Origin of the sequence: Brevibacillus sp. RS1.1, assembly GCF_013284365.1 — a bacterium.
Lineage (GTDB): Bacteria > Bacillota > Bacilli > Brevibacillales > Brevibacillaceae > Brevibacillus > Brevibacillus brevis_D.
Genome location: NZ_JABSVA010000003.1, coordinates 1 through 115,343, shown reverse-complemented (window position 1 = coordinate 115,343; position 115,343 = coordinate 1). Strand labels below are relative to the sequence as shown.

Annotated in this window: 86 protein-coding genes, 1 pseudogene and 1 riboswitch (1 of these 88 running past the window's edge); of the genes and pseudogenes, 80 read left to right on the top strand and 7 right to left on the bottom strand. The window is 45.3% G+C overall.

Going from position 1 to position 115,343, the window contains the following annotated elements; translation table 11 throughout:
* The 6 genes from HP570_RS11070 to HP570_RS11045 form a co-directional block, all read left to right on the top strand.
* Positions 1 to 1,163 carry the 3' portion of an ABC transporter substrate-binding protein gene (locus tag HP570_RS11070; protein ID WP_173625790.1) on the top strand. The gene continues 88 nt to the left of window position 1, outside the view, so the window shows 1,163 of its 1,251 coding nt (coding positions 89-1,251); its start codon lies beyond the left edge, outside the window; its stop codon occupies positions 1,161 to 1,163.
* Positions 1,164 to 1,183: 20 nt separating this feature from the next.
* A complete protein-coding gene (locus HP570_RS11065) occupies positions 1,184 to 2,140 on the top strand; it encodes a carbohydrate ABC transporter permease (protein ID WP_173625789.1) in 957 nt (318 codons plus the stop codon).
* A gap of 22 nt (positions 2,141 to 2,162) precedes the next feature.
* Positions 2,163 to 2,990 carry a carbohydrate ABC transporter permease gene (locus HP570_RS11060; protein WP_173625788.1) on the top strand — a complete coding sequence of 276 codons (828 nt, stop codon included), beginning with the start codon at positions 2,163 to 2,165 and terminating at the stop codon, positions 2,988 to 2,990.
* A gap of 25 nt (positions 2,991 to 3,015) precedes the next feature.
* On the top strand, positions 3,016 to 4,776 hold the full coding sequence (locus HP570_RS11055) for a glycoside hydrolase family 36 protein (RefSeq protein WP_173625787.1): 1,761 nt from the start codon (positions 3,016 to 3,018) through the stop codon (positions 4,774 to 4,776).
* A gap of 125 nt (positions 4,777 to 4,901) precedes the next feature.
* Positions 4,902 to 6,722 carry a PAS domain S-box protein gene (locus HP570_RS11050; RefSeq protein WP_173625786.1) on the top strand — a complete coding sequence of 607 codons (1,821 nt, stop codon included), beginning with the start codon at positions 4,902 to 4,904 and terminating at the stop codon, positions 6,720 to 6,722.
* A gap of 107 nt (positions 6,723 to 6,829) precedes the next feature.
* The gene (locus HP570_RS11045) at positions 6,830 to 7,462 is read left to right on the top strand and encodes a YczE/YyaS/YitT family protein (protein ID WP_173625785.1); all 633 of its coding nucleotides are present in this window, start codon (positions 6,830 to 6,832) and stop codon (positions 7,460 to 7,462) included.
* Between the two features lie 42 nt (positions 7,463 to 7,504).
* Here the strand turns inward: HP570_RS11045 and HP570_RS11040 are convergent, their stop codons facing one another.
* Positions 7,505 to 8,704, bottom strand: a complete 1,200-nt coding sequence (locus tag HP570_RS11040; RefSeq protein ID WP_173625784.1) for an MFS transporter — start codon at positions 8,702 to 8,704, stop codon at positions 7,505 to 7,507.
* A gap of 334 nt (positions 8,705 to 9,038) precedes the next feature.
* Between HP570_RS11040 and HP570_RS11035 the strand changes: the two genes are divergently transcribed.
* The 20 genes from HP570_RS11035 (at position 9,039) to HP570_RS10940 (ending at position 31,304) form a co-directional block, all read left to right on the top strand.
* The gene (locus HP570_RS11035; RefSeq protein ID WP_173625783.1) at positions 9,039 to 9,896 is read left to right on the top strand and encodes a histidine racemase CntK family protein; all 858 of its coding nucleotides are present in this window, start codon (positions 9,039 to 9,041) and stop codon (positions 9,894 to 9,896) included.
* Positions 9,893 to 10,699 carry a methyltransferase domain-containing protein gene (locus HP570_RS11030; protein ID WP_173625782.1) on the top strand — a complete coding sequence of 269 codons (807 nt, stop codon included), beginning with the start codon at positions 9,893 to 9,895 and terminating at the stop codon, positions 10,697 to 10,699. The genes HP570_RS11035 and HP570_RS11030 overlap by 4 nt, the downstream gene beginning before the upstream one ends.
* An 18-nt stretch (positions 10,700 to 10,717) precedes the next feature.
* Positions 10,718 to 12,034: an opine metallophore biosynthesis dehydrogenase gene (locus HP570_RS11025; protein ID WP_173625781.1), complete on the top strand. Its 1,317-nt coding sequence runs from the start codon at positions 10,718 to 10,720 to the stop codon at positions 12,032 to 12,034.
* A gap of 24 nt (positions 12,035 to 12,058) precedes the next feature.
* On the top strand, positions 12,059 to 13,666 hold the full coding sequence (gene cntA / locus HP570_RS11020) for a staphylopine-dependent metal ABC transporter substrate-binding lipoprotein (RefSeq protein WP_173625780.1): 1,608 nt from the start codon (positions 12,059 to 12,061) through the stop codon (positions 13,664 to 13,666).
* Positions 13,667 to 13,687: 21 nt separating this feature from the next.
* A complete protein-coding gene (gene opp1B, locus HP570_RS11015; RefSeq protein ID WP_173625779.1) occupies positions 13,688 to 14,620 on the top strand; it encodes a nickel/cobalt ABC transporter permease in 933 nt (310 codons plus the stop codon).
* Positions 14,621 to 15,514, top strand: a complete 894-nt coding sequence (cntC, locus tag HP570_RS11010) for a staphylopine uptake ABC transporter permease subunit CntC (RefSeq protein WP_173625778.1) — start codon at positions 14,621 to 14,623, stop codon at positions 15,512 to 15,514.
* Between the two features lie 7 nt (positions 15,515 to 15,521).
* Positions 15,522 to 16,343, top strand: a complete 822-nt coding sequence (cntD, locus tag HP570_RS11005; protein WP_173625777.1) for a staphylopine uptake ABC transporter ATP-binding protein CntD — start codon at positions 15,522 to 15,524, stop codon at positions 16,341 to 16,343.
* Complete coding sequence (locus tag HP570_RS11000) at positions 16,330 to 17,073, top strand: ABC transporter ATP-binding protein (protein ID WP_173625776.1); 744 nt, start codon at positions 16,330 to 16,332, stop codon at positions 17,071 to 17,073. Before cntD ends, HP570_RS11000 begins: the two co-directional genes overlap by 14 nt.
* Positions 17,074 to 17,123: 50 nt before the next feature.
* Positions 17,124 to 18,314: a staphylopine family metallophore export MFS transporter CntE gene (gene cntE / locus HP570_RS10995; protein WP_173625775.1), complete on the top strand. Its 1,191-nt coding sequence runs from the start codon at positions 17,124 to 17,126 to the stop codon at positions 18,312 to 18,314.
* A 300-nt stretch (positions 18,315 to 18,614) separates the two neighbouring features.
* The gene (locus HP570_RS10990) at positions 18,615 to 19,688 is read left to right on the top strand and encodes a PAS domain-containing sensor histidine kinase (RefSeq protein ID WP_173626138.1); all 1,074 of its coding nucleotides are present in this window, start codon (positions 18,615 to 18,617) and stop codon (positions 19,686 to 19,688) included.
* Complete coding sequence (locus HP570_RS10985) at positions 19,685 to 20,329, top strand: response regulator (protein ID WP_173625774.1); 645 nt, start codon at positions 19,685 to 19,687, stop codon at positions 20,327 to 20,329. The genes HP570_RS10990 and HP570_RS10985 overlap by 4 nt, the downstream gene beginning before the upstream one ends.
* A gap of 132 nt (positions 20,330 to 20,461) precedes the next feature.
* A complete protein-coding gene (locus HP570_RS10980) occupies positions 20,462 to 21,661 on the top strand; it encodes an NAD(P)/FAD-dependent oxidoreductase (protein ID WP_173625773.1) in 1,200 nt (399 codons plus the stop codon).
* A gap of 123 nt (positions 21,662 to 21,784) precedes the next feature.
* Positions 21,785 to 23,203 (top strand): MBL fold metallo-hydrolase, encoded by a 1,419-nt coding sequence (locus HP570_RS10975; RefSeq protein WP_173625772.1) that lies wholly within the window; start codon positions 21,785 to 21,787, stop codon positions 23,201 to 23,203.
* Between the two features lie 37 nt (positions 23,204 to 23,240).
* Positions 23,241 to 24,035, top strand: a complete 795-nt coding sequence (locus HP570_RS10970) for a sulfite exporter TauE/SafE family protein (protein ID WP_173625771.1) — start codon at positions 23,241 to 23,243, stop codon at positions 24,033 to 24,035.
* 122 nt (positions 24,036 to 24,157) lie between these two features.
* Positions 24,158 to 24,262: riboswitch (SAM riboswitch) on the top strand.
* Between the two features lie 109 nt (positions 24,263 to 24,371).
* Positions 24,372 to 25,304, top strand: a complete 933-nt coding sequence (locus HP570_RS10965) for an ABC transporter permease (RefSeq protein ID WP_173625770.1) — start codon at positions 24,372 to 24,374, stop codon at positions 25,302 to 25,304.
* 4 nt (positions 25,305 to 25,308) lie between these two features.
* Positions 25,309 to 26,256, top strand: a complete 948-nt coding sequence (locus HP570_RS10960) for an ABC transporter permease (RefSeq protein ID WP_142495929.1) — start codon at positions 25,309 to 25,311, stop codon at positions 26,254 to 26,256.
* A gap of 13 nt (positions 26,257 to 26,269) precedes the next feature.
* Positions 26,270 to 27,292: an ABC transporter ATP-binding protein gene (locus HP570_RS10955; RefSeq protein WP_173625769.1), complete on the top strand. Its 1,023-nt coding sequence runs from the start codon at positions 26,270 to 26,272 to the stop codon at positions 27,290 to 27,292.
* Positions 27,285 to 28,241, top strand: coding sequence for an ABC transporter ATP-binding protein (locus tag HP570_RS10950; protein WP_173625768.1), 957 nt, complete (start codon positions 27,285 to 27,287; stop codon positions 28,239 to 28,241). Before HP570_RS10955 ends, HP570_RS10950 begins: the two co-directional genes overlap by 8 nt.
* 27 nt (positions 28,242 to 28,268) lie before the next feature.
* Entirely contained in the window at positions 28,269 to 29,900 is a 1,632-nt protein-coding gene (locus HP570_RS10945; protein ID WP_173625767.1) for a peptide ABC transporter substrate-binding protein, read from the top strand.
* Positions 29,901 to 30,041: 141 nt separating this feature from the next.
* Complete coding sequence (locus tag HP570_RS10940; protein WP_173625766.1) at positions 30,042 to 31,304, top strand: aminopeptidase P family protein; 1,263 nt, start codon at positions 30,042 to 30,044, stop codon at positions 31,302 to 31,304.
* Positions 31,305 to 31,388: 84 nt separating this feature from the next.
* Here HP570_RS10940 and HP570_RS10935 read toward each other — a convergent pair whose 3' ends face one another.
* A complete protein-coding gene (locus tag HP570_RS10935; RefSeq protein WP_173625765.1) occupies positions 31,389 to 31,820 on the bottom strand; it encodes a VOC family protein in 432 nt (143 codons plus the stop codon).
* Positions 31,821 to 31,934: 114 nt separating this feature from the next.
* Between HP570_RS10935 and HP570_RS10930 the strand changes: the two genes are divergently transcribed.
* The 5 genes from HP570_RS10930 to HP570_RS10910 all read left to right on the top strand — a co-directional run bounded on the left by HP570_RS10930 (position 31,935) and on the right by HP570_RS10910 (position 37,731).
* On the top strand, positions 31,935 to 32,882 hold the full coding sequence (locus HP570_RS10930) for a helix-turn-helix transcriptional regulator (RefSeq protein ID WP_173625764.1): 948 nt from the start codon (positions 31,935 to 31,937) through the stop codon (positions 32,880 to 32,882).
* A 262-nt stretch (positions 32,883 to 33,144) separates the two neighbouring features.
* A complete protein-coding gene (locus HP570_RS10925; RefSeq protein WP_173625763.1) occupies positions 33,145 to 34,545 on the top strand; it encodes a helix-turn-helix domain-containing protein in 1,401 nt (466 codons plus the stop codon).
* A 356-nt stretch (positions 34,546 to 34,901) separates the two neighbouring features.
* On the top strand, positions 34,902 to 35,132 hold the full coding sequence (locus tag HP570_RS10920) for an aspartyl-phosphate phosphatase Spo0E family protein (protein ID WP_081437239.1): 231 nt from the start codon (positions 34,902 to 34,904) through the stop codon (positions 35,130 to 35,132).
* A gap of 129 nt (positions 35,133 to 35,261) precedes the next feature.
* Positions 35,262 to 36,752 (top strand): aminotransferase-like domain-containing protein, encoded by a 1,491-nt coding sequence (locus tag HP570_RS10915; protein ID WP_173625762.1) that lies wholly within the window; start codon positions 35,262 to 35,264, stop codon positions 36,750 to 36,752.
* Positions 36,753 to 36,798: 46 nt separating this feature from the next.
* Complete coding sequence (locus HP570_RS10910) at positions 36,799 to 37,731, top strand: D-alanine--D-alanine ligase (RefSeq protein ID WP_173625761.1); 933 nt, start codon at positions 36,799 to 36,801, stop codon at positions 37,729 to 37,731.
* Positions 37,732 to 37,797: 66 nt separating this feature from the next.
* Here HP570_RS10910 and HP570_RS10905 read toward each other — a convergent pair whose 3' ends face one another.
* The gene (locus tag HP570_RS10905) at positions 37,798 to 38,355 is read right to left on the bottom strand and encodes a helix-turn-helix domain-containing protein (protein ID WP_015891143.1); all 558 of its coding nucleotides are present in this window, start codon (positions 38,353 to 38,355) and stop codon (positions 37,798 to 37,800) included.
* Positions 38,356 to 38,685: 330 nt separating this feature from the next.
* On the opposite strand from HP570_RS10905, the gene HP570_RS10900 reads away from it, so the two are divergent.
* The 20 genes from HP570_RS10900 to HP570_RS10805 all read left to right on the top strand — a co-directional run bounded on the left by HP570_RS10900 (position 38,686) and on the right by HP570_RS10805 (position 62,695).
* On the top strand, positions 38,686 to 39,645 hold the full coding sequence (locus HP570_RS10900; RefSeq protein WP_254456969.1) for a MerR family transcriptional regulator: 960 nt from the start codon (positions 38,686 to 38,688) through the stop codon (positions 39,643 to 39,645).
* A 96-nt stretch (positions 39,646 to 39,741) separates the two neighbouring features.
* Complete coding sequence (locus HP570_RS10895; protein WP_173625760.1) at positions 39,742 to 41,361, top strand: ABC transporter substrate-binding protein; 1,620 nt, start codon at positions 39,742 to 39,744, stop codon at positions 41,359 to 41,361.
* A gap of 27 nt (positions 41,362 to 41,388) precedes the next feature.
* Positions 41,389 to 42,837, top strand: a complete 1,449-nt coding sequence (locus HP570_RS10890; protein ID WP_173625759.1) for a serine hydrolase — start codon at positions 41,389 to 41,391, stop codon at positions 42,835 to 42,837.
* Entirely contained in the window at positions 42,834 to 43,919 is a 1,086-nt protein-coding gene (locus HP570_RS10885; RefSeq protein WP_173625758.1) for a serine hydrolase domain-containing protein, read from the top strand. Before HP570_RS10890 ends, HP570_RS10885 begins: the two co-directional genes overlap by 4 nt.
* Positions 43,920 to 44,250: 331 nt before the next feature.
* A complete protein-coding gene (locus HP570_RS10880; RefSeq protein ID WP_173625757.1) occupies positions 44,251 to 46,506 on the top strand; it encodes an ATP-binding cassette domain-containing protein in 2,256 nt (751 codons plus the stop codon).
* A 251-nt stretch (positions 46,507 to 46,757) separates the two neighbouring features.
* On the top strand, positions 46,758 to 47,420 hold the full coding sequence (locus HP570_RS10875) for a TetR/AcrR family transcriptional regulator (RefSeq protein ID WP_015891149.1): 663 nt from the start codon (positions 46,758 to 46,760) through the stop codon (positions 47,418 to 47,420).
* Positions 47,407 to 48,291, top strand: a complete 885-nt coding sequence (locus tag HP570_RS10870) for an amidohydrolase family protein (protein WP_173625756.1) — start codon at positions 47,407 to 47,409, stop codon at positions 48,289 to 48,291. Before HP570_RS10875 ends, HP570_RS10870 begins: the two co-directional genes overlap by 14 nt.
* Positions 48,278 to 49,048 carry an enoyl-CoA hydratase/isomerase family protein gene (locus tag HP570_RS10865; protein ID WP_173625755.1) on the top strand — a complete coding sequence of 257 codons (771 nt, stop codon included), beginning with the start codon at positions 48,278 to 48,280 and terminating at the stop codon, positions 49,046 to 49,048. Before HP570_RS10870 ends, HP570_RS10865 begins: the two co-directional genes overlap by 14 nt.
* A 26-nt stretch (positions 49,049 to 49,074) precedes the next feature.
* Positions 49,075 to 50,640 carry an AMP-binding protein gene (locus HP570_RS10860; RefSeq protein ID WP_254495273.1) on the top strand — a complete coding sequence of 522 codons (1,566 nt, stop codon included), beginning with the start codon at positions 49,075 to 49,077 and terminating at the stop codon, positions 50,638 to 50,640.
* Between the two features lie 25 nt (positions 50,641 to 50,665).
* Entirely contained in the window at positions 50,666 to 51,745 is a 1,080-nt protein-coding gene (locus HP570_RS10855; RefSeq protein ID WP_015891153.1) for a M42 family metallopeptidase, read from the top strand.
* A 40-nt stretch (positions 51,746 to 51,785) separates the two neighbouring features.
* A complete protein-coding gene (locus HP570_RS10850; protein WP_173625753.1) occupies positions 51,786 to 53,429 on the top strand; it encodes an ABC transporter substrate-binding protein in 1,644 nt (547 codons plus the stop codon).
* 31 nt (positions 53,430 to 53,460) lie between these two features.
* Positions 53,461 to 54,762, top strand: a complete 1,302-nt coding sequence (locus tag HP570_RS10845; RefSeq protein WP_173625752.1) for a serine hydrolase domain-containing protein — start codon at positions 53,461 to 53,463, stop codon at positions 54,760 to 54,762.
* A 35-nt stretch (positions 54,763 to 54,797) separates the two neighbouring features.
* Positions 54,798 to 55,736: a nickel ABC transporter permease gene (nikB, locus tag HP570_RS10840; protein WP_173625751.1), complete on the top strand. Its 939-nt coding sequence runs from the start codon at positions 54,798 to 54,800 to the stop codon at positions 55,734 to 55,736.
* 1 nt (position 55,737) lies between these two features.
* Complete coding sequence (locus HP570_RS10835) at positions 55,738 to 56,631, top strand: ABC transporter permease (protein WP_173625750.1); 894 nt, start codon at positions 55,738 to 55,740, stop codon at positions 56,629 to 56,631.
* A 36-nt stretch (positions 56,632 to 56,667) separates the two neighbouring features.
* Positions 56,668 to 57,663, top strand: a complete 996-nt coding sequence (locus HP570_RS10830; protein ID WP_173625749.1) for an ABC transporter ATP-binding protein — start codon at positions 56,668 to 56,670, stop codon at positions 57,661 to 57,663.
* Positions 57,660 to 58,631 carry an ABC transporter ATP-binding protein gene (locus tag HP570_RS10825; RefSeq protein WP_173625748.1) on the top strand — a complete coding sequence of 324 codons (972 nt, stop codon included), beginning with the start codon at positions 57,660 to 57,662 and terminating at the stop codon, positions 58,629 to 58,631. Before HP570_RS10830 ends, HP570_RS10825 begins: the two co-directional genes overlap by 4 nt.
* Positions 58,632 to 58,712: 81 nt before the next feature.
* Positions 58,713 to 59,555 (top strand): diaminopimelate epimerase, encoded by an 843-nt coding sequence (dapF, locus tag HP570_RS10820; protein WP_015891160.1) that lies wholly within the window; start codon positions 58,713 to 58,715, stop codon positions 59,553 to 59,555.
* Positions 59,556 to 59,713: 158 nt separating this feature from the next.
* Positions 59,714 to 60,274, top strand: a complete 561-nt coding sequence (locus HP570_RS10815; protein WP_173625747.1) for a dihydrofolate reductase family protein — start codon at positions 59,714 to 59,716, stop codon at positions 60,272 to 60,274.
* Between the two features lie 90 nt (positions 60,275 to 60,364).
* On the top strand, positions 60,365 to 61,597 hold the full coding sequence (pepT, locus tag HP570_RS10810; protein ID WP_173625746.1) for a peptidase T: 1,233 nt from the start codon (positions 60,365 to 60,367) through the stop codon (positions 61,595 to 61,597).
* Positions 61,598 to 61,639: 42 nt separating this feature from the next.
* Positions 61,640 to 62,695 carry an NAD(P)/FAD-dependent oxidoreductase gene (locus HP570_RS10805; RefSeq protein WP_173625745.1) on the top strand — a complete coding sequence of 352 codons (1,056 nt, stop codon included), beginning with the start codon at positions 61,640 to 61,642 and terminating at the stop codon, positions 62,693 to 62,695.
* 78 nt (positions 62,696 to 62,773) lie between these two features.
* Here the strand turns inward: HP570_RS10805 and HP570_RS10800 are convergent, their stop codons facing one another.
* Both HP570_RS10800 and HP570_RS10795 read right to left on the bottom strand, forming a co-directional pair.
* On the bottom strand, positions 62,774 to 63,394 hold the full coding sequence (locus HP570_RS10800; protein ID WP_173625744.1) for a GNAT family N-acetyltransferase: 621 nt from the start codon (positions 63,392 to 63,394) through the stop codon (positions 62,774 to 62,776).
* Positions 63,395 to 63,396: 2 nt separating this feature from the next.
* Complete coding sequence (locus tag HP570_RS10795) at positions 63,397 to 64,182, bottom strand: MerR family transcriptional regulator (RefSeq protein ID WP_173625743.1); 786 nt, start codon at positions 64,180 to 64,182, stop codon at positions 63,397 to 63,399.
* Between the two features lie 197 nt (positions 64,183 to 64,379).
* Between HP570_RS10795 and HP570_RS10790 the strand changes: the two genes are divergently transcribed.
* The 27 genes from HP570_RS10790 (at position 64,380) to HP570_RS10665 (ending at position 97,140) form a co-directional block, all read left to right on the top strand.
* Positions 64,380 to 64,976 carry a class I SAM-dependent methyltransferase gene (locus tag HP570_RS10790; RefSeq protein WP_173625742.1) on the top strand — a complete coding sequence of 199 codons (597 nt, stop codon included), beginning with the start codon at positions 64,380 to 64,382 and terminating at the stop codon, positions 64,974 to 64,976.
* Positions 64,977 to 65,127: 151 nt separating this feature from the next.
* Positions 65,128 to 66,141 (top strand): alpha/beta hydrolase family protein, encoded by a 1,014-nt coding sequence (locus HP570_RS10785; protein ID WP_173625741.1) that lies wholly within the window; start codon positions 65,128 to 65,130, stop codon positions 66,139 to 66,141.
* A gap of 44 nt (positions 66,142 to 66,185) precedes the next feature.
* Positions 66,186 to 66,938: a GNAT family N-acetyltransferase gene (locus tag HP570_RS10780; protein ID WP_173625740.1), complete on the top strand. Its 753-nt coding sequence runs from the start codon at positions 66,186 to 66,188 to the stop codon at positions 66,936 to 66,938.
* Positions 66,939 to 67,335: 397 nt separating this feature from the next.
* On the top strand, positions 67,336 to 69,519 hold the full coding sequence (gene katG / locus HP570_RS10775) for a catalase/peroxidase HPI (RefSeq protein ID WP_173625739.1): 2,184 nt from the start codon (positions 67,336 to 67,338) through the stop codon (positions 69,517 to 69,519).
* A 216-nt stretch (positions 69,520 to 69,735) separates the two neighbouring features.
* Positions 69,736 to 70,521 (top strand): hypothetical protein, encoded by a 786-nt coding sequence (locus tag HP570_RS10770; RefSeq protein ID WP_173625738.1) that lies wholly within the window; start codon positions 69,736 to 69,738, stop codon positions 70,519 to 70,521.
* 93 nt (positions 70,522 to 70,614) lie between these two features.
* On the top strand, positions 70,615 to 71,364 hold the full coding sequence (locus HP570_RS10765; protein ID WP_173625737.1) for a hypothetical protein: 750 nt from the start codon (positions 70,615 to 70,617) through the stop codon (positions 71,362 to 71,364).
* Between the two features lie 87 nt (positions 71,365 to 71,451).
* On the top strand, positions 71,452 to 72,105 hold the full coding sequence (locus tag HP570_RS10760) for a response regulator transcription factor (RefSeq protein ID WP_015891172.1): 654 nt from the start codon (positions 71,452 to 71,454) through the stop codon (positions 72,103 to 72,105).
* Positions 72,106 to 73,542 (top strand): sensor histidine kinase, encoded by a 1,437-nt coding sequence (locus tag HP570_RS10755; protein ID WP_173625736.1) that lies wholly within the window; start codon positions 72,106 to 72,108, stop codon positions 73,540 to 73,542.
* Positions 73,543 to 73,809: 267 nt separating this feature from the next.
* Positions 73,810 to 73,941, top strand: coding sequence for an FDLD family class I lanthipeptide (locus HP570_RS29365; RefSeq protein ID WP_217364609.1), 132 nt, complete (start codon positions 73,810 to 73,812; stop codon positions 73,939 to 73,941).
* Between the two features lie 84 nt (positions 73,942 to 74,025).
* Positions 74,026 to 77,232: a lantibiotic dehydratase gene (locus HP570_RS10750; RefSeq protein WP_173625735.1), complete on the top strand. Its 3,207-nt coding sequence runs from the start codon at positions 74,026 to 74,028 to the stop codon at positions 77,230 to 77,232.
* On the top strand, positions 77,219 to 79,087 hold the full coding sequence (locus HP570_RS10745; protein ID WP_173625734.1) for an ABC transporter ATP-binding protein: 1,869 nt from the start codon (positions 77,219 to 77,221) through the stop codon (positions 79,085 to 79,087). The genes HP570_RS10750 and HP570_RS10745 overlap by 14 nt, the downstream gene beginning before the upstream one ends.
* A gap of 16 nt (positions 79,088 to 79,103) precedes the next feature.
* The gene (locus HP570_RS10740; RefSeq protein ID WP_173625733.1) at positions 79,104 to 80,504 is read left to right on the top strand and encodes a lanthionine synthetase C family protein; all 1,401 of its coding nucleotides are present in this window, start codon (positions 79,104 to 79,106) and stop codon (positions 80,502 to 80,504) included.
* 17 nt (positions 80,505 to 80,521) lie between these two features.
* Entirely contained in the window at positions 80,522 to 81,115 is a 594-nt protein-coding gene (locus tag HP570_RS10735) for a flavoprotein (protein ID WP_173625732.1), read from the top strand.
* 234 nt (positions 81,116 to 81,349) lie between these two features.
* Positions 81,350 to 82,069 carry a lipoprotein BA_5634 family protein gene (locus HP570_RS10730; protein WP_173625731.1) on the top strand — a complete coding sequence of 240 codons (720 nt, stop codon included), beginning with the start codon at positions 81,350 to 81,352 and terminating at the stop codon, positions 82,067 to 82,069.
* Between the two features lie 25 nt (positions 82,070 to 82,094).
* A complete protein-coding gene (locus tag HP570_RS10725) occupies positions 82,095 to 82,781 on the top strand; it encodes an ABC transporter ATP-binding protein (protein ID WP_173625730.1) in 687 nt (228 codons plus the stop codon).
* 24 nt (positions 82,782 to 82,805) lie between these two features.
* Positions 82,806 to 84,794, top strand: a complete 1,989-nt coding sequence (locus HP570_RS10720; protein ID WP_173625729.1) for an ABC transporter permease — start codon at positions 82,806 to 82,808, stop codon at positions 84,792 to 84,794.
* Positions 84,795 to 84,870: 76 nt separating this feature from the next.
* Positions 84,871 to 85,578 carry a response regulator transcription factor gene (locus HP570_RS10715; RefSeq protein WP_173625728.1) on the top strand — a complete coding sequence of 236 codons (708 nt, stop codon included), beginning with the start codon at positions 84,871 to 84,873 and terminating at the stop codon, positions 85,576 to 85,578.
* Positions 85,579 to 85,582: 4 nt separating this feature from the next.
* Positions 85,583 to 86,818, top strand: a complete 1,236-nt coding sequence (locus tag HP570_RS10710) for a HAMP domain-containing sensor histidine kinase (protein WP_173626137.1) — start codon at positions 85,583 to 85,585, stop codon at positions 86,816 to 86,818.
* Between the two features lie 36 nt (positions 86,819 to 86,854).
* A complete protein-coding gene (locus tag HP570_RS10705) occupies positions 86,855 to 87,283 on the top strand; it encodes a ribosomal maturation YjgA family protein (RefSeq protein ID WP_254495223.1) in 429 nt (142 codons plus the stop codon).
* Positions 87,284 to 87,595: 312 nt separating this feature from the next.
* Positions 87,596 to 88,066, top strand: a complete 471-nt coding sequence (locus HP570_RS10700) for a hypothetical protein (protein WP_173625726.1) — start codon at positions 87,596 to 87,598, stop codon at positions 88,064 to 88,066.
* A gap of 358 nt (positions 88,067 to 88,424) precedes the next feature.
* Positions 88,425 to 88,682: an autorepressor SdpR family transcription factor gene (locus HP570_RS10695; RefSeq protein ID WP_007729097.1), complete on the top strand. Its 258-nt coding sequence runs from the start codon at positions 88,425 to 88,427 to the stop codon at positions 88,680 to 88,682.
* A gap of 16 nt (positions 88,683 to 88,698) precedes the next feature.
* Positions 88,699 to 89,322, top strand: a complete 624-nt coding sequence (locus HP570_RS10690; protein ID WP_015891180.1) for an SdpI family protein — start codon at positions 88,699 to 88,701, stop codon at positions 89,320 to 89,322.
* Between the two features lies 1 nt (position 89,323).
* Positions 89,324 to 90,079 (top strand): CPBP family intramembrane glutamic endopeptidase, encoded by a 756-nt coding sequence (locus tag HP570_RS10685; protein WP_015891181.1) that lies wholly within the window; start codon positions 89,324 to 89,326, stop codon positions 90,077 to 90,079.
* Between the two features lie 237 nt (positions 90,080 to 90,316).
* A complete protein-coding gene (locus HP570_RS10680) occupies positions 90,317 to 93,436 on the top strand; it encodes an efflux RND transporter permease subunit (protein ID WP_173603595.1) in 3,120 nt (1,039 codons plus the stop codon).
* 24 nt (positions 93,437 to 93,460) lie between these two features.
* The gene (locus HP570_RS10675; RefSeq protein ID WP_173625725.1) at positions 93,461 to 94,795 is read left to right on the top strand and encodes an efflux RND transporter periplasmic adaptor subunit; all 1,335 of its coding nucleotides are present in this window, start codon (positions 93,461 to 93,463) and stop codon (positions 94,793 to 94,795) included.
* Positions 94,796 to 94,816: 21 nt separating this feature from the next.
* Positions 94,817 to 95,599 carry a linear gramicidin aldoreductase LgrE gene (gene lgrE / locus HP570_RS10670; protein ID WP_082909791.1) on the top strand — a complete coding sequence of 261 codons (783 nt, stop codon included), beginning with the start codon at positions 94,817 to 94,819 and terminating at the stop codon, positions 95,597 to 95,599.
* Positions 95,596 to 97,140: an aldo/keto reductase gene (locus HP570_RS10665; RefSeq protein WP_173625724.1), complete on the top strand. Its 1,545-nt coding sequence runs from the start codon at positions 95,596 to 95,598 to the stop codon at positions 97,138 to 97,140. The genes lgrE and HP570_RS10665 overlap by 4 nt, the downstream gene beginning before the upstream one ends.
* Positions 97,141 to 97,223: 83 nt before the next feature.
* Here HP570_RS10665 and HP570_RS10660 read toward each other — a convergent pair whose 3' ends face one another.
* Complete coding sequence (locus tag HP570_RS10660) at positions 97,224 to 97,988, bottom strand: ABC transporter permease (protein WP_015891186.1); 765 nt, start codon at positions 97,986 to 97,988, stop codon at positions 97,224 to 97,226.
* A 1-nt stretch (position 97,989) separates the two neighbouring features.
* Positions 97,990 to 98,925 carry an ABC transporter ATP-binding protein gene (locus HP570_RS10655; RefSeq protein WP_173625723.1) on the bottom strand — a complete coding sequence of 312 codons (936 nt, stop codon included), beginning with the start codon at positions 98,923 to 98,925 and terminating at the stop codon, positions 97,990 to 97,992.
* A gap of 493 nt (positions 98,926 to 99,418) precedes the next feature.
* Here HP570_RS10655 and lgrA point away from each other — a divergent pair, with 493 nt between their 5' ends.
* Both lgrA and lgrB read left to right on the top strand, forming a co-directional pair.
* Complete coding sequence (gene lgrA / locus HP570_RS10650) at positions 99,419 to 106,246, top strand: linear gramicidin non-ribosomal peptide synthetase LgrA (protein WP_173625722.1); 6,828 nt, start codon at positions 99,419 to 99,421, stop codon at positions 106,244 to 106,246.
* A gap of 4 nt (positions 106,247 to 106,250) precedes the next feature.
* Positions 106,251 to 115,343, top strand: a pseudogene (lgrB, locus tag HP570_RS10645) (linear gramicidin non-ribosomal peptide synthetase LgrB); the annotation flags it as partial.

Genomic DNA, 115,343 nt, shown 5'->3' with positions numbered 1-115,343 from the left:
CGTCGAATCAGGTTACGCTTCGATTCGCTACCTGGGACACTGGGGAGAGCTTGAAGTATGAACAAGAAATTGCGAAGCTGTTTGAACAGAAAAACCCCCATGTCAAAGTCCAAGTGGAATCCTATGCGGAAGGATATGACGATAAAATTGCCGCCTCCTTTGGTACGAAAAACCCGCCGGATGTGATGTATATGTGGAATTATCCTACCTATTATCAGTCTCTTCTGCCCATGGATGATTTACTCGCAAAGGATACGGCTGCCAAGTCCATCACGGAGGACTTCTATGAAAACATCTTTAACTACCACAAGTTTGAAGGGAGCTCGTACGGATTACCCGTTGGCTTTGTAACCCGTGTCATTTACTACAATAAAAAACTTTTCGATGAAGCAGGCCTTCCTTATCCAACAGAAGGGTGGACATGGGATGATTTTCGTTCGGCAGCTAAACAGCTGTCCAATCCAGCTAAAAAGCAATACGGGTTTGTCTTGAAGCAAAAAGACAATTCTTATGCCTTCCAAGAGTTCGTCTGGAGCAATGGTGGAAATTTCATCAGCCCGGATGGGAAGAAACTGGAAGGGTTCATGAACAGCCAAGAAACAAAAGAAGCGATCTCTCTATTTAGCAATCTGATTAAAGACGGAAGTGCCATCGTGGTGGAGAGCGACAGATACACAGAGAGCTTTAAGTCAGGCAAAATCGCTATGATCGAAAACGGCATTTGGCCATTGGAGGGATTTAAGGAAGCGGGGCTCGATTTTGGTACGGTGGAATTACCCGCCTTTCCTGGAAAACCGGTAAAAGGCGTGATTCATTCGGCGGGAGTATCCATAGCAAAGGATACCAAGCAACTTGAGCTTGCGTGGGAGTTCGTCAAATTTTTTGTCTCTACAGAGGGAGCCAAAATACGGAAGGGCGACATGCCAGCGCTAAAAAGTGTCGCCAAGGAAACAAAAGTCGCAGAAGACTCATTGCGCAAACCCTTTTATTCCATGTTAGAGAAAGGCGATGAGGTACCGGCTTTCCTTCTCCATGCAAAATGGAACGAAATCGATAAAAATCTGGATTATGCCATTTCATCTGTTTTACTCGGAAAAGACCAGGCAGACCACGCCTTGGATAAAGCGGTGAAAATTTCGAATCAGTTCGTTGAAACGAAGTAACAAAGGGGCGATCTTGCAAGATGATTTCGACCAATATTCAGACGAGAGAGAAGAGGGAACGAATCGAGAAAATGGCTGTTTCACAAAAGAAAAGGCGTGGGAATCTCACACCCTACCTGTTTATCTCCCCATGGATCATTGGATTTGTAGCCTTTACACTGGGACCTCTTTTGTTTTCGTTCGCCATCAGTTTCTTTGACTATCCAATAGTCGGTACTCCCCAGTTTATTGGTTTTGACAATTACGTGCAGATGTTTACGAATGATCCGATTTTTTGGGAGTCCTTAGGGGTTACCTTCAAGTTTGCTGCGATTCTGGTTCCGTTAAATATTTTGATATCGTTGCTGTTGGCCCTTCTATTACATCAGAATGTCGGAGGCTCCTCCTGGTATCGAACGATCTTTTATCTTCCGACAGTTATTGCAGGAGTTTCGCTGTCGCTTATCTGGGCCTGGGTCTATGACGGAGAATACGGCCTTCTGAATTATATTCTGTCATGGTTCGGCATTGAAGGTCCGCGTTGGTTAAGCGATCCGGAGTGGTCACTCTTTGCCATTGTTTTTGCGGGATTATGGGGGCAAGGTGTCATGATGCTGGTTTTTCTATCTGGACTGAAAAACATCCCCAAAGAATTGTATGAAGCAGCAGAGATAGACGGTGCTGGAGTCTTTTCCAAATTCTTCTCCATCACTCTGCCCATGCTCAGCCCAACTATGTTGTTTAATCTAATCACAGCGGTCATCAGTGCATTTCAGCAACTTACGTTTGCTTTGGTCATCACCAAAGGCGGGCCGTTGCGGTCGACTTATTTTTACGCCATGTACGTCTATGAGAACGCATTCCGTTATTTTAAGATGGGGTACTCAGCGGCAAATGCCTGGTTTATGTTCCTGATCATTTTGTCGCTGACTTTTGTATTGTTCAAAACATCGAAAACCTGGGTGTATAACGAAAATGAAAGGAAAGGGAAGAAATAAACCGAACGTAGGGGGAGGTACGATGATTCAACCCAATCGTGTTTATAAATGGATGATTCACTCCGTACTATTTTTTTTCAGCTTTTTATTTCTTGCTCCATTTATCTGGATGTTTTTGACGGCTGTCAAGTCACCTCAAGAAGCGTTTGTTTATCCACCCGTATGGTTCCCTTCCGAATTTCATTTCAGCAATTTTCTGGAGGCGTGGAACAAGCTGCCGTTTACGACTTTTTTGCTCAATTCCGTGATCGTGACAGGGCTAGGCGTGATCGGACAATTACTCGCTTCGTCACTTGTTGCTTATGGGTTTGCCAGATTTGACTTCAAGGGGAGAGATACGTTATTCATGATTCTTTTGGCATCTATGATGATCCCCTGGGATGTGACAGCCATTCCTCAGTACATTGAATTTAATGCGCTCGGTTGGATCGATACATTGCTGCCTTTGATTGTCCCGACGTGGTTTGGAAGTCCTTTTTTTATCTTTTTATTCAGACAATACCTGTTGGCAATCCCAAAAGAACTGGAAGATGCCGCACGAATAGATGGCGCCAACTCCCTGCAAATCTACTTGAAGATCATACTTCCGTTGATGTCTCCAGTGCTTGTAGTGGGAGGCGTGTATCAGATGATCAATTCCTGGAATGATTACCTCGGCCCATTGATCTTCTTGAACGATCAAAGCAAATATACGTTGACGCTCGGCTTGATGCAGTTTAAAGGGATGTTCGATGTGGATGTCATATCCGTCATGGCAACGACTCTCTTGATCTGCGTTCCTCCCATCTTTGTGTTTTTCCTAGCTCAACGATACATCATGGACGGAGCATCTACTACCGGATTCAAGTAAATCAATCATAAAAAGGAGGAGGAAGATGGTTCATCATATAGAGGCATATCATGATTCTGTGCTTCGGGTCAAATTGCAAAACGAATGTACTGACGGTGACATCTCCTATGTACATGTCGTAATCGAATCAGATGAGGAAATTTCGTTTCCGCAGGTTCAACTCGCATGGCATTACCCCGCGGTCAATATACAAGCGTACTGGCATCCTGGCAGTTTTCGCAACAAAAGTCTCGGAGTCGATTGGAGTAAAGGCTTTTCCTCCAAAGGTACGGTTGTTGCGCCTGTTGGTTGCTTTCTCAGTTCAGATGGACGTAATCGCCTCGCTATTGCTTATTCCAATGCAATCGAGACTGTCAACTTTAACATGGGCATCCGTGAAGAGGACGGAACGATTCGCTGTCAAATCACGCTTTTTTCGGAGCCTTCCAAACCGATGAAAAGGTATGAGGGAACCATTCGTATTGATCAAAGAGACATTCCTTTTGAACAAGCGATTCAGGCCATATCCTATTGGTACGAGAGCATGGATGCCTATCGACCATGTATGATACCCAAAGCGGCAACATTCCCGATGTATTCTACATGGTATTCTTTTCATCAAGAGCTCGTAGATAAAGAGATCGAAGAACAGTGCAGAATGGCAAAAGAGATCGGATGCGACACCGTAATCGTGGATGACGGATGGCAAACAACCGATAACCAAAGAGGATATGCCTATTGCGGGGATTGGGAGGTCGCTCATCAAAAGATCGGCAACATGAAAGCACATGTGCAAAAAGTTCAGGCTATGGGAATGAAATACATCTTGTGGTATAGCATGCCTTTTATCGGCTTCCATTCGAAAGCGTGGGATACCTATAAAGATAAGCTGCTGGTTTATCGAGAGCATCTGCAAGCAGGTGTTTTGGACCCAAGATATCCGGAAGTCCGGGAATACTTGATTTCCACTTATGAAACTGCTCTGAACGAATGGGGCGTCGATGGCTTCAAGCTGGATTTTATCGATGAGTTTGATTTGAACAAAGCGAATGACAAAGCCCTCGAAAAAGATGGGAGAAGAGATTTTGACTCCGTTCAGGAAGCGGTTGAATGCTTGCTTGAAGGAATCTTTGCGCGGTTACATGCCAGGAAAGCTGATGTCATGATTGAATTTCGTCAAAAGTATATCGGTCCCTTTATGAGAAGGTTTGGAAACATATTTCGGGTTGCCGATTGTCCGAATGATGCCGTTACCAATCGGGTGGGGACGATCGATTTGCGGTTGTTTTCCGGTAAAACAGCTGTTCACTCAGATATGTTGATGTGGAGCCCGGAAGATACGGTTGAAAATGCGGCCCTACAGCTCATTAATGTTTTGTTTGCGGTTCCACAGTTATCGATGCGCTTCGAGAAATTACCGCCGGAGCATATCGAAATGACAAAGTTCTGGTTGAAGTTTTGGAGAGAAAACAGAGACGTGCTTTTATTTGGAGAGTTACGTGCAGAAGCTCCCGAGTTACTCTATCCGAATGTTCAAACGCGAAATTCATCGAAAGTAGTCATGGCAGTCTTTGGTAGCCCATACGTAAAAGTGGTTGAGCCAGGCAATAAAAAGCTATTCATTATGAACGGGACACTACACCAAGAGCTGGTTTTGGATGTAGACAGAGAGTTACCTAACAGAGTAGTAGAGATTTATGATTGTTGCGGAAACCTGGTGTCTATGGCTCCGTTGGCAGTTCAGAAGGTGCCACATCGTCTGAAGGTAAAACCGTCGGGATTAGTGATCCTTAGATGTTTGAAATGATCGATGCCGCTCCTATTCAAGGGGCGGTATTTTTTTAGTGGGATAGATATTTTCTCAAGGATATTTTCAACGGGTATAGAATAATAACATTATTCACAATCTTCGTTTAAGGAAGGTATAAACCTATGGATAAAGAAGCTCAGCGAGTCGACCTTAGACAAGAACAGTTCAACATGAAAGAGCTGCTTCAGTCACTGGTTGAAACGACTACGGATGCGATTTCAATTAGGGACATGCAGGGTCATATACTTTTTGTGAATAGTGCCTTTGAAAAAATCTACGGTTGGACATATCAAGACCTCCTGAATGACCCGTACTGCCTCGTGCCTGAAGAACTCATTGACGAGACAAAGGAAATTTTCCACGAGGTTAAATTTGAAGGAAAAAATATTACAGGCTATGAGACCGTGCGTCAACGAAAAAATGGTGAGATCGTTCACGTTGGTCTAACCGCTTCCCCTATAAGAGATACAGAAGGTACGATCGTAGGCACTTCCGTTATCGCCAGAGATATTACGGACCGCAAAATGGCGGAAGAAGCACTCGTGAATAGCGAGGCAAAGTACCGCATCCTTGTAGAAAATACGAGTGATGTTATTTGCCAACATGATGTACACATGAATAATCTTTTTGTATCTCCTTCTATCGAACACCACTTGGGATACACTCAGGATGAATATCTTCAAACGAATAGTTTTGATCTCATTCACCCTGATGATGTAAAAACCGTGAAAGATCTGCGTTCCTTAATCTCTATGCATCCCCAAAATGTTCAAATGGAGATTCGATTACGTCATAAAAATGGATCGTGGGTGTATTGGGAGTCACGTTGTGTTCCGATTATGTCTGAGAACAAAGAGATTGATAGCTTTCTATTCGTTTCACGCAATATCACCGAGCGAAAACAATCCGAAGAAGCCTTGCGCAAGAGCGAGGAACAGTATCGATTCATTGCCGAACACACGGCAGACTTCATTTCCGTCATAGATAAATACGGTCACGTATTGTATAGTTCACCTTCCCATGTGAAGAAATTAGGGACGAGCCAAATTATTTTTGAAAACATACATCCAGAAGATGCAGCATTCGTCTGTGAGCGATTTTCCACGATGATTGAGTTCGATATTCCGGTGACATGTGAGTATCGATACAAACTGGAAAACGAGAAATGGATCTACCTTGAATCAAGAGGGATGCCGTTTTTTAGCTCAGATGGTGGAAATCAATACTTCATCAACATTACACGTGACCTAACAGAGAGGAAGCAAAACGAAGAGCTTCTCCGCAGAACAGAGAAGTTGTCCGTAATCGGTGAATTGGCCGCAAGTATTGCGCACGAAATAAGAAATCCGCTTACGGCATTGAAAGGCTTTATCCAATATTTGCGGCCAACACTATCGGGGGGAGCCACTTATACAGACATTATGTTGTCCGAGTTAGATCGAATCAACTTTATCGTGAGTGAGCTACTTGTGTTGGCCAAGCCGCAAACGCTGAATGTGAAGCGGATTCTTTTACACCCTCTTATTGAAAGTGTGGTAACGTTTCTGGAATCAGAAGCAAATCAAAACAACACTTCGATCAACACAATATTCAGCGATATTCCCATAGCGATTAAAGGAGAAGAAAATCAAGTAAAACAAGTCTTTATCAATCTATTGAAGAATTCCCTGGATGCGATCTCGTCAAATGGCACAATTAGCATAGAAACCACATGTCTACCGAATAACCAAGTGCGGATTCGCTTTACCGACAATGGATGTGGCATTTCCCAAGAGCTGCTGCCCAGACTCGGTGAACCTTTTTATACTACGAAAGAGAAAGGAACAGGCTTAGGTTTACTTGTCAGCAATAAAATAATGAAAGATCATCAAGGAACCATCACCATCTCGAGCGAGATCAACAAAGGTACCACCGTGGATATCATGTTTCCCATTTCGAAATAGGAAGGTGATCCAGATGAATTCGCAAATCGCTATCAAAAAGGTAGCTTACTCCAAATCTCCACCTACGTGTGCTCAGAAAGCTAGAATCATTAGAGGGGGAGAAAATCATGTGGAGGAAGTTTCTGCTTCATCCGCTTGCAGTTCGATACAGTGTGTTTATGATCGGACTGGCGGTTATGGCGTTTGGTATTGGCATGATGATTGAGGCGCATTTAGGTGTTGCGCCGTGGGATACACTGCATATCGGATTACAAAAGACATTTGGATTGACCATCGGCATATGGTCGCAGATCGTGGGAGCCATGATCATTCTCGCTTCCTACATCATTGGCAAGATCCGGCCGAACGTCGGTATGTTTTTAAACATGTTTTTCTTCGGGCTGTTTATTGACGTATTCATGTGGCTGAACTGGATTCCTACAGGTAAGACCGTTCTCGAACGAGTTATTTTGTTTGCTGTCGGTCTGCTCATTTATACGATCGGAACAGGTATGTATATTTCACCGCGATTGGGAGCCGGTCCACGTGACAGTTTTATGTTAGCTTTACATGAGCGAATGGGATGGGGAATCGGTAAAGTCAGGATCGGTATAGAGTGCACAGTCATGGTGTTGGGCTTGCTGCTTGGCGGGCCTGTTTCGGTAGGAACTTTTGTGACGGCCCTTGCCATTGGACCGCTTATCAAGCAATTTATTCCGATGTGGGAGCGAATTTTGGCAAAATCGTACGGAGCGGCTTAGACCAGAGAAAAAGAAAAAGGGTGCTCATATTGAGTACCCTTTTCAACTTTGTTGCAGCTTGCGTTCAGCCATATAGGATGCGATTCCCAAAATCAGACCCAGTGCTACGAGCACGGCACCCACCCATGGCAGGGAGGTTATATCAAGATGCGTAATAACCCATCCGCCAATGAAGGCACCCGCAGCATTTCCTAGATTTCCGGCAGAATGACTGGAAGTAGAAGCAAGCGCTGGCGCATTCTGAGCGAGGTTCATCACGCGTACTTGCAGCCCTGGAAATACAGCGAAAGAAGCAGCTCCCCAAAGAAATATGGTCAGAACGGCAGCGATTGGACTGTACATGGTAAACGTAAACTGCGTCAAAATGATGCATATCGTGAAGTAAAGTCCGAGAATGGAAGGCATTAGCTTCCAATCCGCAAGCTTTCCGCCCACGATATTACCGATGGTCACACCACAGCCGAAGAGGACAAGAATCCACGTTACATGATACTCAGCAAAACCGGTAATTTGCGTCAGCAGTGGCGTAATATACGTAAATACGGTGAATAGACCAGCGTTGCCTAACGCTCCGATCAACAGGTATAGAAGAAGCTTGGGCTTTAGTAGAGCAGTAATTTGCCCAGTGATACTCCCGATGTTTTCTTGCCGCATGTTTGGAACGAAAACGAGTATTCCGATAAGTGCTATCATTCCCATGATCGCAATCGTACCAAATGAAGCTCGCCATCCCATGTGTTGACCGATGAAAGTCCCCAGAGGCACACCAATAATATTAGCAATCGTCAGACCTGCCATCATAATGGAAACGGCAGCGGCACGTTTGTCAGGACTTACAAGACTGGAGGCTACAACAGCTCCCACCCCAAAGAATGTCCCGTGCGTCAAAGCGGTAATCAAGCGTGCTCCCATCAATATATCGTAGTTGGGAGCAAAAACAGAGATTCCGTTCCCGAGAATAAATAGAATCATAAGGAGACAGAGTAGCTTCTTTTGGGGAATCCGGTGGGTGAGGACTGTCAGTATCGGTGCACCGACAGCTACCCCTAGCGCATACATGGTAATGAGTTGTCCCGCAGATGAGATACTAACATGCAAATCCTCTGCAACATTCGGTAGTAGACCCATGATGACGAATTCCGTCATCCCAATGGCAAAGGAACCCACGGTAAGAGAGAGCAAAGAGATTGAAGACTTTTCCTTGTTGACCTGTTTCTTGGTAGTAGTTTGAGATAACGCCATGAAGTCAATACAACCTTTCTGTACGATAAAATCCGTTTGTGGTGCGGGTAAAGATTACCTGTTCCACTTTGTTAAGTCAAGGTATTCTTCTTGTATAGATGTAAAAATCCTACTAGAAAATACTAGAGCGCATATCTGGAAGTGTGATCGACTTCGAGAATAGGAATAAAGAACGACAAGTCTACCGTTGACAGACACCCAAATTGTGGTTATGATTTACTCGATAATAATCGTAATCATTACGGTTTATTTTTTAAGCCTTAAATCGTAATGATTACGTTTAACCTAGGGTCATTCGCTTTTCATTAAAAATATGGTAAGAGGGTAGGTTGAGATGAAACGGGAAATCGATTTTATAAAGTTTAATCCCACACAAAATATGACCATTCTTGTGAAAAACAACCATCCAGCTGAAGAGTATACGCACATCGCCTCAAAAATTATGTCCTACGCTAGTGTCCATGCTGAACAAGTGGGTTTTATCGAAAAACCGAATAATTATGGAGCAGCAGCACATCTGCAAATGGCTGGGGGTGAGTTTTGCGGCAACGCATGCATGGCATTAGCGTCGCTTATCGCGCATGAAAATGGTCTACAGCATAATGATTTCACCGAAATTGTTTTGGAAGCTTCGGGAACAGATCATTTCGTTGTTTGTCAAGTGAAAAGAATTAAAGACGAATATTACTGCCAAGTTTCGATGCCTCTTCCCAAAAAGATCGAGCAGCAGTCAATCAACTATGATGGCGACGAAATAAACCTGGTGATTGTGAGGTATCAAGATTTCTTTCACATCGTGATTGAAGTAGAACAGTTCAGTGAGGCGGTAAGAAAACGTGCGCAATCCTTAGCCAAGCTGCTTGGAGTAACTGTAGGGGTGAGTTTAATCGGGGTGCTATTGTATCAGCCAGCTTCGAATGAATTGGCTCCCCTTATCTTTGTTCCGTCTTTAGATAGCATGATCTGGGAAAGCGGCTGTGGGTCAGGTACTGCTTCACTTGGGGCCTATCTGGCTTGGAAAAAGCAAGGTGATATCGCTGCTCACATCAGGCAACCGGGAGGCACGATTCAAGTAACGGCCGATTGGCAAAAAGAAGAAGTAACAAGTCTCAAAATTGAGGGGGCAGTCGGAATAGTGGCACAAGGCAAAGCATTCATCGAGATTCAAGATAGCAAGGGGAGAACGGAATGAATAGACACGAACAATTGCATCAACAGTTGACTGCATTTCTAGAAAGGTTCACCCATCTAGCAGATCGATATGACGGTACCATCCATCACAGCTCGGAGTTAGAGAAGATCATCGATGAGTATTCTACTTTCATAACGGATGAAAGAAACAAAGAAGCCTGGGAGCAGATAGAACAGCCAATCGGAAACCAATTGAACCAGCTTGTGGAGAATGTAAGAAAATCGTCGGCGATTTGCGTTTCGATTATGGAGAAATATCGTGCGTTGAAGCTGCTAAAAGGGATTGACGATAAGACCGACTACTTTCAAAACATAGAATCTTGTATTGAAGAAGAATTTGGGAGTTTTCAAGTTACTGTTGATTCAAAGGTGTTGATGGTAGGCTCAGGTTCCTTTCCCATGACGCCATTATTGATTGCGAAGCGGACGGGAGCAGAAGTAGTTGGTATCGACATTGATGAGGAGGCCATCGAACTAGGGCGGAGTGTTGTAGAAAGGCTGGGAAGTGGATTGTCTATCCGCTTGGAGAAAGAGTTTGTGGAACGACTTGATGTGACGAAGGATGCAACCCATATCATCTTTAGTTCAACAGTTGCAAATAAGTATGATCTGCTGGAACAATTACATCCATTGACAAATGACCAAGTGATCGTGGTGATGCGATACGGGAATCAAATGAAATCCCTTTTTAACTACCCCATGAGAGAGGTAGATGAGCGGAAATGGAGACTGATTGAAACTATCTTGCGTCCCGACCATGTATTTGATATCGCGTTGTACAAAAAAGCATCGGTTGCATGCTGATCTTAAAAGGAGGTTTCTATGGGTGATATGAAACGAATCTTGCTATTGGGAACAGGTCCTGCTTCCATTCAAATGGCTGTCATGTTTAAAAAACATTGGAAGTGTTGCGTCGGGGTCGTTGGGCGTGAGTCTGTTCGTTCCACATCATTCTTTACTGCACTTAAGCAAAGCAGTCAGCAAATTCGAACAGATATTCAAAATGAAAAGCATCAAAAGATGGAAGGCGAATGCCAAATCGATCATGTATTCCATGGATACGGGAGAGTTACAGGGGAATGGGATACCATCATATTATCTGTCACAACAGATGCATATACAGAGGTTTTACAACAAATAAATGATCAGGTTTTACAACAAATAAAGTGCATGGTTTTGGTTTCCCCGACCCTTGGTTCCAACACTTTACTACGTCATTATTTAAACAAGATTGGTTCGAATGCGGAGATTATCAGTTTTTCTACATACCTTGGCGATACACGCTGGTTCCATGATCAGCCATCAAATCGAGTGATTACGACAGGGGTTAAGAAAAAGCTTTACATCGGCTCGACGCGCGCACCCTCCCCGAATGTAAAAAGACTTTGTGAGTTATTTGAGCAAGTAGGTATTCATTTGGAAGTCATGGACTCTCCGATCGAAGCGGAAACGCGAAACATATCACTATACGTGCATCCGCCACTGTTTATGAATGCTTTCTCCCTTCGTGTGATATTTGGAGAGGAACCAATCAAAAAGTACGTCTACAAAATGTTTCCGGAGGGCCCCATCACGCAATATCTCATACGCGATATGCTGGCTCAATGGAAAGAGATTACCAAAGTGGTGGAAAAGCTCAATATAAAAGGGCTCAATTTGCTAAAGTTCATGACGGATGATAATTATCCGGTGAGGCTGGAAAGTCTATCACGTGATGATATCGAAAACTTCGTTCATTATGAAACGATTCATCAAGAGTATTTATTGTTCATTCGATATACCTCACTGCTGATTGATCCTTTTTCGGAGCCAGATTCAGATGGAAGATACTTCGATTTTTCTGCTGTCCCCATCCGGAAAATATTTATCAATAGAGAAGGGTATTGGGATATCCCGCGCATGCCAAAGGAAGATTACTATCGGATAAAAATGATTCAGGGCATTGCAAGATACTTAGATAGCAGTTGCCCGACGATCGATACATTCATTGAAACGTACGAGAGTAAAATTTCGGAAGCTGCGCAAACACGTAAGGGTGAACAGTTATCGGATGCGTTCGTTGTGCAAAGCTTTGCGGAAGATTTGAAAATGATATGTAGTGAGATCGAAAAGGGTATCGGATCAAAGAAGCCACACTAACACGTATTTTTTGGAGGAAATGGTATGACAAGAAGAATGGGATCCTTATTAAGGACGTTCATGGTCTCCGTTGTTCTGCTGGTTGGCTGCAGTAACGGTGATACGGAAAAAACGGAGTCAACCAATAAAGGGAAAGAGATCGTCTATGCCACTTCGAAAGATATTAACGATATGAACCCGCATTTTTATTCCGGCTCCATGCCAGCTCAAGGGATGGTGTACGAATCGTTGGTGGAAAATACAGAAGATGGGATCAAACCTTTGTTAGCTGAATCTTGGGAAGTTTCCGAAGACGGGAAAGTGTACACGTTTCATTTGAGAAAAAACGTGACGTTTCATGATGGAGAGCTGTTTAATGCGGAAGCAGTGAAAAAGAATATCGAAGCGGTGCAAAGCAATGCAAGCAAGCATTCCTGGATCAAGTTATCAACAAAGATCGTGGCCTGCAATGTACTCGATGAGTATACGGTTGAACTGGTCTTATCCGAACCGTACTACCCGACGCTGGTCGAATTGTCGATGACAAGACCTTATGTATTCATCTCGCCAAAAAATTTTGTGAACGGGGGAACCAAAGATGGTGTTAGTGGTTATAACGGAACTGGTCCCTATAAGCTCACTGAGCATAAAGTCGATCAGTATGCCGTATTTGAAGCGAATGAAAATTATTGGGGTGGCGCGCCTAAAGTGAAGAAAATCACGGCCAAAGTACTTCCCGCAGGAGAAACTACTTTCTTGGCATTGCAAAAGGGAGAAGTCAACTTTGTATTTACGGATGATCGAGGGGCTAATAGTCTCGATGTGGCAGCCATGAATCAATTTGTTGAATCAGGTGAACACCAAATCATTCGCAGTCAACCAATGAACACAGGCATAATTGTCGTCAATAGCAGCAAAACAGAGAGCCCTGTATATGAAAAGGCTGTACGCGAAGCGTTTTGGCATGCGATTGACAGAGAGACCATCAGCAAACAAATATTTGAAGGCACTGAACAACCAGCTAATACCCTTTTCTCTTCGAATGTTCATTACGCCAACGTGAAATTAGAGAAGCGGGGATACGATTTGGAAAAAGCGAAGAAGATTTTGGAGGAGGCGGGCTGGGGTATCGGGAATACGGGCGAATTCAGATCGAAAAAAGGAAAGCCATTAGCCATGAAGCTTTATTATGATGTAAATTCGTCCACGCAAAAAATGCAGGCTGAATTGATTCAACATACGGTAAAAAGGATTGGGGTCCAACTGGAGATTATTGGCGAGGAGTCTTCTTCGATTGCGAACAGAAGATCTACAGGTGACTATGACCTGCTTTTTAATCAAACGTGGGGACTCGCATATGATCCGCAGAGCACAATCGCTGCTTTTACTTCCAAGTCTTCCTATTACCATACGACAAGAGGCCTCGCGCAAGCTGATGAGCTCTATAAAAAAATAGAAGAAGTTATGGTGTCGACGAATGAGGAACATAGAAAATCGCTATATGCTGATATTTTGACCATTGTCCATGAGGAAGCCGTATTTATTCCGATTACGAATGGAAGAGTCACGATCCTGGCTCCCAAAAACCTGAAGGGTATCTCGTTTAAGCAAACGCAATTCGAGCTTCCATTTGAGCGGATGTACTTTGAATAAATACGGAAAAAGGAGCGTGCTATGGGTAGCTATATCATCAAAAGGTTCATGCTATCGATTCCTTTGGTCCTGATCGTATCGTTTGTAACGTTTTCTTTCATTCATCTATCTCCTATGGATCCTGCCGAAGTGGTGCTGCATTCGCAAGGCATTCCCACAATAACGGATGAGTTACTTGTTCAAACCAGAGCGAACCTTGGGATGGACCAACCCTTTTTGACCCGGTACCTAAACTGGGTCGCTTCATGCTTGCAGCTTGATTTTGGAGATTCATACATAACGGGAAAACCCGTGTGGTCTATGCTAGGACCAGCCTTTTTCCATACAGTAAAGCTGACGTTAGTTTCGACATTTGCCATAGTTTCGCTGTCCATCGTTTTGGGAGTGGCATGCGCATTGAACGCAGGCAAATGGGTGGACAAATCAGTCAGAGGCGTTTCATTTTTCCTGACATCGATGCCGTCCTATTGGCTCGCCGCTCTGCTGATCTGGTATTTTTCCGTCAAGTTGGATTTGCTTCCGACAAGCGGAATGGAGTCGTACAAAAGCTATGTATTGCCCGTTGTTGTGATTACAATCAGCTATGCTGGTATCTATTTTCGAATCATCAGAAGTTCCATGTTAAGCAACATGAATGAAGACTATGTTCTCTATGCAAGGGCATGCGGCTTACCTGAGAAAAAGATCACGATGCACATTCTCAGAAATTCATTGCAGGTGGCCATTTCCGTATTTTGCATGGCGATTCCCATCATTTTGGGAAGCACAGTCGTCGTGGAAAACATCTTTGCTTGGCCGGGACTCGGTACGCTAAGCGTCAAATCCATTTTAAGCAGGGATTTTCCGATCATTCAAGCCTATGTCCTAGTGTTGGCAGTCGCTTTTATTCTGTTCAACACCGTTTCCGACATCATCAATGCGGCATTGAAACCCAAAATAAGGGATGGTCTCTAGATGAATCGATTCCAACATGTGTGGAAAGACAAGGTTGCTGTCCTATCCTTATCCATTATCTCGCTTACAACTATGGCTGGAATATTTGCACCTTTCGTTGCACCGCATGATCCTGCAGAAGTACATATGGAGCTTCGATTTGCATCCGGATCATGGGAGTATCTCTTGGGCAACGACCACTTAGGGCGATGCGTTTTATCCAGGCTCATTTACGCTATTCGTCCCAGCATGCTATGGGTCTTCGCTGCGCTTCTCCTTTCTGTATTGATTGGGTCAATTGTAGGGGTTCTTGCGGGTTACTTTCGTGGAAAAACCGATGCCTTCTTGATGCGTGTTTGCGATGTGATCCTTTCTTTTCCGGGATATGTCATGACCCTGGCGATTATCGGCATTTTGGGAGTAGGTTTTGAAAAGGTAATCATCGCCTTTGTATTGATGAAATGGGCGTGGTTTGCTCGAATCATCAGAGCGTCAGTCATGCAATATGCGGAATCCGACTATGTAAAATTCTCAAAGGCAATCGGCGCGAGCAATTTGGGAATCATGATCAGGCACATTATTCCGATTGCATTGCCCGACATTGCTGTCATTTCAAGCAGCTCCTTCGGTTCGATGATTTTGCAAATATCAGGATTCTCTTTCCTCGGTTTAGGCATTCAAGCACCGGAAGCAGAGTGGGGCATGATGTTGAACGAAGCGAGAGAGGTCATGTTTTCCCGTCCGGAATTCATGCTAGCTCCCGGTTTGACCATCGTGATCGTCGTATCGGTCATTAACTATTTGTCTGATACGCTTCAAGTGGCTTTAGATCCCAAATTGATGACTTCTACATATAAGCAGCAAGGGTTAGTAAGAGCCTCTGCCGTGAAGCTCGAAGGAAAAGGGGTGGCATAACCGGAAGATGAACATTTTGGAGGTAAATAACCTGAAAATCTGGGACAGCCGCAATGATCGAGTGATCGTTCCAAACAGTTCATTTCATGTGAAGCAGGGAAGCTGTCTGGCCATTGTTGGAGAAAGCGGAAGCGGGAAGTCGGTTACGTGCAAGGCCATCATGAGATTGAATAAAGCCGGGATTCACCAATCGGGTGACATTCTATTACGAGGAGAAAACCTCATGGAGCTCTCCGAACAGGAGATGAGGAAAAAGAGGGGAAAGCAGCTTTGCATGATTTTACAGAATGGCATGCGTGCCTTTGATCCCTCTTGCGTGGTGGGCGTTCATTTAAAGGAGACGCTAGTGGAGCATTTTGGATGGAGCCGTGACGAAATCACAACCAAAATGAAAAATGCCATGGAAAGCGTCATGCTGAAAGACCCGAAAGAGGTAATGAATAAGTATCCCCACCAGCTGTCGGGTGGAACGCTGCAGCGGGTCATGATTGCGCTGGCTATCGTATTAGAGCCTGACATTCTGATTGCTGATGAACCAACGACAGCACTCGATACAATCTCGCAGTTCGAAGTGGTTGAACAGTTCCTGCAATTGCGTGATCGAATGGGCTGTTCCATGATCTTCATCTCTCACGATTTAGGAATTGTCAAATTAATGGCAGATGAGGTTCTCGTCATGAAAGAAGGAGAAATTGTTGAAAACGGGACGACCGAAGCCATCTTCTCTGAACCGCAGCATACCTATACCCGTTACTTACTCTCCACGAAGCTGCCGATGAATCTACATTTTAAGAGGGTCATGGGAGGAGTTAGTATTGCTGAGCGTTGAGTGTGTAGAGAAATCATACAGAAGAGGTGGATTGTTCTCAAGGGAAAGAGAGCAAGTGTTGAGTAACATTAGCTTCGAATGCAAATCTGGGGAGTGCTTCGGCATCATCGGAGAAAGCGGAAGTGGTAAATCGACATTAGGAAGATTGCTCCTGGGGATAGAAAAGCCTGATCGAGGTACCATCTTGTTTGAGGGCAAAAAAGTAGAGGATCGAAAAGTAAGAACAGGGAATATCAGCGCTGTATTTCAAGATTACACTTCTTCGATCAATCCATTATATACGGTAGAGGACGCCATTCGGGAGCCTTTGCAAATGAAAAGACGGGGACGAAAAGATGTTCGAAGCGAGATTGACCATTTATTAAGTCAAGTAGGGTTGGATCCTTCCTATCGAAAGAAATTTCCTCATGAGCTATCAGGGGGGGAGGCTCAGAGGGTATGCATAGCGAGAGCTATTTCAACGGAACCGAGATGCATTCTATTCGATGAAGCAATCAGTTCATTGGATGGGTCTGTGCAAATGCAAGTGCTTGATTTACTAAAAGACTTGAGAAAACGTTACAAGATTAGCTATATCTTCATCACCCATGATATACAGGCTGCCGCCTATATTTGCGACAGAGTCATGGTCATACGAAATGGTGAGATCGAAGAGATTGTGAGGGTTGAAGAATTAAAAGATGTTCAATCCGCCTATACGAAGAAACTGCTGCAAATGACTATTGCTTAAAGGAATTGGCAATGAGAGTAAGCAGAGGATCAGAGGAAGGAGCAAGAGCTATGAGAGGGGCTCTGTCTTGGCCATTTTTACGATTATACATATTGACTCTTTTGTATTTTAGTGCGAACTCTATTCTGAATGTCATTATTCCGTTAAAGGGTGCAGAGTTAGGTGCGACCAATACAACAATTGGAGTCGTTATGGGAGCGTATCTGTTTACAACCATGTTTTTTCGGCCGTGGGCAGGCCATATCATCCAAAAACATGGACCAATCAAAGTGCTCCGCACGATTCTTATTTTCAATGGAGCGGCTCTCATTTTATATACGTTTACTGAATTAGAGGGTTTTATTGTTGCCCGTATTCTGCAAGGGATGTGTACCGCTTTTTTCTCCATGGCCTTACAGCTAGGGATTATTGATGCGTTGCCGGACAAGGATCGTTCACAAGGGATCTCCCTGTATTCCTTATGTGCTTATTTGCCGGGTATTTTTGGCCCTCTACTCGCTTTAGGCATCTGGCAAGCGGGGGATAGCTCTTATTTTACAGTTGCCATGGTCACCATTGCGATCCTTACAGGAGTGGTGGGTTATAGCGCCAGCATCGACAAAAAAGTAGCTGAGCCTGCTCCGGGTCAGACTGAACAGGGAGCAACCATGCTTGGTTCTGTGAGCCAATTAGTCAAAAACCCGTATTTATGTAAATGCAGCGTCCTGATGCTGGCGGCATCCATTATATTTGGAGCTGTGACAACCTTTATACCGCTGTACGCTGTACAAATCAACTACGGGAATGCGGGGGTTTTCCTGATGCTTCAAGCGGGTACCATCGTATTATCGCGGTTTGTGTTGAGAAAGAAAATTCCGTCAGACGGTAAGTGGCGTTCCTCTTTTATGATGGGAATTATGCTCATTCTTGCAGTAGCGGCGTTAAGTGTAAGCTTTTCTAGCGTGGGTGGAGCAGCCTTTCTCTACGTAGGGGCCATATTAATGGGAATTGCTCAAGCCCTTCTCTATCCTACGTTAACGACGTATTTGACATTTGTTCTGCCAAAGACGGATCGCAATGTGTTAATCGGGTTATTCATAGCTATGGCCGATTTGGGTGTTTCTCTGGGAGGAGTCATCATGGGGCCAGTCGCTGATCATTTCTCTTATTCCTTCATGTATATGATTTGTGCAATCTTAGGCGTAACGATGATCATTTTTGCCTATGAACGAAGCAAAAAAAGTTCTGTTGGATTACGATAAGACCGATGATGTTCATTGCTAAAGCTCAATCGTGGAAGGAAGAAAACAGTTATCCGTAGATCGTCGTTGGACACGGAGGAAAATATTCAGGTGGCAAGCCGAGTACATGTTAGGAGATGATACCTAGCGTTTACTCGGCTTTTTCATACGCAGATGCGAATCAAAACACAGTATCTATTTGACCATCATTTAGCGTCACAAAAGATAGGGGAAGGTACCTATTTGAAAGGTGCTCCCGGTCTTTTACGATTGGGTCATAGGGGAAATGATCTCAATATCTTTCAGTATGGAGGACCTATGATGGATCAAAGTCTGACTTATTTTGAACGCTATGGTGAAGAAGGAAAAGCCATGGATAACGGGTATCTGAAGCAAATCTTCGATCACTTGCAGGACGGGATTATTCTTATGGATCAGGAACGAAAAATTATGGTGATGAACCCATCCGCAGAGAAAATGACCGGTTGGAAACGAGGAGAAAAGGTCCCGTTCTGCTCCTACTGCCAAAACAGAGAGTTGGAACCGGGAGAAGAACGATGTTATTTGCTCGCCAAACGGGAGGTTCCCTATTTTCTCTCTGCGATGCCTACCTATGAAGGACGGTACGTAGACATGGAGATGAGCACGGCTGTCATCTATGAAAATGGAGAACAAGACATGCACGATGTCCTTTTGGTCTTAAAAGATATGACGGTCAAGAAAAAAGAAGAGGAGGTCAGAATCTCCAAGCAGGTGCTGCAAAAAACGCTAGAAGCTCAAGAAAATGAACACAAGCGCCTGGCCCGGGAACTGCACGACGGCGTAGGTCAATCCTTGTATTCTGTTTCAGTAGGTATTCAGGCAATTCAAGCACGCCTCAACGAGAGGGGACAATTCCGGGAATTCATGCAAGAGATTGTGAATGAGCTGGAAAAAGCAATACAAGACGTCAAGCTGTATTCTCTACAGCTGCGTCCGCATAGTCTCGATCAGTTGGGGCTGATTCCTACCGTACAGCATCTTGTTTCTAGCTTGAACAAAGCACATCAGGATGTTTCCATTACCTTTTCTTACAGCAATGTTAGTGATCATTTTCAGCCAAACTTGGAAATCAATCTGTACCGTGTCATCCAAGAATCCTTACATAACGCACTGAAATACGCGAAGGCCACACTCATTGAAGTCATCTTGTACAAGGAAGACGACCTACTGACTCTGCTGATTCAGGACAACGGAATCGGATTTGTGCGCGATCAGGTTCAGGTTGGTCTGGGCCTCAAACATATGGAAGAACGAGTGGATCAGATGGAGGGGACTCTTCAGATTCAATCCGTCCTCCTCGAAGGTACATCGATCAAGGTAACGGTAGCAGGACAAGGAGGGAGAGTAGAGTGATACGAGTGCTTTTGGTTGATGATCACACGATGATTCGGAAGGGATTGCGTGTGCTTCTCGAAAGTTACTCTCAAATTAAAATTGTCGGAGAGAGTCATACAGGCAATGATGCCATCCTGAAAGCCAATCAGCTGAAACCCGATGTAGTGCTGATGGATTTGTCATTGCCGAACGGGTTGGATGGGTTTACCGCGAGCAAAGAGATTCGCAAGTCGAATCCTTTGGTGAAAATCGTCATATTGACCATGCATGACGAGGAGATTTTCGTCCAGGAGGCCATCACGGTCGGAGCCCATGGCTACATTTTAAAAAACAGCCATGGAGAACTGCTGTTTCAAGCCATTGTGGAGGTTTACAGAGGCAAGTGCTTTTACAAGACTTCAGTATCGCAAGAAATCATCAATCAATGGCTGAGATCGGATGCCAAGACGTTGCCTTCTGTTTTAACGCTGCGTGAAAAGGAGCTTGTCAGACTCATTGTGCTTGGCTATTCCAATAAGGAAATGGCGGATAAGCTGTTGATCAGCGTAAAAACCGTGGAGAACCACAAAACGAATATCATGCAGAAACTAGGATTGGATTCCAAGCATCAATTGATCCAATACGCCATAAAAAATAGATATCTCGATCTGGCGTTTTAATGGTTTGAATCCAAAAGTAGGGGACTTCCCCTATATGGAAAAAATGTCAGCGGAATAAACTGAATAGAGAGACTGCATCTTATGAACGGTCATCGTATGATTGGAAACCAAATGGTCGTCGAAGGAGGAGCTATGGCAAAACAAGTTCATTATACGGTTGTGATCGTGGGAGCAGGCTCAGCAGGTATCTCTGTTGCTTCCCGTCTCGTCCGTGCTTCCAAAAGACTCATGGGACAAGTCGCCATCATCGATCCCGCATCCAAGCATTATTATCAGCCTTTGTGGACATTAGTCGGAGGTGGTGCCGCGAAAAAGGAGGAATCCGAGCGAGACCTCGCCTCTCTGATTCCCACAGGCGTCGACTGGATTTGTGATGCGGTCACCATGTTTCAACCGGAACAACAAACGCTTAGTACGAAGCAGGGGGCCGTCTTTACCTATGATTACCTCGTTGTTGCTGCCGGTCTGCAACTGGATTGGGAGGGGGTAAAGGGTTTGAAGGATGCCGTTGGGAAGAACGGCGTTTGCAGCAACTACGCATACCAAACGGTAGAAAGTACATGGGAAGCCATCCGGAGTTTTAAAGGCGGCACTGCTATTTTTACTCATCCGAATTCACCCGTAAAATGCGGCGGAGCCCCTCAGAAAATCATGTATCTAGCCGATGATTACTTTCGCAAGTTAAAGGTTCGCAACGAGTCAGCGATCATTTTTGCTTCAGCGAAGGGAAGTATTTTTGACGTTCCCACGTATGCCAATACCCTCAATAAGGTCATTCGTCGCAAGAACATCGAAACGAGATACAAGCATAACCTACTGGAGGTGCGGGCGGATACCAAAGAAGCCGTCTTCGAGAATCTGGACACCAAAGAGCAGGCAGTATGGAAGTATGACATGCTTCATGTGACCCCTCCCATGAAAGCGCCCGATTTCATTGCAAACAGCGCATTGGCAGACACAGGAGGCTGGGTCGATGTCGATGCATTTACTCTTGTGCACAAGAGATTTCCCACTATTTTCGGCATTGGCGATTGCACGAATCTTCCCACGTCTAAAACCGGAGCTGCTATTCGCAAACAGGCGCCTGTGGTCGAGAAAAACCTGCTCGCGCTGATCAATGGGAATCCATTGACTGCCAAGTATGACGGTTATACATCCTGCCCACTCGTAACGGGGTACAACAAGCTGGTACTCGCCGAATTTGATTACAACCTGAAGCCGTGCGAAACCTTTCCTTTTGACCAATCCAAAGAAAGATTCAGTATGTACCTGATGAAAAAAGAACTGCTTCCCATCCTTTATTGGAATGGCATGCTAAAAGGATTGATGTGAGGGAGTTTTCGAAAGAAAGGGGGAGACATCCATTTTGCACGATCTGGAATCACTCCGGTTTCTGCTTGAGTTACTCGCGGAAAAAGCAAACAAATAATTGACAGGTTAAGGGAGGAATACACGATGTTATTGCGTTACTTTTATGATGAGAAGCTGGCCCATGCATCTTATCTGGTCGGCTGCCAAAAAACCGGGGAGGCGATTGTAATCGATCCCGCCCGTAATCTGGCTCCTTATTTTCAGGTCGCCAAAGCAGAGGGAGTAACCATTGTAGCCGCCGCCGAAACCCACATTCACGCTGATTTTGTATCTGGTGCCAGGGAACTGGGCGCAGTTCATCAAGCGAAGCTGTTTTTATCCAATGAGGGCGATGAAGATTGGAAATATCAATACGTGAAAGGCTTGAGCCATCAGCTTGTGCACGATGGGGATCGCTTTTTTATCGGAAACTTGCTATTTGAAGTCATGCATACCCCTGGCCATACGCCTGAGAGTATCTCCTTCCTTTTGACAGACCTTGGAGGGAATGCAGATCGCCCTATTGGGATCTTCACGGGAGATTTCGTCTTTGTCGGCGATATCGGCAGACCGGACTTGCTCGAAAAAGCAGCGGGAATGAAGGGGACGTCCGAGTTAGGTGCAAGAGCCATGTTCCAGTCCCTCCAAAAATTCAAGCAACTGCCGGATTATATGCAGGTATGGCCAGCCCATGGCGCAGGAAGTGCTTGCGGGAAAGCACTGGGGGCCGTGCCGTCTTCTACCGTTGGCTATGAAAAGCTCTTTAACTGGGCGATGTCACACACGAGTGAAGAGGAATTCGTTCAGGCGCTCCTGGATGGACAACCAGAGCCGCCAACGTATTTTGCGGTGATGAAACGCGTGAATAAGGAAGGCCCTGCCTTGCTCAAGGAGCTTCCTGTTGTTCAAGAGTTCAACTCGCTAGAAGCGGTAAAGGAATCACTGGAAAACGGACAGATGATCGATACGCGAACTTTCCAGAAATTTGCGAAGGGGCATCTGGCGGGAACACTTCACATTCCCCTCAACAAGTCATTTGCCAACTGGGCAGGCTGGATTGTCGATTACGATCGCCCCGTTCACATCCTGACCACCCCAGATGCGCTGGACGAGATTTTGCAAGCCTTGCATGCTGTAGGGATTGATCATGTCACAGGCTTTATCGACAGCACCAAGCTAATGGAAAGGGAAGTGTCTTCGCTCGAGACAATTGAAGAGGTAACACCGCTAGAGATTGCAGAGCGCGTGGAAAAGAGAGAGGTTCACGTAGTAGATGTACGTAATCTGGCTGAGTGGAAGGAAGGACACATTCCAGATGCACAGCACATCATGCTTGGTTCACTCGCCATGCGGCTAGATGAGATTCCTCACGATAAACCGCTTCTCGTACAATGCCGTTCCGGTGCCCGATCTGCCATTGGCGCAAGCATTCTTAAAGCAAACGGATTCAAGGATGTAATGAATTTGAGCGGCGGTATCTTACAATGGCAAATAGACGGCTTGACAGTAGTACAACGAGGATAAAACGAAATCAAAGCGAGTCGCTGCAAAGGGTGAGCCTATGACTATCGACCTAGTGATCACACTGTTTGTTATCGGTTTCGTGGGATCGTTCATTTCTGGTCTCGTTGGAATCGGGGGCTCCATCATCAAGTATCCGATGCTTCTGTACATTCCGCCCGCCCTTGGATTCGTTGCTTACACAGCTCACGAAGTATCCGGAATAAGTGCCGTCCAAGTATTTTTTGCCACCCTAGCCGCTGTTTGGACTCTGCGCAAAGATAAGCTTATTCATTACCAGCTCGTTGTGTACATGGGAAGTGCCATTATTGTCGGGAGCTTGCTTGGAGGATATGGAGGGAAATTTCTTTCGGCAAATGCCGTCAATATCGTTTACGCCATCTTGGCCACGATTGCTGTAATCTTGATGTTCCTGCCAAAAAAGCGAGTGGACGAACGGGAACAGACGACAGAGGTTATCTTTCATAAACCAACAGCTGTCTTATCTGCTTTGATGGTCGGAGGTGCCTCCGGAATTGTCGGGGCAGCGGGCGCTTTTATTTTGGTTCCCATCATGTTGATCATCCTCAAGATACCGACAAGAGTTGCGATTGCGTCCTCTCTTGCCATCACTTTTCTATCTTCCATTGGATCGACGATAGGGAAATGGATGGCAGGGGACATATTGCTGTGGCCATCCGTGATCATGGTAATCGCCAGCATCATGGCAGCGCCGCTCGGTACGAAGGTCAGCAAATGTTTGGGCACGCGGATTCTCCAATCCATTCTTGCCTTGTTGATCCTAGCCACCACGATTAAGATTTGGGCTGACATCCTCCTATTCATACGTGTATGAAGATTTACTTTTTTTACAAACAAAATAAAGAAAAATCAATTGTCATGGAACAGCATTGACATATCCGAGTAAAATGATAAGATAAAAAAGAATTTTACAATGAAATTAAATTTCATAGAACATTCTTATCGAGAGTGGTGGAGGGACTGGCCCGATGAAACCCGGCAACCTTGGTCTGATTGACCTTACGGTGCTAATTCCTGCGGAGTTATTCTGCGAGATGAGAAGGTGGGAAACGTGCAATCGCCCCTCTTCTTTTCGGAGAGGGGTTTTCTATATTTATAATCCATAGTATTCATATCATTTTACTATGTATAGTTCAAAGGAGGAAACAACGTGCTTTATTATGCAGTCAAGCGTGGCTTTCTCATGATCGTTACGCTGTGGATGATTGTCACGGTAACGTTCGTGACCATGCACTTGATTCCAGGTGATCCATTCGCATCAGATGCCAAAATGCTTCCAGAAGAAGTGGTGAAGAACATGCGAGCGGAGTACAACCTGGATCAGCCAATCACGGTACAATACCTGCTTTATCTAAAAGGATTGCTGCAATTTGACTTGGGGCCCTCTATCCAGTCCAAAACGAGGGATGTGAACACACTGATTGCAGAGGGATTTCCCGCATCGGCTGTTCTGGGACTCCAGTCGTTTGCGGTCGCACTGGCAGGTGGAATCACACTGGGAATCGTAGCGGCACTCTATCACAATCGAACCTTGGATTTCTTGTCTATGTTTGCTGCCATCATCGGGATCTCCGTCCCCAGTTTTATTCTCGCGCCACTGTTGATCAAGTACTTAGCGGTCAAATGGGAGCTTTTACCCGTCGCTGCATGGGGGAGCTGGGAGCACTCGATTCTTCCAACACTTGCGCTCGCTATCGGTCCGCTCGCCATTATCGCCCGTTTTGTACGAGCCAGCATGCTTGAGGTTTGGCAACAGGAATACATAAGCACGGCAGAGGCCAAAGGGCTTGGCACCTTTTCCATTGTCGTTAGACACGGGATGCGCAATGCCATCCTGCCTGTTCTTACCTTTATCGGTCCGTTGTTTGCCAACCTGATGACCGGAACCTTTGTGGTGGAAAAGATTTTCGCCATTCCCGGGCTCGGAAAATATTTCGTGGAAAGCATTTTTAACCGCGATTATCCCGTTATTTTGGGAACGACAGTGTTTTACAGCTTTGTGCTCATTTTTACTTTGTACATCATCGACCTGCTGTATCGGGTGATTGACCCGCGCATCAGATTAACGAGTGGAGGGAAGTAGCGTTATGGCCAATCAGGCAACACAACTGGATTCCCTGTTTCGACCAGTCGACCGAAACCGGCTATCCGAGGAAATTCGGGAGCGTCCGAGTCTTGGGTATTGGCAGGAGGTTTTGCAACGGGTATCCAGTAACAAGCTGGCAATGCTCGGGTTCTTTCTGCTCGCAGCAGTGGTGACCCTCTCAATCATCGGTCCGCTGCTCGTTCCCCACAGCCCACATGAACAGTCTTTGACGAAAGGAAATCTGCCACTGTCGGGCGAGCACTGGTTTGGAACCGATGACTTGGGGCGGGACATGTGGGCACGTACCTGGGCAGGCGGACAAATCTCTTTGTTTATTGGTGTGGCGGCAGCAGCCATCGACCTCGTGATTGGTGTATGCATCGGCGGGATATCCGGTTACATGGCAGGGAGGAACAAACTGGGCGACCGTGTAGACAACATCCTGATGCGATTGGCCGAAATTCTGTACAGCATTCCGTATCTGCTGGTGGTAATCCTGCTGATGGTGGTTCTGGAGCCTGGCCTCACAACGATCATTATTGCCCTTTCGCTAACTGGCTGGGTGGGGATGGCCCGCCTGGTCAGAGGACAAATCATGCAGATCAAGCGGCAAGAGTTTGTGCTGGCCGCAGAAAAGCTGGGCACCTCTCATACCAAAATCATCATCAAACATCTGCTGCCGAATACGATCGGCGTCATCATCGTCAACCTGACCTTTACGATTCCGCACGCGATTTTCGCCGAATCATTTCTCAGCTTTCTTGGGCTGGGTGTGCAAGCGCCAATAGCCAGCTGGGGAACCATGGCCAACGACGCGCTGGCGGTTATGCTGAGCGGACAGTGGTGGCGACTGTTTTTTCCGGGATTCATGATTTCGCTTACGATGTTCGCTTGCAATGCACTCGGGGACGGTTTGCAGGATGCACTGGACCCACGGATCAGGAAATGAGGGGGAGTACATCATGAAGCCTTTATTGGAAGTAGATCAGCTACGTGTCTCCTTTCGCACGTACGGTGGAGAGGTGCAGGCAGTAAGAGGGGTTTCCTTTTCTGTGAAGGAGGGAGAGACGCTGGCGATTGTGGGGGAAAGCGGCTGCGGAAAAAGTGTGACGGCTCGGGCATTGATGGGGATGATTCCACCGCGAACAGGTCAGGTAAAAGGTGGCAGCATTCGGTTTCGCGGGCGTGAACTGACTGGGCTGACGAATCTGGAATGGCAGCAGGTTCGCGGCTCGCAGATCGGTATGATCTTTCAGGACCCGATGACCTCGCTGAATCCCACGATGAAAATCGGTCAGCAGATTGCGGAAGGGCTGATCAAACATCGAAAGCATACGAAGACGGAAGCAAACGAAGAGACGCTGAAACTGCTGGAGAGGGTAGGTATTCCTGAGGCGGCGAGGCGATTTGAACAATATCCGCACGAGCTAAGTGGAGGAATGCGGCAGCGTGTCGGAATCGCTATGGCGCTAGCCTGCCAACCGCAGTTGGTTATCGCGGATGAACCGACGACGGCGCTCGACGTGACCATTCAGGCACAGATACTTCGTCTGATGAAGGAATTGCAGGAGCAGTTGCAGACGTCGATCATTTTGATCACCCACGATCTGGGCGTAGTCGCAGAGGTGGCCGATCATGTAGCGGTCATGTACGCAGGTGTAGTAGTGGAGAGCGGCCCGGTGGGAGAGATTTTTGACAATCCGCGCCATCCATACACACAAGGGCTGTTGCAGTCTGTGCCACGTCTCGATGCAGGTAAAAAAGAACGACTGATCCCCATCGAAGGGACACCGCCGGATTTGTTTCGTCCGCCTGTTGGTTGCCCGTTCGCTGACCGATGTCGGTTTGCCATGGAAATTTGCCTGGAGCATATGCCGCAATCAAATTCGTTTTTCAATCAGCATGAGGCGAGCTGCTGGCTGAACGACCCGCGTGCCCGGGGAGCAGAAGTGTGGATGGTAGCAGGGAGGGAGACACATGGGTGACAACCTAGTAGAAGTGGAGAATCTCGCTAAATCGTTTGAGATTGGCAAAGGCCAACGGGTTAGAGCAGTTGACCGCGTCTCTTTTGAAATCAGGCGAGGGGAGACGCTCGGAATCGTTGGGGAAAGCGGCTGCGGCAAGTCTACGCTGGGCAGGACGATCGTAGGCCTGTATCCGGCTACTGCAGGGCGCATCCTGTTCCAAGGCAAAGACATCGCCAGGATGGATCGACGTGAGCGACGGGAAGCCAACCGCCACATGCAGCTGATCTTCCAGGATCCGCAGGCCTCACTCAATCCGCGGTTGCGGGTAGGCGACATCATCGCCGAAGGAATTGACTCCTATGGATTGGCAAAAGGAAAAGAACGAGAAGAGCGCATCTATCGGCTGTTGGAGCTCGTAGGATTGCACCCAAGCCACGCAAAACGCTTTCCGCATGAATTTAGCGGCGGACAGCGACAGCGTATCGGAATCGCTCGTGCGCTTGCGGTGGAGCCCAGCTTTATCGTGGCAGACGAGTCCATCTCCGCACTGGATGTGTCCATTCAGGCGCAAATCGTCAATCTTTTAGCTGATCTTCAGGCAGAGCGGTCTATCACCTATCTGTTTATCGCCCATGACTTGTCGATGGTGAAGCATATCAGCGACCGGATTGGCGTGATGTACCTGGGGCAGATGATGGAGCTTGCACCGAGCGAGGAGTTGTTTGCCACACCGCTGCATCCCTACACGCAAGCCTTGATCTCGGCAATGCCCGTCTCCCATCCAGCCCAGCGCGAAGAACGGGAGCAGATTGTACTGACTGGAGAACCACCCAGCCCGATTCATCCGCCAAGCGGTTGTCCGTTTCGCACCAGATGTCCGGTTGCCCAAAGCGTTTGCGCCGAAACAGCACCGGATTGGAAGGAGGTGTGGCACGGACACTGGATCGCTTGCCATCTTGTACAGTAGACAGAGGAGAACAAGGAGGAAATCATCATGAAAAAGGGATTGCTTACTTTTGTTGCATTGCTAGCTCTCGCTGTGCCTGCGCTTTCTGCGTGCGGCAGCGATAAATCAGCTGCATCTTCCGATCAACAGACGGGGACAGCCATTAAACAAGTCATGACCGCTAATCTGCGGGGCGAACCGTACACATTAGACCCGGCATTCGCTTCCGATACCACATCGTACTGGGTAATTGATCATCTGTATGAAGGATTGTACCGATACAGCCAAAATGGGGACATCAGCGAAGGAGCAGCCGAAAAGGTGGAAGTCTCCCCGGACGGCAAAACCTACACGTTTACTCTGCGCCCCGAGATGAAATGGTCGAACGGCGATCCGGTGACGGCGCATGACTACGAATACTCTTGGAAGCGTGTGTTGAATCCACAGACTGCCGCCTATGAACCATCCGCACTCTACTACATACAAGGCGCGGAGGCATACAACACAGGCAAAGGCAGCGTGGATGACGTTCAGATCAAGGCAAAGGATGACCGAACACTCATCGTTGGACTGAAAGACCCGATCACCTATTTCCCGAAAATCATGATGAGTCGCGCCTATCTGCCAGTGAATAAAAAAGTCGTGGATGCAGACAAAAACTGGGCGGCCGAAGCGAAAGGCATCGTGACCAATGGCCCGTACACCGTGGGGAGCTGGGACCACAATAGCCAACTGACGATTGCCAAAAGCCAGAGCTATTGGGAGAAAGAAAAAGTAGCGATGGACACCGTCCACTTCAAGATGGTAAACGAAGCGACCACCTACTACCAGATGTTCAAAACAGGAGCGCTTGATCTGATTGATTCCCTGCCGATCGACGTGATTGAGCAGGAAAAAGAGAAAGAAGAGTACAAATCATTCCCGGACTACAGCATTTATACGTACACGTTTAACGTAGAGGAAAAGCCGTTTACGAATGCGAAAATTCGTCAGGCCTTTTCCTACGCGATCGACCGGGACATCCTGACGAAAAACGTGACCAAGGGAGGTCAGCTTCCAGCGTACGGCTATACGCCATTTGGGGTGAAAACTCCTTCGGGTAAGGACTTCCGCGAAGAAGTAGCGCCTTACTATCAGTTTGATCCGACCAAGGCGAAGCAGCTCCTGGCAGAAGGGTTAAAGGAAGAAGGCTGGACAGAGCTGCCGCCGATTACACTGAAATACAGTACCGCGGAAAACCACAAGAAGATCGCCGAAGCCCTGCAAGAAATGTTCAAGCAAAATTTGGGCGTGCCAGTGAAGCTGGAGAATCAGGAGTGGAAAACATACATCGATACGTTCAAGCAGAAAAACTTCCAGATTGCCCGCATGGGTTGGGGCGGCGATTACCTTGATCCGCTCGCGATGCTGGAGCTGTATACAGGGAAAAGCTCCCGCAACTTCACCAACTGGGCCAATCCGAAGTTTGACGAGCTGATCGAAAAAGCAAAGGTCGAGCAAAACGAGGAAGCACGCATGAAGCTTTTGCACGACGCTGAAACCATTTTGATGCAGGACATGCCAGTCATCCCGGTTTATTTCAATAACGAAAACTACCTCAACAGCAAAAAAATCGAAGGCATCCGCTTCAGTGTAACCGGGACACCGGACCTGCGTTGGGCGAAAAGAGTGGCAGAGTAACGTTTCATAAAATGCGGTCGTAGTCTACGATAACAAGGAGCAGTTTGCCTAGAGCAACTGCTCTTTGTTGAAACTCGTTTCCCAAATGATGAAAGTATCCTACAATAAGAAGAAACTCACGAACGAGGGGGTATAAAACAAATGACAGGAACCTTACATTCAATAGAGTTCATCAATCGCCGTCAAAAACTCGCGGAAAAAATGCCTGACCACAGCGCAATTGTCCTATTTTCGGGGGTTGTCAAGACACGCAGCAATGACGATAAATACCTGTTTTCACCGAACCGCAACTTCTATTATTTAACCGGCATTGCGCGCAGCAACCTCATTCTCATGATCACGAAACGCGCTGGCATCGTGAACGAAACGCTATTTCTTCAGCGCCCAAATGAACTGGAAGCGAAATGGACAGGGGCCGTCTTATCGGATCAAGAGGCGAAAGAGCAGTCTGGTATCGAACACTTCGACTATCTCGACGAGTGGCTGGAGTCATTTGGAACCTTTATGAGACGCTGCGAAGGCAAGTGCTCGCTCTATCTCGACCTGTATCGCTATCAATGGAGCGACGAGCTGACCCCTGCAGAGACTTTTGCCGAAGACGCGCAGAAGAAATATCGGACCCTGCAGATTCACGATGCGGGCCCATGGCTGAAAGAACTGCGTATGTTGAAAAGTCCAGCAGAGATCGGAGAAATCAGACGTGCGATTGCGATCACGGATGAAGCAATCCGTCGCATGTGGTCGCATGCACGTCCGGGAATCATGGAATACGAGCTAGAGGCGTACTATGATTTCACGTTGAAATCGCATGGTGTTCGCGAGCTTCCTTATTTACCTATCATTGGTAGCGGTATCAATGCTACGATCTTGCACTATGAAGCGAATAATCAGCGTGCAGAAGATGGTGATCTGGTCCTCCTCGACCTCGGTGCAGTATCGAATTACTATGCAGCTGATATTTCACGAACGTTTCCCGTGAACGGTCGCTTTACAGAACGTCAGAAAGCAATCTATCAGCTCGTGCTCGAAGCAGAAATCAAGACCATAGAAGCAGTCAAGCCTGGTGTCACACTTACACAACTCAATGATGTGACGAAACAAGTCCTGACAGATGGCCTGCTACGTCTCGGTCTCATCCAAGACAGCAGTGAGCTGTCCAAATACTACTATCATTCCGTGTCCCATCACCTTGGACTGGATACGCATGATGTCTCGGATTACAGTGCTACTTTGCAACCCGGTATGGTGATCACGATTGAACCAGGTCTGTACATAGAGGAAGAAGCGATTGGCATTCGGATTGAAGATAATGTGTTAGTAACAGCAGACGGCTACGAGGTGCTCTCATCGCAGATCCCGAAGGAAATCGAGGAAGTGGAATTGTTGATTGGGAAAAAGGAATAGCGAACGTTTAAAAGAAGCGGTACGATGAACGCTATAAAGCTCCGGGGTTCCCCTCGGAGCTTTATAGCGTTCATTCTGGTATTTTCAGCTCCAACTGCTTGTTGTATCATTCATGTAGAATTGGAACGTAATGTTATAACGGTCTTTCACCATTCCGAAGCAGGGACTAAATTCAGTTTTTTGCAACGGGAACAACACTTGCCCTTTTTCGCTCAATTTATTAAACATTTCTTCAATCTCGCTTTGTTGCGTCGCTGTTATACAAATATTCACCTGATTTCCGATTACATAAGGTTGCCCCGGAAAAAGATCAGCAATCATCATATCATTTTCTCCAGTTTGCAACACGGCATGGGCAATACGCGTTTTCCCTTCTTCAGGCAAACTCTCGGCATTCTTGCCTTCCCCGTACGTAGTTTTGAACAGTAATTTCGAGTTCAACGCTTCTTGGTAAAACTCAATCGCTTCCGTAGCTTTTCCATCCAGCATAATGAACGACGTTGTGCGCATCGACATGTAATCAATCTCCTTTTAAATGAAATGGTCCAATTTTTGCTGTTTTGGACTTCATTAGCATCGTAACGTACAATAGTGACAATATTTGTCGTAATAAATAAAAAGGAGTTTATCATGGCAAAATCCAAAAGACTGATCGAGATTATGATGGCCGTCAACAAAAAGAAGTCTTTCAACGCCAAACAGCTTGCCAGTGAATTTGGAGTTTCCACGCGGACGATTATGCGGGATATGCAGGAGTTGAGCGCACTAGGGGTTCCTTTTTATTCGGAAGTCGGTCCGAATGGGGGATATAAGATGCTTAACGAGAGAATGCTGCCCCCGGTCGCTTTTACGGAAGGCGAAGCGCTTGCTGTCTTTTTTGCCAGCCATGCATTGAGGCACTACGCGAATCTTCCGTTTGAGGCGGAAACAGATTCAGTGTTGCGCAAATTTTACTCTTATATGTCAGAAGATATTCGGGACCGTATCGACCGGATGCGGGAACGATTTGATCTGGTTACGCCGATGAGACATGCAAGCACGCCATATTTGAGCTTGTTGCTGGATGCTGCGATCGATCAAAAAGTGGTGCGTATAGAGTACGAATCGAAACAGGATAAGCGGTTAAGAGATGTTCAGCCGATCGGAATATATGCCAGCAACGGGTTTTGGTATTGTCCGGCCTATTGCTTTCACCGCCGCGATTTTCGCTTGTTTCGCTGTGACCGGGTTAGATCTGTTGAACTGATCGAACGAAAAGCGGTCGATTTGACGCAAGTGCATACAGGAAACTGGGACTCTCACCTTGAAGAGGAGAGTCCGGCTATGGAACTTTATGTTGAGCTTACTGCAACAGGGGTGCAGAGATGTGAATCCGAACTGTGGCCGGCGCACAAAATGCAAATTCATGTTCGAGAAGATGGCACGGGATGGCTGGGCAATCGAATCCCCACGAGCAGCCTTCCATTTTTCGGCCATTTTTTTATTGGATTGGGTACGGATGCAAAGGTAAAAGCGCCAGACGAGTTGATTCATGTTATGAGAGAAATGCTAGACAAACTAATGGCGCAATATCGGTAAAGACTGTCCAACACGAAGGCTGTTTGATTGGTCACGTTTTTGAGGTGACACGGCCCGAAAGTTCCCGTTAGCGCGACAGCAAAAGCCCGGCTTGCACGAATGCTGGGCTTTTGCTGTCAGATCAGTAAAGATTGATAATTGAGTCTAAAACTAACTACTTTTTTTATCTTCGGACATGAAAATGATAAAGATATATCTTATGCATCTTCCAAAAATAACCATTTGGTTGTAAAATAAAGCAAAACTAAAAGGGTGATCCATTATGGGGGGACTGCTAGGGACATTGCACCAGTCGCTGCGGTCAGAAATCGAACAACATCGGAGAGCACGCGGTTATACATTGAGCAAACTAGGGGATTTAACTGGTATTAATCCGGGGACATTGAGCGAGATTCTAAATGGGAAGCCGCCTCGGGCTATTACGATAAGTCAATTAGACGCGCTCGCTGAGGTGTTTGGCTACGAGCCAGGCTGGATGTATGAACTTTATCCCGATGAATGTTTATATGAAGGGAAAATTTCGCGCCCCCGATTGATACCTTACTTGATTCGAAGCGCTGAGAATGGGCGAAAGGATTGCATCGAAGCTGTTGCCTCCCAATTATTGGAGAATCCCAAAAATATCTCCATCCTTTTTACTGTGGCAGAGCAATTATATGAGGATGGAAAACTGGGAAAGGCGGTGCCATTCTATGAGTACGTAATTGAGAACGAGAAAGATAGCTACTCTACCCAGTTTGTGATGAGTCACTACCGATTATTTCAGGCAATTCTCGGGACAAATGCGGATGAAAATGAGAAGGCTGTTATTCGCTTTTCGCCATATCGAAAGCGATTACCCGAAACGGATCAATTAGATGCTTTGTTAAATTTGTCGAAGGTTTGTTTCACTTTGCAAAAATGGAGTGAAGCAGAAACCTACGCAGATGAGCTACGAGGGCTTTCCAACATTTTTTATCAAGATAAGCTGCAAAAACGCAGAAAAAATCGAACGACAGAGTTGATAAAAACAGAACGACCGCTTGTCTACTATTACGGAATGGGTTATTTATATAAAGGATTAGTCCTACAGATGCAAGGCGCTTATTCCCAATCCAAAGAATATGTACAAGCATACGCCGATTTACATTGGTTTGAACTTCTGGACGATGAAGGGATTAGAATCGTTGAGCGGTTTACTGTCTTTGCGAGAGCGAATTTTTACACACTGGAAGTATTAATGGGGAATGAAAAAATTATTAAGGAATATACCGACTATCTGGCGGAGCAGCCTGTTGAAATACTTCCGGGCCTCGTTACGATTATGGAAGCAGCTAATAAATATCATTTTTGTGTGGATGAGGTTTTATTACGCCTCTCTAAAGATATTGCTAGATTCCATGAACGAACAATGTTGGTGAATATGGTTCAGCACCTCCAATATCGATATCAGAAAGCAAAATATGATTTTGCAAAGGGACGCATTGAAAGTGGAATCAATGAAACCCTGCACTGTTTCGTTCTATCGGATTTGATGAATCGACATTATGATGCTCTGCAATGTGTACAGTTGTTTGAAAAATATCGCCATCTTGCCTCGCCATCACAAATCCTCCAATATCAAGCCATTGTAATTGGAGAGAAGAAGGCTGAAGCTACATGTATAGACGAGTACGAGTTGTAGGACGATGTATCAACAATCACGAAAAAGATGATAAGTAGAGAGGATGAAAAAGAATGAAACATGTATTCCTAGCACTTCTTCTAACGTTTGGGTTTAGCAGCGGCATCGTGTACGAACCACAAAAGTCTGACACAGCACACGTCATTAATTATCAGCATGGTGCAGATTTTTAGAAAATAGTTGATAAGATACACACAAAAAAACATCCTTTCGATAGGATGTTTTTTTCTATTCCATTTTTCCTTAGTTGGTGATTTCTTGCATATTCATTTATAGTTATTAATGTCATATTTTGTAAATCATAGGAGGTGCTTAACATAAAAGCTCTTGTAAGTTCATTAGAAAGGGACGTCTCTGTGCACCGAGGAACATCCCCGAAAAGCAAGTGCACGATCTGGGGCGCGGGAATAGAAGCAAGTCGCCACCACTTGGAACTAGAAACAAGCATCGAACAACTTCGACAGCAAATGATTGAATTGGCCGGAAAACATGGCCTTACAAGTGACGTAGTTTTGGGGGTAAGCCAGCAATTGGACAAATATATTGTGATGGCGCAAAACAACCATAAAACGGATAGCATCTGGTAAAAGGATACACTAGCGGCCTACTAAAAAATGATTACGAAAGAGGAACCACCGAAGGATGAAAAATCCAGTACGGTGGTTCTTTTTTTATCTCGTCTCCCATGCCATCATTATAGACGGGGGCGATGAAGGATGTTCCAGGATTTCAGACTTGTTGGTGACCGTCCAGTCGCGATACAAGTGAAAGAATACGTCAAACGCTTAATAATCAAGGGTGCGCTTCAAGCAGATCAAAAGCTGCCCTCCACAAGAGAAATGAGCAGTCTGCTAAAGGTGAGCCGCAATACAGTCATTGCTGCCTACGAAGGCCTAGAGGATGACGGATTTACGTATGCGATTCCAGGAAAAGGCAGCTATGTAAGCACTATGGTGTGCCATTTGGCTGCAAATAACGGTGATACGGAAGGCTCTGCCGCATGGCAAATCGACTGGAAGGCACGAATGAACGAATATGCTGTATCCGCTGTAGAACTGGACATGATGAAACAGGGCATACGCGGCAAAAAAGCAACCATTTCATTCACAAGCATCGCGCCGGATGAGCGTTTGTTTGATTTGGGGGATGTAAGGCGGGCCTTTATGGATCGGATGGCAATCGAAGGGCAGGTGCTGCTCAACTACGGCTATGCCAAGGGCTACAAGCCACTGATCGATTACTTGATGCGCTATATGGAGAATAAAGGCGTCGATGTAAGCGGTAAGGATATGCTGATTACAAGCGGGTTTACAGAAGGTTTCGATATCGTGTTGTCGGCACTTCGTCCTTCTTCGCGCCGTGGAGCAGCCATTTGTGAAAATCCGACCCATCATACAGCGATCAAGAATTTGCAGCTGCAAGGATTTGAGATAACCGGCATTCCGATGGAGAGTGATGGTATTGATGTGGAGCAGCTTGAGGCGGTATTGCAGAAGCAGACAACCAGCTTCGATTTGGCCTATTTGACTCCTTCCTATCACAATCCGACAGGCATAGTCATGTCGCCGGCGAAGCGAAGTGCTGTTATGAAATTACTGATGCACTATCAGGTTCCGGTGATCGAGGATGGATTCAATGAGGAGCTGCGCTACTCGGGAGCGCATGTTGCCCCATTAATCGCAACAGCAGGGCAAGGAAACGGAGTCATCTATATTGGTAGCTTTTCCAAGGTACTGTTCCCAGGTTTGCGAGTGGGCTGGGTGCTCGGAGATAAGGCATTGATCGACCATTTGGAAAGCATGAAGCGTGCACGCAACATTCATACCTCAACCATCGATCAATCGATACTCTATCAATATTTGCTGAATGGAAATTTCGATAAATATATCAAAAAAGCACGCATGGAATACAAGCGCAAATATGAACTGACAAAAGCCTGCTGTGAAGCACATCTCCCTGAGGCGCAGCTATCTGGCGACGGGGGCTTGCATTTGTTTCTTACCTTTCCGTCAGTCGTAAATTCACGCCAGCTTCTAGAAGCTTGCACAGAACAGGGTGTCATTTTTACACCGGGGGACAAATTTTTTATTCAAGAAGGAACAGGGACGAATACCTTGCGACTCGGTTTTTCACGAGTAACGGATGAAAATATCGAGCGGGGTATTCAGATAATCGGCAAACAGGCGCGTCTCTTACTTGAGACGTAACGATTACAGACCGCACAACCATTTGGAAGAAAAATGAGGTGTCATCATGAAGATAGGCGTTATTATGGGTGGTATTTCTTCGGAGCGTGAGGTTTCTCTGAAGACTGGTCAAGAGATGATCAATCATTTGGATCGCAGTCGCTATGAGGCAGTTCCTATTGTCGTTACGCAGCGAGCGGATTTGATCACGCAGGTTCAGCAGGCAGGCATCGATTTCGCACTGTTGGCACTGCATGGCCAATATGGTGAGGATGGCACAGTGCAGGGAGCGCTGGAGACACTCGGTATCCCCTATACAGGAAGCGGTGTACTGGCAAGCAGCCTCTGTATGAATAAGCAACTGTCCAAGATGCTGCTGAAGACGGCGGGCATTCAAACGCCTGCAGGTCTTTACTGGAAGGACGTTTATGATCCACAGGCGGTGGAGCAATTGGGTTACCCGGTGATTGTAAAGCCAAATTTGGGTGGATCCAGCATTGGTGTCCAGCTCGTGCAAAATGAGAAGGAGCTGCTGTCGGCTGTTCAGGAAGCCAGTTATTTGGATCAGGGGATCTTGATTGAGCCCTATTTGAAAGGGACGGAGCTAACCTGCGCGATTCTGGATGGCGAGGTACTCCCGCTTATCGGCATTCGTTCGGCGCATTCAGAGTGGTTCGACTATCGAGCGAAATATGAGGATGGCGGCGCGGAGGAGAAGGTGATCGAGCTTCCTCCCGTTATCCAGCAGCGAGTGCAAGAGGCGGCCCTCGCCAGCTACCAACTGCTGCAGTGCAAAGTCTATGCAAGGGTCGATATGATTTTGTGTCAGGATATGCCTTACGTACTAGAAGTGAACACCTTACCGGGGATGACCGCCAACAGTCTGTTTCCAAAGAGTGCAGCAGCAGCAGGTATGACCTTTACACAGGTACTGGACCGTATTATTGCGAGCTCGCTACATGAGCGGAAACGGGAATGGGGGAACTCTGCAAACGGATAGCATCTATCTAGTGATCTAACACTAACGGAAGAGAAACCCTACAGGTAGTGGGGTTTCTCTTTGCTTTCATTGACTGGAGTAGTGGATGATTACCGAACACTTTACGATACGATCTCCGTTGTTTTGATAAATGTGTGGCCTGTCCGCTTTAAAAATGAGAGTATCTTCTGGCTCAACGACATAAATTTGTTCATTGACAACAACCTCTAGCGTGCCTTCGTTTACGAGAATGAATTCTTCAACCCCAGTTGTATGCGGTTCTGCGATATGCTCGCATCCTGGTTCAAGGGTTACTGAAAAAATCTCAAACTGTTGTTCAGGATTATAGGGGACAAGTGGATACACACGATATTGACCGTCATTTTCAATAATGGGGTTTACTTCCTTCTTTTTTACAATCGTAACATTCGGCTTGTATTGACTAATGAGTGAAGAGAAGGATAAGCGCAACCCACTAGCTATTTTCCAAAGGGTTGTGATGGTTGGAGCAGATTTACCTCTCTCAATTTGTCCTAACATCGTTTTGCTAACCCCTGTTATTTCAGAAGTTTTATCTAAGCTCAAGTTTCTTTCCTTCCGGATACGCTTTATGTTCTCTCCAATATTTGTGTGAAACTCTTCCATAAATGCCCTCCATTGAATTCGGACGTTATCTTACACGTATGTACGTTTGATTTCTAGAAATAAACTGTATATAGTTCGGAATAGACACTATATAGTCCAAAATATACGAAAAGAGGTGCTATGTCTACGGAAAACACGATTTTATCAGGTGTTCATCAAGCGATTGGTAATACTCCCATGGAGTCAACAACTACCTGGCTTTTTTATATTGTCACTTGAATCTCAAGCTACATGAGGTTTTATAATTGGCTAAAGGGGTGTTGTAACGTGCACGCAAAGGCGAGGAACAGATTAGACAACACACAAAATCAACAGAACGATCTAACAACAATGGAAGCGAAGTTCTCCATAGGACAAGTGGCGAAAATGACAGGATCTTCTGTACCCACTGTTCGATATTATGACGAGATTGGCCTGCTTTCACCTGCTGAGATAACACCTGGAGGTCATCGTGTTTATACGGCAGAGGAAATATGGCGGTTAAAACTGATTCTAACCCTTCGCTATTTAAACTTTGGAATTGATGAGATTAAGAGAATGTTAGCTGGGGATATCCCTGTTGATAGGGCGATAGAATGGCAAATCGAAGCTTTGGACATCCAAATGCGTACGCTTGCCAGCATGAAGTCTATTTTGGAACAAACAAAGCAGAGTGAGGATGGCAATGATTCTCTGAGCTATATGCACGAGCTAATTGAATCCATTTCCGCAAATGCATTGGAACGAGAAAAGTTTATTTTAGAAAAAATGTTTTCGTCCGTTTTTCCTGAACAATTTCCGGTTGAATGGCGAGAGATATTTTTACTAGGGGTTAACGTTTCTTCGTTGCTGGAAGGCAATCTTTCGGCAGCGCAAACGGCTGCATTAGATGAGTTGGAGGCAATGTTTAATGATCCGCAGATTGTCCGGGAAATGAAGCAGGATGTTATGTCCTTTCTGGAAGTAGTTCACCTGCCTAAAATCAGCGTGGAGATGTGGACTGCCAGAATACTTAAAAACCATAAACAGCTGTTGAAAGCAGCGGAGCAACATGCAACTCCAGACAGCCCTGTCGTACAGGCGAATATTCAAGAGTATGTGTTGCTCTTTGCGGATGTTGACGAACTCCCTGTCCCGCAATCATTTTTCCGTCGATTTGCTGAATGGTTGCTTTCAAGCCAAACCGAAAATCTCGAACGCTTTAGAAGAATCTGTTTAATCCTGTACCCAGGTCTGCAAACGTATATGAAAACAAATGAATTATTCTACCAAGGAGTACAGTGGAAGCTTCAACAACTGGACAACGAGTAAATGTACGCTTTGTTACAGCTTGCGAAGGAGGTGAAATCATCTGTCATCATCGGAAGTTCTTTCCAAAAGAAAAGGGTAGGGGTGGCATGCTGACACATGAAAAAAAACAACCGAAAAGCGTACAGTGTCTTTTTAGGGGGATTTGTCACGCTATGTCTGTTCCTGGTGGTTGGTTGTAGCACGCAAACAACTGTGCCAGCCGAGCAACAGGAGAGTGCCAAACCAAAATCGGGCGGAACCATTACAGTAGCGTACCCTTATGAACCGGATACGTTAGATGCTCACATGTCTGCTGGATCTGCTGGGGTCTATACCTGGTTGCTCGGTGGGTCGCTACTATATAAGGATCCCGCCTCAAACGAATACAAGCCCTCTCTGGCTAGTGACTATAAAATTTCTGAGGATGGCAAAACGTGGACCTTTACCATTCGTTCCGGGATTACCTTTCACGATGGGACACCGCTGACTGCCAAAAGTTTTAAGGAAACCTTTGATCGTGTTCTTAATCCGCAGACAAAAGCAAAAACAGCTGCTGAAGTAATGGCTCCAATAAAAAGTGTCAAAGCGCCAGACGATCAGACCCTCGTTCTCGAACTACACGAACCCAATACTGCCTTCCTCGATTCACTAGGGAATTATATAACACAGCCGTTATCATGGAAAGCGATTGAAAAGGCTGGGGAGGATTACGGCAGGAGTCCTGTGGGAGTAGGGCCGTGGAAGTTTGAGAGCTGGAATACGGGCGCAGGTGTCACCTATGTTAGAAATGAAGCTTTTCAGTGGGGAGAACCATATTATGAAAATCAAGGTCCTCCAAGAGCCGACAAACTTGTCATAAAAGCGATTGCTGACAGCCAACTCAGGTTGTCAGCGCTTGAGAGCGGTGCTATCGATGTAGCAACGGAAATACCTGTGAAAGACGCGGTTTATTATCGGAATAATTCGAAATATCAAGTGATAGAACGCTTACGTCCTGGACTAGGCTTATTGATGGAGATGAATTTGAAGAGACCACCGTTTCAAGATATTCAGGTACGTAAAGCAATTCATATGCTTGTCAATAAAGAAGCCATTGTCCAAGCGGTTACGCAGGGAGAAGGCGAAGTGGCTCATATGCCGTTATCTCCATCGACGCTAGGGTATGACAAATCCTTAGAAAAGTACGGGTACGCGTATAATGTGGCCGAAGCAAAGAAATTGTTGGACGATGCAGGTTGGAAAGTAAACGGAAGTGGTGTGAGAGAAAAGGACGGAAAACCACTGAGTCTGAATTTACTCAGTACCGCAGATTTTGACAAAGAAGCCCAATTGCTCCAAGCCATGCTGGGAGAGGCTGGTATCCACATAATGATACAGAATCTAGAAATAGGAGGGTACATGCAGGAAGTCATCAAAGGAAATTTTGATGTAACGTTGATATCGGGCGCCTATGATGATCCTGATATTTTATACTTTTATTTCCATTCAAACGGTGCCTACAACCTGTCTGGTGTAAAAGATGACAAGCTGGACGCACTCCTTTTGAAAGGGCGTACAACCTTACAGACGAATGCCAGAAAGCAAGTGTATATGGATGCACAAAAGCAACTCATTGAGCAAGCGTATGTTGTCCCTCTCTATTACGATAAGGCCTTTACTGTCATAAATTCTCGAATAAAGGGAGTAAAGTGGACATCTGTCATGCCGACATATAATGACAGCTGGATCGAGAACTAACTACATGTCAACAAAGGAGAGAAACATATGCAAAATAACGGATGGATTGATTCTTTTGAACAATATGCCCAAAATTGGATAACCAAAAGTCAGGTTCCTGGTGTTTGTATGGGATTAGCAAAAGATGGTCAAATCTTCTATAGTAACGGATTTGGCTTCCGTGATGTGGAACGGCAGTTAGGAGTTACAATCGATACAGTATTTGGGATTGGATCGATAACAAAATCCTTTACCTGTGTGGCGGTCATGCAATTACAAGAGGCGGGTAAGTTATCCGTACATGACCCTGTTGTCAAATACTTGCCGGAATTCCGTCTGAAAAATCTTGATGTGGGGCAAATCACGATTCATCATTTTATGACGAATACGAGTGGAATTCCCCCCTTGCCCACATTTTTGGCAAGTGTGATGCGAAGCATGGACGCGAAGGAGGTAGAAGACCTTCCATTGATGCAAAACCAGACAGATGAAACGGTCCCAATCGATACGTACGAAGACCTGATGAGTGTAATCTCTACATTAGATTTAGAGCTTCTAGGGCCACCAGGCACGGAGTTCAGTTATTCCAATGACTGTTTCGCCTTGCTGGGAGCGATCATTGAATGCGTCAGCGGGAAGTCGTATGAGGCTTATGTCAAGGAGCATATCATCGATCCAATCGGGATGGAGCACACGAGCTTTTTTCTGGAAGAGCTAAATGGCTATGAGAATATTACAAAGCTGTATATCATGCGAGACAGAGGCGATCACAAGGAAGTGCTCTCATCTCCGAACTGGTGGGATTCTCCCGCTTCTCGGGCGGCAGGATTTATAAAATCAACCGTGCGGGATATGTTGAAATATACGGACATGTTCTGCAAAGGTGGGCTTACCGCACAGGGCAATCGTATCCTGACACCGGAAAGTGTACAACAAATGATGACCCCTTATTTTCCGACTGATATGGCACCTGGTCAATTTTACGGGTACGGCTTGGTCATAACGACTGACTACTACGGAAAAACGCTTGTGGAACATAGTGGTGGTATTAAAGGGGTAACGGCTCAAATGTGCTTCTTTCCCGAAACAGGACTGGCCGGAGTGGCACTGTCCAATATCGAATTGTCGCCTGTTGTGGCGGTTATGGTGGGTGCGTTAAATAGTCTGGAAAACCGCCCTCCGGAATCCTCTCATCTGGTTAGCAAGATTGATTTCCTAACCGAGGAAGCTATGGATCAATACGCAGGGGATTATCAATCGAGTGAGTTTGGGACATTGCCGATCCGATTGGAAAATGGGCAACTGGTGCTCTCCTTTTTGGGAGAAAACTACGTGATGAGACCATTTGCTGAAGATATCTTTGTAGTCCGGGCTTTTGGAACCGATTTCTCCGCACGGTTTATCAGGGATGGAAATAATAAGATTGTTCGAATGGCTTTTGCTGGAAGACAATTTACGATTCAAGATAAAAAAACGAGTGGGGGAAACGAAAAATGACCCAGCGCGCAAACGTAAGTGATGCGAGATGCCGTCAGCTTGATGAGCTTTTTTCTACGATTGCCGAACAAAACAATTGGAGCGGCAACATCTTGATTTTGGAAGAAGGGAAACCTTTTTATCAAAATTCCATAGGAATCGCCAATCTGGAAACGGCTGAGAGATTGTCACCGGATACGGTATTTGAACTCGCATCAGTTTCCAAAGCATTTACAGCAATGGCCATCATGATCTTGCAAGAGCAAGGGAAGCTCGACTATACAGATAAAGTGGATAGCTTCTTTCCAGGTTTTCCATACGCCGATATTACCGTAGAGAACCTACTTGTACACACATCTGGTTTGCCAGATTACATGGAATTGTTTTCGAAATCTTGGGACAAAAAACATATTGCTACAAATCAAGACATACTCGAACAGCTGATCAAGCATCGACCCGACGTGTTGTTTCAACCCAATGAAAGGTATGAGTACAGTAATACTGGCTACGCTTTATTGGCGTCTATTGTAGAACACGTAGCTGAAATACGATTTGCCGATTTCTTGCAGCAACACATTTTTCAACCACTGGGTATGCAGCACACGAAGGTGTACAACCGAAGATATTCTCCTGAGTTAACTCAGCAATACGCCTATGGATACGTGTATTCTCCTCAATCTGAAGCAATCGTGTTACCGGATGAATCAAGTGAGCACGATTTTGTCATTTATCTGGATGGCATTCAGGGAGACGGTGCGGTCAGTTCAACGCTGGATGACTTGCGTAAGTGGGACAGAGCTCTCTACACAGAAAAGCTGGTCAAAAAAGCGACACTAGAGAGAGCGTTTTCCCCAGTGCAGCTTAACGACAATCGTCTATCAAATTATGGATATGGCTGGCGGCTGTGTGAAGATCAGGTGACAGGAAAAGTCGTGCATCACGGCGGAAGCTGGCCGGGGTATCGAAGCTGGCTAAGACGATACATCCAAAAAGATAAAACAATGATTTATCTCACGAACGTGGATCAGGAACGGGAGTGGACAGAAAAAGTAATAGAGGCAGTCGAGAATATTGTTTTCGAACAACCGTATGTCTTGCCGTAACCATTTAAAAAGAGGAGCCGCCATCTGCGGTTCCTCTTTCGATTATTTTTATGTGAGCATGCGGCGCTGAACGATGCCAGCTTTTTCATGTGAACCAAAAATGTCGGATTTCCATATAAATCAAGTGATAGAAGCTTGCTGTAGCAGATGATCATTGATGGTCCTGATTACACTCATAAGTACGTTGGGACGGATCACGAGTATCATTGGATGGTGGGCAGTTTGGTGAAAGTGACGGCTGTTAATTGGAAATAATAGGTAGGGAAGTTCTCCTTCTGAATGGTACAATGAAAATATAAGTAGAAATGAATCTATCGGAAGGATGATTGGCATGGGCGAATCTAATCAGGAGTATATCGTAATCTCCGGTGCGAGGGAAAACAATCTCAAAAACGTATCCTTGCGTATTCCCAAGCGAAAGATTACGATCTTCACCGGTGTATCTGGATCGGGCAAGTCGTCAATCGTCTTCGATACGATCGCCGCAGAATCCACACGCTTGCTGAATGAGAACTTCAGCATGTTCGTGCGCAATTTCCTGCCCCGCTATCCGCAGCCGGATACAGACGCGATCGAGAACCTGAGCATGGCAGTTATTGTGGACCAGAAGCGACTGGGCGGTGGTTCTCATTCCACGATGGGCACGATTACTGATATTTCTCCCATTCTCCGCTTGCTCTTCTCCCGAGTAGGTCAGCCCAATGTTGGACAAGCGAACATGTTCTCTTTTAACGATCCACAAGGTATGTGTCCCGAATGCAACGGGATCGGTCGCAAATTAGGCGTTGACCTCAGCAAGGCAGTGGACATGTCCAAGTCGTTGAAGGAAGGGGCAATCTTGCTGCCGGACTATAAGGTGGACGGCATGGAATGGAATATGCTCGTGCAGAGGGGCTTCGATCCTGACAAGAAGCTGAGCGATTATTCGGATGAGGAGCTTGAGCGGCTATTGTATGCCAAGGCGAGGAAAGTAGAGATGCAATTCGCCGGGAAAGCCGTGAATATTACTGTGGAGGGCGTCCTTGAGAAGTTCACCAACAAATACATCAAGCAAGATGTAAAAACGAAGTCGGAGCGTACACAAAAAGCTGTTGCGCCATTCATCTCCGAAGGTCCTTGTTCCAGCTGTCATGGTGCGAGACTCAATCAAGCTGCACTCAACTGCAAAATCAATGGCCTCAACATTGCTGAGATGTCCTCCATGGAGGTCGGTCGGCTCATACGCATCATTGCTGAGATTGACGATTCGGTTGCCGCACCGATGGTCAAGTCGCTGACGGAACGGTTGCAGCATCTAGTCGACATCGGACTGGACTACTTGACGCTGGATCGTGAAACGGATACCTTGTCCGGCGGCGAATCACAGCGCGTCAAGATGGTGAAGCACCTGAGCGGCAGTCTGGTGGATGTCACTTACATTTTCGATGAACCCAGCGTTGGCTTGCACCCCCGTGATGTACATCGATTAAATGAATTGCTTCAAAAGCTGCGCGATAAGGGCAATACCGTCATTGTCGTCGAGCATGATCCTGATGTGATCAAGGTGGCAGATCATATCGTCGACGTCGGGCCTCACGCCGGTAGCCACGGTGGGACTATCGTGTATGAAGGCAGCTTTCAAGGACTGCTGGAATCAGGGACACTGACAGGCACCCATATGAAGCGGCCGCTCCAACTGAAGCAAGATTCCAGAAAGGCGTCCGGCAAGCTGACCATCGAGGATGCCACACTGCACAACCTGCGGAACGTGAGTGTAGATATACCAACTGGAGTGCTGACAGTCGTTACGGGTGTTGCAGGCTCAGGTAAGAGTACACTGATTAACGAAATATTCCTCAGCAAGCATCCGGATGCGATCGTCATCGACCAATCGGCGGTAGGTGTGTCAACACGCTCGAATCCTGCGACCTACACAGGGATTATGGATGATGTGCGCAAGGCGTTTGCTTCCGCGAACAAGGTCAACCAAGGCTTGTTCAGCTTCAACTCCAAGGGGGCTTGCGAGAACTGCCAAGGTCTTGGTGTTGTGTATACAGACCTTGCATTCCTTGAAAGTGTAAAACTACCGTGCGAAGTATGTGGAGGGAGACGGTTCAAGGAAGAGGTGCTCGCATACAAGCTGAACGGCAAGTCCATTGCCGAAGTGCTGGAGATGACTGTGGAGCAGGCATTGGAATTTTTTGAGCAAAAAGAAGTTGTGCGCAAGCTCCAGGCGATGAGTGATGTGGGGCTGAACTATATTACACTCGGCCAACCACTCAGCACGCTCTCGGGCGGGGAATGTCAGCGTATCAAGCTGGCCAGCGAGTTACACAAGAAAGGTAGTATTTACGTGATGGACGAGCCGACGACTGGCTTACATATGTCAGATATCGGTCACCTTCTGGAAATCATGAACCGCCTCGTGGATGCCGGCAATACGGTAATCGTCATCGAGCACAACCTCGATGTAATCAGCCAAGCAGATTGGATTATCGATATGGGACCAGATGGGGGCAGCAACGGCGGTCAAGTAATCTTCGAGGGCACACCTCCGCAGATCATTCATGCAGAGCAGTCGATCACGGGAAGATACTTGAAGCAATAAGCTCCTATGTCTTAACGGATACATCTCCTCATGGGAAACCGGAGGAGATTTTTGTTATGCCGAAATAAATGTCAGAAAATAAAAAATAATCTTGACATTAAATCAGGCGATTAGTAAAGTGGTGATTACAGGCAGCCTATCGATCGATCGATCGACAAAACCCAAAAAAGCAGATGATGTAACCGCGACAAGTAACTGAACATGAGAGGCTCTCGTTTCCAGCAATCATCAGTAGAAAGGAGCGCGCTTTTTTGACGAAAGAAAAAATATTTCAAGCTGCATTACGGCTATTCGCAAGAAAAGGTTTTGAAGCAACCAGCATACGCGATATCGCCCTAGAAGCAGAGGTAACTTCCTCCACCCTCTATCATTACATGAAAACAAAAGAGGATCTGCTCGTTGCCATCATGCAAGAAGGGTTACAGACCCTTCTCGGAAATGCAAAGGAAGTGCTCGCTGAGCTTGAAGCACCCGAACAACAATTGGCAGCGTTTGTCCAGCTTCATGTTACCAGCCATGCCATTGACAAACTAACAGCGCTAGTAGTAGATACCGAGTTCCGTGCGCTGACAGGAAATACCCGCGAAGAAATAGTCAGGCTGCGTAGTGAATATGAGCTGCTCTGGCTGCGTATTTTAACGAGCGGATTGGAGAGGGGCGTATTTACGATAGAAAATACCAAGCTTGCCGTCCTGGCTTTGCTTCAAATGTGCACGGGTGTCGCTCATTGGTACTCGCCCGATGGCCCAAATTCATTGGAAGAAATCAGCTTGAATTTTTCTGATATGGCGCTTGCACTCGTTCAGGCAAAACGAAACGGTCAGCAACTGACTGTCTCCGATTTGGATCTACCTACACCCGCTCGTTTTTTTATGAAACCATGGCTAGGGGCTGCTGCATATGAACATTCTTGATGCCCGTGTCCGCTTGCCACAGCAGTTCCGTGAGGCACGCATAGGTGAAATGCGAAATGAGTACGTCGCTCAATATGATGCGGTGTTACAAGTAAGATCGACTATGGCAAAAACGCTCGACGATTTGATGCAAGAAATGAAAGAATCAGGAGTCGACCACGCCATTATGCATGCAGAATACGAGTTCGGCGAGGATGGGGATGCGCTGAATGAAGCATTGGCAAAAGTCATATCCGCTCACACCGAGCTCTTCTCAGGATTCGGTACGATTTCAATGGAGCATTTCAGACCGATGCGCGCAGTCCAACAAGTGAGTCGCATCAGAGAGCTGGGCTTTCTGGGAGTAAACATCCAGCCTGCATTTTTTGAGATGCCAATCGATGATCGCAAATTATATCCCGTATACGCAAAGGCTACCGAGTTAGGATTGACAGTTGCCATTCATACGGGAATTAATTATTCAAGGATTCATCCCATCCGGAATGAACACCCGCTGCTGCTGGATCAAGTCGCTTGTGATTTTCCGGAATTAACATTGATCGCGTGTCATGGAGGGTGGCCCTGGGTTCCTGAAATGGTTGCCGTAGCGCGCAAGCACCCCAATATTCTGATGGATTTGGGCGGGCTTTCTCCAAGATATTTGGGGGTGCAAGGAGCAGGGTGGGAGATGATGTACAGGTTGGCAAACAACCTCTTGCAAGATCAAATCCTCTTTGCGACAGACTGGCCTGTATTTCCTCTGAAACGCGCCATTTCAGAATGGAAGGAATTAAGCATAAAGCCAGAGGTGCTAGAGAAGGTGCTCGGTTCGAATGCAAAAGCATTGGTTTCCAAAATAAAGGCGGAGGTAAAAAAGAATGATAAGACGTAAGGCGGTGGTAGAGTGTGAGATCCATCAAGAGATAGGCTGGATTCACCTGAATCGTCCGGAGCGGTTAAATGCGGTGATTCCTCAATTGGTAGAGGAGCTGTATGGATCGCTCGATAAATTGGAACGGGAAGGAGTAAGGGCAGCAATACTGGCTGGCCGCGGGAATGCTTTTTGTGCAGGACATGATTTGCGTCATGAAGAAAAGCCTGAAAATGAGGCTGAGCTCCGCTTTAATTTACAGAAGATTCAGGATATAACAAGAAAGATTCAGCGTGTTCCTTTTCCGGTGATCGCTGCGGTCCACGGGTATGCATTAGGAGCAGGGTGTGAGTTTGCGCTCGGATGCGATTTGATCATCGCCGCTCAAGATGCTGAATTCGGCTTTCCGGAAGTGAGTGTGGGACTTAGTGTTACCGGAGGGATCTCGCATATCCTTCCCATCACGATCGGACTGGTCCGGGCGAAAGAATTGCTGTTTTCGGGCGAAAGGTTTGGTGCATCGCAAGCACTGCATCTAGGACTCATCAACAAGGTAGTGGATCATACAGTGTTAGCTGAAGAAGCTGACAAGTGGGCGAAACGGTTAGCTGAGCTCCCGCAAGTAGCACTGGCAAAAGCCAAATTTGCGCTAAATCGCGGGGCACAATGCGATCTGGAGGCAGCTTTTGAATTGGAGATCGAGCATGCGCTGGCAACCGTGCAAACGATCGAATCCAAGCAGGCGGCGGAAGCGTTCCGAAAAAAAGGATCGGTATAGAGAAGGAGGGCTGAAACCTTTTGGATATGCAAGAAATCAAGTCTTTGACGGCACGGGCAGCCAAACGATGGGGAGAAAAAATCGGGCTTGTCTTTGATGAATGGAATGAAGAACTGTCCTTTCAGGAGATAGAAGACCGTTCCAACCAAATCGCCAACATGCTCCAAGTGCGGGGCGTAGGCTATGGGGATCGGGTAGCCGTCATGCTGAGGAACCAGCCGGAATTCCCCCTTACGTGGCTGGCGTTGGCAAAACTGGGCGCGACGATCGTGCCGATCAATGTAAATTACAAAGAGTACGATGCACAGTATATCCTCCACCACTCCGAAGCAATCGTTATCGTAACTTCACAAGAATTTTTATCCCTGCTACAGAAGATCAGACCTTCTTTACAAACCCTCAAAACAATCCTCTCAATAGACCAATCAGACGATCCCAACGTTGTCGATTTCAGAGCGATGTGTGAAACAGCGCCCACGACTCCAACAACGCTTCCCGTTTTTCCTGAAACTTTAGTCAACATCCAATATACTTCCGGCACGACAGGCTTACCCAAGGGGTGTATGCTTTCACATGAATATTGGCTCACCATAGCAAAAAAGGTGATGGAGCAGCATCCCCATTTGACCCATTCAGATGTACTGTTAACGGCGCAGCCCTTTTACTATATGGACCCCCAATGGAATTTGCTGGGTGCGATCGCTGTGGGGGCAAAGCTTGTGGTTCTCGATCGATTTCATCCCTCTACCTTTTGGGAGAAAGTACGGCAATATGGCGTTACCTTTTTCTACTGCTTGGGGATCATGCCCACGCTAATGGTCAAAGCACCACGCTCGCCATTAGACAGGGAAAATAACGTTCGTACCATCCTTTGTTCGGCCATTCCCCCGCATCTGCACCGCGAATTGGAAGAGCGATGGGGCGCGCCATGGTATGAGGTTTTTGGCATGACAGAGACAGGTGGAGATATTTCGGTAAAACCGCACGATCATGACCGATTGCTCGGAACAGGCTGCATCGGAAAACCGGATAAAGACCGGACCGTCCGTGTTGTTGATATTCACAACCGCCCCGTTTCGAGGGGCGAGGTTGGCGAGCTCCTCCTGCGGGGCTTGGGGATGATGGATGGCTATTTTAAAGATCCTGATGCGACTTGCGCTGCTTTTCAGGGCGGCTGGTTCCACACTGGAGATTTGGTGCGGATGGACGAAGACGGATACATCTATTATGTCGGCAGAAAAAAGGAGATGATTCGTCGGAGTGGGGAAAATATTTCGGCTGCTGAGGTTGAGGAAGTTATGAAAATGCATCCGGCCGTGCAATATACTGCCTGCCTTCCAGTGAAAGACGAATTACGCGGGGAAGAAATCAAGGCATACGTGGTAGTAAAAGAGGGCCAAGAGGTGTCTCCTCATGAGTTGATCGCTTATTGCACCGAGCATCTTGCTTACTACAAGGTTCCACGATATTGGGAATACCGCAGTGAGTTGCCTCGTACCCCATCTGAGCGTATAGCCAAGCATGTACTGGCGAACGAAAAAGCAGATCTTCGCATCGGTTCCTATGATCGCATTGATGATAGCTGGAGATAACATGCAAATGGAGAGGAAGATATGGATGAATAGTTGGGTAAAGGTACTGAAAGAGCTGACAGAGGCTTCCGGAGTTCCCGGACAAGAACAGGAAGTGCGAGAATTAATGCACACCTATTTGGAACCGCTTACAGAAGAAGTGTTCACAGATAATCTGGGAAGCATAATCGGTCGGAAAACAGGCCTGGCCAATGGACCGAAAATCATGATGATGGGCCATATGGATGAAGTGGGGTTCATGGTAACGCGTGTCATGAAGGATGGATTCATCGCCTTCCAGCCGCTTGGTGGCTGGTGGTCGCAGGTGATGCTGGCACAGCGCGTGAACATTAAAACAGGCAAAGGGGATATTGTTGGCGTAATCGGGTCAAAACCGCCACATCTGCTGTCTTCGGAAGAACGAAAGAAAGTGGTTGAAATCGAACGGATGTACATCGATATCGGAGCATCCGATGCAGAACAGGCAAAGGAGCTGGGTATTCGCCCAGGTGATCCGATTGTGCCGATCTGCCCTTTCACGGTGATGGCGAATGACAAGATGTATATGGCAAAAGCGCTCGATAATCGCGGCGGTTGCCTGACAGCCATTGAAGTAATGAAACAGTTGCAAGAAACGGATCACCCCAACATCGTATATAGCGGCGCTACTGCACAAGAAGAAGTGGGATGTCGCGGCGCATTCACGAGCACGTATATGGTGCAGCCAGATTTATTTATTGCATTGGAGACGGGGATAACGTTTGACACGCCGGGAAGCGCCGACTCTCCTAATTTGCCTGATATCAAGCTTGGTGGTGGGCCTACGATTGGTCTATTCGACGGCTCGCTCGTGCCTAATCGGAAATTGCGTGATCTGTTATTTGATACGGCTGAAGAGGAAGGCATCCCGTATCAATATGCTGCTCTTGCAGGTGCGGGTACGGACGCAGGAGCTGCTCATATGGTTGGCAAAGGGGCTCCATCCATTGTCATTGCAATCCCTGCGCGTTACATTCACAGTCACGCTTCGATTCTCCATCATGATGATGTGGAAAATACGGTGAAATTGCTGACGGCTCTCGTCAAAAAGCTGGATCAAAAAACGGTTGATTGGCTCAAATCGTAGGAGGCGAGGATATTTCCCAAACAAGGGAGTGGTGTCATTGATGGGGATAAGAAAGCGGGAAATCGCCACGATTGTGAGCATTGTCCTTTCCTGTTTCGTACTGCTGGCTATCGTGTCCGGCTGCGATGTACCTGCAACGAAATCAGGTACGGATGAAGGAAATAAAGATGCCAATATATCCGAGAAAAAGGGCGGAACGATCACCGTTGCGATCAGCAGTGAACCAGATACACTAGATGCCCACAAATCGACAGCGTTAAGCACGGAGGGGGTCGCGCTCAATCTAGGGGGGGCTCTCCTTTACAGAGATCCCCAAACAAATGAGGTCAAGCCCTATCTGGCGGAATCCTACTCCATTTCGGAAGATGGGAAGACATGGACATTTCGCATTCGCCAAGGCGTTACCTTTCATGATGGGACACCGCTCACTGCACAGGCGTACAAGCGAACATTTGAGCGGGCCATGTCTCCGGAAATCGCTCCGAAAGGCGTAGGCATGGTTCTTGGTATCATCCAATCAATCAAAACACCAGATGATCAGACCCTGATTTTGGAGTTAAATGAACCGTCTGCCACGCTCCTCACCTATTTCACTTCCGCTAGCTGGATGCAGCCGCTCTCGGTGGACGCGGTGCAAAAGTTTGGGGATCAATACGGAAGGAATCCGGTCGGTGTCGGTCCATGGAAGATGGAGAGCTGGAAATCAGGAGATTCGATCACGTTGATACAAAATGATGCCTATCGCTGGGCACCGCCCTCCTTTCAAAATCAAGGGCCAGTGAGGCCGGACAAATTAGTTCTGAAATTGATTCGAAATCCGCAAACGGCTGTCGCTGCTTTGGAAAGCGGAACCGTCGACATCGCTGATCTGCCTGCAAAAGACGCAAAGAAATTCAAGAACAACAATCGTTTTACCGTACTTGAGCAGACAAAGCGCGACTTGGGGCTGTTTGTCGAGCTGAACTTGAATAACGAGATTTTACAAGATAAAAACGTACGCAAAGCGTTGCAAATGGCAGTTAAGAAAGAGGCTATCGTGCAGTCGCATCTGCAAGGCGAAGGAATTGTTGCAGATGGTCCGCTGCCTGCCAATTTGTTCGGATACGATCCATCCATTGCCCACTATGCATACAAATACAACCCCGAGGAAGCGGTGAAGCTCCTGGAAGAGGCCGGATGGAAACTGAATGCACAAGGGATAAGGGAGAAAGCAGGAAAACCGCTTCATCTCGAATTGTTGAGTATGGAAGTGTGGTCTCAACCTGCCCAGTTGATGCAAGGAATGTTTAAAGCGATTGGAGTAGACGTAAAAATCATTACTCTGGAAGGCAGCGCAGTCGACCAGCTAACGGCTGCTGGCACATTTGACTTGGCGCTTGACGGATACGTCGCTGATGACCCTGATATCTTGTTTCCGTTCATGCATTCGAGTCAGATCGGTGGGATGAATCGTTCAGCCATCCATGACAAAACGATCGATTCCTTGCTGGAAAAGGGACAGGTGACGATGAAGAGCGACGATAGAGCAAAAATCTACGAAGATATTCAGAAGCGCTCTGTGGAGGAGGCTTTTTGGATTCCCATTTACACGGAAAAACGGTTTGTCGTGGTAAACAACCGTGTTCAAGGACTCATGCTTGATCCATCCGGACTGAAATTGTATCAGGACGTGTGGGTTAAGTAAGCGCGGAAACAAAAAACAAGGAGAACAAGTCATGAACAGTCAGGAATGGATCGCGAGTTATGAGGAGTTTGTCCGAGAAACCATGATGGAAAGGAAGGTGCCTGGAGCTGCAATTGGAGTGGCCAAAGACGGACAGCTCGTTTATGCCAAAGGCTTCGGCTATCGTGATGCCGAGCAAGGTCAGGTAGCGACAGTTGATACTTTGTTCGGAATCGCTTCGATTACGAAATCGTTTACCGCTATTGCGATCATGCAGCTACAGGAAGCCGGAAAACTGACGGTTGCCGATCCTGTTTCCCGCTTTTTGCCAGAGTTTCATGTAAAAACGGGAAGTGGGACGGAGGCCATTACCATTCACAACTTTCTAACCCATTCCTCCGGTTTGCCGCCAATATCTTGCGTCGATGAAGCTCTCAAGCTTGGGATGAACACCTATGAGGAATTGATGACCTATATGGCACAACTGGAATTTCCTTTATTGGGCGCACCAGGTACGGAGTTCAGTTATTCCAATGATTGCTATACGCTACTGGGAGCAATTGTTGAACGGGCAAGCGGAAAGCCATATTCGACGTATGTGAAGGAGCATATTCTCCAACCAGCGGGAATGCAGCATAGTTGCTTTTCTTTGGCGGAGTTGCACGGGTACGAGGATAGAACACCACTATTTGAGACACCGCCGTTTCAATCATCTGGCGGATTAAAATCAACGCTCACCGACATGATGAGATACACCGAGCTGTTTCGAACGAAAGGTTTGATTGGCAAGGAACGAATTCTTCGCACGGAAAGTGTACAGCAGATGACCACCCCTTATTTCCGATGTGAACATAACCAATATTACGGGTATGGTATAGCGATTACACCCAATTTCTACGGTGCTGTGATGCTGGGCCATAGCGGCAGCGAGAAAGGGATCCAAGCCTACATGAGCATTATCCCCGAGAACGGATTGGCTGCCGTGGCGCTCACTAATCTCAGCGGATCGCCGGCTGTTGCACTGGCACATGGCACGTTTCACTGCCTCGAGAATCGTCCGGCGAAATCAACGCATGTCACCTATAAGGAATATGACCTCCCGCCAGATCGTCTGCTTGAATATGCGGGCGAGTATAGCTCTATGGAAGGAGTTTATCTTCAGGTAAGCGTGGATGCAGGCACGCTGATTGTAACGATCGATCATTCGGACTCATTCTCTTTAAAAGCTATAGATGAAGACGTTTTTCTCACGAATGTTGAAGGGTCGGATCAAACCGTACGCTTTATACGAGACGGGAGTCAAACGGTCATTCGCATGATGGGCTCCTATCGCCAAATTCCCAAGCGAGTTTAGCCATACGCATTCTAGAAGAGAGGAGTGAACCAATCATGAAACAGTATTTGTTGAATCGGATGCTATCAGGAGTGATTGTCCTCCTCGGCATTTCCATCTTTTCGTTTGCGCTCGTTCATTTTATTCCTGGAGATCCGGTACGGATCATGTTAGGGGAAAAGGCTACAAAAGCACAAGTGGAACAGTTACGTGAACAAATGGGGCTAAATCAGCCCCTTCCACATCAGTACCTGACCTACATGGAAAAAGTCATCCAAGGGGATTTCGGAAATTCCTTACAAACGGAAAGACCTGTCATCGTGGAAATAATGGAACGGTTTCCAGCAACGGTCAAGCTAGCCTTCGCTGGAATTGGCATCGCGGTCGTCATTGGTTTAACGATGGGAATGATCGCAGCGAAATACAAGAATACGTTCTTGGACTTTATGCTGATGGCGGCAGCATCGATTGGATTATCGCTACCGAGCTTCTGGCTGGGCTTACTCGTCATCATGTTCTTTTCCGTTCAATTAGGCTGGTTTCCAATCGCGGGTGGTACGGGATGGAAGGATCTTGTTTTGCCTGCTTGTACCTTGGGCGTATTGTCTTCCGCGATGATCAGCCGACTGACGCGTTCAGGTATGGTCGAAGTGCTTTCCCATGATTACATTCGAACGGCACGGGCCAAGGGATTGAGGGAGTCGATCATCCTATTCCGACACGCCTTGTGCAATGTCATGATTCCTGTTGTTACAGTGGTAGGCTTGCAAATCGCAACTCTACTGGGCGGGGCAGTTATCATCGAACAAGTGTTCAACTGGCCTGGAATCGGCACATTAGCTATCCGTGCGATTTCAGCCCGTGATTTTCCGATGATTCAGGGCATTGTGTTGCTGATGGGCTTTGTCTACGTCGTGGTAAATATGATGGTCGATCTCCTTTATGGTTTGATTGATCCGCGTGTCGACCTCATTACAGAAAAGGAGGGGCGGTAACTTGAATGAGGGGAGCAAAACCGTCGCAGATGGGGTGACGCATGCCAAATTCCCGATTTTCCCCAAGCTTGCCTTTTGGGGAAAAATGAAGAAACAACGAGCAGCAAAACTAAGCTTGGTGGTGCTTTTACTCATTTCTGCGATCGGAATTGTCGGGCCTTGGGTTGCTCCTTATGACCCTACTGAAAGTAATTACGAAGCCTTTTTGCAAGGCCCGTCTGCCAAGCATGTTCTCGGAACGGATGCGATCGGCCGCGATTTGTTTTCCCGTATTTTATACGGAACGCGCGTTACTCTTGTGGTTGCTGTCATGGCGGTCGGCATCACAGTAGTGGCAGGAACGATGATTGGGGTCATCAGTGCGTATGTGGGAGGATTCATTGATCATCTGCTCATGCGGATCATGGATATTTTGCTCGCCTTGCCGGGGATCATTTTGGCCTTGGCCATTGTCGCGGCGCTTGGACCGAGTCAAACCAATGCGATGATCGCAATCGGCATTTCTTCGATTCCTAGCTTTGCACGTCTGATCAGGGCAGCGACGCTCGTGATCATGTCGTCTGGATATGTGGAAGCCAGCAGATCGATCGGGACGCCGAGTTGGTGGATCATTCTTTTCCAGGTTCTCCCCAATATTACGAATGTATTGTTCGTTTACATGACACTGTTCGTCGGGGGAGCGATTCTCGATACGGCTGCATTGGGCTTTATCGGCTTGGGCGCGCAGCCGCCGACTCCCGAATGGGGGACCATGTTGAATGAAGGAAAGGATTATTTGTCCGATGCATGGTGGCTTGCGATATACCCAGGATTGGCCATCACCATTGTCGTGTTGGCAGTAAACCGGCTGGGAGATGCCTTACGTGATATTTTTGATCCTCGTACGCAAAAGTAAAAGGGCAATGAGAGGATTGGAGGGGGGACTCCGTTTATGGACAATGTATTGGAAGTGACAGGGCTGACAACCCGGTTCACGAAGGAGTCGGGAACGATTACGGTCGTTGATCAGCTTGATTTACATGTAAAAAAAGGGGAGACGCTGGGAATTGTCGGAGAGTCGGGGTGTGGCAAGAGCGCCACTTCGCTTTCACTCATGCGACTGTTGGACAATAATGCCACTTTGACTGGAAGCATTCGATTCAACGGGAAAGAAGTGCTTGCGCTGAGTGAAGCCGAGATGCGCAGTCTCAGAGGCAAGGAAATGGCAATGATTTTTCAGGAACCGATGCATTCGTTAAATCCCGTGTTGACGATCGGCCGGCAAATCAGTGAGGTATTGCACGAGCATGAGGGTGAAAGCAAGGCGGTGGTAAGGCAACGGGTACTGGATTTGCTTACCGTGGTGGGCATCTCCCGAGCAGAAGAGATTTACAGGGATTACCCGCATCGTTTGTCAGGAGGAATGAGGCAGCGTGTGATGATTGCCATGGCGATCGCATGCAATCCGTCGTTACTGATCGCTGATGAACCGACGACCGCACTGGATGTGACCATTCAAGCGCAAATCTTGAATCTGATCAAAAAAATCAGAAGGGATATCGGAATGTCAGTGATCATGATTACGCATGATTTAGGGGTGATCGCTGAAGTGTGCGACCGCGTCATGGTGATGTATGCGGGACAAGCGATTGAAACAGCGGACGTAAGATCGTTGCTGCGCAATCCGAAGCACCCGTACACCGTAGGTTTGCTCCAATCGACACCAAGGCAACGCACAAAGAGGCTTCACAGCATAAAAGGTAGTGTGCTGACACCGGAAAACAAACCCAATGGGTGCAGGTTTGCCCCGCGATGCGATCGAGCGATGGCGATATGTTGGGAGCAGAATCCTGAGCTTCGTCCAGTGGATCAGTATTCTTCTTGTCGATGCTGGTTATTTACCCAAGACAAGGGGCATGTACAGGAAAGCTCGGTGGTAGGTGGATGACGCCTCCAATCCTGGAAGTGAAAGGACTACGCAAGCTATTTCGCATGAAAAGAGGGTGGCTTCAACAACCGCATGATGTTCATGCTCTAAACGGGATTGATGTGAGCGTTTATGAAGGAGAAACGCTGGGGATTGTCGGGGAGTCAGGCTGCGGAAAGTCTACATTGGGAAAATGCATTCTGCGTTTGCTGGAGCCGGTCCAAGGCGAGATTCGTTTCCAAGGGAACGAAATAGGAAAAATGAACAAAAATGAAATGCTTGCAGTTAGGCGAAATATGCAAATGGTTTTTCAAAATCCATTTGAAACATTGAACCCGAAACTAACGATCGGGCACATCTTGACAGAGCCGCTGATTTCGCACCGTATTCCCCGGGAGCAGCGACAAGCGCTATTGGAAGAAACGATTGAGATTGTCGGTATGAGCAAACAGCATCTATCTCGCTATCCTCATGAATTTTCCGGAGGGCAAAGACAACGAATTGGCATCGCCCGTGCTCTGATTCTTCGACCAAAGCTGATTATCGCGGATGAGCCTGTCTCCGCACTAGATGTGTCGATTCAATCGCAAATCCTAAATTTGCTACAGGATTTGCAAGAACAATTTTCCTTGACGTATGTCTTCATTTCGCATGATTTGAGCGTAGTAGAGCACATTGCCGATAAAGTGGCGGTCATGTATTTAGGTGAAATTATCGAGTATGCCGAGAAAGAAAAGCTGTTCGGACGACCGCTGCATCCCTATACACAAGCATTGCTTTCAGCCAAACCCATTACCGATCCTGATGATACGCGAGAGCAAATTGTGTTGTCGGGAGAACTCCCGTCTCCGTCTAAGCCACCGGAGGGATGTAAATTCCATCCGCGTTGTCGTTCCAGCATGGAAATATGCAAGGTCGAGCTGCCAAAGCTGCGTGAAATAGAAGGGCAATCGGTCGCTTGTCATCTCTATCAATCATGTCTTTCTTAAATCAGAGTGACTGCTCCCAGTCCATCCTGTGGAGCAGTTGCTTGGATGAAAACACTACATCGGATAATCAGGGGGAGCGAAATGTTTGAACGTGGGATCCCGTTTAAAAAAATGAATGGCTGTGGCAACGACTTTATTGTAGTAGACAATCGCGATGGCCTGTTGAACGAGGTTGCACTTTCAGCCTTTGTCCAAAATGTATGCAGGCGAGGAGCTTCAATCGGTGCGGATGGGTTCATGCTGCTGGAGAACTCCAACATCGCTGATTTTAAGATGAGGTATTTTAACGCAGATGGCAGTGAAGGAGAAATGTGCGGCAACGGTGCAAGGTGCATGTCGCGCTTTGCTTACCACATTGGAGCAGCCGAGACGAAGATGAGCTTCGAAACGATGGCCGGCATCTATCAGGCAGAGCTCAATCAGAACAGCGTGAAGGTCAAGTTCCCGGACGTTCCATTGCAAGCGCTGAAGCTGAATCAACCATATGAGTGGGACGGACCAAGCGGCGTCTACCACTATGGTGTTGTCGGCGTTCCCCACACGGTCTGGTTTGTGGAAAATGTTATCGCGATAGCGGACGACCAGCTCAGAGAATGGGGACGGATGGTCAGAAATGATCTGCAGCAGTTTCCCAATGGTACCAATGTTAATTTTGTGGAACGGATTGATAGGCAAACGCTTAGCATCAGAACCTATGAACGCGGAGTAGAAGCAGAGACCTACGCGTGCGGTTCCGGATCGACAGCTGCAGCCATCATTGCCGGTATTTTAGGACATGTAGACACCCCTGTGAACCTACTTACTCGAGGGGGACCACTTAAAATTTCTTGCCATCTTACAGATTATGCTGCCGAATCCGTTTACTTGGAAGGCAACTCAATGCTGGTAGCAGAAGGATATTTGTTGCCCGATGCATGGACATGAGAACGCCCCACATCCGATTCCCTTTTCGATAGCTTGAGCATGCACGCATTGGTACCTATCGCTAATGAAGTGAGCTGTTTTTATACTACGAATATGACATAAGATGACATATTTAAAGGTCTAAAATGGGAGGAGATCAACGAAAGGGGTAACCACTCATGAGACGAAGAGTCATATTAGATTTAGCTGTTACGTTAGATGGGTTTATTGAAGGGAAAAATGGAGAAGTTGATTGGTGCATAATGGACGCTGAAATGGGGTTTGTTCATTTCTTACATCAAATCGACACGATTCTCTACGGAAGAAAAAGCTATGATTTATGGGGGCAATATACGCCGGAAAATGAACATACGGATACGGAAAAAGAGATTTGGGGATTGGTTCATCGTAAAGAAAAATATGTGTTTTCCAAGACACAGAAAGGGACTGATCATAAAGCAATATTCATTAACGATAATATTCTTGAAGAAGTCAATCTCCTAAAGAATAAGCCCGGAAAAGACATCTGGTTATATGGTGGAGCCAGTCTTATTACAACATTTATCAATTTAGAGCTTGTAGATGAATTTCGATTATCTGTTCACCCTGTTATTTTGGGAGAAGGAAAACCGTTGTTTATGGATATAAAACAGAGGTTGAATTTGAGTCTGGTGAATACCAAAACGCTCTCCTCTGGCGTTGTGCAACTCATCTATCAAAGCATTAGGCCAATCGATTGAAGAATCGATGGGGATCGTGGTAGAATTTGTCACGAGATTACCTCTTTTTAGAAGAGGTGTGACTAATTGTACTGGAGTTGAGATAAGACCATGAAAACGGAGATCATAAATAGATTCATCTCTTACGCACAAGTTGATACACAATCCGATGAAAATAGCGAAACGTGCCCTTCAACACCAGGACAACTAGTACTGGCCCAAATGCTTGTAGGCGAGCTGAAAGCTATAGGTATGCAGGAAGTTACGATGGATTCGAACGGCTATGTAATGGCAACCCTACCGTCCAATACAGACAAAGAAATTCCCACAATCGGTTTTCTCGCTCATATGGATACGGCTACCGATTTTACAGGCGCTGACGTGAAACCGCAAGTCATTGAAAATTATAACGGACAAGACATTGTCTTGAATGAAGCACTGAATATTGTCCTTTCGCCGCAGGAGTTTCCCGAGCTGGCTGGCTACAAAGGCCACACCATAATCACAACAGACGGTACCACATTGCTTGGCGCCGATGATAAAGCCGGTATTGCCGAGATCATGACCGCCATGGACTATCTGATTCGCCATCCAGAACTGAAACACGGGAAAGTAAGAGTAGCCTTCACCCCGGATGAAGAAATCGGCAGAGGCCCTGATAAATTTGATGTGTCCGCCTTCGACGCCGTATATGCCTATACGATGGATGGCGGTCCTCTTGGAGGGATCGAGTACGAGAGCTTTCATGCTGCGTCTGCCACCATTACCTGCAAAGGGACGAACGTTCACCCCGGATCGGCCAAAGGCAAAATGGTCAACGCTGCTAAAATAGCCATGGAGCTGCATGGAAAGCTGCCGGCTAATGAAACGCCTGAGGAGACGGAAGGCTACGAAGGCTTCTACCATCTGTCTTCCATTCAAGGTGACGTCGAGCAAACGCAGCTGCGTTATTTGATCCGGGATCACGATCGTAATCGGTTTCAGGAGAGAAAGTCTGAACTGGCTCGTATCGTAGAAGAGTTACAGAAAACATACGGAGAGAAGCGAATTGAGCTCGAAATCAAAGACGAATACTTCAACATGCGGGAAAAGATTGAGCCTGTCATGGAAGTAGTGGACATCGCCACGCAAGCACTAGAAAACCTCGGGATCGTGCCAAATATTCAACCGATTCGTGGTGGTACGGATGGCTCGCAGCTATCCTACATGGGGTTGCCAACTCCGAATATTTTCACAGGCGGGGAAAACTACCACGGACGGTTCGAGTATGTTTCCGTAGACAACATGATGCACGCTGTGAACACCATCATCGAAATCGTTAAGCTGTATGAGCAAAGAGCTTGATGGCGAGGTAGTCTTACGATGTAGTCAGGAGGATCGCCCACGATGAAGAATCAAAAAATTGTAATAGTTGGTGCAGGCTTTGTTGGTGCAGCTATGGCCTATTCCTTATCAAAGCAGAATCAGAATGTCACTCTAATAGAGACGAATTCGTCTGCTGCATGTGAAGCCACTCAGAAATCTTTCGCTTGGATTCATCCATCGGGCCGGGTATTAGAAAATTTTCGACATTTGTATGATGCATCCATAGCCGAATATCATGAATTAGAAAAAGAGATACCTGACCTAGAAATAAAATGGGATGGATCATTGACTTGGGAAGTCCCTACAGACAATGAGGGGTCTCGTAAACAACTAGTAAAACGGCAGCAAATCATAGAATTAGAACCAAATCTAAAGGAATACCCCGAGGAAGCTTATTATGCGAACGAAGAAGGCGCACTAGATCCAATTTTGACTACTAAACTTTTCGTAAAAAAAGCAGAAGAAAATGGGGCGAACACCCTGTTTGATACAAAAGTGATGCAAATCGTCACAGAGGCTTCCAAGGTTGTTGGGGTAAACACCTCCAAAGGTTTTATAGAATCAGACGTTCTTGTATTAGCAACTGGCGCAGCTATACCCGAACTCTGTAAGCCATTAGGCTTTGATGTTCCTGTCGCTCCTTCGCCTTCTATACTGATCCGAATGAAATCGAAAGAAAAGTTGATCCACACCTTAGTTTCAAATGCTAAGTTTGAAGCGAGACAACTAACCGATGATACGTTACTAGCAGCGGAAGATTATATTGATGAGTCTGAACAAAATGGACCTGAGGAAATAGGGAAGCGGGTGTTTGACATTCTTCGGCACAATTTAATAGGAGGGGAAAAGCTGGAGCTGGAAAGCATCAAGGTAGGCTTAAGACCCATGCCTGAAGACGGTTACCCCATTGTTGGATTTCATGACGAAATAAAGGGTCTTTATCTGACCGTTATGCATTCAGCTGTTACATTAGCTCCCATCATTAGCCGCTTAGCTGCGAATGAGATCATAAACAACGTACAAATGAAAGAATTAGAGAGCTGCCGACTAATCAGATTTTCTTGTGAAGTAGAGTAATAATCAAATTCATGCTTTCCAGTACCATCATGTGAAAGGGCGGATGTCGTGTAGAGACGATTCGCCCTTTGTCATGATTCATTTCAATCTCTTCACCATATAACTCCATTTTTTCTCTTTGAATAAAAGATGTGATAAAAAGCTACTTACGCGTAGTTGCGTATGAAACGCTAATCGTTGGTAAAGTTGCTCAGCCCGGGGGTTTTTTCCTGCGACGTACAAGCTTAACTTGTCTAAGCTTGGCTGCGCTTGTGCGAAATCCTGCGCCCACTGCAATAGCAGGTTGCCAATACCTTTGCCTTGATGATCCGGATGGACAACAACGTCTGTAATGTAACATTCACCTGCCTGTGGTTTATGGTCTAAGAGAGATAACCCGATAAACATTTTCAGGAGATTCCATTTGCCAAAACCATGGAGGTTCTTCCATGCAGGAAAAATTTGCATGCGACCAGATTCTTTTTTCCACTTGATGGATATCGTCCCGATAACTTCTCCCTCTTGTAGCGCGACCATTCGTTGACTCGCAAGGTCTGCAGGAACATGATCAAATAACTTTTCGAAAAAAAGGGCGAGCTCGCCATCATTGAGCTTCGTAAGGGTTTGGAATTTCCCACGAAACCCGTGAACAAGAAGCTGACCAATCTGTTGATTGTACATAGAATGCATAGGTTCTATCGTAATTGGTGGTACAGTCATGATCAGTCTCCCTTTTCGGAATGGGTAGTCGGTTCGATCAAAGCTTGTAGTTCATAGTGCAGTTGGCCTTGACTAAATAGGGATAAGTAAGATCTTTCAATGAGGATCAAGGGTCCCTGTATAACATGAGACTGAGCTGCGGCATAGGAGTAGAACTGTTCAATCACTTGTTCAAGGTCATTCTCTTCATGGACCAGCCTTTGGGTAGACAGATAGTTGCCACTGGGCAATGAAAAATCGCCAGGCGCTTCTGTTTCCGTGTATAACGTAATGGTACTGGAACCATCCTCGATAAAATGAATGTCCGATTCGAACAAGTTCGGGACAGACTCGGCCTGTTCAGCCAAAAGTTTGGCGTTTAGCGTCATTTGTGAACTCATTTCCAGCCACCGTGCTAAATAAGTGGTTTCGCGCCAATTTATTTGGTAGGGATTCGTGTGAGATTGAAAATTCATTTGTTCATGCAAAACCTTTGTTATGAATTGCTGAAGCTCTTGCAGGCGAAGCAACTCTTTATTTATTTCTCTCAAAGAATGATGGAGTAGCTGCCCGTATTGATCAGCAGAATAGGAAGTCATGCATTCTTTAATCGACTGGACAGGCACTCCCAATTTGCGCAGCAACAGAATATGGGCAAGCTGGTAAACTTGATCCATGCTGTACATCCTGTACTGATTGGTATCGAAGTAAGCAGGTAGAAGAACCCCTTTCTCTTCAAAATAACGAATCTGATGAACAGACACATTCATAAGCTTCGCTAGTTCGCTAATGGTGATTTCACTCTTCATAAATGTTACTCCTATAGATGTGATGGAATATCTCTACCATATACCGTAGGTCAGACCTAAGGTCAAGAGGTACGTTCAAAGATAGTCTCTTTTGTAAACACGCTCAATACCACGCGATATTGACATATCCATGTCTTTGGAGATATTGTAGACACAATAAATCCATAATAGATTTTAATGACGGGAGGCTGGTAAGTATGGCGAATATTTGGAATGAGCGCTTTCATTCGGAAGAATATTATTATGGGGAAGAACCTAACGTTTTTATTGAACAACAGGCTTATCGGTTAGAACATGGACAAAAAGTGATTGCGTTCGCAGAGGGTGAAGGCCGGAATGCCGTTTTTTTAGCAAAAAGAAATCTTGAAGTGACAGCCATTGACTATGCGGAGAGCGGATTGCAAAAAACGAAAAAACTGGCGCAGAAGCATTCCGTTGACGTACTTACCCAAAAAATAGACCTTTTGGAAGAGGAGGTGCCGAACGAAGAATATGATGCCGCGATTATGGTATATGGACATTTTCATAAAAATGCGCAGATCATGATTCTGAATAAAATGAAAAAGGCAATAAAGCCGAATGGGATGATGATGCTTGAGGTATTCTCGGAGGAACAATTGAAGTATCGTACAGGCGGTCCCCAGGATCTTGACATGCTGTATGATCCAAAGGAAATTCTTGCTTGGTGCAAAGGTCATGAGGTGATCCATTACTTCTATGGCGAACAAGAACGTGTGGCAGGAAAGGCGCACACCGGATTAGCCCATGTTATTCAACTTGTACTAAGAAAATGATGGGTATCTGCGCAGAAGAGACGCCCTTTCGAAGGCTTACTACCACGATTTTTTGCATCTGCCTTACTCATTCCATCACTTGACCTTAGGTCTGACCTAAGGTGTATGGTTGAGAAATTCACTTAGAAATTTTTTAAGAGGAGAAGGGTAGATGAAAAAGAAAATAATGATTTCCATCATGATCATCGTCCTGCTATTTGGCGGGGCAGGATTTTACATTTTGGAACAAAACAGCTTTGATATGGTTGAGAAAGTCGTTGAAATCCAGACATCTGAAGGCAAATTGACAGGTACGTTCGTACTGCCTAAAAACTACACGAACAAGTTGGGCTTAGTCTTGTTTATACATGGTGATGGACCTATTGATGCCACGCATGATGATGGCTATAAGCCGCTATGGGAGCGGTTAGCTTCACTTGGTTACGCCTCCTTGTCCCTTAATAAGAGAGGAATAAACGGTTCCGAGGGCAATTGGTTACACCAGAGTATAGATGACCGCGTAGAAGAAGCGCGTCAAGCTATTGCTTGGGCAAAAGAGCAGCCGATGATTGATGAGAAACAGATTGGGGTTTGGGGAGCAAGCCAGGCGGGATGGGTTATTCCAAAGCTCGCCAAGAAGGAACCGCTCGCATTCAGCCTACTTCTATCACCCGCCATTAATTGGGTAAGTCAAGGGCAATATCATACACGCAAAAATATGGTGGTAGACGGGTATTCAGAAGCGGAAATTCAAGACAAAGAGGCGTATGACCAGCAAGTACTCACGTTACTGGAAAAACAGGCTTCCTATGAGGAGTATGTGAAAATTGCTCGCGAAAATAGTTTGATGTCAAAAGACAGATGGACTTTTGTGAGCAAAAATTTCTTGTCAGATGCCACGAATGACCTCCCGAATTTCAATTCGCCTGTGCTCCTGATTCTGGGGGAAGAAGATATACATGTCGATGCAAAGGAAACAGAGAGGGTATATCGTGATATCGTAAACCCTGAGCTGCTAACCGTAGCGGTCTTTCCTGATGCTGATCACTCTATGTTAAGTAAGCAAACGGCAAATTCAAATATGCAGGCAGTCATCATTAGTCTTTTCGCTCCGCGACAAATTACGATACCGGGTTATATGGATGCAATCGAGCGATTTCTAAAGAAACTTCCTAAGCATACATAATGGCAGAAGAACTGTTTGATGAATCTGAAAGGGAAGTGAACATAATGACAAATCCAGTAAGAAGTGCGCCTGTATTTTCACAGACGATCACTGACTTTTGGCGGGAGCAATTTTTGATTGGTGAGGTCCTCTATAGCGATCAATTTTTTACTGTTGCCATAAACTCTGCACTTGACGAGGATAGTCGGGTCATGGTGCTGGAAACTTCCGATGGACGAGTGATGGCGGTCTTAACACCTGGGGTCGCTGAGAAAATAGGTCTCATCCAGCAACAATCCTTGACTGAGTCGATCTTTCGCCAGAAATTGAATGAAGCAGGGGTTACGCTACATGGCGCAGACTATCTTTTTTATATTTCAAAAGCCGATCAGAACGTATTGCTGCAAGAAAACCTCGAAGGTGACCTGCGCCGGTTAACCGAGCAAGATGAGGCGGTTTTCTCCGAGTTTGCATCCTCCGCATCGGAACAAGACTTGGATGACGCTTATGTGGAATTGGATCACTGGGCAGTGTTCGGCTCTTTTGAGCAAAATCGCCTGGTCAGCGCTGCCAGTATGTATCCATGGGAGGAGGATGCGCATATTGCGGATCTGGGCGTACTTACGCTGACGTCGTTTAGAGGAAAGGGTCACGCCCGCAAAGTGGTGCGCTCCATCTCCAAATATGCTTATGGTCAAGGATATGAACCACAGTACCGATGCCAACTCGATAATGATTCGTCTGCGGCTTTGGCCAAAGCAGCGGGATTCACACTGTTTGGAAAATGGGAAGTGATTTCTCCAGACTCTGCTAACTAAAAAATACCCTCTCAACTATTCCATCGTCAGCGACAAGAATAAAGTGACTCTGCCGAAGAGCGGAACAGTGGTATTTACCGGTATGCCAGGCTTCGAATTTCAAATAACAATCAAGTAAATTAGTTACGCACAAAAAGCCCACACATTCCGTTTCGGGGAGAAAAGTGGGCTTTTTGTGATAGTTCGAATAGAAGGCGAACAATGGAGCTTGCCAAGATCATAATCTACACGGTCCATGCATACGTTAGAATCAACCATACGGAAATGAAAGAGTTAATATATTTAAATCCTCAAAAGGAAAAAACAAAAAAATGTTGATTTCCCTTGTTAACTGCTATATAACTTAATTAGAAGTATTATTATGTAATACTTAATTTAAATGACAGGAGAGGGACAAATGGACTCTATGGCAACCGCTAACACTGGAAAATGTCCGTTTTCGCATGGCAGTACTACGAATCACAACCCTAGTGCTACGTCGAACAAACACTGGTGGCCCAACCAGTTGAACTTGAACATCCTGCATCAGCATGACAGAAAATCTAACCCTATGGGCGAAGACTTCGATTATGCAGAAGAGTTCAAAAAGTTGGACTACCAGGCTCTCAAGCAGGATCTTTATGATCTCATGACAAACAGCCAAGATTGGTGGCCTGCCGACTACGGACATTACGGGCCATTATTTATCCGTATGGCTTGGCACTCCGCTGGTACATATCGTACAGGAGACGGCCGCGGTGGTGCTGGAACCGGCACACAGCGTTTTGCTCCACTTAACAGCTGGCCAGACAATGCCAACCTTGATAAAGCTCGACGACTTCTATGGCCGATCAAGCAAAAATACGGCAACAAGATCTCTTGGGCAGACTTGTACATTCTCGCCGGCAATGCTGCTATTGAATCCATGGGCGGGAAGACAATCGGTTTTGGAGGCGGACGCGCGGACGTTTGGCATCCAGAAGAAGATATTTACTGGGGTGCTGAAAAGGAATGGCTAGGCGATAATCGTTACACCGGCGATCGTGATCTCGAGAATCCGCTTGCTGCTGTTCAAATGGGTCTGATTTATGTGAACCCCGAAGGTCCGAACGGGAATCCAGATCCGCTTGCCAGCGCTCGTGACATCCGCGAAACCTTCAAACGCATGGGAATGAACGATGAAGAAACCGTTGCACTCGTGGCAGGCGGCCATACATTTGGGAAGGCTCACGGCGCAGGAGATGCTGCTCTTGTAGGCCCAGAGCCGGAAGCTGCTCCTTTGGAAGCCATGGGCTTAGGATGGCAGAGCACACACGGTTCAGGTAAAGGTCATGACGCCATCACCAGCGGTATTGAAGGGGCTTGGACTGCGAATCCGACACAATGGGATAATGGTTTCTTTGAACTATTGTTCGGATATGAATGGGAGCTGACCAAAAGCCCTGCAGGTGCACACCAATGGGTTGCTGTAAATCCTGCTGATGAGCATCTTGCACCGGATGCAGAAGATGCGTCGGTGCGTGTTCCAACGATGATGACCACTGCGGATATGGCCTTGCGTATGGATCCAGCATACGAAAAGATTTCTCGTCGTTACTATGAGAATCCAGAGGAGTTTGCAGATGCATTTGCAACTGCATGGTTCAAACTCACACATCGCGACATGGGGCCTCGCTCAAGATATTTAGGCCCAGAAGTTCCAGAAGAAGATTTTATCTGGCAAGATCCTGTACCCGCTGCAGAATATGAATTAACAGATGCAGATGTAGCAGAACTGAAAACACGCATCTTAGACTCAGGCCTTACTGTCAGCGAGCTAGTAACAACGGCTTGGGCTTCCGCTAGTACCTTCCGAGGCTCGGATATGCGTGGTGGCGCGAATGGTGGTCGCATCCGTCTTGCTCCACAAAAGGAGTGGGAAGTGAATGAGCCGAAAAAACTTGAAAAGGTGCTTACGATCCTGGGAGTCATTCAAGAGGACTTTGGTAAAAAAGTCAGCATGGCCAATTTGATTGTGCTCGGCGGTAGTGCCGCAGTAGAAAAAGCTGCACAAGATGCTGGCTTTGATGTAACGGTTCCTTTTGCTCCTGGACGTGGCGATGCAACACAAGAGCAAACCGATGCTGAAAGCTTTGCTGTGCTTGAGCCAATCGCTGATGGTTTCCGAAACTACCAGAAGAAGCAATATCGTGTAAGTCCTGCGGAGCTCCTGATAGACAAGGCACAGCTACTAAACCTTACTGCTCCAGAAATGACTGCACTCGTTGGCGGTATGCGTGTTATCGGGACAAACCACGGTGGCACACAACACGGTGTATTCACGGATCGCGTAGGTACACTCACGAACGACTTCTTTGTTAACTTGCTAGACATGGGCATACAGTGGAAACCTGTAGACGGAGGCGTATTTGAAGGACGCAATGGCAAAACAGGTGAAGTCGTACGTACAGCAACTGCTGTTGACCTCGTGTTCGGTTCAAACTCTGTTCTGCGTGCCATTGCAGAAGTTTATGCGCAAGACGATAACAAAGAAAAGTTTGTGCGTGACTTCATTGCTGCTTGGGTGAAGGTAATGAATGCAGATCGTTTCGATCTTAAATAAGCATAATTTGAAAAATAAAGCAAAGAACAGTATTTGTTGTTGGATACTGTTCTTTGCTTTATATTTTCTATAGTAATAGTAGAAATCAAATCGGTAACGAATTTACAACTTGGAGACAATTGAAAGATACTTTTAACATATGAACGCTATATTCTATGAACTGTAACAAGGGTTTCGTGCCCGAACCAAAAACAAAAAATTTCAGGAGGCATTACCATGAACAAAAAAAATATTCTCGTTTTGTCAATGGCACTAACAATTGTAGGCGGTGCTACAGCAGCAGTATTTGCAAGCGATAACGCAATTCATTCTACGAAAAACAAAGTCGTAACGTTGGCAAGCAAAGAAGGAAATGGCACAACTCAAACCACTACAAATGATGTAGTCAAAGTAGCAAATGGAAAGATTAGCGATGAAGAAGCGGTAAAAATGGCAACGAAAGCTCTAAAAGACTATATGGGGCTTGACGCAAAATCGTTTGGTGAGGCTCATGTAAATCGAACGAACAACCAAGAAGACTTTAAGTTCTTTATGGATATCGTTTCAAAAGAAGATGCAGCTGTATTAAAAGAAAACGCGAAAAAAGATACGGCTGATATTATCGTGGTACAGTTTGTTCGTGCTGAAGACTTAAAGCAGCCAATGGCCGCTTCTAATCGCATTGTCATAAATGAAAAAACAGGTGAAATTGTTGCTTTAACTGCTTTCACTGATGGAAATCGAAGCTCAGAGACAACAATCGATGATGCGAAAGTTAAATCTGCGGTTATCAACTTTTTTGATAAACAACAGAAAAATGTGAAGGAAAATACGATGAAGGTTAGTAAGAGCGCTAGTTCCGGAACCATACGTGTTCTTTGCAACCTGGAAGATGGAAGAGATGCAGAGATGACCATTAGTCTGAAGAATTATTCCGTATCTAGTTATGAGATTAATTATGACAGACTGCTCCCTCTACCTTCCGAAGAAAAAGACCACAGTGAGAATTTCAGAGCGTTGTAAGTAAATGAAGATATTGTAGGACGGATAAGATGGAGTAAGTGCCCGAAATGGTACTTACTCCTCTTATCAAAAAAGTTTTAGGAGGCATTACATATGAACAAAAAAAATATTCTCGTTTTGTCAATGGCTCTATCCATTGTAGGCGGTTCTACAGCAGCTGTATTTGCAAGCGAAAACGCGGTTCCTTCTACTAAAAACAACGTCGTAACAATGGCAAGCAAAGCAGCAAATGGAAAGATTAGTGATGCAGAAGCGGTAAAAATGGCAACCAAAGCTCTAAAAGACTATAGGGGGCTTGACGCGAAATCTTTTGGTGAGGCGCATGTAAAGCGAACGAACGCGCAAGAAGACTTTAAGTTCTTAATGGGTTTAGTTTCAAAAGAAGATGCAGCTGTATTAAAAGAAAACGCCAAAAAAGATACGGCAAATGTTATCGTGGTACAGTTTGTTCGTGCTGAAGACTTAAAGCAGCCAATGGGTACTTCGAATAACATTGTCATTAATGAAAAAACAGGTGAAATTGTTTCGTTAGCTGCTTTCACTGATGAAGATCGAAGCAAAGAGACAACAATCAATGATGCGAAAGTTAAATCTGCGGTTATCAACTTTTTTGGGAAACAACAGAAAAAAGTGAAGGAAAATGCGATGAAGGTTAGTAAGAGTGCTAGTTCCGGAACCATACGTGTTCTTTGCAACCTGGAAGATGGAAGGGATGTAAAAATGACAATTAGTCTGAAAAATTATTCCGTATCCAGTTATGAGATTAATTATGATAGACTAATCACTCTACCTTCCGTAGCAAAAGACTACCGTGAGAATTTCAGAGTACTGAAAGTCAATTAAAAATTGTAGGACTGATTAGATGGAGTAAGTGCCCGAAATGGTACTTACTCCATCTAACTGTTACAAAAGGAATGAGGTAAAAATGGAATGATAAAAATTTTAGTGGTTGAAGATGATATCGCAGTAGCAAATTTAATTAAATTGAATTTAAATACAGCAAATTATGAGAGTACAGTCGTTTTTGATGGAGAGGAAGCCCTAAATGTGATTGAAAGAGATCGTTTTGATCTCATACTTTTGGATGTGATGCTTCCGAAAGTGGATGGATTTACTTTATTCGAAAAAATTAAACCTTTAGGGATACCTGTCATTTTTTTAACTGCGAAAAGTTCGGTCACAGATAAGGTGTATGGATTAAAAGCGGGAGTAGATGACTATATGACGAAACCGTTTGAAGGAATTGAATTGCTGGCCAGGATTGAAAATGTATTACGGCATTACAATAAAAAAAGCAACATCATAAATTTTAAAGACACAGAAGTATACTTGGAAGAAATGAAGGTGAAAAAGAACGGTGAAATGATTGAGCTTACCTTGAAGGAGTTCGAATTATTGGTGTTTTTAGTGCAAAATAAAAACATCGTATTAACGAGGGAAAAAATCATAGAAAAAATTTGGGGATATGACTACGTTGGCGAGACTCGGACGATTGACAACCATATACAAAAGCTAAGAAAAAAGCTGGGATGGAAAGATGAAATTAAAACAGTATTTAAATTGGGATATAGGCTGGAGGAATAAATGAAATTTTGGCAGAGGATATTTTTATGTACATTAATCATATTCGAAATCTTTTTTGTACCAGCATCCATTTACCTGATTAATAGCAGCTTTGAACTCAATCTCAATATGGAGATCCGTTCCGGGATAAGTGAACAGGATCGATTTGCTAACTCTTTAGAATCAAATCTCTATCTACTTAAAGTTCAAAAATCTTCAATTCCAGATGCAGAAGGGGTTGGCAAACCAAACATAGATTCCATGATTCGTACGTACTTGGACAACCTCGGAGAACAGGATGTGTATTTAGATGTAATAGATGAAAAAAACGAAGTCATTTTTAGTCATTTTAAAAATAACAAGATAACTCTTACGAATCGAGAAGAATTAAACATCCCATCCGATAAAGTAAATTACATCATACGGGATCTAGGGGAAAAGACGTACTTATTTATAGCGAAGAATATTTATTTGGAAAATAATCACTATAAGCTTTCTTACGTGAAAGATATTTCGAGTGTCTATGAAAATAGAGAAGACTTATTAAGCCTTTTAATCAAGTTAAATGCTCTTGTCTCAGCAATTTTGGTCATTGTTACCATCATCATGAGCATGTTTATCGTAAAACCGATTAATAAACTAATCCAGTCAACAAGAATAATTGCCGGCGGGAATTTCAGCGAAAGAGTCATGGTCAAATCGAAAGATGAAATCGGTTTGTTAGCGGAAAATTTCAATTTGATGGCCGTTGATGTAGAAGATAAAGTAAACCAGCTTAAAAGATCTTCAGAAGACAAGCAAAGGTTTATCGATAACCTGGTACATGAACTTCGGACTCCTTTAACTTCGATCATAGGCTATGCGGACTATTTACGAACGAATAAATACGATGAAGAGACGTATATCAACTCATTAAGCTTTATCTATGAAGAAGGAAAGCGGCTAGAGAAACTGACATTTAAGCTGATGGAGCTCATTGTTTTGCGAAAAGAAGATTTTGAGTTAAAAACGGGAAAACTTGACGAACTTTTTGTGGAAATCAAACATTCCTTTATTCCAAAGCTGAACATAAAGAATATCGATCTGGAAATATCGACGGAGCATCTGAGTGTTTTCATGGATAAGGATTTGATGAAAATTTTGCTTGCAAACCTGATAGACAATGCGATTAAAGCATCGAAGAACAACGATAAAATACTGCTACGCTCATACAGAGATGCGGAGTCAAGAATTATTCTTGAAGTGAAAGATACAGGGATTGGTATTCCTGATGACGACATAAACAAAGTCTTTGAGCCCTTCTTTATGTCCGATAAATCGAGATCGAGAGCGAATGGAGGAGGCCTCGGGCTCGGGCTTTCATTATGTAAGGAGATAGCTAACATTCATGACGCTGAAATAAGAATAGAAAGTAAGCTCGGTGAAGGTACAAATATCCAATTGGTTTTTCATTGTTAACAACGTGGAGCAAGTGGAAATTCTAGAGACAACTTCTTTGTTACGAGAAACTAGCCATTTTTCATTGGAGTTTTTTCAATGAGAAATGGTTTTTTCTGTTTAAAAAATCGTTGTGGATAAAAATTCAAAAAAATTAAATAAATTATTAAAAATATCCTTTACTGGAAATAATTTCTATTCTATTATTTATTTGTGATCGTAACCAAGCACTAACAGACGCGCGTGAAGTTCTGGCTACGAACAAAAAAATTAGAGGAGGAATAAAAAATGCAAAAAGATCTGTTCGATTTGGATGTTCAAGTAGTAGAGGTAAATCAAGTACAATCAGATTCAGTAGTGAGCGACCTCATTTGCACTACATTCTGTTCAGCTACTTGGTGCCAAACCAACTGCTGCTAATTTAGTTTGACGCTGGAGGAGCATCGCGATAAGCGATGTTCTTCCTTTATAGTCTCACTTCATGCATGGGAAAGAGGGGTATGAATGGCCAAGCAAATTTTAGAGAGGGAGCTGACATTTCGCTACCATGAGAACAAAAAAGAGGAAAACCTATATACCTCAGCAGACTTTTTTATGTTGCGGATACCTCTGTTTCCAATAGAGGTCTTCAATGAATCCAATAAAACCAGTGATTATCTAGCTGCTATAAGGAAATATGCGAGGGACGAAAATGTACGAGAAGCTATTCTCCTTTCTAGTCCATCTCTGTACGAAGCTTTGCCAAATCTAGAAGGCGATCCTACTTCTCGAAAAACCAAGCAGGCTCTTTCTAGTTTTGTTCGTTTTTTGTTAAGGATGTGTACCCGTGCCACTCCATATGGCTTATTCGCTGGTGTTGCTCTGGGCTCATTCACTGGCAAGACAAACGTCTCTTTGAAAGAATCACACTTTCACCAAAAACGCACACGTCCTGACATGGAATGGCTGCTTGCAATCATTCAGAGAATAGAGCAACGACTAGATGTAGTTAAACAGTTAAAAGTACAACGAAATCACGCTTCGGTGCAGATCGGCGGGCGAATAGAGCTTACGTTTGCCACTGAATACGGTCAATTGAAACGTTTAGATGGTAAACAAAAAGAGAGAATTTCAATCCGTGCTACAGAAGTTGTGCACGCTGTTTTTGATCTGGCAAAACATCCGATTCAATTTGAACAATTAATGATCAGATTGATGGAAAAGTACCCGGAGGCAGGGGAACAAAAAGTAACCGGACTGCTGTGGCAATTATTTTCTCAAGAGTTTTTAATTAGCGAATTACGTCCACCACTCACAGTAGCCACTCCATTTGATTATGTGATGGAGCGCCTTGACTCACTTGATGGTGTACAGGATATATATTCGGAATTAACTGCGATTCAAGCAAGAATGAAACAGTACGATGGACTTCCGATTGGAACAGGCATGCAAAGCTTTCAAGAATTAATTACGCGGATGAAGGCCCTTGAAGAAAACATGATGCCAGTACAAGTAGACCTCCATATTGGTACGAACAAAGTTTCTTTACACAACGGTATAGGCGAAGAGGTAGCGAAAGCGGTGGAATGTCTGTGGCGACTGTCTTTACCACAGCGAGGGGCGTCCCATCTAAGAAGCTACCATAAGGACTTTTTGGAGAAATACGGAACGTCAAGAGAAGTCCCTGTTTTGGAGCTTCTCAGTGATGAGGTTGGTTTAGGAGCTCCAGCAGGATATATGTTTCCACAAAGCAGTCGAAGAGAGCCAGTATCGCCTCTCAAGTACTCTGATAAGCGAGAAGCTAGTTTGATGAGAAAAGTAGTTCATGCGATTGCTACAAAAACAAAAGAGATAGAAATTACGAATGATTTTCTCGATCAGCTAGAAACAGAGCCAGTAGATACGAAATACGCACCAGATTCCGTGGAATTGTACGTGGAGGTAATCGCCCCCTCACAGCAAGCAATTGATCAAGGAGACTATCTGCTAGAGGTGGCACCCATGCCTGGTTCAGCTAAGGTGGGTCAATCGTTCGGAAGATTCCTCGATATACTCGGACCAGAAGCGATAGAGAAACATAAACAAATTCATAATCAAATACAGGAACAGCATGAAGATGTGATCTTTGTTGATGCCAATTATCTTTCAGCCGTTGGACGATATGCCAATATTGTTCTCCATCCATCCCTCAGCCAATATGAACTGGCCATTGGCACGAATTGTTCTGAGAAGGCTCAGCATATCCTTCAGCTTGAGGATATTGTAGTATGTGCCACAATAGAGCATTTTTATCTGAAATCCCGTATACATGGAAAGAAATTAATTATTTCAGCGGATAATATGCTTAATTTCAAGAATGCCCCAAATATATATCGTTTCTTGCGAGAAGTCTCTATGGAAAATGTACGTCTTTGGAACCCATTCTCTTGGGGGAATATGGATGCTTCACCGTATTTTCCACGTGTTCGCTATGGAAAAACCATCTTGTCGCCTGCTATATGGAAGGTGATACCCGAATCTCTGGGGCTGAAGGGAGATCCGAAAGAAGACAAGATCTGGAATGGGGCTTTTGCTGCATGGAGAATGGAGTGGGATCTACCACGATATGTGTACATGGGAATTGGTGACAACCGTATTTTATTAGATTTGGATAATCCTTATCATGTAGAAGAGTTGCGTACAGAATTGTTCAAGTCAAAAAACATTCAACTCCGTGAAAAAATCGGGGGTACAGAAGAATATTGGGTCACTGGACCAAAAGGTCATTTTTCCATGGAATGCGTGGTTCCATTGCTAAGGAGACCACATATAGAAAAGAAAAAAATGATCCCCTCCTATAGAAATGCAAATGTTCTATCTAAGGAGCAATACATAAAACTCCCTGGAAGTGATTGGCTGTTTTTAAAACTGTATGGGGGCCACCAGAGACAGGATGAATTTATCGTTGATCAGATCCATGAATTTGCGAATTCCATGGTTAAAAAAGGACTAGCAGATGAATGGTTTTTCATGCGATATATAGACCCTGACCATCATATTCGCCTTCGCTTTCACGGTAAGCCTGAGAAGCTTATGAAGGAGATTTTTCCAGAACTTTACCCTTGGATTCAAGAATGTCAGCGAGAAGGATTTATTCAAAGAATGGTAATTGATACGTATGATCGCGAAGTAGAAAGATATGGTGGACCTTTAATGATGGCTGATGCGGAGCGAGTATTTGCCAAAGATAGCCAGACGACTGCAAATCTCTTGAGATTGTTGCGGTTTCATCAAACGAATCTACCAGACTATGTTTTGGCAACGATTAGTATTATTGACATAATGACTAGATTCGGACTTAGTTTTGAACAGCAACTGGCTTGGATGGACATGCGTGTGAAAAAGGATGCCCAGAGAGAAGAGTTCCGAAAATGGCGGAAACCATTGCTTACTCTCGCTGATCCGCGGAGCAATTGGCAAGGATTGCGTAGTCATCCGAGCGGGGAAGCCATTCGTGAAGCAATGGCCTTGAGAGTGGATGTATTGCAGGATTTCGGAAGGTTTGTAGCAGAGGGTGAACAAAACCAATCGCTGTGGAGTTCCCCATCGATGATCATGGGTAGCTTGATCCATTTGCATTGCAATCGCTTATTTGGAGTAAGGCGAGAGATGGAAGATAAAGCGATGGCCTTTGTACGTCATACTTTACACAGCCAGCTTCACTGGAGGGAGAATGTTGGTGACTCCATTTAAGGCAAACAGCAATCGATTGGAAACGATTCGAAACGTATTTGCTTCCTTCTCTCATTGGCCTAGTGTTTTTCGTTTACTGTATCAAACAAATCCTCGCTACTTTGTGATTGTTATGATATTGACGATTATAAGTAGCCTGATACCTGTAGGGGTGATTATTGCCACGCAAACATTAATTGATGCGGCAGTAGCCATCTCAGTCGGTGGGAGAATCGTTCCGCTTTTCATCGCGTTTGGTCTTTTCGCGTTTCTATCTGTGATCCGCGATATTCTCAAACACGTTGACTTAGTCTATAAAACGTTGTATCAAGAGCTGCTAGCCAATCATGTAAATCTGTTGATCATGAAAAAAGCTACGCGACTTCCTTATTCCAGTTTTGAGGATGCAGGAATCTATGACCAACTTCAACGGGCAAAGCAAGATTCCACGTTCCGCCCCTATCAGTTATTTCAACAGGTGATAAGTATTATTAGCAATGTGATTGTATTACTATCTGTTTCCGCTATGCTGATCGCTTGGAAGTGGTGGCTAGCACTGATTTTGCTCTTGCTACCAATCTGTTCCACTTTCTCATTTATTCGATTAGGACAAGAGGAATTCATGATTGACCACAATCGCGCTTCTGATCGTCGTAAGCAATATTATCTGATGCATTTATTGACCAGCGATTCATCAGTAAAAGAGCTAAAAACCTTTCAGTTAGGTCGATTTCTGGTTGATCGATATCGTAAATATTACGAGCGATTTTTTCAGCAGGACAAAGCAATGGTGATAAAAAGGACAAAGGTGGCGCTTGGGTTTCAGGCCCTGTCACTCTTTGCTGTCGTATCGATGCAGTCGTATGTAGTATGGGAAACGATGTTAGGTACGCTTGCAATTGGCAGCTTAATTGCGTTTATCCAGGCGATATCTTACACCCAAACAACCTCCACAGATCTTATGCAAACGATTTTCAACATGTATCAAAACAACCTGTACATTAGTCAGTTATTTACATTTTTAGCTGTGCCAGATGAGAAAAAATTAGTAATAGCCGAAAGCAATCCTCGTGAGAACCATGCATCTGGTTTAGAATTTCGCAATGTCTCGTTCAAATATCAAGGTGTCGATGCCTACGCGCTACGTAATGTGAGTTTCGCCATTCGTCCAGGAGAGACGATGGCGTTAGTAGGGGAGAATGGTTCGGGAAAATCGACAATCGTAAAATTAATTACGCAATTGTACCAACCGACAGAAGGCGAGATTTTGTTTAATGGTAAGCCGATTTACCATTATGAGGAGAATGAATGGCGCCAAAAAATGAGCGCTTTGTTCCAAGATTTTATTAAATATGAGATGGCAGTCAATGAAAACATTGGCTTTGGAAACTATCTAAAAGCGGATGATGAAGCAGCCATTATCGAGGCAAGCAAACGGGCCGGAGCAGATGATATGATTAAACGTTTTCCCCAACAATTTCATACACAGCTTGGCAAATGGTTTGCGGAGGGGTTCCAGATTTCGGGGGGACAGTGGCAACGTATTGCCATTTCCCGCGCTTATATGCGCGATGCGGACTTATACATTCTTGACGAGCCGACTGCAGCACTAGACCCTCAAGCAGAGCAGGAAGTATTCACTCGGTTCCATGAATTGACCCAGAATAAAATGGGATTATTTATTTCCCACCGATTTTCAACTGTTCGATATGCCAACCAGATTCTTGTCCTAAAACAAGGAGAGATCATTGAAGCGGGTACGCATAAGGAACTACTCGCAAAAGATGGCGTTTATGCCTCTCTTTTTCAGATGCAGGCTTCTTTTTATCTGGAAGAGACGGACGAATCGACAAGACAGATGGTCGGACAAATGTAAAAGAGAGAGGGAAAGTATGGAGACAAATAAAGCAGTGGTAACAACTAAGCATGCATGGAAAGGGATAAAAAATGAAGAGTTAAGAACAAAGGCTTTGTCTACTGCACTCAAGGTAGCTGCGTATTTACGAGATCCGATTCAGGTAGAAAAGGTCGTAATGGATAAAGATAACATAAGCGTCGTAGGACGGTTTCATCAACATCCTTGGGGGGCTGCTACTCTTTCTCACGGATATCCGGGTAGCATACTCTTTTTTGCTGAGTTGGAAAGACATTTCCCTGATCAGGGTTGGAATATCGTTGCTCATGAACATCTCCTTGCTCTTCAAGAAAAAATTAAGGCAGTAGGGATATCAAGTGAGTCCATGTGTGGTGGGGTAGCAGGTATTTGCTTTGCTACGCTAGTAGCTTCACGCAATCGAGAGCATTATCAACGCTTTCTTGGACAACTGGATCAATTGCTCGCTTCACGAACAGCGGTCATAATTGAAGACGAGTATGTTCTTGATAAAAAAAGAGGAGGGAGTAATCCTCATGTCTATGATGCTATTCATGGTGTAGCAGGCATTGGACGGTACTTACTGGCAAGTAAGCAAATCGATGTTCTTCACTCCGCCTTACAGGATGTTTTGCGATATCTCGTATATATAAGCCAGCCGAGAGAATATAAAGATGGTAGAAAAATACCAGGGTGGTACTTGACTCAGGAGATGCAATATTTAGACATTGATAAAGAGATGTATCCGAATGGAAATTTTAACGTAGGGCTTGCTCATGGGATTCCTGGACCATTAGCCTTATTAGCACTTGCTTTGAGAGAAGGAGTCGAAGTAACTGGTCAGAGGGAAGCAATACGTAGCATCGCTGACTGGTTGGTACGGTGGAAAGAAAAGGACGCATGCGGGATTATGTGGCGAGGTAGAGTGAAATTAGAAGAAGAGCTAGGGGAAGAAATGCTATCCCAACAGCCGTTTCGCCGTGATGCCTGGTGCTATGGCACGCCAGGAGTAGCTCGTTCACTCTATCTAGCGGGTGAAGCTCTGCAAGATTCATCATATTGTAATCTTGCCATTCAAGCTTACGATGATGTTTTCAAGAGATCAGAAAGCGATTGGAATCTGTATGCTGATACGTTTTGTCATGGAAAAGCAGGACTATTGCAAATGACGCTTAGAATGGCAACGACTACTAATGACGAACGCTATCAGTCACATATCGAGTATTTAGCTAAGAGCATTGTAGATAATTTTAATCCATTACTTCCTTTTGGTTATCAAGATATAGAACCAAATGGTGATGGAAAAGTAGGACTCAATAAGGCAGGTGCACTTGAAGGTGCAGCCGGTATTGGTCTTGCCCTTCTTTCAGCAAGCAGTAATCAAGAGCCACTGTGGGATCAGTCATTCCTATTGGCCTAAAAAGGAGAAATCGAGATATGACACACGATCCATTTCTGAAGGAGAAGAAACTTTTGGTCGGTATATCAGGCTCGATTGCCGTTATAGGTGTGTCTGCTTATCTTAGTATGTTTCGAGCTCTGTTCAAAGAGGTAAAAGTAGTGATGACAGAACAGGCCGGAACGCTGATTCCGCCGTCTACGCTTTTGTTTTACTGCGACGAGATATTTATAGATGAAGAGCCTGGTCTTGAGAAAAAAATGAACCACGTTGAGTTAGCACGTTGGGCAGATTTGTTCGTTGTTTTGCCAGCGACGGCGAATGTAATTGGACAAGCTGCTAACGGAATTGCCCCAAACTTGCTAACCTCGACTATTCTAGCTCATCCAAAACCCGTTATGTTTTTTCCAAATATGAATCGCCTCATGTGGATGAAAAAAGCGGTTCAGCGCAATGTAAATCAGCTTCGAGAGGACGGTCACATTGTTGTGAATCCAGTAGAAGCTATGGCTTATGAAGTAGCATCTGGCACCATGCAGCCTAACTTTGTCTTGCCACAGGGACCAGCGGTGATGCAGGAAATGAGAAATATCTTACTTGAACGAGAAGAAAGCACAACTACATCTGTATAAGAGAAAAGACTGCTTCGGCTGCTTGTGCCAGTGAAGCAGTCCTTTTGTATTTACCCTGCGTGAGAAGACGCATGATATAGTAACTCAGTATGTAGAGGATGCAATTCAGATACTTGGCTCCATTCTTACTAAATTGTAAGAAAGAAGGTCAAAATCGTTAGACAAGAGTCATTCAATTACAGGAAAGTCTGGTCTATAATCCAGACATAAATCGTTTATAAGGGAGCAATTAAGATGAAAAAAGTAATAGGTTTCTTGTTGGCTATTGTCATTTTTGGAGGGATTGGATACGGTGTAAACCGATTTGTAGAAGGTCCATCACAACCGGTCGATGGCGTTCTCGTAATCGGCACAGAAAAAGATGCGAATAAGGTCAAAGAGTTGTATAAAGATAACACCAAACAAGCGATGGACTACAAAATCAAATTGGTTACAACGATAAAAAAGACGAAACATACAGAGCAAGAGCAGAAAGAAACAGGTCAGGAATTTGAAACTAGAGAGATCAAATATTCGGTTGTTACTCGATCCACTGCTGAGCAATTCGTCAAGAAGGGGATTCTCAGAGCCAGACAAGATCCAAACAGCACATCTACTATTTCAGACCCTGTTACCAGCATAAAACAATTATCGAATGGTCAAAATCTGCTTTACTCTTATAGTGATCATGAAATGAAGAATGGCCAAATTGATTTGAACGGCAAGATGGTACCTGTTGAGCATGTGAACCATCAGATGTGGATCGGGTATATACCACAAGCGGATCTTGTTATCGTTGACGACCAGACTTACAACCAATTAACCGAAGTAGAGTCAACGCTCTCCTTGATCCAGTTTGAAAATCGCAGCTTCGATTATAAGAAGAAAGATCAGGTGAACCAAGTCTTACAAGAAATCGGGAACGTATACGCAAACAGTGAAGACAAAGTAAACTTCGTAGACGTACAAGATTGAGTTTGGTTGATGAGAGGGTGACTGTATGGAAGTTGTACGAATGGAAAACGTAGTAAAAAGTTATGGGGAAGGAAATGGCAAGGTAGATGCGTTAAAAGGAATTCACCTTTCGATTCAGCAAGGAGAGTTTGTTTCCATTGTTGGTGTTTCCGGCTCTGGTAAAAGTACACTGTTGCATATTTTAGGCGGGTTGGATCGTCCAACTTCAGGACAAGTATTCATTGGGGATCATAATATTTACGATTATACAGATGATGAGCTTTCCATATTCAGAAGAAGAAAGGTCGGGTTTATTTTTCAATTTTTTAATTTGATCCCGGTATTGAATGTCCAGGAAAATATCGCGTTGCCCATGTTATTGGATGAGGAACCGATAGATATGAAGTATCTGGATGAACTTATTGAAATCCTGGGTCTCCATGAACGGAAAGACCACTTGCCTTCCGAATTATCGGGCGGTCAACAGCAACGGGTCTCCATCGGCAGAGCCTTAATGAATCGGCCGCATTTGATTTTGGCGGATGAGCCCACTGGGAATCTGGATACACGAAATACGAAGGAAGTCATAGATTTATTACGATTGACTGCCAGAAAATACAATCAAACCATTGTCTTGATAACTCACGATCTCGCGATTGCTTCGGCTTCTGACCGGATCATCACGATAGAAGACGGTACGATCATTTCAGACCAACGGCTTGCTGCGAATTAGCCAAAAGATTGGAGGAGAATGATTTTGATCAGCAGCTATAAACAATTAAGCAGCAAGTATTTAAAGGGGAATATGAAACGAACGATTTTGACCTTGATCGGAATCATACTCTCTGTAGCGTTAATTTCGACAGTCGGTCTTTTTATGAAAGGATCACAACTATCCCAAATCGAGAATATCAAGAAGGTGAACGGGTTTTCTTTTCATCTGGGTATTTCCAATTACGATGAAGCACTATTAAACAAAATCAAATATAATCCCCAAATTGCTTCGTATGGTTTGATGTCTCAGGGCGGAATCGTTCCGGTTGGAAATGGAGATGTTTCTGTTCAAAAGAATTTCGCTGATCATAGCGCATTGGCGTTTTTAACCTACAGTCTCGCTGATGGCAGATTACCGGCCAATGAGCATGAAGCAGCTGTCGATTCATGGACGCTTCCTTTTTTGAAAAAGGGTCTTCAGATCGGCGACTCATTTGAATTGGATGGTCAAACCTATCAACTGGTTGGTTTACTGGATAATCGGGCGTTCACTCAGAAAGATAAAGTGGGGCGTTTCCTAACCTATAAACATGATTTTGCAATCGGAGAGGGTAGGATCTTAGCCGAAATAAACGAGAAAGCCGACTTTAGAGAGGTTATAGATGAGATAAAATCACTTACGAATGACGAGAATCTGGTTATCAATGAGGAAATGATTAGGGTTTTGAAACCGGGATCGAATCAATCGATTTTGGCCGTGCTCGTTATCGTCATCAGTATTGTTGTGATCGCGACAGTTGTGGTGATATACAACGCTTTTCAAATCAGCGTCGTAGAGCGAATGAAGCAGTTCGGCTTGCTCCGAAGCATAGGTGCTACGCGAAAGCAAATTAGACAAATCGTGATGAGAGAAGCGGCTGTGCTGGCTGTCATCGCCATACCAGTTGGACTTGTATGTAGCATAGTGGCGGTCGCTGCTCTCCAATTCATTTTCTCGATCATTTTAGAAGATGGTGCAGGTGTTTCGTTCTTTCATATCGATTGGTGGATTTTATTCATTAGTTCGATCATTACGCTGACGGCCGTACTAGCGTCCAGTTATTACCCGGCTTTTTTTGCGGGCAGAATATCTCCACTGTTGGCAATCAGCAGCAGATTATCCATAAAAAAAGAGGCGATTAAAAAACATAAGAATAACGTGTTGAAAAAACCGTTATCTTTTCCCATGAGCCTGGCTTTGAAAAATGTCAAAAGAAATAAAAATCGTTATACCATTACGATTCTATCCATCATTATATCCAGTGTCTTGTTTATTACCTTCTCGTCTATGATGGATATCGCATTTGCATCCAAATATGTGAAAAATTTATCTACGAAAACAGATCTATCCATCTATCTGAAACAAGATCATGATGATACTTCAGCAGAAAGACAGCAAATTTTGGAGCTTTTGAAGTCAGTTGAAAATGTATCCGGAGTGAAGGAACAAGACCTCCATTTTGAAATCGATTTGAAGGATAAGACTCAATCTCTTGCAACTGTTGCTCACATCGAGGACTCTGTTGGAAAAAAACACGCCATTTCCATTGTGAATCACATTGATGAGAATAAAGTGAAGCAGGATTCGGAGCTCGTCATAAAAGTGCTGGTATACAGTTTTATCACAGTCATTTCTTTGATTGGCAGTGTCAATATCCTCAACACGATTACGATCAGCATCATCATCAGACGAAAAGAACTGGCCGCGTTAAAATCTATAGGCATGTCACAAAGGGATTTGAAAAAAATGATCATCTATGAAGCGCTGATATATGGTTTTTTTGGAAGCTTACAAGGGATCTTTTTCGGTTGTATACTTTCTTATATTATCTATTTGGCAGCTTCCGGTGTCTTGAAGGTCGAATGGACGATCCCGTACGAAGCTTGTCTCATTACGTTTGTTTCAGCTTTGCTCATCAGCTTTTTATCTGTTCTATTACCACTGAGAAAAATTCAAAAAGATAATCTTATCGATGTTATCAGGGAACAATGATAAAATGGGCCTGGCTATTTTATAGTCGGGCTTTTCGGTTTGGTCAATAGCTGAACACTGGAATGAAAATGAGGAGATGACAACCTTGCATAAAATATTGCTTGTGGAAGATGATGAGGCGCTTGGTCTAGCCATCGAATTCTCATTGAGAAATGAAGGCTATGAAGTGGTCAGAGCCTCTAGTGTAAAAGAAGCGAAACACCAGTTTGATCAACAACCTTTTGATTTGGCGATCCTGGATGTCGGTCTTCCAGATGGAAACGGCTATGATTTATGTCTGCATTTCAAAAAACAAAACGATTCATCGGTTATTATCTTCTTAACGGCCTTGGATGAAGAAGCAAATGTAGTAATGGGCCTGGATATTGGCGGGGACGATTATATAACGAAACCATTCCGAGTCAAGGAATTCATGTCCAGAGTGAAAGTGCAATTGCGCAAACGTGGGAGAGTAGAAACTTCTTCTATCACCTTAGTATCTGAAAATATAAAAATGGATACGAACCTCGTCAAGGCTTATAAAAATCAGGAAAGCATTCCATTAACCAATCTTGAATATAAGCTTCTGCTGACTTTCATGATGAACGCCCATAAAGCACTAAAAAGAGATGATCTCCTGATGAAAGTATCGGAAGGAGAAGATGCTTTTTTTGATGAAAACACGCTATCTGTATACATTAAGCGTCTAAGAGCTAAAGTGGAAGATGACCCCAAAAATCCGCAATTTATCGTTACCCAAAGAGGATTAGGTTATCGGTGGAATAAGGATGTGAGTAAAGAGTAAGATGATGAAGAATACCGAATTGAAAGGGTATATGACGATACTGGCCGTTCTGTTGTCACTATTTACCATTTGCCAGTTTATTGCCCATCAACTTTTTTATGATGCTTTGAAAAGAGACTCCATTGCAACCTGGGGTGAAATTACGGCTAGATTGGTTGAACAAAATCCCGAGAATGAAGCGGAAATTATGAAAATCTTAACAAGTCACGCATCTAATTCAAGTGTGTACCAGGAAAAAGGAAGAGAGCTCTTTAGACAGTATGGATTATATGAAGATTTGGGATCAGAGCTTTTTCCCCTTTTAAATAAACAGATTTCCAGCCATAATCAATGGGTGTATTGGGGATTGATTTGTTTCGGTTTGATGTTGCTTGGAGCAAGCTATATGCAATACAAGATGGTCTTCCATAAAATTAGACAACTTACTTCTTCAGCAAAAAAAATAATCGATGGGGACTACTCGGTAGTCATCAATGAAAATAAGGAAGGGGATCTCGCGAAACTAGCGGCATCCTTCCGTTCCATGAAAAATATTATTCGAAAAAGCATGCAGGATCTTCTGGAAGAGAAAGAGTTTTTAGCACAAATGCTGCAAGATATCTCCCACCAATTAAAAACGCCTCTTTCAACGATATCCATCTACAATGAAATGTTGTTGAATGCAGAGCTGTCTCGTCAGCAGCAAGTTCAACTCCTGCAAAATAATGAAGTTCAAATCTCCAGAATGAATGTCTTAATACAAAATTTATTAAAAGTAGCGAAAATTGACGCCAACGCTATTTCATTTGATAGAGAGCCAGCCAATTTGGTGGAGACGATCGATGAAGTTTTAGATCGCTTGACAAGCATGATCAGTGATAAGCATATAGCGATTGACTGGGATGCGCCGAAGGAAATCGTCGTCGCCCACGATAAACTATGGATGCAGGAAGCATTGTTGAACCTGCTGAAGAATGCGATCGAGCATTCCAAACCCAGCAGTACAATCATGATTCAAGTAAAAGATACGCCGATCTATACAGAGTTGGTGATACAAGACTTTGGAGAAGGAATCGCACCTGAAGAATTATCGCATATTTTTGATCGATTCTACAAAGCAACAGGTTCTAAAAAGCAGGATTCGACTGGAATTGGATTGGCGCTAGTCAAAGCGATTATCGAAGCACATCATGCCTTGATGAAAGTGGAGAGTGAGAAAGACAGCTTTACAAGATTTACGATTACTTTCATGAAATTTTAATTATGTATGCACAAAGCCGAATGGAAGGACTACCGTATGATACCTATGAGCACTTGTAACAAGCGCTCCGCGTGTCGATGGAGAGACAGGGGCGCCTATATCGTGGCCGTTTTTGTTGTTATGGCTTTGGGCTTAGGGTCCAGAGCGTTCGCCGATGTGTTGCCTGTCTTTGTAGCGGAGCATTTTGGCGATGCATTATGGGCTTGCATGATCTACTTCGGCTTTCGCACTTGTTATGCTCACAAAAAGATTTCTTTCTCGCTGTGGTGCAGCCTCGCGTTTTGCTTTGCGATCGAGGCCAGCCAATTGTATCAGGCCGACTGGATCAATTACCTCCGGGGGACAACTCTTGGGGCGTTGGTATTAGGAAAGGGATTTTTGACGGCGGACCTTGTGCGGTACACTGCGGGAGCTGCCGTCGCTTCTTTGCTCGACCTAGCCTGGCCTTGGCGTAAGAGCTTGTGATTTTTGGCGGATTATTATACTTCAGGGCCATTTTTACATCTGAGCGAAGAGAGCTTTCATTTGCTCTTACAGTCCAATGATGTAGTAGCGGCTAAAGATTATTGGAAAGATTTCCAGGAAAGTACGGAACAGAACGGGAATGTACATTCAAAAATAACAGCGGCCAATCTAAGACTTTATTTTCAGGTCTTAGGTGGCCGCTATTTCATTTAGAGGAGTCAGCACAAACCCAATTTATGGGAAAATAGGCGAACGAGATAGGCGGAAAATCCATAACGTAAAGTGTGTGAAAGCCAATGGAGGAGGGAATTTATGTACGGGTGGTATCCACAAGAGGGTTATTATCCAATTTCAGCGGGAGAAGGTAGACACTACAACAATTACGAATTGCTGAGACATATTGCCAGATTAGAACGACATCTGGCGGAGGTACAAGAGGCCATGTCAGCATGTACAAAAAAGAATGGTGGATTAAAAAAGGATTTAGAAGTGGTCAGACAGCAGAGCTCAGTGCAAACTCAAAATGATCAAACTTATCAACAGCCAGGAGTAGATAAAGTAAATGTCAAATGTATAGGAGCTACAGAGTCATCCGTAACCTTTGAAATATCAGGAAGAAGATTAACATTTGACAGCGATTATTATGGTAATTATGTAGGCGAGTATACTCCTGGAAAAGAGTACGTAGCCATGGGGGATTATGGAGCGGGGCAAGTCTATCTAAGCATTAAGGATGATAATGAAATTTGGCATACATTTAGATATTCACGTATCCAATCGTAATTGATAAGATGTGCTCATAGATTGCTTTTTGATTCTTGTCGAGTGATATAACCAAGGATACTGACTGCGTTTGCCAGAAAATGCTTATGTCACTCGACATTGTACACACTTTGAGATTTGCAAGGTAAGCAAATAGTTAGCCCCAACCAAAGAAGTGGCAGACTGATGACATTTTGAATGCTTAGTTGGGATGAATTGTATGTAATTGTTGGAAAAAAATAGTGTTTATGGTAGTATTGATATACAGATAAACGATCCAGTAGTGCCTTACAAGTTGGCACAAGGCATTTCTCAATTCAATATTTAGATAAATTTCTAAATATCTAAAAATGATGTATGAAAGTAGGATCGATTGATTATGTCAATGAATTATGCATTTAAGGCACTCTCTGATCCCACAAGAAGAAAAATTCTGGACCTGTTGAGGGAGAAAGATATGACGGCTGGAGAAATAGCTGACCATTTTCAAATGACAAAGCCCAGCATCTCCCACCACCTCAGTTTGTTGAAACAGGCACAAATGGTTTACGACGAACGAAAAGGGCAAAACATCTACTACTCACTGAATACGACTGTTTTTCAAGACTTATTAAAATGGTTTATCCAATTTCATTAGAAAGTGAGGGAATCACATGAATAAATCCAATTTGTCTATCTTGTTTTTCTTCATCAGTGTTGTCTTAGGCGTAATTTGTTATCCCTCCATGCCAGATCAGATGGTCATTCATTGGGGACCAAATGGCGAACCGAATGGTTTTGCGCCTAAGCTTGTGGGTGTAACCTTTATTCCGGTTGTGATGCTGTTTCTTTTCGTGGCTGTTCGCAGTCAAAAACAGTATTACAAAAAGTTCCAAAGCAGTCACGATACAATCTTGCATACATTAATGATCGTACTTCTCGTCATCCATAGCGTGATCATCGCATATGGATATGGGTATATGTTAAATATTGGAATATTCGTAACCCTTATTTTAGGAATTCTCTTTGTAACGATAGGGAATTTCATGCCTCGGTTTCGACATAACTATCTGATTGGGATACGCACGCCATGGTCACTCGCTAGTGAAGAGGTCTGGAAAAATACCCACCTATTGAGTTCCCGTGTGTTCTTCATCGGAGGAATCCTCATCATGCTCACTTCATTCTTACCAACAACCATCCATTACATCCTCATGCTGATCATTGTGTTGGTGACCATTCTGATTTCGATTGGAAGCAGTCGGTACTATTACAAAAAAACAGGAAGGGGAAAGTAAAATGAAAAACTTGAAAATAGCATTTCTATTATCGTTGGTGAGCGCTATCGGTTTTATCGCAGCTATTCCTTATTTGCTGGCAATTGGCGGGGATGCATTAGCCATGGTACCTATCCCGCTGCCGGTGGCAATGACAATTTTTGTCTTGCAGGGAACCATCATGGCGTTTCTGTTTTCATGGATTGGATTGACTTTCGCAACTAAGGTTGGGATGGATGCCCCTGTCCTTCGGAAGTGGTTATATAAAACGGGCGGAGAGTCCTTTAACAAAAAGGGAATCATTCAAGCAGTCATCTTTGGATTTGCAGCAACAGGTCTTCTCCTCTTACTGGAATTCGCGGTTTTCCAACCATTACTGCCAATCTTGGCAGAAAAAGCCCAAAACGTAGAAGTATCGGTTTGGGCAGGGATTCTGACATCCATTCAAGGCGGCGTATACGAAGAAGTCATGGTTCGCTTGTTCATGATGACCATGATCGTGTGGATTTGTAGCAAGCTATTCGGACGTAACTCTTCTCCTAAGCCCTGGATGTACTGGACAGGGATCATTGGGGCGGCCCTTATATTTGGGCTTGGTCATCTCCCTGCGGCAAATGTTTATTTTGGTGAGATTACCCCGCTGTTGTTCATTCGCACACTTGCCCTTAACGGGGTGGCAGGAATCTTATTCGGTTACCTCTACTGGAAGCGCGGTCTGGAGTATGCAATGATTGCGCACGCGATAGGGGATATCATCCTTCATGGTTTCATCAAATAAGACCGCTTCCCACACGATTTTGTGAGGGTAGAAAACATACAATTTCTTTACATTTGGAGACGTTATTCAAGAAAGTAGATCAAAAACCCCGTCGGAAGATGGTTTTTGGTCTTCTTTCTGTTTGGTAAAAGAGCGAAACAGAAAACAAATTTTAATTTTTATGGAAATTTATTGAATACGGAAAAAATGAGGGGTAATATAGAGAATGGAATTTATTAGGAATGAGGGGGGCATGCCTTGCGCTTTCTAACGAATTTTTCTCTCAGAAACTCCACAGCTATTATTATTATGAGCCTGCTTATCGTAGTCAGCGGAATCATTGCCGCCATGTCTCTCAAGGTAGAGAACATGCCGGATATCACTTTCCCCGTGCTTCTAGTCAATACTACTTATCCGGATGCATCTCCAGAAGATGTTCTCGATGATGTAACGAAGCCATTGGAACGTGAAGTTGGCCATGTAACAGGCGTTAAGGCAGTGGAGTCATATTCAAGCAACAATAGTTCCACGCTACAGGTCTACTTGGAGACTGGTTCAGATGTACAAGCAGTCAGGGACGAGCTGGAAAGAAAAATCTCCAGTATTGCGCTTCCCAGCAAAGTAAACAGACCGCAAGTAATGATTCAGGGCTTCAGCAATCAACCCGTCTATTATCTGTTTGTGACAGGACAGGATAAGGAGAGTGGACTCGATCATTTTGACAACGACGTAAAAGAAACAGTGCTCAAAGAGTTAGAAGGTATTGAAAGTGTTGATAAAGTATCAACAATAGGCGGGCAATTCAAAGAAATGAAAATCCTGCCAAAGGTAGATGCGCTAAACTACTACGGAATTTCTCCATTGCAGCTGAAACAGCTTTTACTTGACAATCACGTAGCCCTGCCAATCGGTTCGATCACCGAGGATGGGGAGGAGCGCATCATTCGCGTGGTAAGCCGTTACCTCAATGTGGATGATATTCGAAACACGAAGATTTTCCTCCCAAGTGACCCCACAAATGGGCTTACCTACGTCAGGCTTGGCGATATCGCTGAAGTCAATTTTGATGAAGTCGTTAATTCGATCAGCCGCTATAACGGCAAGAATGGAATTAACATCAATATTTACAAAACACGTGACGCCAATGCGGTAGAAACCGGTGATGCGATTAACGCAAAATTATCCCGTTTGAAAGAAGAGTACCCGGACTTAACCTTTACCACGATTTATGACACTTCTGTCGATATCAAGAATTCGATTAACGGCATGCTCAAAGAAGGCTTGCTTGGAGCTATTATGGCTTCTGTAGTCATTTTGTTCTTTTTGCGTCATGTAAAAGCAACCCTCATCGTCCTTGTCTCTATCCCAACCTCCATCCTAGTAAGTCTGATCTTCATGTCCTGGATGGGGATTACTCTCAATATGATCACACTATTTGGGATGGCAGTGGCTGTAGGACGAGTTGTGGATGACAGTATCGTCGTCATCGAGAATATTTTCCGCCATTTGCAATTGAACAAAGAACGCAAGGAAAACTTGATTCAAATTGCCACCCACGAAATGCTACATGCCATTACCTCATCGACTTTTACGACAACCGCCGTATTTTTACCCATTGTGTTTGTTGGAGGGATGATCGGAGAAGTATTCCGCCCATTTGCTCTAACGGTTGTATGCTCGCTGTTTGCCTCACTATTAGTAGCCGTGACGATTGTTCCACTGTTAGCCAAGCTAATGATCTTAAAAGACCACAATATCAAGGAACATGAACAAGGGAAAGGGTCTGACACGTACAGAAAGTTACTTCAATGGTCACTCAACCGCAAGCCCGCTGTCGGATTTCTGTCACTCGTTCTATTTGTCGCAAGTCTAGCGCTTCTCCCATACATGAAATACGGATTGTTTCCTGATCCGGAAGCGAAGTACATATTCGCACAAGTAACGATGCCAAAAGGTACACAACTAGATGGACTCGATCAAACGGTTGCTCAGGTTGAAAGTAAATTGATGGAGCAGCCTGAAGTAGAGTACATAGAAATCAATCTTGGCTCTGAAAATGAAGCGGAAATACGCCAATCGAACCAAGCCCTCTTGCTAATCAAAATAGGGCAAGATGTGAATCTCGACCAAACCATCAAGAAATTTGAGGGAATCGTCAAACCGATGATTCCACTAGGATCTGAGATGGCCTTGACGAAACCTGGTAGCAGCGATACCAACAAGTTCAAGGTGATCCTGTATGGACCAGATCTGGTTCGCTTGAAAGAGGCAAGCGAAATTGTCAAATCAAACTTGAAAGTAAGTCCCCTGTTGACCAACGTGAAGGACAATCTGAACGATTTCAAAAATGAAGTTGTTATCAAAGTCGATAGAGACAAAGCCTCGGAACTGGGAGTTTCCCCTGTACAGGTGGCTCAAGAGGTCAACCTCCTGGTCTCGGATACCCGAATTGGCAAGATCAAAGTCGACGACAAAGACTATAGTCTCTTCTTTGGTCTCGGTGAAAACCATGCGAAATCGCTAGAGGAACTGAACAATATTTACATTCAAACGCCAAGCAAGCAACAAGTTCGTTTGGTGGACTTTGCCGAGATTGATCAAGAAAAAGTTCAATCCCAAATCATGCGCAAGGACGAAAAACAATTCGTACAAATTACAGCAGATATCACGAGTGACAACAAAGGAGGAGCGAGTAATTTCCTGTTTGCGATGTTGCAAGCGGAAAAATTGCCCGCCGGAGTTACACTGTCATCTGAAGGCGTCTCAAGCGACATGGAAAAAAGCTTTAAAGATATGCTTTTAGCCATTGGTGCCGCGATTTTTATCGTCTACATCGTCATGCTCATCACGTTTGGCAATGCTACAGCTCCGCTCGCGATTCTATTGTCCTTGCCACTTGCTGTGATTGGCGGATTATTTGGCCTGTTCGTTTCGGATACCGTTCTCGATATAACGGCACTTATCGGCTTTTTGATGCTGGTCGGAATCGTTGTTACGAATGCAATCGTGTATGTGGACAATATTCAGCAGCGAAGACTGGAAGGGACTTCTATGCGTGAGGCAGTTGTTGAAGCTGGCGTTACCCGCGTACGCCCCATTATTATGACGGCTGTTGCGACAGTCAGCGCACTCTTGCCACTTTACCTCGGCTTTTCTGAAGGAGCCTTGATGACCAAAAGCTTGGCGATTGTGGTCATTGGCGGACTCGTTACTTCGACGATCCTGACCTTATTCGTGGTTCCTATCGGGTATGAATTACTGTATCGGATCAAAAAAGAGTTTTTTGCCCCTGATACCAAAGAAGCGGAGATCGAGCCAAGTGAGGATATGTTTATTTCCGTGCTGAGAAGTTTACGCGATATGAAAAAGTCTGGGTAAGGCAGAGGGAGGAGTTTACGAACAATGAAGAAGACGAAGCTAATCAGCTCAGGCGTGGCATGTCTTTTAGGCTTGACCATCATCTCGGGATGCAGTTCACAATCCGTAGACAATACCAATTCGAAAGAAGGAAGAACATCAAACGAAAGCCAGTCGAGTACTGAGGTTGAAACCATTAAAGTGGAGAATTCCGTTGATGTTCAAGTAGAGGAAGTCATAGAAGGAGAACTCAAAGACTCCGGCAGATTGCTGGCGGAGGTATTCGCTAACACGGATGTGAGTATTTACGGCAAAACTACCGGAACCGTCTCACAAATCCTGGTGAAAAAAGGGGACACCGTAAAAAAAGGACAAGTCATCGGAAAGCTGGATCAAACCGAAGCGCAATTGAAACTGCGCCAAGCGGAGGCGGCATTAGCAGTCGCCAAGGCGAATCTAGAGCATTCCAACAAAATGGGGACGTCTGGCGAATTGGCAAACAGCCAACTGAAGCAGGCGGAGCAAACCTTTGCGAGTGTCAAGCGAACGATGGAACAAGGCTTGACGCTGGCCCAGGCAAATTACAACCGCTCGAAAAAGCTGTTTGAAGAGAAAGCTTTGTCCAAAGGTGAGCTTGAGAATGCAGAAAACGCGTATCTGCAAGCAAAAAACCAGTATCAAAGCCAGCTGGATCAGGCGCAAACTGCTTTAATTAATGCCAGGTCGCAAGTGAATACAGCCGATAAAAATGGACGAGTCACGCAAGCAAGTGTGCAACAGGGACAGGTTGAAGTGGACATTTCCAGGAATGCGTTGGAAAACACGCTGATCAAATCAACAATTGACGGCATTGTCACCGATATCCAAGTCCAAGAAGGCGATACGATCAATCCGCAAAAGCCTGTTGCAACAGTCATTAACCTTGACCCGATGATTGTGAAGGTGAATGTGTCCGAAAAATCGTTGGCTAGCTTCAAAAAAGGAACACAACTAAATTTGCAGGTTCCCTCTCAAAATATCAAGGTCAACGGCAGCATTACCTACGTGGGACTAAAGGCTGCTGACCAATCTAAGCTTTTCCCCGTGGAAATAGAAGTGCCGAATCCAAAAGGTACGCTACTTCCCGGAATGAAGGCAGAAGTCTCTTCCAGCCACGGACAAGCAGGGATTCTCATACCGACAGATGCCATCCTTGAGCGAAATGGGAAATCAGTAGCCTACGTTGTGAATGGCGAGAGAGTAGCCGAGAAGGAAATCTCGATTGCTTCGAAAGGAACGGAGAAGACGCTTATCGGTTCCGGAGTGAAACCAGGAGACAAGGTAGTGATCAAGGGACAATCCCAATTAAAAGATCAGGCAAAAATTCGCATTGTTCCCTAAGGAATAACGAGGAGGATACCTATGCAAAAGATGAACGTTTCCCAGAACCGATGGCTACTCTCTGCAAAAATGACAGCAGAGGCAGAAGTGCTATTATTTTGCTTTCACTATGCTGGTGGTCACGCTGGTATTTATCGGGATTGGCAAAAAAAGCTGCCCGTTCAAATTGGCGTTTGTCCTGTGCAGCTTCCCGGCAGAAGTAATCGCTTCTTAGAGCCTTGCTACACGGATTTGTCTGTAATGATTCGTGATTTGGCAGAAGCGCTTCTTCCGTATCTAAATCGACCGTTTGCGTTTTTTGGACATAGCATGGGAACGCTGGTTAGCTTTGAACTGGCCAGATATTTACGCAAACATTACAACCTCAAGCCGCAACACTTGTTTGCATCCGGATACCATGCCCCGCATCTGCCAGATCCGGGTGAAGCCATTCATCATCTCCCGGATCAAGAGTTTCTGGAGGGAGTTCGAACAATGAATGGCACGCCAAAGGAAATTTTTGAGGACAAGGAGATTCTGAATATGCTTCTCCCTACGCTTCGGGCCGATTTCTCGATATGCGAGACGTATCGCTATCAAGACGGGGAACCGCTGGAGTCCGGAGTGACGGCCATTGGCGGTTGGCAGGACCCGGATTTTTCTGTAACACATCTCGAAGCCTGGAGAGAACATACCAACGCTTCTTTTCAAACGCATATACTGGAAGGCGACCATTTTTTCATCCATTCTCAACAGGACCAAGTCATTTCTATTGTCGGGTCAACTCTTCAAAATTATCTTGCCGGGTATAGGGGGATTGGATGATGACAGGAAAAGCAACACGAGAGGGGACACAGCGCCTAGCACAGGCCAATCCCCATCTTTTCTATAAGCAATTTGGCAGCTTCGATGTGTGGATCAGTCAGGTTGGATTCGGAACGTACCGGATTGATGAACAGGATGAGCAGTACAAGCAGGCACTCCGCAAAGCGCTGCTCGAAGGAATTAACTTGATTGACACAAGTAGTATGTATACAAATGGTAGCGCTGAGAAAGTCATCGGTCATGTGCTGAAGCAGCTGATCAGTGAAGAAAAAATAAAGCGGGAAGAGCTTGTAATCGTGTCTAAGGCCGGTATCGTCCAAGGCGAAGATTCCGAGGAGACGACGAAGAGGACAGCGGAAGGAAAACCGTATCAAGACTTCACGACGGTACACGAAGGAATGTCGATATGTATCCACCCAGAGTACCTTCAAGACCAGCTGACACGTAGCCTGCAGCGCTTGCAGGTGGACACGATTGATTGCTACATGCTGCACAATCCAGAGTGGTATTTGCTATGGGCCAAAATGAAAAAGATCAAACAACAGGAAGCGTATGATGAATTATTAGAGCGAATGGAGAAGGCTTTTCGACATCTGGAGAAAGAAGTCGAATCAGGTCGGATTCAATGCTATGGTGTCAGTGCCAATTCGTTTGGCAGCAATGTCAAGGAATTTGATTTTGTTGCGCTAGATACCCTCTGGGACATTGCAGAAAAGATTACACCAAATCACCATTTTCGCGTCATCCAGTTTCCAATGAACATGTACGAATCTGGTGCCATACTGGAAAAAAGTCATGCGCAAGGCAAGAGTGCCTTGTTATTTGCCAAGGAAAAGGGACTTGGTGTCATGACCAACCGGACGTTAGATGTGACAGCGAAGGATAAAATCTTCCGCCTGACGAACATCCAACTAGATCTGAGCTCGGTCATTGATGAAAAAGAAGCTACTCGTCGAATCAAGGATTGTCTGAATCGTGTAGATGATGTAGAGGATCAGATCGTCTATCGCGTCTTGCCATTACTGAAAATGGAGAAAGAAGATGTGAAAGAGCTGAAGAAAAAAATATCATCTGGTGCTACACTTCGCAAATACTGGAAAAAGCTATACTCGGCTACAAATGTGCAAAATGTGAGAAACTTCTTGTTTGAGCCGGTCATTGAAGATATTCGTAATACGATTAAAAAACATGATGGCTTGGACGACCAGACACAGCAATGGCTGGATACCTACAAGGCAGCTCTCATGGAGACAGCAGAAGCCTTGAAGAGCTACTACGCCCCCAAAGACTACCAGCGTTCACTGGATATCTCGAAAGAGCTGACGAGGGTGAAGCCGCATTTGATGACAACAGATAACCTCAGCCAAGCAGCGATTAGAACGATGCGCGCCACTCCAGAGGTACACAGCGTCCTCGTGGGGATGAGACGTGAGCATTATGTAGAGGATGTACTCATAGAATTGAAGAGACCTCTAGATACGATCATGCAAGAAGAAGACTGGCACACGATGACCCAAACCCTTAAAGCGATTATTAGCTAAAAACAATACCCAAATAGTAAAACCACCTTATGGAATCGTGTAACAACAACGATTTCATAAGGTGGTTATTTTTATACTTTCGGTTATTTCCACTTGCTGATGATATGCTCGCGATCAAACACTTTAATACTTGTCTGGAACAAAATCAGGGCAACCACCGCACAAAGCGTAACCATTCCCAGATAGATTACCGGATTGCTCATCATGGAAAGGAAGATGACCTGACTGACAGCAAGTCCGATGATTGGCAGCACCAGTATGGCACCAAATTGTTGGGCTGCTGCGACGTTGTCAACCTTGGAGGAAACAATGACGCTCATGGATACACTGATGATCGAAATAAATGGAACCAGCAGGAGCATCGCGAGAATAAATACGATGGAAAAATACTCGCTGGCATTGTCAAAGGTTGCAAAGATGAACCCTAGAAAGATTAGCTGGACCACCCAGGTCAAAGCGATGGAAGGCAAGGAGTAAGCTAGGACCTTACCCAGCAAAAACTCCTTGGTGGAAATTGGGGTGACCAGTACGCTTTCCAATGTTCCTGTCATTTTTTCCATGATGATGCTCGTCGTGGCAAATGTTAAGGGGATCATCGCCGGTACGATCAGGAACAAGAGGAAATAGAAGCGGGCAATGGCAATATGACCATCTTCACCTGCCATGTTAAGGAGGGGATTGGTCAATTTCATCAGGTTAAGGATGAACTCCATCTTACCGTTTTGGGCAAATACTGTGGTGATCAGAGCGACAACCAATATAACGAATGGTGCAGCAAGATTCGTAATCAATACGGAGCGTGCAGCGAAAAGCTCCTTCCATTCCCGGATAATAACAAATCCCGGCATCCTAGATCGCCTCCTTTTCTTGGTTCAACAAGCTGAGATAGGAGTCCTCCAGTGACACGGAGATGGGAGCTATGTAATTGACCGTAATATCCGCTGCGACCAGCTTTTTGATCAGCTGTGGGTTCGAGTCCTTCGGATTGGCTACCCTCAGGTGGAACTGGTCTTCGGTGCGCTTATACGTCTCCACTTCCTCGGCGGCTTTAATAATCTGTTCCGACTTATGCGTATCCGCTCCTACGTCAAGAAGCACATTGTAGGTGGTCCACTCTTCGCGGAACTTCTGTGGGGTCGTTAAACGAATTACTTGACCCTTAATAATGGCGAATTCATGACATAACTCATCAATTTCTGCCAGGATATGTGAGCAAAAGATGATCGTCTTTCCAGACGCAGCCCACTCGCGAATCAGGTCTTTCAGCTTCCGAGTGCTGACAGGGTCGAGATTGGCTGTGACCTCGTCTAAGAAAAGCACCTCTGGATCGTGTAAAATCGCGCAAACAATCGAAAGTTTTTGTTTCATTCCTTTTGACAATCTGCCAGCAGGATCGTTTCTTCTGTCCCACAAATCGAACTGGCGCAGCAAATACTCGATGCGTGAAGCCCGCTTCGCTTTGGGCATCTGGTAGCAGGAGGCGAAGAATTCCAGGTTGTCCAACAGAGAAAGCTTGTCATACACCCCGGGAGATTCTGTTACGCAACCAATTTTTTTGCGAATCTCTTCTTTATTTTTGCTGATTTGGTGACCGAGAATGGTGACTTCTCCTGACGTAGGCTCAATAAGGCAGGACAGGATTCGAAGGGAGGTTGTTTTTCCAGCTCCATTAGGTCCAAGTAGACCAAAAATTGTACCTTTGGGAATCGAGAGGGAAATGCCATCGAGAACTTTTTTTTCTCCAAATGATTTTTTGAGATCCTTAATGACGATTGCAGGCTCCATAAAAAAATCCCCTTTCCTAAGATTTCTCTGTGACTCCAATTGCGTGTGCAGTACTCATATCGTAACCTTTTTATCCAATTCGGAATATTAAAAGACTGTAAAAGTGATGCATTAAATACAAAAATCGTCAGAAACAACTGGAGATGGAGACACAGAGGCAATTTCATTTCAGAGTGAAATGTCATGTTGACCGAAGAGTAGCGTTGAAAACGGGAGTTGTCAGAAAATGTCAGTTTTTACCAGTGGTAAACTTACCTCCTTTCATCGCTCAAAACTAGCAGAGTAGCGCCTTTTTGCGTTCTTTCCTCTAATTGTTGGGCACAAAAAAATAAAAAAATTTACATACAACTACTTGCAGAAAACCATATTTTTGAGTTATATGTAAAATCATGTAACAAAAAGTAAAAAAGTGGCACAACTTCCATCTAGGATGATTTTCAATCGAAGTCAACTTTTTGTCAACGAAATTATGAGAAATGCTGGTGATGTTTTTTTGAGAATACTATTCCTAACAACATTCATGAGCAAAGAAAACAGGATTGTCCAGTACTTGGAATCAAGAAACCACGAAGTCATCGTGTGCACGAAAAAATGGGACCAACAAACCGAATATTTGGAAGAAGTCGATTACGTTGTCAGTTACGCGTACGGCTATATTCTGGGTAAGGAAATCGTTTCCCATTTCAAAGGGCGCATTCTCAATCTACATACATCCCTCTTGCCCTGGAACAAGGGGAGAGACCCTGTTTTCTGGAGTATTTGGGATGAGACACCAAAAGGGGTTACGCTCCACCTCATAGACGAGAACATCGATACAGGCAATATTCTTGTTCAGGAAGAGATTTCTTTTGATGAAGAAGATACACTGATCGATTGTTACAACAAAGCGAATCAAGTGATTGAAGACCTGTTCATCCGAGAGTGGGAAAACATTGTCAGTGGGCGGATCACACCATTTCCGCAACCATCTGGTGGAACGATTCACTACAAAAAAGACAGGGATTTCTACAAAAACCTGAATATGACCACCGTAAAAGAACTGCTGGCCTTAAAGCGTTTTTGTGGGGAACGAACACAAGTGGAGAAGCAGAGCGATAAAACCTATCATCAGTTGTTTGAACGACAAGTCGAAGTGTCACCGGACAGTCTAGCAGTTCTCTATCAAGACCAGTCCCTGACATACAAACAGCTTAATGAGCGAGCCAATCAGCTAGCCCATAACCTTTGTGCCAAAGGAATTAAGCCCGACGATCTTGTGGCGCTCATGATGGACAGATCACTGGATATGTTGGTGAGTATTCTCGCCGTTCTAAAGGCTGGAGCAGCATATCTCCCAATCGATCTGGATTATCCGGATGAACGAATTGCTTATATGTTAAACGACAGTGGTGCACCCGTTTTATTGACACAGACTCCGCTTATAGAGAAGGCGAAAAGCATCTGCGAAGTAGAAGTGATCGATGTGTGTGACCCTGGTAGCTTCAGCGACAGTAGAGAGAATCTACCACATGTCAATCGATCAACAGATCTCGTCTATGTCATGTATACATCGGGATCGACAGGCTTGGCGAAAGGCGTCATGATCGAGCATCGCAACTTGGTAAACTTTTGTGAATGGCATCGCCAGTACTTCGAAGTGAGCTCTGAAGACAAAGCCCTTGTCTATTCCAGTTTTGCATTTGACGGATCTGCCTTAGATATTTTTCCCTATCTGCTCACGGGCGCTTTGTTACACATCGTGCCAACTGCACTGAAGTATGATCTGATTGCCTTGAATGATTATTGTAACCAAGAAGGTATTACGATCAGCTTTTTTCCGACAGGAGCAGCAGAACAGTTCATGCAGATGGATAATCGTTCTTTTCGAGTGATGCTCACAGGCGGGGATGTACTAAAAAGGGTTGAACGGCGCGGTGCTTACAAGCTTTACAACTTGTATGGGCCGACAGAGTGCACGATTGTTGCTACTACTTTTGAGGTGGACAAGCAATACCAGAGTATTCCGATTGGCAAGCCTATCGCTCATACTTACATCCTCATTTTGGACGAAAAGCTGGCATTGCAGCCGATTGGGGTAGCGGGCGAGGTATTTATCCTCGGTGAAGCGTTGGGACGAGGATACGTGAACCGACCAGATTTGACCGCTGAAAAATACATCACTCATCCGCAGACAGGTGAGCGCATGTACCGTACGGGAGATAGAGCACGCTGGTTGCCTGACGGGAACATCGAGTTTTTGGGCCGCCTCGACAATTTAGTAAAAATTCGCGGATATCGAATCGAGCCAGGAGAAATTGAGCCTTTCCTCATGAATCATCCAAAGGTCGAAATGGCAACCGTTATCGCCAAAGAACGGGAGGATGGCCGCAAATTCTTAGTTAGCTATTATGTTGCTCCTGATGAAATCCCTTTTCACGAGCTGAGGGAATGGCTCGGAAATGATCTTCCTGATTACATGATCCCGACCCACTTTGTTCGCATGGAGACTCTACCGCTCACCACGAATGGAAAGGTAGATAAGCGGGCGCTGCCAGATGTACAGGGAGATGAGGAACTGCTGAGGGAAATTTATGTCGGGCCTACTGATGAGCTTGAACAACAATTGGCTCACGTGTGGAGCAGCGTGCTAGGAGTTTTGCAGGTGGGAATCGACGACCATTTTCTTGAATGCGGTGGGGACTCGATCAAGGCCATGCAGCTCATTTCCCAGTTCAAGAATATCGGATTCGATTTGAGATATGACCAGCTTTTTAAGCATCCAACGATTCGCCAATTGAAACGTTTGTTCACAGAGCAAGAGCAGACGAACCTACAACCATTGCAGGAGCTGGGCGTACAACAGGAATACGAGACGTCCGCGGTGGAGAAACGCATGTACTTCATTCAGCAGCAGGATGTAGAGTCGATTGCATACAACGTGACATTCACGGTTGACTTTCCCCATTCCGTAGATGTGGAGCATATCCAGATGGCCTTGCAGGAGCTGGTGATGCGTCACGAAGGATTACGAAGCACGTATCACATGCATGATGACGAAATCGTAAAACGAATTGTCACGTTCGCCGAACTATCATTTGTCCGTCAAACGGGTGAAGAAGAGGTACTACACAGCCTACTAGCAGAGCACATCAAGCCATTTGATTTGGCAAAAGCGCCATTGCTCCGGGCTGGAATCATTGAAACTCCTGACAAACAGGTTCTCTGGCTCGACTCCCATCACATCCTCATGGATGGCTTATCCAAGTCGATTTTGTTACGGGAATTACAGACTTTACTCGAACGACAGCAGCTTCTCCCTTTACAGAGTACCTATAAGTCGTTTGCGCACTGGCAAAATGAATGGCATTCAAGCGAGGAATACAAACAGCAAGCTGCTTACTGGAAAACCCTCCTTGAGGGCGAGCTTCCTGTTGTCCAGCTTCCTACACGAAAACGTCCGCCGCAACTGACATTTGATGGGACTACGATCACGTATCGCGCAAACAAAGAACTCACGAGAAAGCTCAAGACCACCGCAACCAAAAATGATGGAACCCTCTATATGCTGATGCTCACCATCGTATCTGTCTGGCTATCCAAAATGAATAACGACAGCAAGCAAGTCATACTAGGTACCGTAACAGATGGAAGACAGCATCCGGATGCCCGAGAGATACTTGGGATGTTCGTGAATACCTTGCCACTTCTACTCTCGATTGAGCATGAAGAAAGCTTTTTATATAACCTGCAACAGGTTAAGCAAGAGCTTTTATCTGCTTTGCAAAACCAGTACGTTCCCTTTGATAAAATTCTCGAAGGCTCTGGCGCAAAACGCGACGGGAATCGCCATCCCCTGTTTGATGTGATGTTCATGATGCAAAGCGCATCGGAGACAGGGCTGGAAAATCACACGCGTCATATCAATAACAGGATTAGCAAGTTCGACCTGACACTCGAAGCAGTGGAGCGGGAGAATGAGCTGCATATTGTTTTTGAATACAACACACGGTTGTTTGATGAAAGCATGATCAACCGCATGATTGCGCAGTTTGAACATCTCCTTTTGCAAGCTGTTCACGGCTTGGAGGAGCAAGTTAAAACGTTTGAACTAATGCCCCAAGAGCAACGCCTCGATTTGTTACTAGGGGTAAACGATACATCCAAAACATACCCCAGCAAATTGATCATGCAGTTGTTAGAAGAATGGGCGACTGCTACACCGGACAAGATCGCATTGGTACTCGGCGAACAGTGCATGACGTATCGAAAGCTGAACGAACGAGCAAACCAACTGGCACATACCCTCCGAGCAAAAGGGGTGCAACCAGACGATCTGGTGATGCTTATAGTGGAACGATCCTTTGAGATGATAGTGGCCATTTTCGCCGTGTTAAAAGCAGGTGGAGCCTATCTGCCGATCGATCCGAACAGTCCGTCTGACCGAATTTCCTACATTTTCACAGACAGCGGCGCCAAGCTAGTGGTAGCACAGTCGCGTTTCGTTGAAAAAGCAAGCTTTACAGCGAATGTTATGGATCTGAACAGTGAGAGTAGCTTTTCCCCAGATACAAGCAATCTACCATTGGTTAACATGCCGGATGACCTCGTGTATGTCATGTACACATCGGGTTCAACCGGGAAGCCAAAAGGCGTGATGATTGAACACGGGGGACTGCTCAATGTACTCCATGCCATGCAGGATGAATATCCGCTTACGTGTGAAGATGCAATCCTGCTGAAGACGACCTACATTTTTGATATCTCTGTTGCCGAAATTTTCGGGTGGATTCCTGGGAATGGAAGGTTAGTCATTCTCGAGCCAGAGGCGGAAAAGAACCCCAAAGAAATATGGCAGGCCGTAGTCAAAGACGGGGTTACCCACATCAATTTCGTGCCATCCATGTTGATTCCGTTCGTCGAATATCTGGAGGGGACAAACGAATCCAACCGATTGCGGTACATCCTTGCTTGCGGGGAAGCGATGCCGGATGATCTCGTGCCAAAGGTGTATGAAGTACTGCCGGAGGTGAAATTGGAAAACATCTACGGGCCAACAGAAGCGACCATCTATACGTCCCGTTATTCGCTCGCAAAAGACTCACTGGAGAATCCTGTCCCCATCGGAAAGCCACTGCCCAACTATCGAATGTACATCGTCAATCAGTACGGACAGTTGCAGCCTATAGGCGTTCCGGGCGAACTATGCATTGCTGGAATAAGCTTGGCGAGAGGATATTTGAATAACGAAGAGCTGACCGCTGAAAAGTTTGTTGCCCATCCATTAGAGGCTGGAAAGCGTATCTATCGCACTGGCGACCTGGCACGCTATCGTGAGGATGGCAACATCGAGTATCTCGGACGGATGGACCATCAGGTGAAAATTCGTGGATACCGCATCGAGTTGGATGAAATTCGAAGCAAACTGATTCAGGAAGAGTCCATTGATGATGCGGTGGTTATGGCCCGAGTGGACCAGAACAATCAGGCATACTTATGCGCCTATCTGCTTTCCGCGAAGGAATGGACAGTCAGTCAATTGCGCGACTTGCTTCGCCGTGATTTGCCAGAATATATGATACCTGCCCACTTCGTTCTCATGAAGGAGTTCCCACTTACTTCCAACGGCAAGCTAGATCGCAAGGCCCTGCCCGAACCGGATGGAAGTGTGAGAAGCGAAGTGGAATATGTAGCACCGCGCTCCGAAATGGAAAAGATTCTTGCTGGAATTTGGGGAGAAGTACTTGGCATCGAGAGAGTAGGGATTCAAGACAGCTTTTTCGAGCTTGGTGGGGATTCAATCAAGGGTTTGCAGATCGCGTCTCGTCTGCAACGGATGAATCTCATGATGGCAGTCAATCATCTGTTTAAATATCCAACGATCGAACGAATGGCACCGTTTATCATTTCCGAGAGTATCAATATCGATCAGGGACTGGTTACAGGGCCTGTCTTACTTACACCGATCCAGCACTACTTCTTTGAACGGATTTCATCAAGCAGACAGCACTGGAATCAAGCAATGATGGTTTTCAGCCGAGAGGGCTTTCATAGCGAGCTACTGATGGAGTCTCTCCATGCGCTAGTCCTTCATCATGATGCCCTGCGCATGAGCTTTACCGAATCGGATGAGGGATTTGTCCAATTCAATCGGGGCGACGATGGTAATCTGTTCGTACTCCAGGTGTTTGATTTTACAGAAGAGTTGAATGCTCGAAACAAAGTAGAAGAAGAAGCAAACCGTCTGCAAGCCAGTATGAATTTACAAGAGGGACCTCTGATTCAAGTAGCGCTCTTCAAGACCAGAGTAGGTGACCATCTGTTTTTTGCGATTCACCATTTGGTTGTTGACGGTGTGTCCTGGCGAATCCTTCTGGAAGACTTCCGAAACGCCTATCAGCAAGTAGCCTCAGGTAATCCAATTGCTATACCGGAAAAAACACATTCTTATCAAAAATGGGCGAAAGAGCTGAAAACCTTTGCCAATAGCAAGAAGCTTGTCAATGAACTAGCTTATTGGAAAAAAGTCGAATCCATTCCGTCCCCTCCCTTGCCAAAGGATCAGGAGACCATTTATCAGACCGAATTGGAGACGATAACAGCATCGGTTCGTTTCTCCAAAATGCAAACGGAACAATTACTGCGCCATACAAATCACGCCTACCAAACGGAAACGCAAGAGATCTTGTTGACTGCCTTTGGAATGGCAATGCAGGAATGGACAGGGGCAAACGATGTTAGGGTCTTTTTGGAAGGACATGGACGTGAAGAGATTGTCAAAGGCTTGAATGTCTCCCGTACGGTAGGTTGGTTCACTTCCCTTTTCCCTGTCGTGCTGCCTGTAGCCAAATCGGGCCAATTGGGGGAGCAGATCAAGCTGGTCAAAGAAACGATGCGTGCCATTCCTAATAAAGGAATCGGGTATGCCATCCTAAAGCATCTCACAGATTCCGAGCACAAACGAGACATCCATTTCACACGCCAACCCGAGGTTGTGTTCAATTATCTGGGACAGTACGATGCTGATCTGGACAATGATCTGTTCACGCTATCGGATCTACCAGGGGGTAGAGTACTAGGACCTCATGCCGAGCGCATGCACCCGCTCGATATCTATGCCAAGATTATCGGTGGAGAGCTGGCTATCTATTTGAATTACAATCGCCATGAGTTTCACAAAACGACGATAGACAAACTCATGGGACTCTATCAATTTCATTTGAACGCTATTATTTTTCATTGTATAGAAAAGAAAGATTCTGAGTTAACACCGAGTGATTTCGTGGACAAGAAGCTCTCTCTGGAAGAACTCGACGACATTATGGACTTGATAGGCGATTTGTAAGTAAATGTACCTCAGGAGGAGAGTAGACGTGTCAAGTAAAAAGATCGCCAATATATATCCGTTATCTCCCATGCAAGAGGGAATGTTATTTCATTCCCTCCTGGACGAAGGAACAGAGTCCTATTTTGAACAATTGCGTTTTACCATTAGAGGATTCATCGATCCAGCTATTCTCGAACAAAGCTTAAACGCGCTGATCGCGCGACACGATATTCTCCGAACTGTCTTTATCCTTGAGAAGGTTCAGAAGCCACGACAAATTGTACTCAAGGAAAGAAAGACAAACGTTCAGGTGATAGATATCACAGACCTCTCTGAAGACGAGCAAGCCATCTTTTTGGAGGATTATGCTAAAAAGGAACGTCAGAAAAACTTTGATTTGGCAAAAGATGTGCTCATTCGCCTCACTCTTATCCAAACCTCTTCTGATGCATATACCCTGATCTGGAGTCACCATCACATTTTGCTAGACGGCTGGTGCATTCCGATTGTGTTACATGACTTTTTTCAAATCTATCAACAAGTAAAAGACGAACAACCAGTAAATCTCGGCCAAGTTTATCCGTACAGTAAGTACATAAGCTGGTTAGGGGAACAGGATGCAGAAGAAGCAAAAGACAACTGGTCACGGTATTTAAGTGACTATGAGCCGACCACATTTATTCAAAAGCAGGGTACCGGAATCAAATACAATCAAGCAGAGCTGGTCTTCACGATTGGTCAGTCGTTGACGACCGAGTTGAATCATATCGCAAGACAATTGCAAGTAACGGTAAACAACCTCTTTCGTACAATTTGGGGTCTCATGTTGCAGCGCCAAAGCAATATCGATGATGTTGTATTCGGATCGGTTGTCTCTGGCCGTCCAATCGATATCCCGAACGTCGAGCAGATGGTTGGACTTTTCATCAATACCGTACCGATCCGTGTTCAAATGAGAGACAATCAAACGTTTTCTGATCTGGTGAAACAAGTACAAGAAGAGTCAAGCTCGCTGGAAAAATATCATTATCTTTCTCTCGCGGACATTCAAAAAAATCAACAACTGATCGATCATATTATTCTGTTCCAAAACTACCCGATGGGCGCAGAGCTTTTGACCCGTCTGAATCAATATAACCAAGAATTCACTCTCACAAAGCTGCATGCCTTTGAACAAACCAACTACGACCTAAACATAATGGTCACCGCAGACGATACCCTCACAGTTACGTATTTATACAATGCATCCGTATTTACGGAGGATCAACTCCAACACCTCAATCAACAACTCATTACTATCATGACGCAAGTGACAAATACACCAGATATCCTTCTAAAAAATCTAGAAATAATCAATTCCGAAGAGAAGCACCTTCAGCTCCATACTTTTAATGATACATATCGCCATTATCCTGTTGATTATCTGATTCACCAGATTTTTGAAGAGCGTGCAGAGAAACAACCACACCACATTGCGCTGGTCATGGGAGAGCAAAAGCTTACGTACCTTGAGCTAAACGAAAAAGCAAATCAACTTGCTACATTTTTACGTGCAAAAGGGGTCGGGCCGGAAAGCATTGTCAGCTTGCTCACAGAACGTTCGGCGGAGATGATCATTGCTATTCTTGCGATTTTTAAAGCAGGCGGCGCCTATTTACCAATCGACCCGGCTCATCCGAAGGACCGCATTGAATACATTTTACAGGACAGCGGCAGTATACTGCTTCTTACAAAAAAACGTTTTTTAGAGACAATTGATTTCGCTGATCGGATCTTTGATCTAGAGGCGGATGAGCTTTATCAGGGAGCACCGGGTAATCTTGCAAATGTAGCCCAAACGAGTAATCTTGCATACGTCATCTATACATCGGGTTCAACAGGCAAACCGAAAGGCGTCATGATCGAGCATGCGAGTCTATTGAACCAAATCTTCGCACTGCAAGAGCAATATCCGCTTCAAGAAAAAGATGCGTATTTGTTAAAAACGACTTATACCTTCGACGTATCCGTCGCAGAAATCTTCGGTTGGATTCTCGGTAACGGCAGACTGGTGATTCTCGAACCTGGCGCAGAGAAAGAACCTGCCAAAATTTGGGAATCCATCGTTAATTATGACGTAACTCACGTCAATTTTGTTCCATCTATGCTCATTCTTTTTGTCGAGTATCTCGAGGGGCAAAAAGAGGCAAACCGACTGCGATACATCATGGCTGCCGGGGAAGCCATGCCGAATGATCTTGCGTCAAGAGTATATAAAGTATTGCCAGAAGTGAAAGTGGAGAACATCTATGGTCCGACAGAAGCTACCATTTATGCTTCCTGCTACTCACTCACTGCAGACTTGATAGAAAATCCTGTGCCTATTGGAAAGCCTTTGGCCAACTACCAAATGCATATCGTCAATCAACATGGGCAGTTACAGCCAATCGGGGTTCCTGGTGAATTATGCATTGCCGGAGCTGGATTGGCGAGGGGTTATCTAAACAATGAAGAGTTAACGAACGAAAAATTTGTTCCCCACCCGTTTGAAGCAGGCAAACGCATGTACCGTACAGGCGACCTGGCTCGTTATCGCAAGAATGGAAACATTGAATACCTCGGACGCATTGACCATCAAGTGAAAATTCGTGGCTTCCGGATCGAGTTGAACGAAATTCGTAGCCGGTTGATCGAAGAAGAATCGATTCGCGATGCAGTGGTAGTGGCACAAACAGATCATAACCATCAAGCGTATCTATGCGCCTATATTATCGCCGATCAGATGTGGACGGTTGCCTCATTACGTACACTGCTTCGCCAAACGCTGCCGGATTACATGGTTCCGTCTCATTTCATTCAAATGGAAGAGTTCCCTCTGACTTCGAGCGGGAAGATTGATCGCAAAGCATTGCCGCTTCCAGATGGCGATGTGCAAACAGGCTACGCGTACAGTGCGCCGCGCAATCCGATTGAGGAATTGCTCGCCCGAATTTGGGAGGAGGTCCTTGGTGTATCACGAGTCGGGATTCACGATAATTTTTTCGAATTGGGCGGGCATTCGCTTTTAGCGACACAATTGCTGTCCCGTACATCCAAGGTATTTCAGACCCAGCTTCAGATGCGTGAGATTTTTACCTATCAGACAGTAGCAGAATTGGCTGAACGAATTCAAATCACTCGCCAAGGTGCTGAGCCGATAAAGCAAAGTCCGATCAAACCGCTTTCCTTGGACAGTACTCAAGAGTTACCACTGTCTTTCGCCCAACAACGTCTATGGTTCCTTGATCAACTGATCCCGAATAGCGCCATGTACAACATTCCGGTCGGATTCCGTCTGCGTGGAGCAGTCGATACGAATGTAATGGAACGTGCTTTGAATGAAATGATCAACCGACATGAATCACTTCGAACAACGGTGAAAGACATAGAAGGACGAGCGGTCCAAGTGATTCATACACAGGTACATTTTCCACTTCCTGTCACTGACCTACGCGACTTGCCAGCAGAGGAAAAAGACACGATCTGGATGAGTATGGTGGAAGAAGATGGCGCGACGCCATTCCAGCTGGATCAATGGCCGTTGATGCGGGCAGCGTTGATCCGACTAGAGGAACAAGAGTCCGTTCTCTGGATAAATATGCATCACATCATCTCAGACGGTTGGTCCATGGATGTATTGGTGAACGAGCTAAGTACCATCTATGAAGCATTCGTCAAAGAAGCAGAAGTACCGATTACCAATTTACCCATTCAATATCGGGATTACGCAGTCTGGCAACGAGAGAATTGGCAAGGCAATGTATGGGAGCAGCAGCTCAGTTATTGGAAAAAGAAGCTGGGACAGAGTGAACCACTTTTGCCCCTTCCGACCGATCGTCCACGGACAGTCGTACAAAGCTATCGCGGTGACAATTATTCATTCTACGTGCCGAGTGAAGTAGGGCAAAAGCTACGCGAGCTAGGAAGACAAGAAGGCGCGACGCTGTTCATGACGCTCTTAGCGGCATTCAAGCACTTCATGTACCGTTATACGCATACCACAGATATTCTGATCGGAACACCTGTTGCGGGACGTAATCGTCAGGAAATAGAAAACTTGATCGGATTTTTTGTCAACATGCTGGTTCTTCGAACGGACCTGTCGAACGATCCTACATTCGTTGAACTGTTGCGACGTGTTCGTGAGACGGCATTTGATGCTTTTGCCAATCAGGATATTCCTTTTGAAAAATTGGTCGATGAATTACAAATTGAGCGCAGCCTCAGCTACTCGCCGCTTTTCCAAGTACTTTTCTCCGTACAGGGAATGTCAACGGGTGTACGTAAAGGCGAGACGATCTCCATTACACCTAATGAAGTCAGTCTCAACAAGACGACCAAATTTGATTTGACACTCACCATGATTGAAGACGAGGATGACGGACTCAAGGGTGTGTTTGAATACAGTACAGATCTATTTGATCGGACGACGATTGAGCGGATGGCAGAGCATTTCCGCAATCTTTTGCAAGCTGTTGCGACCAATCCAGCGCAGAAAATAACAGAAGTTGAACTGTTAGGGGATGGGGAGCGAGATCAGCTGCTCGTCGGTTGGAATGATACTGAGGTTGATTATTCCCGCGATCTTTGCGTGCACGAACTTGTTGCCGAGATCGCACAAAAGTTGCCAGATCAGCTTGCAGTTTCAGGTGAGCAAGGTGCAATCACTTATGCAGAGCTGGATGCGAAGGCCAATCAGCTCGCTCATTTCTTGTTAAAACAAGGGATTGGCTCGGAAGATTTGGTAGGAATTTGCGTGGAGCGTTCCATCGAGATGTTGATCGGTCAACTCGCCATTCTCAAAGCAGGTGCCGCTTATGTGCCGATGGATCCTGCTTACCCGCAAGAACGACTCGCTTTTATGATCAAGAACGCTCAGATGTCTTTGGTCTTAACCCAAGAGCGTTTGGTAAGTGCGTTACCAGAAGGGGCTGCAACGTTCCTTTGCTTGGATCGAGATTGGGATGGAATGGCTACGATGAATTCGGTTGCGCCGGCGGTTACGACGAAAGTTGAACAGCTCGCCTATGTCATCTATACGTCAGGTTCAACAGGAACGCCAAAGGGAGTCGAGATCGAGCACCGATCACTCTTGAATCTAATCCATTGGCATCAGCGAGCGTACAACGTAAACGCTGCTGACCGTGCATCGCAAATAGCTGGTACAGCTTTTGATGCTTCGGTATGGGAGATTTGGCCGTATTTGACGGCGGGTGCTACGATTTGCCTGCCGCAGGAAGAGATTCGTCTCGTACCGGAAAAACTGCGTGATTGGATAGTCGAATCTGGTATCACGATAAGCTTTTTACCAACACCCTTGGCAGAGAGTCTGCTTACGGTGAATTGGCCAGCCGAATCAGCATTGCGCTACATGTTGACGGGTGGAGATACTTTGCACCAGTACCCGTCTGCTGATCTACCGTTTACGCTGGTAAACCAGTATGGCCCAACAGAAAATACCGTCGTGGCTACTGCTGGCATCGTGCCTGTGCAGGGAGAACGAGAAGCGGCACCTTCCATTGGACGTCCCATTGACAACGTATCTGTCTATGTACTCGACGCAAGCAGAAAGCCTGTGCCTGTAGGAGTTGTCGGGGAGCTTTACATCGCGGGGAAAAGCTTGGCTCGCGGCTATCTGAATCGACCTGACCTGACGGAAGCCAGTTTTGTACCGAATCCGTTCTCTACAGATGAAGGGGCGCGGATGTACCGCACTGGCGACTTAGTTCGATATTTGGTAGATGGAAGTTTGGAGTTTATTGGACGAGCTGATGATCAAATAAGCATTCGCGGATTCAGGGTTGAGCTAGGGGAAATAGAGTCGGCTTTGTATGCACATGCAGCTGTTTCGGAAGCAGTAGTGATCGTCAGGGAGGATTTGACGCCTGGTGTCAAACGACTGGTGGCTTATGCCGTGCTTCATGAGGGAGAAGAGGTACAGACGAATGAATTGCGTCAGTCTTTGAAAGATAGACTTCCAGACTACATGGTGCCTTCTGTCATCATACGGATGGATGCTCTGCCTCTCACTCCTAACGGAAAGGTAGACCGCCGTGCTTTGCCGTTACCCGATACCGTGCGAGCCCAATGGGAAGATGGCTATGTTGCCCCACAAACGGAAATAGAATACAAGCTCGCCGAAATCTGGCAAGGAGTTCTAGGTGTAGAGTCAATCGGGATTCACGATAACTTTTTCGAACTGGGCGGCGACTCGATATTGACGATTCAGATTGTCGCGCGTGCCAATCAGGCGGGTATCCGATTTACACCAAAGCACTTGTTTGACTCTCAAACATTGGCAGAATTGGCTGCAAGTGTAGTAGTTCTTGAGGATGCACCACAAGTGCATAGGGAGCAGGGGGTTGTTACAGGCGAATTGCCTCTGACACCCATTCAGACGTGGTTCTTTGAACAGGAAATTTGCCATGTCAACCACTGGAATCAATCTGTCATGCTTGCTGTGCGTGAAGAAATGGATGCGAGTTTGTTAGCAAAAGCTTTTGCGGCGATTCTTGCACACCATGATGCCTTGCGCCTGCGCTTTCGGAACGTCAACGGGAAATGGGAGCAATATCTTGATGTCGTTTCGGATGAGGATGTATTTCAGGTAGTAGATTTGACGACGGCTGTACGTGAAACAGAAATAGAGGAACAAATGCAAGCCATTGCAGACGAGCTACAAGAAAGTCTGGATATCGAAAAAGGACCATTGCTTCGTGCTGCATACTTCCAATGCGAGGACAAACAGCGTCTGTTCATTGCGATTCATCATCTCGCTGTCGATGGGGTTTCCTGGCGAATTATTCTGGAAGACTTGCAAACAGCCTATCAACAATTGATAGAGTTGCAACAGATCAATTTGCCTCAGAAGACGACTTCTTTTAAGCGATGGTCAGAACAGTTGACACAGTACGCAGAGCAAAGCGTAGTCGACGAATACTGGGCGACTCTCGATACCAGTCATGTAGTAAACCTGCCTGTTGACCATCCGAATGGAAAGAACACAGAAGGTCTGGCCGTTCAAGTAAAGGTAAAGCTGGGCGTGGACGAGACACGTGCCTTGTTGCAGGAGGTACCAGCTGCTTACCGTACTCAGATTAACGATGTGTTACTCAGTGCTTTGATCCGAGCCTATAACAACTGGACGGGGCAACAGACACTTTATGTTTCCGTTGAGGGACACGGGCGTGAAGAGATCATCGATGGCGTGGACATTTCCCGAACAGTAGGCTGGTTCACTAGCATGTACCCGGTCTTGCTGGAAATGGAGCCACAAACGCCTTGGGGTTCCCTGATAAAATCAGTCAAAGAACAATTGCGCTCGATTCCTGACAAAGGGATTGGCTACGGCATTCATCGTTATTTAAGCAAAGATGAACAAACGATAAATACCCTGCAAGCTTATCGGCAACCTGAGATTAGCTTCAATTATTTAGGACAATTTGATCAGGATCAAACGGCTGATTCTTCCTTGTTCCAGATCATTCCGAACTGGTCAGCATCCAATTTGAGCAGGGATGAAGTCCGAATCCATACCCTTGATTTCCAGAGCATGGTGGCGGGAGATCAGTTAGAAATGACCTGGACGTACAGTGGCGATATGTACGAACAACAAACGATTGAAGAGCTCGCTCGTGACTATGTGCAATCATTGCAAGCGATTGTTGCCCATTGTCGCTCTGAAGAGGCAGGTGGCTATACACCTTCCGATTTCGCGTTAGCGGAGTTGGATCAAACAAGCCTCGACAAGTTCATCGGAAACAATCGTCTGATCGAGAACATTTACACACTCACCCCGTTACAAGAGGGGATGCTGTTCCACTCTCTTTATGAGCAAGCAGGCGGGGACTACGTCGTTCAACTGGTCGTGAATTTGGATCACTTGAATGTGGAGATGTTTTCAGATGCATGGCAAAAAGTTGTCGAGCGTCATGCCATCCTCCGAACCACCTTCTTATGGATCGGATTAGATAAACCGCATCAGGTTGTTCATACAAAAGTAACAGCACATGTCGAACAACTGGACTGGAGTCACTTACCGAAAGAAAAGCAAGAAGCGAACTTACAAACGTATCTCGAACAAGATCGCAAGCGAGGCTTTGATCTCACTCACCCGCCATTGATGCGTTGGTCGTTAATTCGTCTGGATTCAAAAACCAGTCAGCTCGTTTGGAGCTTTCACCATATATTGTTGGATGGTTGGAGTACTCCGATCGTCCTGAACGATTGGTTGACCTATTATCAGGCATCTGTTGATGGTACCAAAGCAGAACTGCCTGTCGCTCCTCCGTTTTCCACTTATATTGCCTGGTTAAAGCAGCAGAGTCTTGAGGCATCAGAGCAGTATTGGCGAAAACACCTGCGTGGCTTCCGTACACCAACTCCTCTTAGCATGGGGAAACCGGGTGGAAGGGCTGTGCAACAAAAAGAATACGCAGATCAAATGATACTTTTATCGAAGGAAACAACTGCGAGTCTGCAAGCTTTTGCCCGTAGGCATCAACTGACGATGAATACGCTGGTCCAAGGGGCGTGGGCGTTGATTTTAAGTCGTTACGCAGGTGAGTCGGAAGTAGTATTTGGGACCACCAACCTGGGCCGTCCTACAGATTTGCGTGGAGTGGACTCCATGGTGGGTCTGTTTATCAACACACTCCCTGTTCGCATGCTTTTCTCGGAACAAGTGACGGTGATCGACTGGCTGCAGAACATCCAACAGGAACAGAGTGCGATACGTCAGTACGAGTTCACACCGCTCGTAGATATTCAAAGCTGGAGTGAAGTGCCGCTTGGACAGGCGTTGTTTGACAGCATACTCGTTTTCGAGAACTACATGTCTGGTGCAGAAACAAATGCGAATACAGACATGTCACTAAACGCAATCAAAGCAGTTGAGCAGACGAACTATCCATTGACATTGGTGGCGGCGCCTGGCGAAGAGCTATTGCTCAAGCTGATTTATGAAACAAATCGATTCGATCAGATCACCATGGATAAAGTATTGGCTCAATTGATCAAAGTGTTTGAGTCCATAATGGCTCAGCCTACGGACCATCTCTCTGCCATTTCATTCATCACAGACGAGGAACGCCACAAA

Bases quoted from the DNA above. Each gene is read 5' to 3' on its own strand.
- HP570_RS11065 (WP_173625789.1), top strand. From the start codon at position 1,184: ATGATTTCGACCAATATTCAGACGAGAGAGAAGAGGGAACGAATCGAG.
- HP570_RS11060 (WP_173625788.1), top strand. From the start codon at position 2,163: ATGATTCAACCCAATCGTGTTTATAAATGGATGATTCACTCCGTACTA.
- HP570_RS11055 (WP_173625787.1), top strand. From the start codon at position 3,016: ATGGTTCATCATATAGAGGCATATCATGATTCTGTGCTTCGGGTCAAA.
- HP570_RS11050 (WP_173625786.1), top strand. From the start codon at position 4,902: ATGGATAAAGAAGCTCAGCGAGTCGACCTTAGACAAGAACAGTTCAAC.
- HP570_RS11045 (WP_173625785.1), top strand. From the start codon at position 6,830: ATGTGGAGGAAGTTTCTGCTTCATCCGCTTGCAGTTCGATACAGTGTG.
- HP570_RS11040 (WP_173625784.1), bottom strand. From the start codon at position 8,704: ATGGCGTTATCTCAAACTACTACCAAGAAACAGGTCAACAAGGAAAAG.
- HP570_RS11035 (WP_173625783.1), top strand. From the start codon at position 9,039: ATGAAACGGGAAATCGATTTTATAAAGTTTAATCCCACACAAAATATG.
- HP570_RS11030 (WP_173625782.1), top strand. From the start codon at position 9,893: ATGAATAGACACGAACAATTGCATCAACAGTTGACTGCATTTCTAGAA.
- HP570_RS11025 (WP_173625781.1), top strand. From the start codon at position 10,718: ATGGGTGATATGAAACGAATCTTGCTATTGGGAACAGGTCCTGCTTCC.
- cntA (WP_173625780.1), top strand. From the start codon at position 12,059: ATGACAAGAAGAATGGGATCCTTATTAAGGACGTTCATGGTCTCCGTT.
- opp1B (WP_173625779.1), top strand. From the start codon at position 13,688: ATGGGTAGCTATATCATCAAAAGGTTCATGCTATCGATTCCTTTGGTC.
- cntC (WP_173625778.1), top strand. From the start codon at position 14,621: ATGAATCGATTCCAACATGTGTGGAAAGACAAGGTTGCTGTCCTATCC.
- cntD (WP_173625777.1), top strand. From the start codon at position 15,522: ATGAACATTTTGGAGGTAAATAACCTGAAAATCTGGGACAGCCGCAAT.
- cntE (WP_173625775.1), top strand. From the start codon at position 17,124: ATGAGAGGGGCTCTGTCTTGGCCATTTTTACGATTATACATATTGACT.
- HP570_RS10990 (WP_173626138.1), top strand. From the start codon at position 18,615: ATGGATCAAAGTCTGACTTATTTTGAACGCTATGGTGAAGAAGGAAAA.
- HP570_RS10980 (WP_173625773.1), top strand. From the start codon at position 20,462: ATGGCAAAACAAGTTCATTATACGGTTGTGATCGTGGGAGCAGGCTCA.
- HP570_RS10975 (WP_173625772.1), top strand. From the start codon at position 21,785: ATGTTATTGCGTTACTTTTATGATGAGAAGCTGGCCCATGCATCTTAT.
- HP570_RS10970 (WP_173625771.1), top strand. From the start codon at position 23,241: ATGACTATCGACCTAGTGATCACACTGTTTGTTATCGGTTTCGTGGGA.
- HP570_RS10960 (WP_142495929.1), top strand. From the start codon at position 25,309: ATGGCCAATCAGGCAACACAACTGGATTCCCTGTTTCGACCAGTCGAC.
- HP570_RS10955 (WP_173625769.1), top strand. From the start codon at position 26,270: ATGAAGCCTTTATTGGAAGTAGATCAGCTACGTGTCTCCTTTCGCACG.
- HP570_RS10950 (WP_173625768.1), top strand. From the start codon at position 27,285: ATGGGTGACAACCTAGTAGAAGTGGAGAATCTCGCTAAATCGTTTGAG.
- HP570_RS10945 (WP_173625767.1), top strand. From the start codon at position 28,269: ATGAAAAAGGGATTGCTTACTTTTGTTGCATTGCTAGCTCTCGCTGTG.
- HP570_RS10940 (WP_173625766.1), top strand. From the start codon at position 30,042: ATGACAGGAACCTTACATTCAATAGAGTTCATCAATCGCCGTCAAAAA.
- HP570_RS10935 (WP_173625765.1), bottom strand. From the start codon at position 31,820: ATGTCGATGCGCACAACGTCGTTCATTATGCTGGATGGAAAAGCTACG.
- HP570_RS10930 (WP_173625764.1), top strand. From the start codon at position 31,935: ATGGCAAAATCCAAAAGACTGATCGAGATTATGATGGCCGTCAACAAA.
- HP570_RS10925 (WP_173625763.1), top strand. From the start codon at position 33,145: ATGGGGGGACTGCTAGGGACATTGCACCAGTCGCTGCGGTCAGAAATC.
- HP570_RS10915 (WP_173625762.1), top strand. From the start codon at position 35,262: ATGTTCCAGGATTTCAGACTTGTTGGTGACCGTCCAGTCGCGATACAA.
- HP570_RS10910 (WP_173625761.1), top strand. From the start codon at position 36,799: ATGAAGATAGGCGTTATTATGGGTGGTATTTCTTCGGAGCGTGAGGTT.
- HP570_RS10905 (WP_015891143.1), bottom strand. From the start codon at position 38,355: ATGGAAGAGTTTCACACAAATATTGGAGAGAACATAAAGCGTATCCGG.
- HP570_RS10900 (WP_254456969.1), top strand. From the start codon at position 38,686: ATGGAAGCGAAGTTCTCCATAGGACAAGTGGCGAAAATGACAGGATCT.
- HP570_RS10895 (WP_173625760.1), top strand. From the start codon at position 39,742: ATGAAAAAAAACAACCGAAAAGCGTACAGTGTCTTTTTAGGGGGATTT.
- HP570_RS10890 (WP_173625759.1), top strand. From the start codon at position 41,389: ATGCAAAATAACGGATGGATTGATTCTTTTGAACAATATGCCCAAAAT.
- HP570_RS10885 (WP_173625758.1), top strand. From the start codon at position 42,834: ATGACCCAGCGCGCAAACGTAAGTGATGCGAGATGCCGTCAGCTTGAT.
- HP570_RS10880 (WP_173625757.1), top strand. From the start codon at position 44,251: ATGGGCGAATCTAATCAGGAGTATATCGTAATCTCCGGTGCGAGGGAA.
- HP570_RS10870 (WP_173625756.1), top strand. From the start codon at position 47,407: ATGAACATTCTTGATGCCCGTGTCCGCTTGCCACAGCAGTTCCGTGAG.
- HP570_RS10865 (WP_173625755.1), top strand. From the start codon at position 48,278: ATGATAAGACGTAAGGCGGTGGTAGAGTGTGAGATCCATCAAGAGATA.
- HP570_RS10860 (WP_254495273.1), top strand. From the start codon at position 49,075: ATGCAAGAAATCAAGTCTTTGACGGCACGGGCAGCCAAACGATGGGGA.
- HP570_RS10855 (WP_015891153.1), top strand. From the start codon at position 50,666: ATGAATAGTTGGGTAAAGGTACTGAAAGAGCTGACAGAGGCTTCCGGA.
- HP570_RS10850 (WP_173625753.1), top strand. From the start codon at position 51,786: ATGGGGATAAGAAAGCGGGAAATCGCCACGATTGTGAGCATTGTCCTT.
- HP570_RS10845 (WP_173625752.1), top strand. From the start codon at position 53,461: ATGAACAGTCAGGAATGGATCGCGAGTTATGAGGAGTTTGTCCGAGAA.
- nikB (WP_173625751.1), top strand. From the start codon at position 54,798: ATGAAACAGTATTTGTTGAATCGGATGCTATCAGGAGTGATTGTCCTC.
- HP570_RS10830 (WP_173625749.1), top strand. From the start codon at position 56,668: ATGGACAATGTATTGGAAGTGACAGGGCTGACAACCCGGTTCACGAAG.
- HP570_RS10825 (WP_173625748.1), top strand. From the start codon at position 57,660: ATGACGCCTCCAATCCTGGAAGTGAAAGGACTACGCAAGCTATTTCGC.
- dapF (WP_015891160.1), top strand. From the start codon at position 58,713: ATGTTTGAACGTGGGATCCCGTTTAAAAAAATGAATGGCTGTGGCAAC.
- HP570_RS10815 (WP_173625747.1), top strand. From the start codon at position 59,714: ATGAGACGAAGAGTCATATTAGATTTAGCTGTTACGTTAGATGGGTTT.
- pepT (WP_173625746.1), top strand. From the start codon at position 60,365: ATGAAAACGGAGATCATAAATAGATTCATCTCTTACGCACAAGTTGAT.
- HP570_RS10805 (WP_173625745.1), top strand. From the start codon at position 61,640: ATGAAGAATCAAAAAATTGTAATAGTTGGTGCAGGCTTTGTTGGTGCA.
- HP570_RS10800 (WP_173625744.1), bottom strand. From the start codon at position 63,394: ATGACTGTACCACCAATTACGATAGAACCTATGCATTCTATGTACAAT.
- HP570_RS10795 (WP_173625743.1), bottom strand. From the start codon at position 64,182: ATGAAGAGTGAAATCACCATTAGCGAACTAGCGAAGCTTATGAATGTG.
- HP570_RS10790 (WP_173625742.1), top strand. From the start codon at position 64,380: ATGGCGAATATTTGGAATGAGCGCTTTCATTCGGAAGAATATTATTAT.
- HP570_RS10785 (WP_173625741.1), top strand. From the start codon at position 65,128: ATGAAAAAGAAAATAATGATTTCCATCATGATCATCGTCCTGCTATTT.
- HP570_RS10780 (WP_173625740.1), top strand. From the start codon at position 66,186: ATGACAAATCCAGTAAGAAGTGCGCCTGTATTTTCACAGACGATCACT.
- katG (WP_173625739.1), top strand. From the start codon at position 67,336: ATGGACTCTATGGCAACCGCTAACACTGGAAAATGTCCGTTTTCGCAT.
- HP570_RS10770 (WP_173625738.1), top strand. From the start codon at position 69,736: ATGAACAAAAAAAATATTCTCGTTTTGTCAATGGCACTAACAATTGTA.
- HP570_RS10765 (WP_173625737.1), top strand. From the start codon at position 70,615: ATGAACAAAAAAAATATTCTCGTTTTGTCAATGGCTCTATCCATTGTA.
- HP570_RS10760 (WP_015891172.1), top strand. From the start codon at position 71,452: ATGATAAAAATTTTAGTGGTTGAAGATGATATCGCAGTAGCAAATTTA.
- HP570_RS10755 (WP_173625736.1), top strand. From the start codon at position 72,106: ATGAAATTTTGGCAGAGGATATTTTTATGTACATTAATCATATTCGAA.
- HP570_RS29365 (WP_217364609.1), top strand. From the start codon at position 73,810: ATGCAAAAAGATCTGTTCGATTTGGATGTTCAAGTAGTAGAGGTAAAT.
- HP570_RS10750 (WP_173625735.1), top strand. From the start codon at position 74,026: ATGGCCAAGCAAATTTTAGAGAGGGAGCTGACATTTCGCTACCATGAG.
- HP570_RS10740 (WP_173625733.1), top strand. From the start codon at position 79,104: ATGGAGACAAATAAAGCAGTGGTAACAACTAAGCATGCATGGAAAGGG.
- HP570_RS10735 (WP_173625732.1), top strand. From the start codon at position 80,522: ATGACACACGATCCATTTCTGAAGGAGAAGAAACTTTTGGTCGGTATA.
- HP570_RS10730 (WP_173625731.1), top strand. From the start codon at position 81,350: ATGAAAAAAGTAATAGGTTTCTTGTTGGCTATTGTCATTTTTGGAGGG.
- HP570_RS10725 (WP_173625730.1), top strand. From the start codon at position 82,095: ATGGAAGTTGTACGAATGGAAAACGTAGTAAAAAGTTATGGGGAAGGA.
- HP570_RS10715 (WP_173625728.1), top strand. From the start codon at position 84,871: ATGACAACCTTGCATAAAATATTGCTTGTGGAAGATGATGAGGCGCTT.
- HP570_RS10710 (WP_173626137.1), top strand. From the start codon at position 85,583: ATGAAGAATACCGAATTGAAAGGGTATATGACGATACTGGCCGTTCTG.
- HP570_RS10705 (WP_254495223.1), top strand. From the start codon at position 86,855: ATGATACCTATGAGCACTTGTAACAAGCGCTCCGCGTGTCGATGGAGA.
- HP570_RS10700 (WP_173625726.1), top strand. From the start codon at position 87,596: ATGTACGGGTGGTATCCACAAGAGGGTTATTATCCAATTTCAGCGGGA.
- HP570_RS10695 (WP_007729097.1), top strand. From the start codon at position 88,425: ATGTCAATGAATTATGCATTTAAGGCACTCTCTGATCCCACAAGAAGA.
- HP570_RS10690 (WP_015891180.1), top strand. From the start codon at position 88,699: ATGAATAAATCCAATTTGTCTATCTTGTTTTTCTTCATCAGTGTTGTC.
- HP570_RS10685 (WP_015891181.1), top strand. From the start codon at position 89,324: ATGAAAAACTTGAAAATAGCATTTCTATTATCGTTGGTGAGCGCTATC.
- HP570_RS10675 (WP_173625725.1), top strand. From the start codon at position 93,461: ATGAAGAAGACGAAGCTAATCAGCTCAGGCGTGGCATGTCTTTTAGGC.
- lgrE (WP_082909791.1), top strand. From the start codon at position 94,817: ATGCAAAAGATGAACGTTTCCCAGAACCGATGGCTACTCTCTGCAAAA.
- HP570_RS10665 (WP_173625724.1), top strand. From the start codon at position 95,596: ATGATGACAGGAAAAGCAACACGAGAGGGGACACAGCGCCTAGCACAG.
- HP570_RS10660 (WP_015891186.1), bottom strand. From the start codon at position 97,988: ATGCCGGGATTTGTTATTATCCGGGAATGGAAGGAGCTTTTCGCTGCA.
- HP570_RS10655 (WP_173625723.1), bottom strand. From the start codon at position 98,925: ATGGAGCCTGCAATCGTCATTAAGGATCTCAAAAAATCATTTGGAGAA.